At 59.2% G+C, this 110,568-nt stretch carries 115 protein-coding genes, 3 tRNA genes and 1 pseudogene (2 of these 119 only partly in view); 54 read left to right on the top strand and 65 right to left on the bottom strand.

What is annotated here, in order from left to right; genetic code table 11:
• From KCG45_RS00850 to KCG45_RS00840, 3 genes are all read left to right on the top strand, one after another.
• Positions 1 to 537, top strand: the 3' portion of a protein-coding gene (locus KCG45_RS00850) for a DMT family transporter (RefSeq protein ID WP_218315265.1). Its footprint begins 378 nt before the window's first position; only the last 537 of its 915 coding nucleotides appear in the window; its start codon lies off the left edge, out of view; it ends in the stop codon at positions 535 to 537.
• A gap of 83 nt (positions 538 to 620) precedes the next feature.
• Positions 621 to 2,456, top strand: coding sequence for a glutamine--fructose-6-phosphate transaminase (isomerizing) (gene glmS, locus KCG45_RS00845; RefSeq protein ID WP_218315264.1), 1,836 nt, complete (start codon positions 621 to 623; stop codon positions 2,454 to 2,456).
• A gap of 239 nt (positions 2,457 to 2,695) precedes the next feature.
• Positions 2,696 to 5,011 carry a putative bifunctional diguanylate cyclase/phosphodiesterase gene (locus tag KCG45_RS00840; RefSeq protein WP_255547884.1) on the top strand — a complete coding sequence of 772 codons (2,316 nt, stop codon included), beginning with the start codon at positions 2,696 to 2,698 and terminating at the stop codon, positions 5,009 to 5,011.
• A gap of 14 nt (positions 5,012 to 5,025) precedes the next feature.
• Here KCG45_RS00840 and purQ read toward each other — a convergent pair whose 3' ends face one another.
• Complete coding sequence (purQ, locus tag KCG45_RS00835) at positions 5,026 to 5,715, bottom strand: phosphoribosylformylglycinamidine synthase subunit PurQ (RefSeq protein WP_218315262.1); 690 nt, start codon at positions 5,713 to 5,715, stop codon at positions 5,026 to 5,028.
• Complete coding sequence (purS, locus tag KCG45_RS00830; protein WP_218315261.1) at positions 5,715 to 5,966, bottom strand: phosphoribosylformylglycinamidine synthase subunit PurS; 252 nt, start codon at positions 5,964 to 5,966, stop codon at positions 5,715 to 5,717. Before purS ends, purQ begins: the two co-directional genes overlap by 1 nt.
• A 306-nt stretch (positions 5,967 to 6,272) precedes the next feature.
• Here purS and KCG45_RS00825 point away from each other — a divergent pair, with 306 nt between their 5' ends.
• Positions 6,273 to 8,504 (top strand): TonB-dependent receptor, encoded by a 2,232-nt coding sequence (locus tag KCG45_RS00825; RefSeq protein ID WP_218315260.1) that lies wholly within the window; start codon positions 6,273 to 6,275, stop codon positions 8,502 to 8,504.
• Positions 8,505 to 8,596: 92 nt separating this feature from the next.
• On the opposite strand, the gene KCG45_RS00820 is transcribed toward KCG45_RS00825, so the two are convergent.
• From KCG45_RS00820 to infA, 7 genes are all read right to left on the bottom strand, one after another.
• On the bottom strand, positions 8,597 to 11,500 hold the full coding sequence (locus KCG45_RS00820; protein WP_218315259.1) for a M16 family metallopeptidase: 2,904 nt from the start codon (positions 11,498 to 11,500) through the stop codon (positions 8,597 to 8,599).
• A gap of 65 nt (positions 11,501 to 11,565) precedes the next feature.
• A complete protein-coding gene (gene purC / locus KCG45_RS00815; RefSeq protein WP_218315258.1) occupies positions 11,566 to 12,369 on the bottom strand; it encodes a phosphoribosylaminoimidazolesuccinocarboxamide synthase in 804 nt (267 codons plus the stop codon).
• A gap of 39 nt (positions 12,370 to 12,408) precedes the next feature.
• Positions 12,409 to 12,483, bottom strand: a tRNA-Phe gene (locus KCG45_RS00810).
• Between the two features lie 119 nt (positions 12,484 to 12,602).
• Positions 12,603 to 12,791: a DNA gyrase inhibitor YacG gene (locus KCG45_RS00805; RefSeq protein WP_218315257.1), complete on the bottom strand. Its 189-nt coding sequence runs from the start codon at positions 12,789 to 12,791 to the stop codon at positions 12,603 to 12,605.
• Positions 12,788 to 13,777, bottom strand: a complete 990-nt coding sequence (locus KCG45_RS00800) for an Rne/Rng family ribonuclease (protein ID WP_218315256.1) — start codon at positions 13,775 to 13,777, stop codon at positions 12,788 to 12,790. Before KCG45_RS00800 ends, KCG45_RS00805 begins: the two co-directional genes overlap by 4 nt.
• Positions 13,770 to 14,342, bottom strand: coding sequence for a Maf family protein (locus tag KCG45_RS00795; RefSeq protein ID WP_218315255.1), 573 nt, complete (start codon positions 14,340 to 14,342; stop codon positions 13,770 to 13,772). Before KCG45_RS00795 ends, KCG45_RS00800 begins: the two co-directional genes overlap by 8 nt.
• A gap of 15 nt (positions 14,343 to 14,357) precedes the next feature.
• Positions 14,358 to 14,615, bottom strand: a complete 258-nt coding sequence (gene infA, locus KCG45_RS00790) for a translation initiation factor IF-1 (protein ID WP_108786584.1) — start codon at positions 14,613 to 14,615, stop codon at positions 14,358 to 14,360.
• A 309-nt stretch (positions 14,616 to 14,924) separates the two neighbouring features.
• On the opposite strand from infA, the gene KCG45_RS00785 reads away from it, so the two are divergent.
• On the top strand, positions 14,925 to 17,672 hold the full coding sequence (locus KCG45_RS00785; protein WP_218315254.1) for a TonB-dependent receptor: 2,748 nt from the start codon (positions 14,925 to 14,927) through the stop codon (positions 17,670 to 17,672).
• Here KCG45_RS00785 and KCG45_RS00780 read toward each other — a convergent pair.
• The 3 genes from KCG45_RS00780 to KCG45_RS00770 all read right to left on the bottom strand — a co-directional run bounded on the left by KCG45_RS00780 (position 17,669) and on the right by KCG45_RS00770 (position 21,363).
• Positions 17,669 to 18,487 (bottom strand): esterase/lipase family protein, encoded by an 819-nt coding sequence (locus KCG45_RS00780; RefSeq protein ID WP_218315253.1) that lies wholly within the window; start codon positions 18,485 to 18,487, stop codon positions 17,669 to 17,671. The genes KCG45_RS00785 and KCG45_RS00780 overlap by 4 nt on opposite strands.
• Positions 18,487 to 20,001, bottom strand: a complete 1,515-nt coding sequence (locus tag KCG45_RS00775; protein WP_255547882.1) for a WS/DGAT/MGAT family O-acyltransferase — start codon at positions 19,999 to 20,001, stop codon at positions 18,487 to 18,489. Before KCG45_RS00775 ends, KCG45_RS00780 begins: the two co-directional genes overlap by 1 nt.
• Positions 20,002 to 20,178: 177 nt before the next feature.
• On the bottom strand, positions 20,179 to 21,363 hold the full coding sequence (locus KCG45_RS00770) for a BaiN/RdsA family NAD(P)/FAD-dependent oxidoreductase (RefSeq protein WP_218316334.1): 1,185 nt from the start codon (positions 21,361 to 21,363) through the stop codon (positions 20,179 to 20,181).
• A gap of 89 nt (positions 21,364 to 21,452) precedes the next feature.
• Here KCG45_RS00770 and uvrC point away from each other — a divergent pair, with 89 nt between their 5' ends.
• Together uvrC and KCG45_RS00760 are read left to right on the top strand one after the other, a co-directional pair.
• Positions 21,453 to 23,396, top strand: a complete 1,944-nt coding sequence (uvrC, locus tag KCG45_RS00765; RefSeq protein WP_218315252.1) for an excinuclease ABC subunit UvrC — start codon at positions 21,453 to 21,455, stop codon at positions 23,394 to 23,396.
• A gap of 79 nt (positions 23,397 to 23,475) precedes the next feature.
• The gene (locus KCG45_RS00760; RefSeq protein WP_369410707.1) at positions 23,476 to 24,531 is read left to right on the top strand and encodes a fatty acid desaturase; all 1,056 of its coding nucleotides are present in this window, start codon (positions 23,476 to 23,478) and stop codon (positions 24,529 to 24,531) included.
• A gap of 124 nt (positions 24,532 to 24,655) precedes the next feature.
• Here KCG45_RS00760 and KCG45_RS00755 read toward each other — a convergent pair whose 3' ends face one another.
• Together KCG45_RS00755 and KCG45_RS00750 are read right to left on the bottom strand one after the other, a co-directional pair.
• A complete protein-coding gene (locus tag KCG45_RS00755; RefSeq protein WP_218315250.1) occupies positions 24,656 to 25,270 on the bottom strand; it encodes a superoxide dismutase in 615 nt (204 codons plus the stop codon).
• Positions 25,271 to 25,361: 91 nt separating this feature from the next.
• Complete coding sequence (locus tag KCG45_RS00750; RefSeq protein WP_369410706.1) at positions 25,362 to 26,915, bottom strand: carotenoid oxygenase family protein; 1,554 nt, start codon at positions 26,913 to 26,915, stop codon at positions 25,362 to 25,364.
• Positions 26,916 to 26,999: 84 nt separating this feature from the next.
• Between KCG45_RS00750 and KCG45_RS00745 the strand changes: the two genes are divergently transcribed.
• Positions 27,000 to 27,818: a universal stress protein gene (locus KCG45_RS00745; RefSeq protein ID WP_218315249.1), complete on the top strand. Its 819-nt coding sequence runs from the start codon at positions 27,000 to 27,002 to the stop codon at positions 27,816 to 27,818.
• 11 nt (positions 27,819 to 27,829) lie between these two features.
• Here KCG45_RS00745 and KCG45_RS00740 read toward each other — a convergent pair whose 3' ends face one another.
• From KCG45_RS00740 to hisG, 6 genes are all read right to left on the bottom strand, one after another.
• A complete protein-coding gene (locus KCG45_RS00740; RefSeq protein WP_218315248.1) occupies positions 27,830 to 28,759 on the bottom strand; it encodes an acyl-CoA thioesterase in 930 nt (309 codons plus the stop codon).
• A 111-nt stretch (positions 28,760 to 28,870) separates the two neighbouring features.
• Positions 28,871 to 30,988: a sodium-translocating pyrophosphatase gene (locus tag KCG45_RS00735; RefSeq protein ID WP_218315247.1), complete on the bottom strand. Its 2,118-nt coding sequence runs from the start codon at positions 30,986 to 30,988 to the stop codon at positions 28,871 to 28,873.
• Positions 30,989 to 31,173: 185 nt separating this feature from the next.
• Complete coding sequence (gene thiL, locus KCG45_RS00730; protein WP_255547881.1) at positions 31,174 to 32,061, bottom strand: thiamine-phosphate kinase; 888 nt, start codon at positions 32,059 to 32,061, stop codon at positions 31,174 to 31,176.
• A gap of 10 nt (positions 32,062 to 32,071) precedes the next feature.
• Entirely contained in the window at positions 32,072 to 32,539 is a 468-nt protein-coding gene (gene nusB, locus KCG45_RS00725) for a transcription antitermination factor NusB (protein ID WP_218315246.1), read from the bottom strand.
• Positions 32,536 to 33,828, bottom strand: a complete 1,293-nt coding sequence (gene hisD / locus KCG45_RS00720) for a histidinol dehydrogenase (protein WP_218315245.1) — start codon at positions 33,826 to 33,828, stop codon at positions 32,536 to 32,538. Before hisD ends, nusB begins: the two co-directional genes overlap by 4 nt.
• A complete protein-coding gene (gene hisG / locus KCG45_RS00715; RefSeq protein ID WP_218315244.1) occupies positions 33,828 to 34,514 on the bottom strand; it encodes an ATP phosphoribosyltransferase in 687 nt (228 codons plus the stop codon). Before hisG ends, hisD begins: the two co-directional genes overlap by 1 nt.
• A 44-nt stretch (positions 34,515 to 34,558) precedes the next feature.
• Between hisG and KCG45_RS00710 the strand changes: the two genes are divergently transcribed.
• Positions 34,559 to 35,653 (top strand): DUF2332 domain-containing protein, encoded by a 1,095-nt coding sequence (locus KCG45_RS00710; protein ID WP_218315243.1) that lies wholly within the window; start codon positions 34,559 to 34,561, stop codon positions 35,651 to 35,653.
• Here KCG45_RS00710 and KCG45_RS00705 read toward each other — a convergent pair.
• Genes KCG45_RS00705 through KCG45_RS00685 form a run of 5 tightly spaced genes read right to left on the bottom strand, consistent with a single transcriptional unit; the run spans position 35,650 to position 38,980 of the window.
• Entirely contained in the window at positions 35,650 to 36,537 is an 888-nt protein-coding gene (locus KCG45_RS00705) for an alpha/beta fold hydrolase (RefSeq protein WP_218315242.1), read from the bottom strand. The genes KCG45_RS00710 and KCG45_RS00705 overlap by 4 nt on opposite strands.
• 5 nt (positions 36,538 to 36,542) lie before the next feature.
• Positions 36,543 to 37,355, bottom strand: a complete 813-nt coding sequence (locus tag KCG45_RS00700) for an SDR family NAD(P)-dependent oxidoreductase (protein WP_218315241.1) — start codon at positions 37,353 to 37,355, stop codon at positions 36,543 to 36,545.
• Between the two features lie 22 nt (positions 37,356 to 37,377).
• A complete protein-coding gene (locus KCG45_RS00695; protein WP_218315240.1) occupies positions 37,378 to 38,259 on the bottom strand; it encodes a pirin family protein in 882 nt (293 codons plus the stop codon).
• Complete coding sequence (locus KCG45_RS00690; RefSeq protein ID WP_218315239.1) at positions 38,256 to 38,711, bottom strand: NUDIX hydrolase; 456 nt, start codon at positions 38,709 to 38,711, stop codon at positions 38,256 to 38,258. The genes KCG45_RS00695 and KCG45_RS00690 overlap by 4 nt, the downstream gene beginning before the upstream one ends.
• Positions 38,711 to 38,980 (bottom strand): BolA family protein, encoded by a 270-nt coding sequence (locus tag KCG45_RS00685; RefSeq protein ID WP_218315238.1) that lies wholly within the window; start codon positions 38,978 to 38,980, stop codon positions 38,711 to 38,713. Before KCG45_RS00685 ends, KCG45_RS00690 begins: the two co-directional genes overlap by 1 nt.
• A gap of 72 nt (positions 38,981 to 39,052) precedes the next feature.
• Here KCG45_RS00685 and KCG45_RS00680 point away from each other — a divergent pair, with 72 nt between their 5' ends.
• On the top strand, positions 39,053 to 39,646 hold the full coding sequence (locus tag KCG45_RS00680) for a DnaJ domain-containing protein (protein ID WP_218316331.1): 594 nt from the start codon (positions 39,053 to 39,055) through the stop codon (positions 39,644 to 39,646).
• Between the two features lie 5 nt (positions 39,647 to 39,651).
• Here the strand turns inward: KCG45_RS00680 and KCG45_RS00675 are convergent, their stop codons facing one another.
• Genes KCG45_RS00675 through KCG45_RS00665 form a run of 3 tightly spaced genes read right to left on the bottom strand, consistent with a single transcriptional unit; the run spans position 39,652 to position 41,545 of the window.
• Positions 39,652 to 40,272: a glutathione S-transferase family protein gene (locus KCG45_RS00675; RefSeq protein WP_218315237.1), complete on the bottom strand. Its 621-nt coding sequence runs from the start codon at positions 40,270 to 40,272 to the stop codon at positions 39,652 to 39,654.
• A gap of 14 nt (positions 40,273 to 40,286) precedes the next feature.
• The gene (locus KCG45_RS00670) at positions 40,287 to 40,646 is read right to left on the bottom strand and encodes a DUF1428 domain-containing protein (RefSeq protein ID WP_255547877.1); all 360 of its coding nucleotides are present in this window, start codon (positions 40,644 to 40,646) and stop codon (positions 40,287 to 40,289) included.
• A gap of 59 nt (positions 40,647 to 40,705) precedes the next feature.
• Positions 40,706 to 41,545, bottom strand: a complete 840-nt coding sequence (locus tag KCG45_RS00665; RefSeq protein WP_218315235.1) for an oxygenase MpaB family protein — start codon at positions 41,543 to 41,545, stop codon at positions 40,706 to 40,708.
• An 81-nt stretch (positions 41,546 to 41,626) separates the two neighbouring features.
• On the opposite strand from KCG45_RS00665, the gene KCG45_RS00660 reads away from it, so the two are divergent.
• The 3 genes from KCG45_RS00660 to KCG45_RS00650 all read left to right on the top strand — a co-directional run bounded on the left by KCG45_RS00660 (position 41,627) and on the right by KCG45_RS00650 (position 45,579).
• Positions 41,627 to 42,304, top strand: a complete 678-nt coding sequence (locus KCG45_RS00660) for a cupin domain-containing protein (protein ID WP_218315234.1) — start codon at positions 41,627 to 41,629, stop codon at positions 42,302 to 42,304.
• Positions 42,305 to 42,388: 84 nt separating this feature from the next.
• Positions 42,389 to 43,378: a cobaltochelatase subunit CobS gene (cobS, locus tag KCG45_RS00655; RefSeq protein ID WP_218315233.1), complete on the top strand. Its 990-nt coding sequence runs from the start codon at positions 42,389 to 42,391 to the stop codon at positions 43,376 to 43,378.
• A 47-nt stretch (positions 43,379 to 43,425) separates the two neighbouring features.
• Entirely contained in the window at positions 43,426 to 45,579 is a 2,154-nt protein-coding gene (locus tag KCG45_RS00650; RefSeq protein WP_218315232.1) for a transglycosylase domain-containing protein, read from the top strand.
• 3 nt (positions 45,580 to 45,582) lie between these two features.
• Here the strand turns inward: KCG45_RS00650 and KCG45_RS00645 are convergent, their stop codons facing one another.
• Both KCG45_RS00645 and KCG45_RS00640 read right to left on the bottom strand, forming a co-directional pair.
• Complete coding sequence (locus KCG45_RS00645) at positions 45,583 to 45,972, bottom strand: PaaI family thioesterase (RefSeq protein ID WP_218315231.1); 390 nt, start codon at positions 45,970 to 45,972, stop codon at positions 45,583 to 45,585.
• Complete coding sequence (locus tag KCG45_RS00640) at positions 45,965 to 46,465, bottom strand: PaaI family thioesterase (protein WP_218315230.1); 501 nt, start codon at positions 46,463 to 46,465, stop codon at positions 45,965 to 45,967. The genes KCG45_RS00645 and KCG45_RS00640 overlap by 8 nt, the downstream gene beginning before the upstream one ends.
• Before the next feature lie 129 nt (positions 46,466 to 46,594).
• Here KCG45_RS00640 and KCG45_RS00635 point away from each other — a divergent pair, with 129 nt between their 5' ends.
• Genes KCG45_RS00635 through KCG45_RS00625 form a run of 3 tightly spaced genes read left to right on the top strand, consistent with a single transcriptional unit; the run spans position 46,595 to position 48,631 of the window.
• The gene (locus KCG45_RS00635; protein ID WP_218315229.1) at positions 46,595 to 46,753 is read left to right on the top strand and encodes a hypothetical protein; all 159 of its coding nucleotides are present in this window, start codon (positions 46,595 to 46,597) and stop codon (positions 46,751 to 46,753) included.
• Between the two features lie 19 nt (positions 46,754 to 46,772).
• Positions 46,773 to 47,747, top strand: a complete 975-nt coding sequence (locus tag KCG45_RS00630; RefSeq protein WP_218315228.1) for a hypothetical protein — start codon at positions 46,773 to 46,775, stop codon at positions 47,745 to 47,747.
• Entirely contained in the window at positions 47,735 to 48,631 is an 897-nt protein-coding gene (locus KCG45_RS00625) for a transposase (protein ID WP_218315227.1), read from the top strand. The genes KCG45_RS00630 and KCG45_RS00625 overlap by 13 nt, the downstream gene beginning before the upstream one ends.
• Here KCG45_RS00625 and ruvX read toward each other — a convergent pair.
• Genes ruvX through pyrE form a run of 7 tightly spaced genes read right to left on the bottom strand, consistent with a single transcriptional unit; the run spans position 48,628 to position 53,285 of the window.
• Complete coding sequence (gene ruvX, locus KCG45_RS00620; protein WP_218316330.1) at positions 48,628 to 49,113, bottom strand: Holliday junction resolvase RuvX; 486 nt, start codon at positions 49,111 to 49,113, stop codon at positions 48,628 to 48,630. The genes KCG45_RS00625 and ruvX overlap by 4 nt on opposite strands.
• Entirely contained in the window at positions 49,110 to 50,273 is a 1,164-nt protein-coding gene (locus KCG45_RS00615; protein WP_218315226.1) for a DUF3089 domain-containing protein, read from the bottom strand. Before KCG45_RS00615 ends, ruvX begins: the two co-directional genes overlap by 4 nt.
• A gap of 20 nt (positions 50,274 to 50,293) precedes the next feature.
• A complete protein-coding gene (lepB, locus tag KCG45_RS00610; RefSeq protein ID WP_218316329.1) occupies positions 50,294 to 51,175 on the bottom strand; it encodes a signal peptidase I in 882 nt (293 codons plus the stop codon).
• A gap of 46 nt (positions 51,176 to 51,221) precedes the next feature.
• Positions 51,222 to 51,623, bottom strand: a complete 402-nt coding sequence (gene acpS, locus KCG45_RS00605) for a holo-ACP synthase (protein WP_218315225.1) — start codon at positions 51,621 to 51,623, stop codon at positions 51,222 to 51,224.
• The gene (locus KCG45_RS00600; protein ID WP_218315224.1) at positions 51,620 to 51,904 is read right to left on the bottom strand and encodes a pyridoxal phosphate biosynthetic protein; all 285 of its coding nucleotides are present in this window, start codon (positions 51,902 to 51,904) and stop codon (positions 51,620 to 51,622) included. The genes acpS and KCG45_RS00600 overlap by 4 nt, the downstream gene beginning before the upstream one ends.
• A 1-nt stretch (position 51,905) precedes the next feature.
• Positions 51,906 to 52,661 (bottom strand): pyridoxine 5'-phosphate synthase, encoded by a 756-nt coding sequence (locus tag KCG45_RS00595; RefSeq protein ID WP_218315223.1) that lies wholly within the window; start codon positions 52,659 to 52,661, stop codon positions 51,906 to 51,908.
• Positions 52,662 to 52,679: 18 nt separating this feature from the next.
• On the bottom strand, positions 52,680 to 53,285 hold the full coding sequence (gene pyrE, locus KCG45_RS00590; protein ID WP_218315222.1) for an orotate phosphoribosyltransferase: 606 nt from the start codon (positions 53,283 to 53,285) through the stop codon (positions 52,680 to 52,682).
• A 230-nt stretch (positions 53,286 to 53,515) separates the two neighbouring features.
• Between pyrE and coxB the strand changes: the two genes are divergently transcribed.
• From coxB to KCG45_RS00515, 16 genes are all read left to right on the top strand, one after another.
• Positions 53,516 to 54,571: a cytochrome c oxidase subunit II gene (gene coxB, locus KCG45_RS00585; protein ID WP_439648891.1), complete on the top strand. Its 1,056-nt coding sequence runs from the start codon at positions 53,516 to 53,518 to the stop codon at positions 54,569 to 54,571.
• 52 nt (positions 54,572 to 54,623) lie between these two features.
• A complete protein-coding gene (ctaD, locus tag KCG45_RS00580) occupies positions 54,624 to 56,357 on the top strand; it encodes a cytochrome c oxidase subunit I (protein WP_218315221.1) in 1,734 nt (577 codons plus the stop codon).
• Positions 56,358 to 56,479: 122 nt separating this feature from the next.
• Complete coding sequence (locus KCG45_RS00575) at positions 56,480 to 57,427, top strand: heme o synthase (RefSeq protein WP_218315220.1); 948 nt, start codon at positions 56,480 to 56,482, stop codon at positions 57,425 to 57,427.
• A complete protein-coding gene (locus tag KCG45_RS15400; protein WP_255547876.1) occupies positions 57,424 to 57,552 on the top strand; it encodes a cytochrome c oxidase system small membrane protein in 129 nt (42 codons plus the stop codon). Before KCG45_RS00575 ends, KCG45_RS15400 begins: the two co-directional genes overlap by 4 nt.
• Entirely contained in the window at positions 57,549 to 58,127 is a 579-nt protein-coding gene (locus KCG45_RS00570; protein WP_218315219.1) for a cytochrome c oxidase assembly protein, read from the top strand. The genes KCG45_RS15400 and KCG45_RS00570 overlap by 4 nt, the downstream gene beginning before the upstream one ends.
• 47 nt (positions 58,128 to 58,174) lie before the next feature.
• On the top strand, positions 58,175 to 59,053 hold the full coding sequence (locus KCG45_RS00565; RefSeq protein WP_218315218.1) for a cytochrome c oxidase subunit 3: 879 nt from the start codon (positions 58,175 to 58,177) through the stop codon (positions 59,051 to 59,053).
• Positions 59,053 to 59,442: a DUF983 domain-containing protein gene (locus KCG45_RS00560; protein ID WP_255547875.1), complete on the top strand. Its 390-nt coding sequence runs from the start codon at positions 59,053 to 59,055 to the stop codon at positions 59,440 to 59,442. Before KCG45_RS00565 ends, KCG45_RS00560 begins: the two co-directional genes overlap by 1 nt.
• Positions 59,439 to 60,005, top strand: a complete 567-nt coding sequence (locus KCG45_RS00555; RefSeq protein ID WP_218315217.1) for an SURF1 family cytochrome oxidase biogenesis protein — start codon at positions 59,439 to 59,441, stop codon at positions 60,003 to 60,005. Before KCG45_RS00560 ends, KCG45_RS00555 begins: the two co-directional genes overlap by 4 nt.
• 61 nt (positions 60,006 to 60,066) lie before the next feature.
• Positions 60,067 to 61,476, top strand: coding sequence for a threonine synthase (thrC, locus tag KCG45_RS00550; protein ID WP_218315216.1), 1,410 nt, complete (start codon positions 60,067 to 60,069; stop codon positions 61,474 to 61,476).
• Positions 61,476 to 62,378, top strand: a complete 903-nt coding sequence (locus KCG45_RS00545; RefSeq protein WP_218315215.1) for a class I SAM-dependent methyltransferase — start codon at positions 61,476 to 61,478, stop codon at positions 62,376 to 62,378. Before thrC ends, KCG45_RS00545 begins: the two co-directional genes overlap by 1 nt.
• 12 nt (positions 62,379 to 62,390) lie before the next feature.
• On the top strand, positions 62,391 to 62,768 hold the full coding sequence (locus tag KCG45_RS00540; protein ID WP_218315214.1) for a dihydroneopterin aldolase: 378 nt from the start codon (positions 62,391 to 62,393) through the stop codon (positions 62,766 to 62,768).
• Complete coding sequence (locus tag KCG45_RS00535; RefSeq protein WP_218315213.1) at positions 62,768 to 63,082, top strand: Rossmann fold domain-containing protein; 315 nt, start codon at positions 62,768 to 62,770, stop codon at positions 63,080 to 63,082. The genes KCG45_RS00540 and KCG45_RS00535 overlap by 1 nt, the downstream gene beginning before the upstream one ends.
• Positions 63,075 to 64,133 (top strand): GTP 3',8-cyclase MoaA, encoded by a 1,059-nt coding sequence (gene moaA / locus KCG45_RS00530; protein ID WP_218315212.1) that lies wholly within the window; start codon positions 63,075 to 63,077, stop codon positions 64,131 to 64,133. Before KCG45_RS00535 ends, moaA begins: the two co-directional genes overlap by 8 nt.
• A 2-nt stretch (positions 64,134 to 64,135) precedes the next feature.
• Positions 64,136 to 64,378, top strand: a complete 243-nt coding sequence (locus KCG45_RS00525) for a MoaD/ThiS family protein (RefSeq protein ID WP_218315211.1) — start codon at positions 64,136 to 64,138, stop codon at positions 64,376 to 64,378.
• Between the two features lie 12 nt (positions 64,379 to 64,390).
• The gene (locus tag KCG45_RS00520) at positions 64,391 to 64,855 is read left to right on the top strand and encodes a molybdenum cofactor biosynthesis protein MoaE (RefSeq protein WP_218315210.1); all 465 of its coding nucleotides are present in this window, start codon (positions 64,391 to 64,393) and stop codon (positions 64,853 to 64,855) included.
• Positions 64,856 to 64,931: 76 nt separating this feature from the next.
• Positions 64,932 to 65,372, top strand: a complete 441-nt coding sequence (locus tag KCG45_RS00515; protein ID WP_218315209.1) for a hypothetical protein — start codon at positions 64,932 to 64,934, stop codon at positions 65,370 to 65,372.
• Between the two features lie 42 nt (positions 65,373 to 65,414).
• On the opposite strand, the gene KCG45_RS00510 is transcribed toward KCG45_RS00515, so the two are convergent.
• Positions 65,415 to 66,113, bottom strand: a complete 699-nt coding sequence (locus KCG45_RS00510; protein ID WP_218315208.1) for a Crp/Fnr family transcriptional regulator — start codon at positions 66,111 to 66,113, stop codon at positions 65,415 to 65,417.
• Complete coding sequence (locus KCG45_RS00505; protein ID WP_218315207.1) at positions 66,113 to 66,619, bottom strand: hypothetical protein; 507 nt, start codon at positions 66,617 to 66,619, stop codon at positions 66,113 to 66,115. Before KCG45_RS00505 ends, KCG45_RS00510 begins: the two co-directional genes overlap by 1 nt.
• 236 nt (positions 66,620 to 66,855) lie before the next feature.
• Here KCG45_RS00505 and rplU point away from each other — a divergent pair, with 236 nt between their 5' ends.
• The 3 genes from rplU (at position 66,856) to KCG45_RS00490 (ending at position 68,439) form a co-directional block, all read left to right on the top strand.
• Entirely contained in the window at positions 66,856 to 67,374 is a 519-nt protein-coding gene (gene rplU, locus KCG45_RS00500) for a 50S ribosomal protein L21 (RefSeq protein ID WP_218315206.1), read from the top strand.
• 12 nt (positions 67,375 to 67,386) lie between these two features.
• A complete protein-coding gene (gene rpmA / locus KCG45_RS00495) occupies positions 67,387 to 67,656 on the top strand; it encodes a 50S ribosomal protein L27 (protein ID WP_218315205.1) in 270 nt (89 codons plus the stop codon).
• Positions 67,657 to 67,881: 225 nt separating this feature from the next.
• Positions 67,882 to 68,439 carry a GNAT family N-acetyltransferase gene (locus tag KCG45_RS00490; RefSeq protein ID WP_218315204.1) on the top strand — a complete coding sequence of 186 codons (558 nt, stop codon included), beginning with the start codon at positions 67,882 to 67,884 and terminating at the stop codon, positions 68,437 to 68,439.
• A 77-nt stretch (positions 68,440 to 68,516) separates the two neighbouring features.
• Here KCG45_RS00490 and KCG45_RS00485 read toward each other — a convergent pair whose 3' ends face one another.
• A complete protein-coding gene (locus KCG45_RS00485) occupies positions 68,517 to 69,446 on the bottom strand; it encodes a metal-dependent hydrolase (protein WP_218315203.1) in 930 nt (309 codons plus the stop codon).
• A 30-nt stretch (positions 69,447 to 69,476) separates the two neighbouring features.
• On the opposite strand from KCG45_RS00485, the gene KCG45_RS00480 reads away from it, so the two are divergent.
• Entirely contained in the window at positions 69,477 to 70,073 is a 597-nt protein-coding gene (locus KCG45_RS00480) for a TetR/AcrR family transcriptional regulator (protein WP_218315202.1), read from the top strand.
• Between the two features lies 1 nt (position 70,074).
• On the opposite strand, the gene ygfZ is transcribed toward KCG45_RS00480, so the two are convergent.
• Together ygfZ and KCG45_RS00470 are read right to left on the bottom strand one after the other, a co-directional pair.
• Positions 70,075 to 70,806 (bottom strand): CAF17-like 4Fe-4S cluster assembly/insertion protein YgfZ, encoded by a 732-nt coding sequence (ygfZ, locus tag KCG45_RS00475; RefSeq protein ID WP_218315201.1) that lies wholly within the window; start codon positions 70,804 to 70,806, stop codon positions 70,075 to 70,077.
• The gene (locus tag KCG45_RS00470; protein WP_218315200.1) at positions 70,803 to 71,696 is read right to left on the bottom strand and encodes an ATP-grasp domain-containing protein; all 894 of its coding nucleotides are present in this window, start codon (positions 71,694 to 71,696) and stop codon (positions 70,803 to 70,805) included. Before KCG45_RS00470 ends, ygfZ begins: the two co-directional genes overlap by 4 nt.
• A gap of 66 nt (positions 71,697 to 71,762) precedes the next feature.
• Between KCG45_RS00470 and pyrC the strand changes: the two genes are divergently transcribed.
• Positions 71,763 to 72,800, top strand: a complete 1,038-nt coding sequence (gene pyrC / locus KCG45_RS00465) for a dihydroorotase (RefSeq protein WP_218315199.1) — start codon at positions 71,763 to 71,765, stop codon at positions 72,798 to 72,800.
• Here pyrC and rarD read toward each other — a convergent pair.
• The 3 genes from rarD to KCG45_RS00450 form a co-directional block, all read right to left on the bottom strand.
• Positions 72,797 to 73,720 carry an EamA family transporter RarD gene (rarD, locus tag KCG45_RS00460; RefSeq protein ID WP_218315198.1) on the bottom strand — a complete coding sequence of 308 codons (924 nt, stop codon included), beginning with the start codon at positions 73,718 to 73,720 and terminating at the stop codon, positions 72,797 to 72,799. The two genes, pyrC and rarD, sit on opposite strands and share 4 nt — an antisense overlap.
• Before the next feature lie 338 nt (positions 73,721 to 74,058).
• A complete protein-coding gene (astD, locus tag KCG45_RS00455) occupies positions 74,059 to 75,471 on the bottom strand; it encodes a succinylglutamate-semialdehyde dehydrogenase (protein ID WP_218315197.1) in 1,413 nt (470 codons plus the stop codon).
• A 173-nt stretch (positions 75,472 to 75,644) separates the two neighbouring features.
• Positions 75,645 to 77,051, bottom strand: a complete 1,407-nt coding sequence (locus KCG45_RS00450; RefSeq protein WP_218315196.1) for a protein adenylyltransferase SelO — start codon at positions 77,049 to 77,051, stop codon at positions 75,645 to 75,647.
• Positions 77,052 to 77,127: 76 nt separating this feature from the next.
• Here KCG45_RS00450 and KCG45_RS00445 point away from each other — a divergent pair, with 76 nt between their 5' ends.
• The 4 genes from KCG45_RS00445 (at position 77,128) to KCG45_RS00430 (ending at position 81,484) form a co-directional block, all read left to right on the top strand.
• Positions 77,128 to 77,994: an alpha/beta fold hydrolase gene (locus tag KCG45_RS00445; protein ID WP_218315195.1), complete on the top strand. Its 867-nt coding sequence runs from the start codon at positions 77,128 to 77,130 to the stop codon at positions 77,992 to 77,994.
• On the top strand, positions 77,991 to 79,148 hold the full coding sequence (locus KCG45_RS00440) for a glycosyltransferase family 4 protein (protein ID WP_218315194.1): 1,158 nt from the start codon (positions 77,991 to 77,993) through the stop codon (positions 79,146 to 79,148). The genes KCG45_RS00445 and KCG45_RS00440 overlap by 4 nt, the downstream gene beginning before the upstream one ends.
• Positions 79,149 to 79,292: 144 nt before the next feature.
• Positions 79,293 to 80,090, top strand: a complete 798-nt coding sequence (locus KCG45_RS00435) for a tetratricopeptide repeat protein (RefSeq protein ID WP_369410704.1) — start codon at positions 79,293 to 79,295, stop codon at positions 80,088 to 80,090.
• 50 nt (positions 80,091 to 80,140) lie between these two features.
• A complete protein-coding gene (locus KCG45_RS00430; RefSeq protein ID WP_218315193.1) occupies positions 80,141 to 81,484 on the top strand; it encodes a PQQ-binding-like beta-propeller repeat protein in 1,344 nt (447 codons plus the stop codon).
• Between the two features lie 67 nt (positions 81,485 to 81,551).
• Here KCG45_RS00430 and KCG45_RS00425 read toward each other — a convergent pair whose 3' ends face one another.
• The 3 genes from KCG45_RS00425 to KCG45_RS00415 all read right to left on the bottom strand — a co-directional run bounded on the left by KCG45_RS00425 (position 81,552) and on the right by KCG45_RS00415 (position 84,095).
• Entirely contained in the window at positions 81,552 to 81,854 is a 303-nt protein-coding gene (locus KCG45_RS00425) for a putative quinol monooxygenase (RefSeq protein ID WP_218315192.1), read from the bottom strand.
• Positions 81,855 to 81,867: 13 nt separating this feature from the next.
• Positions 81,868 to 83,238, bottom strand: a complete 1,371-nt coding sequence (locus KCG45_RS00420) for a glutamate--cysteine ligase (protein ID WP_218315191.1) — start codon at positions 83,236 to 83,238, stop codon at positions 81,868 to 81,870.
• Between the two features lie 86 nt (positions 83,239 to 83,324).
• Positions 83,325 to 84,095, bottom strand: coding sequence for a 16S rRNA (uracil(1498)-N(3))-methyltransferase (locus KCG45_RS00415; RefSeq protein WP_218315190.1), 771 nt, complete (start codon positions 84,093 to 84,095; stop codon positions 83,325 to 83,327).
• Between the two features lie 39 nt (positions 84,096 to 84,134).
• Here KCG45_RS00415 and KCG45_RS00410 point away from each other — a divergent pair, with 39 nt between their 5' ends.
• Both KCG45_RS00410 and ubiA read left to right on the top strand, forming a co-directional pair.
• Positions 84,135 to 84,521: a hypothetical protein gene (locus KCG45_RS00410; protein WP_218315189.1), complete on the top strand. Its 387-nt coding sequence runs from the start codon at positions 84,135 to 84,137 to the stop codon at positions 84,519 to 84,521.
• Positions 84,518 to 85,420: a 4-hydroxybenzoate octaprenyltransferase gene (gene ubiA / locus KCG45_RS00405; protein ID WP_218315188.1), complete on the top strand. Its 903-nt coding sequence runs from the start codon at positions 84,518 to 84,520 to the stop codon at positions 85,418 to 85,420. Before KCG45_RS00410 ends, ubiA begins: the two co-directional genes overlap by 4 nt.
• Positions 85,421 to 85,585: 165 nt before the next feature.
• On the opposite strand, the gene KCG45_RS00400 is transcribed toward ubiA, so the two are convergent.
• A complete protein-coding gene (locus tag KCG45_RS00400) occupies positions 85,586 to 85,978 on the bottom strand; it encodes a VOC family protein (RefSeq protein WP_218315187.1) in 393 nt (130 codons plus the stop codon).
• Positions 85,979 to 86,079: 101 nt separating this feature from the next.
• Between KCG45_RS00400 and soxR the strand changes: the two genes are divergently transcribed.
• On the top strand, positions 86,080 to 86,535 hold the full coding sequence (soxR, locus tag KCG45_RS00395; RefSeq protein ID WP_218315186.1) for a redox-sensitive transcriptional activator SoxR: 456 nt from the start codon (positions 86,080 to 86,082) through the stop codon (positions 86,533 to 86,535).
• Here the strand turns inward: soxR and KCG45_RS00390 are convergent.
• From KCG45_RS00390 to KCG45_RS00375, 4 genes are all read right to left on the bottom strand, one after another.
• Positions 86,532 to 87,074, bottom strand: coding sequence for a SixA phosphatase family protein (locus KCG45_RS00390; protein WP_218315185.1), 543 nt, complete (start codon positions 87,072 to 87,074; stop codon positions 86,532 to 86,534). The genes soxR and KCG45_RS00390 overlap by 4 nt on opposite strands.
• 186 nt (positions 87,075 to 87,260) lie before the next feature.
• The gene (locus KCG45_RS00385; protein ID WP_218315184.1) at positions 87,261 to 88,085 is read right to left on the bottom strand and encodes a sterol desaturase family protein; all 825 of its coding nucleotides are present in this window, start codon (positions 88,083 to 88,085) and stop codon (positions 87,261 to 87,263) included.
• Between the two features lie 127 nt (positions 88,086 to 88,212).
• The gene (locus KCG45_RS00380) at positions 88,213 to 89,280 is read right to left on the bottom strand and encodes an AraC family transcriptional regulator (protein ID WP_218315183.1); all 1,068 of its coding nucleotides are present in this window, start codon (positions 89,278 to 89,280) and stop codon (positions 88,213 to 88,215) included.
• Positions 89,277 to 91,958 carry an ATP-dependent DNA helicase gene (locus KCG45_RS00375; RefSeq protein WP_255547874.1) on the bottom strand — a complete coding sequence of 894 codons (2,682 nt, stop codon included), beginning with the start codon at positions 91,956 to 91,958 and terminating at the stop codon, positions 89,277 to 89,279. The genes KCG45_RS00380 and KCG45_RS00375 overlap by 4 nt, the downstream gene beginning before the upstream one ends.
• Positions 91,959 to 92,136: 178 nt before the next feature.
• Between KCG45_RS00375 and KCG45_RS00370 the strand changes: the two genes are divergently transcribed.
• The gene (locus KCG45_RS00370) at positions 92,137 to 92,565 is read left to right on the top strand and encodes a nuclear transport factor 2 family protein (RefSeq protein ID WP_218315181.1); all 429 of its coding nucleotides are present in this window, start codon (positions 92,137 to 92,139) and stop codon (positions 92,563 to 92,565) included.
• 84 nt (positions 92,566 to 92,649) lie between these two features.
• Here KCG45_RS00370 and KCG45_RS00365 read toward each other — a convergent pair whose 3' ends face one another.
• Positions 92,650 to 93,741, bottom strand: coding sequence for a transporter (locus KCG45_RS00365; RefSeq protein WP_218315180.1), 1,092 nt, complete (start codon positions 93,739 to 93,741; stop codon positions 92,650 to 92,652).
• 29 nt (positions 93,742 to 93,770) lie between these two features.
• The gene (locus tag KCG45_RS00360) at positions 93,771 to 94,145 is read right to left on the bottom strand and encodes a hypothetical protein (protein WP_218315179.1); all 375 of its coding nucleotides are present in this window, start codon (positions 94,143 to 94,145) and stop codon (positions 93,771 to 93,773) included.
• 106 nt (positions 94,146 to 94,251) lie between these two features.
• Here KCG45_RS00360 and KCG45_RS00355 point away from each other — a divergent pair, with 106 nt between their 5' ends.
• Entirely contained in the window at positions 94,252 to 95,184 is a 933-nt protein-coding gene (locus KCG45_RS00355; protein WP_218315178.1) for an MBL fold metallo-hydrolase, read from the top strand.
• 124 nt (positions 95,185 to 95,308) lie between these two features.
• Entirely contained in the window at positions 95,309 to 96,940 is a 1,632-nt protein-coding gene (locus KCG45_RS00350; RefSeq protein ID WP_218315177.1) for a lysine--tRNA ligase, read from the top strand.
• 26 nt (positions 96,941 to 96,966) lie between these two features.
• On the opposite strand, the gene KCG45_RS00345 is transcribed toward KCG45_RS00350, so the two are convergent.
• From KCG45_RS00345 to KCG45_RS15565, 3 genes are all read right to left on the bottom strand, one after another.
• Positions 96,967 to 97,635, bottom strand: coding sequence for a prolyl hydroxylase family protein (locus tag KCG45_RS00345; RefSeq protein ID WP_218315176.1), 669 nt, complete (start codon positions 97,633 to 97,635; stop codon positions 96,967 to 96,969).
• Positions 97,636 to 97,757: 122 nt separating this feature from the next.
• A complete protein-coding gene (locus tag KCG45_RS15570) occupies positions 97,758 to 98,435 on the bottom strand; it encodes an RcnB family protein (protein WP_369410703.1) in 678 nt (225 codons plus the stop codon).
• Positions 98,399 to 98,866, bottom strand: coding sequence for a hypothetical protein (locus tag KCG45_RS15565; protein WP_218315175.1), 468 nt, complete (start codon positions 98,864 to 98,866; stop codon positions 98,399 to 98,401). The genes KCG45_RS15570 and KCG45_RS15565 overlap by 37 nt, the downstream gene beginning before the upstream one ends.
• Positions 98,867 to 99,076: 210 nt before the next feature.
• Between KCG45_RS15565 and KCG45_RS00330 the strand changes: the two genes are divergently transcribed.
• Positions 99,077 to 99,661, top strand: a complete 585-nt coding sequence (locus tag KCG45_RS00330) for a PNPOx family protein (protein WP_218315174.1) — start codon at positions 99,077 to 99,079, stop codon at positions 99,659 to 99,661.
• Between the two features lie 20 nt (positions 99,662 to 99,681).
• Here the strand turns inward: KCG45_RS00330 and KCG45_RS15560 are convergent, their stop codons facing one another.
• From KCG45_RS15560 to ettA, 3 genes are all read right to left on the bottom strand, one after another.
• Entirely contained in the window at positions 99,682 to 100,884 is a 1,203-nt protein-coding gene (locus KCG45_RS15560) for a GGDEF domain-containing protein (RefSeq protein ID WP_218315173.1), read from the bottom strand.
• 173 nt (positions 100,885 to 101,057) lie between these two features.
• Entirely contained in the window at positions 101,058 to 101,783 is a 726-nt protein-coding gene (locus KCG45_RS00320) for a hypothetical protein (RefSeq protein ID WP_218315172.1), read from the bottom strand.
• Positions 101,780 to 103,459, bottom strand: coding sequence for an energy-dependent translational throttle protein EttA (ettA, locus tag KCG45_RS00315; protein WP_218315171.1), 1,680 nt, complete (start codon positions 103,457 to 103,459; stop codon positions 101,780 to 101,782). The genes KCG45_RS00320 and ettA overlap by 4 nt, the downstream gene beginning before the upstream one ends.
• A 186-nt stretch (positions 103,460 to 103,645) precedes the next feature.
• Here ettA and KCG45_RS00310 point away from each other — a divergent pair, with 186 nt between their 5' ends.
• From KCG45_RS00310 to KCG45_RS00300, 3 genes are all read left to right on the top strand, one after another.
• Positions 103,646 to 104,860, top strand: coding sequence for a GGDEF domain-containing protein (locus KCG45_RS00310; protein WP_218315170.1), 1,215 nt, complete (start codon positions 103,646 to 103,648; stop codon positions 104,858 to 104,860).
• A gap of 48 nt (positions 104,861 to 104,908) precedes the next feature.
• Complete coding sequence (locus tag KCG45_RS00305; protein ID WP_218315169.1) at positions 104,909 to 106,324, top strand: M20/M25/M40 family metallo-hydrolase; 1,416 nt, start codon at positions 104,909 to 104,911, stop codon at positions 106,322 to 106,324.
• 189 nt (positions 106,325 to 106,513) lie between these two features.
• Entirely contained in the window at positions 106,514 to 106,897 is a 384-nt protein-coding gene (locus KCG45_RS00300) for a DUF421 domain-containing protein (protein ID WP_255547873.1), read from the top strand.
• A 26-nt stretch (positions 106,898 to 106,923) separates the two neighbouring features.
• On the opposite strand, the gene KCG45_RS00295 is transcribed toward KCG45_RS00300, so the two are convergent.
• The 3 genes from KCG45_RS00295 to KCG45_RS00285 form a co-directional block, all read right to left on the bottom strand.
• Positions 106,924 to 107,000: transfer RNA gene (locus tag KCG45_RS00295), tRNA-Pro, on the bottom strand.
• Between the two features lie 36 nt (positions 107,001 to 107,036).
• Positions 107,037 to 107,113: transfer RNA gene (locus KCG45_RS00290), tRNA-Ile, on the bottom strand.
• A 151-nt stretch (positions 107,114 to 107,264) separates the two neighbouring features.
• On the bottom strand, positions 107,265 to 109,037 hold the full coding sequence (locus KCG45_RS00285) for a sensor histidine kinase (RefSeq protein WP_218315167.1): 1,773 nt from the start codon (positions 109,035 to 109,037) through the stop codon (positions 107,265 to 107,267).
• 248 nt (positions 109,038 to 109,285) lie between these two features.
• Between KCG45_RS00285 and KCG45_RS00280 the strand changes: the two are divergent.
• Positions 109,286 to 109,714 (top strand): annotated as a pseudogene (locus tag KCG45_RS00280) (Lrp/AsnC family transcriptional regulator); the annotation flags it as partial.
• Here the strand turns inward: KCG45_RS00280 and KCG45_RS15645 are convergent.
• Positions 109,605 to 109,856, bottom strand: coding sequence for a hypothetical protein (locus KCG45_RS15645; protein ID WP_439648912.1), 252 nt, complete (start codon positions 109,854 to 109,856; stop codon positions 109,605 to 109,607). The pseudogene KCG45_RS00280 and the gene KCG45_RS15645 overlap by 110 nt on opposite strands.
• On the opposite strand from KCG45_RS15645, the gene KCG45_RS00275 reads away from it, so the two are divergent.
• Together KCG45_RS00275 and KCG45_RS00270 are read left to right on the top strand one after the other, a co-directional pair.
• Complete coding sequence (locus KCG45_RS00275) at positions 109,744 to 110,190, top strand: GFA family protein (protein ID WP_218315165.1); 447 nt, start codon at positions 109,744 to 109,746, stop codon at positions 110,188 to 110,190. The genes KCG45_RS15645 and KCG45_RS00275 overlap by 113 nt on opposite strands.
• A 16-nt stretch (positions 110,191 to 110,206) precedes the next feature.
• On the top strand, positions 110,207 to 110,568 hold the 5' portion of the coding sequence (locus KCG45_RS00270; protein WP_218315164.1) for a hypothetical protein. Its footprint extends 22 nt past the window's final position; only the first 362 of its 384 coding nucleotides appear in the window; it begins with the start codon at positions 110,207 to 110,209; its stop codon lies off the right edge, out of view.

Below are 110,568 nucleotides of genomic sequence, written 5' to 3'. Positions count from 1 at the left end.
GTGTCGCTCCTGGCATTGGCGGGGGTCGTGATCATCCTCCGGCCCAATCTGGCCGAACTGGGATGGAGCGCACTCCTGCCGCTTGTTTCGGCGGTGTTCTTCGCGTTGCTGATGATTGCGAATCGCGCGAGCGCAGGGCAGGGCAGCGCTCTTTCGATGCAGGTCTTCATGGCGGCGATTTGTGCCCCGATCCTTATCGTTTTGAGCGTAGGCTTGAAGTTCTCTGGCATTGAGCAGCTGGATTTCGGCTGGCCGAGCTGGGATGTGGTTGCGCGCTGCGGGGTGGTTGCCTTCACCGCGACCACCGCGCATTGGCTTGCATATATCGGCACATCGAAGGCAGGGGCTTCGCAGGTGGCTCCCGCGATTTATGTGCAGATGCTCATTGCGATCGCGCTGGGTTGGTGGTGGTTCGGTGACCGGCCCGACGTGATGACACTTTTAGGTGCAGGCCTGATAATTCTGGCTGGCCTGATCCTTTGGCGAAATGGGATGCGTGCCAGCTCGGGTTCAGGGAACTTGCCGTCTATGAGATAGAGGCTAGGAACGCGGCCTTGTTCAGAGTTTTATTCATCTAGCCGGGCCATTTGCGCTCGCATAAGCAGGAAATCATACGAAACATGTGCGGTATTATCGGAATCGTAGGCAGTGAACCTGTCGCAGATCGGCTGGTCGATGGTCTCAAGCGGATGGAATATCGCGGCTATGACAGCGCGGGCATCTGCACCTTGCATGATGGCAAGCTTGTGCGGCGTAGAGCCAAGGGAAAGCTTTCGAACCTCATCGACGTATTGCGCGAAGATGGCGCTCCCGGACATGTGGGCATCGCCCATACACGCTGGGCCACACACGGCGCGCCCACGGCTGAAAACGCACACCCCCATGCGACCGGCGAGGTGGCGATCGTCCACAACGGCATCATCGAAAACTACAAGGAACTGCGGGCGGAACTGCGTCAGAATGGTCACTCTTTCGAAAGCGAAACAGACAGCGAAGTCGTCGCGCACCTGATCTCTCGGAGGGTCGAAAACGGCGAGAGTCCGACCGAGGCTGTTCGCAATGTTCTTCCCAGACTGCGCGGCGCGTTCGCGCTCGCCGTCGCGTTTCGCGACCATCCCGAAATGCTGATCGGAGCGCGGCTGGGTTCGCCGCTAGTCCTTGGTTATGGTTTGGCAAATGAAACGCCGGAGATGTATCTCGGCTCTGATGCGCTCGCCCTTGCTCCCCTGACGCAGCAGATATCCTATCTCGAAGAAGGAGACTGGGCGGTCATCACTCGCGAGGGCGCTCAGATTTTCGACGTCGATGGTACCGAAGTGACGCGAGAAATCCGGGCGTCGGGCGCTTCCGCGACGGCGACGGAAAAGGGTAATTACCGTCACTTCATGCAGAAGGAAATTTTCGAGCAGCCAACGGTCGTGGCGCAGACGCTCGGTTCCTATCTGCGACGCGATGATTACTCGGTGGCGCTTCCGCAGTTCGAGTTCGATATCTCATCCGTCCGTCGACTTACGATCGTCGCATGCGGGACATCCTATTATGCCGGGCTTGTGGCCAAATACTGGTTCGAGCAATTCGCCCGCGTTCCCGTCGACATCGATGTTGCAAGCGAGTTCCGGTACCGCGAACCCGTTTTGGAAGAAGGCGGCCTTGCAATCTTCATTTCCCAGAGTGGAGAGACCGCAGACACGCTCGCGGCGCTGCGCCATTGCAAGGAAGAGGGCCAGACTATCGGTGTGGTCGTCAACGTGCCAACCAGCACCATGGCACGGGAAGCGGATCTATTGCTTCCGACCCATGCCGGTCCGGAAATCGGAGTTGCCTCGACAAAGGCATTTACGTGCCAGCTCGCCGTGCTGGCCGCGCTTGCAGCGCATATGGCGGTCAAGCGAGGGCTGATGAGCCGCCAAGACGAGATGGGAGTGGTGCAGCACCTGCTCGAAGCACCCGCTTGTCTCAACGCGGCTTTGGATCATGATGATGATATAGCCGCGATGGCGCATCTGATCGCTCCAGCACGCGATGTGCTCTATCTTGGGCGAGGCCAGGATTATCCGCTCGCACTCGAGGGCGCGCTCAAGCTCAAGGAAATCAGTTATATCCATGCAGAAGGATACGCTTCGGGCGAAATGAAGCATGGGCCGATTGCGCTGATCGACGAAGATGTGCCCGTCGTGGTGATCGCGCCATCAGGCCCGCTTTTCGAGAAAACAGTATCCAACATGGAAGAGGTCCGCGCGCGCGGCGGAAAAGTCGTGCTGATCTCCGATGCCAAGGGTATCGAGGATGCAGGCGAGGGCTGCATGGCGACCATCGAAATGCCGCAAGTGCATCCTCTGATCGCTCCGCTCGTCTATGCGATCCCAGTGCAATTGCTCGCCTATCATGTGGCCGTCGTGAAAGGCACAGATGTGGATCAACCGCGGAACCTTGCAAAATCGGTCACTGTCGAATGAGAATTCGTGGCCTGCCAGGTTCTCAAATGGATGGCATGGTTAAGTTGGACTAAATATGGCTCGGCGATGGCGCGTGTTTTTCCCTAACAATCTGTAACAAAATGGAAAAATACCCAACTCGCGATCTGGAAATACTTGCCGATTTGTTCCGCAATTTTACCCCCCTCTAACCTTTGCTCCTTAATTGGTCTCGTGTGAGCAAACCGGTTCCTTCCCAACAGCAGGCAAGACCACCTGAGTTGTCAGTATCCGCGGTTCTTGGATTCAAGAACCGCGGTGATGCCGATTGGGTGCGTCTGCGCGGATTGCAATACGCTTCACTGGCGAAGCTTACGGTGAGCCGAGGATGCGGTCAGGCCGTGCTCGCGCTGTTTGTCGCTCAAATCTATATCGGCACCGTTCCGCTCCATTGGCTTGCGGCGTGGTTGCTCGGTCTGTGCCTCGTGCATGCTCGCGGAATTCTGATCGATAACAAGCTGGCAGATTCCGAGAGCCGGACGGTGACATCGCAGGATTTCAGACGGAATCTTTCAAGTGCGATCCTTTCGGGCCTGATGTGGTCGGTTCCTGTTCTTGTCTTTGCCCCGTTCGGCACAGCGACTGACCTTGCCTCCCTGCTCCTTGTCCTCGTCCTAATCGTTGCCGGTTCCATTTACTTCGCCACGAACGCACCGATAAGCATCGTGGGCGCGACCATCCTCATCTCACTGGCCACGATGACCCACGCTGCCCTGTCGGATATGTGGATCCTCGTAGGCATGACATTTGTCTTCATGGTCGCATCTGTTCTGGGTGCAATCGAAGTCGGCCGTGTGCATCTGGCGGCCCGCATCGCCGAGACCAGCCTGGTCGAGAAGGAGGAGGTCGTCTCGCTGCTCCTGCGCGAATTCGAAGAGAACGAAGCAGATTGGCTCTGGGAGATAGATACAACTCGCCGGTTGCGCTCGGTCAGCCCCCGATTTGCCTTTGCATTGGGGCACCGACAATCAGAAGTCGAGGGCAAGCCATTGCTTGAACTGATCGCGACACGGGATTGCGATCCTCGAGATTATGCGCCGAGCCTGCGTGAGCTGGCTGAGCGGCTGAAGGCCCATGAAAACTTCTCGAATCTGATCGTGCACGTTTCGATCCGGGGCGAAGAGCGCTGGTGGGAATTATCAGGCACTCCTATGCGCGACGACCGCGGCAAGTTCATAGGGTTTCGCGGCGTTGGGTCGGACGTGACCGAGCAGCGAGCTTCAAGCGAGAAGATCGCCTACCTCGCTCGGTTCGACACTCTTACAGCGCTGCCCAACCGTTTACAGATCAATGAAGGCCTGGGCGAGGCTCTTCGATATGCCGCCCAGTGGCGCACACGCTGTGCGCTCCTGATGGTCGATCTCGACCGCTTCAAGGCGGTGAACGATTCGCTTGGGCACATGATAGGCGACAAGCTGCTCGCGCAGGTCTCTTCTCGGCTTCAGACGATCATTGGCGGCGATTTGCTTTGCGGGCGCCTTGGCGGTGACGAGTTCGCGATCGTCATCCGCGATGCCAGCGACAGCGACCTTATAAGCAGCACCGCGCTCAAGGTGATCGAAGTGCTTTCCGAGCCATATCAGGTTGACCAGCACACATTGTATGTGGGGGCGAGCGTCGGTTCGGCGGTCGGTCCGCGCGACGGAAACTCGGTCGAAGAGCTTATGCGAAACGCCGACTTGGCGCTTTACCGCGCAAAGGATGTCGGTGGGGGCGAGCATTGCCGGTTTGAACCCGAGCTACACGCCACGGCGGAGGAGCGACGGCGTTTGGAGGTGTCGCTTCGCAAGGCTGTGCTCGAAGACGAATTCGTCCTTCATTACCAGCCAGTCGTTGATGCAAGAAACGAGCAGATCGTCAGCTTCGAAGCGCTCGTGCGCTGGAACAGTCCCGAGCACGGGTTCGTCAGCCCGGGCAAGTTCATTCCGTTGGCGGAAGACACCCGCTTGATCGTGCCCCTTGGCCGGTGGATCTTGCGAGAATCCTGCATGGAAGCGCGGGCATGGCCCGATGACATCAAGGTCAACGTCAACGTGTCGCCAGAGCAGCTCCTTGAGCCCGAATTTCACCAGGACGTGATCGACGCACTTGCAGCCAGCGGATTGAGACCAGAGCGGCTTGAAGTCGAAGTCACCGAAAGCATCTTCGTGCGAGACGCGACGACGGCTCGCAATTCGCTTGAGCAGATCATGGCTCTCGGGTGTTCGGTTGCGCTGGACGATTTCGGGACCGGGTATTCTTCGCTAGGCTATCTGCGAAAGCTGCGATTCTCTACCATCAAGGTCGATCGCACTTTTGTGCAGGGCGCCGCTCAGGGCAGCAATGAAAGTCTCGCCATTATCAACGCGGTTGTGGCGATGGCGCAGAGCCTGGACATGACGACCACTGCCGAAGGTGTCGAGACGGCAGAGGAAGCCGAGCTTATCCGCAACCTTGGCTGCGACAAAATTCAGGGATTCTATTTCGGAAGGCCGATGTCGAAAGAAGAAGCCATCCGCCTGTTTCGTACCATGAACGACCAGCGCGAGGCGAGCTGATCTCCGTCTTCGGTTCAGGCGTTGACCAACGCCGCGATGACATTCTCGAAAAGTCTGCGACCATCCGCGCCGCCCAAAGAGGGATGCGCTGCCGGTGAAATCGCGCGTTCCGGATGAGGCATCATGCCAAGCACCCTTCCGTTAGCGCTGAGTATCCCCGCAATGTCGCGGCGCGATCCGTTGACGGGTTCGCCGTAACGAAACGCGATGCGGCCTTCACCTTCAAGCTGATCCAGCACTGACTCATCGGCAAAATAATTGCCATCATGATGCGCTATGGGAACTCGCAGAATTTCGCCCGGCTCGAATCCTCTTGTGAAGAGCGAGGAGGTGTTTTCGACCTTGAGGGGAACGGTTTTGCACACGAAAGTCTGGCCCGAATTGCGCATCAGCGCGCCCGGCAGCAGCCCGCTTTCGGTGAGGACTTGGAAGCCGTTGCATACGCCGAGTACGGGCACGCCGCTCTGCGCTGCGGCCACAACCGCCCGCATTATCGGGCTCTTCGCGGCCATTGCGCCTGAACGCAGGTAGTCGCCGTAGGAAAAGCCGCCGGGCAGGGCGAGCAGATCCAAATTGGTCGGCAGGTCCGCATCACCGTGCCAAATCCTTAGGGCTGGTTCGCCGGAAACAGCCTCTAGTGCGACGGCCATGTCGCGGTCGCAGTTGGAACCGGGGAAGGTTATTACGCCCGCTCGGAAACCCATCAGGCTGGCTCCTTCTCGCTGTCCAGCTTCTCGATCGCGAAATCCTCGATGACCATGTTCGCCAGTAGTTTTTCGCACATCGAGTTGAGCGCGTCGTCGCTCGTGCCATCGGCGACATCCATGTCGATCATGCGTCCGATCCGGACATCTTTCACGCCTTCGAATCCGAGTCCTTCGAGAGCATGGTGGACAGCGCGGCCCTGCGGATCGAGAACCCCTGGCTTGAGGCGGACGAGAATGCGGACTTTCATGAGATTGTTCCTCAGCGTGACGGCAAGGTGCGAATTTGTCCGACCCTATAGCGTGCGCATGGGTGGGCGCAATTCCTGTGGTGGGCCTTCCCACTATATTGGCTGTCTGGGATGTGTGCCTGGCAGCTCGTGCCGTGCCTAGGTGTCGCCCGAGTGCAACAGCGAATGGCAGAGTGACCTCGCTTTAGCAGTTTCTCGCAGGATTCTGATTGGTCGAACTCGCCAGAATCGCGCTGGTCTGGCACTTGCTGGGTCGTAGTTTTTGGCAGTTTCGCCCTTCATCGACCCAAATCAAAGGCTATTCCGATGACATCCTGCGCTGTTTCCATCCGTTCGATCCTCACAAGCTCAACCATCCTCACCGCTGCCGCATTCGGGCTGTCCGCGCCGGCCGCGGCGCAAGACGCCGAGGATGAAAGCGAGGCCGATGCCGGCCAGCTTTCCTCGATCATCGTCACGGCCAACCGCCGCGAGGAGAACCTTCAGGATGTTGCGGTTTCCGCGGACATCCTGAACCAGACACGAGTCGACAATATTTTCGCGGCAGCCGGGGATACCACAGCACTCGCAGGCTCGGTCCCTGGTCTGAACGTGGAAAGTTCCAATGGCCGCGTTGCGCCGCGTTTCTACATCCGCGGTCTCGGCAACACCGATTTCGATCTCGCCGCCTCGCAGCCGGTTTCAGTCATCATGGACGACATTGTTCTCGAAAACGTGACGCTCAAGAGCTTTCCCATCTTCGATATCGAGCGCATCGAAGTCCTTCGCGGACCGCAAGGTACGTTGTTCGGTCGCAACACACCTGCCGGCATCGTCAAGATCAACACGGTGAGGCCCAGCGACGAGGCGGACATTCGCGGATCCGTGTCTTACGGATCGTTCGACACGGTCTCGCTGAACGCAGCTGTCGGCCGGGCTATCGTCGAGGAGAAGCTGGCGTTCCGCGTGTCGACCCAGCTCCAGCGCCGCAGCGACTGGATCGACAACGGCTTCACCGGCGAGGATGACGCACTCGGAGGGTTCACCGATTTCGCCGTGCGTGGGCAGCTTTTGCTTACCCCTGACGAGGAGAAGCGTTTCACTGCGCTGGCGCAGATCCAGTACCGCGATCTCGAAGGCAGCTCGACTTTCTTCCGCGCCAATGTGCTTGGACCGGGCGACAACGATCTGAACGCGAATTACGACCGCGATACCGTATTTTATGACGCGGGCGGCGGTAACCCCGCCGAATATGAGCAATGGGGTGCGACGCTAAACCTAGGATACGAGTTCGACGGCGCGACGCTGACGTCGATCACGGGTTATTACGAAAGCGAAGGGTTCAGCCGCGGCGATATCGACGGCGGCAATCTGGTGACCGGGCCGGGATTCATCCCTTTCCCCTCGGACACGCAGGATTCGATCGATCTCTACCAGTTTACGCAGGAGATTCGTCTGGCCTCGAACACCGATGGCCCACTGACATGGCAGATCGGCGGATTTTATTTCGAGAGTGATTTCGACGTTTCGACGGTAGGATTCACTTTTCCTCCTCCCGTCACCGTCAATCACACGAATGATGCCTGGGCCGTCTTCGGTCAAGCGAGCTATCAGTTGACGGAAGCCGTCCGTCTGACCGGCGGTTTGCGCTATACCGATGACGAGAAGGATTTCTTCGTCGTCTCTGGTGCTGCACCGCAGCCTGTCAGCGTCCAGGACGACCAGTTCGATTGGGATGTCAGCCTGTTTGTCGATCTGTCCGATGATGTGAGCGTCTACGGCAAGGTGGCAGACGCATTCCGCGGCCCGACCATTCAAGGACGCGATGTCGCGTTCTTCAATCCGCCATCGGTTGCGCAGTCAGAGAACATCATGTCCTATGAAGCCGGTTTCAAAACCGAGCTGGCCGACAGGAGAGTGCGCATCAACGGCGCTGTGTTCTATTACACAGTCGACGATCCGCAATTCACAGCAGTCGGCGGCGCAGGCAACCTGGTGCAGCTTATCAACGCCAACGAAGGCGAAGCGTACGGTTTCGAATTGGACACCGCATTCCAGATCACGCCGAATTTCGAAGTCACTATCGGCATCGCTTACAACGATACAGAGATCAAGGATCCCAATCTCGAGGTTGGAACGTGCGCGCAGTGCACCGTTACCGATCCGACGCGGACGATAGCCGGACCCTTTGGCCCGGTCGTTTTTGCATCGGTTGACGGCAATCCTTTCCCCAATGCACCGGAATGGAGCGGCGATCTCACTGCGAGCTACACGATTCCGGTGGGCGACGATGATGAGTTCTTCATCTTCACCGATTGGGTATATCTCGGCGATACCAATTTTCTGCTTTACGAAAGCCTCGAATTCAATGCGGGCAGCCGATTCGAAGGCGGCTTGAGGGTAGGGTATCGCGCCAATAACGGGGCGTGGGAACTTGCAGCCTTTGCTCGCAACATCACGTCGGAAGATAACGTCCAGGGCGTGATCGATTTCAACAACAACACTGCCTTCGTCAACGAACCCAGAGTGTTCGGAGTTTCACTTGGGTTCGATTACTGATCGAGAGCTGCGGGTCCCGGCTGCGCTAAGACAATAACCGGGCTAAATCTTGCGGGGCCGTCAGTAGGCGAACTGGCGGCCCCCTTTTTTGCTCAACTATTCGCGATATCCCGCGCGTCGTTTCCCGGTACGACCTGAATTTCAAGCGCGCTTTCCGGATCGAGATATCGATTGGCCACGGCCTTCAAATCCGCTGGAGTAATTCCCATCAGCAGGTCGGGACCGCGGAAAAATCGCTCCAACCTATCCGGCTGGCTCTGTGCGTTGTCGGCAAGGCCCATCCATCCACCCAAACTCTTGAGCGCATTGTCATAGGTTTCCAGCAGCGGCTTTCGAGCGCGCTCGATCAGATCGCTGTCGATGGCATCGCCATCACGGATATCGGTCAGCATCTCGGTAATGGCTTCGCGTGTCGCGGCAATCTGCCCCACGTCGATTGAAGCGCCGAGAGAGAAGGTGCCGTAATCTTCGTAAATGCGGCTGCTCCTCGTCGTTGCATAGGGAGAATAGGCCTGACCCAGTTCTTCCCGCAGCCGGTCGAGCATTTCCAGCCGTACCGCTTGCGATAATAACCAAATGCGCAACGTCTCTTCAAAATCATCGTCGTCGGTTGTCGGCCAATAGAGCCGCAAGATTGCCTGATCGCTTTCGCCGGAGTGGGTTATGGTGCGCGGGGACCGGTCATCGGTGAACCTTCGCGTGCGTGCTTCGTCGCGGGGCTGGAACTCTGCCTCGCGCGGCGGCAGTGCGCCAAGGGTGGCCGCGACTGCAGAAATGGCTGCATCCTCGTCAAGGTCTCCTACCAGAGCGATCTCAATCGCTCCGCTGCGAAGACGATCCTCTATCGCTGCGTTCAGCTTGGCGTAGTCGAGCGCGAGGAAATCGGCCTCCGGCTGCAGAGAAAACCGAGGGTCGCCATCTGAAAGGATGCTGCCGATGCGGGTGCTTAGTGCGCTGGAAGGTGTCGCATCGAGAGTGGCGAAATAGCTTTCTATTCCCCGGCGATATCGCTCCATACCTTCGCGCCGATAGCCTGGGTCCACCAGCGTTGCCGCCGCTACCTGCAATTGCAGTTCGAGATCACGCGGCGTCGTGTTGGATCCCATCACGAAGCTTTCTGCATTGCTTCCAAGGCCGAAGCCGACCGTGCGTCCTGCCAGAACGGTGCGCAATTCATCCTGGCTGTGCTGTCCCAGACCGCCACCTGCGAGGGCTGAGATCATCGCAGTTTTCAGCGGATCCTCGGCCGTGTTCATCAAGTCGCCGCCGTCGACGGACATGCGAAAGCGGATGCGATCTTCGCGGATGTCGGTTTTTTTGAGAGTCAGGCGAACGCCATTCGCAAAGGTGACATAGCGAAAGCCGAGACGAGGTTCGGTCGTGTCTGAGACGACCAAGCCGGGCTCGCCGAAGTCGGTGTATGCGAACTCGAGGGAGCCGATGTCCTCGGGCGCGGAAATTGGCAGTTCCATTGCTTTCAGAAAAGCTGACCTGAGCGCGTCCGCGCCGCCGTCTGGCGCTTCTCGCCCTTGGAACCGGATAAGGGGCTCGAGGAGAGGCGCTGCATCGCTTCTCAGCGAGGCAAGCACGTTTTCTGGTGTGAGCTGGCCCTGCACGTCCTCAAGCAAGGAAAGTCGATAGCTCGGTGTGGTCGGTATTCTGTCATCGGAAACAAGAGACAGCGCAGCACCGGCATAGGCTTGGTTGGTCCGGGTCGCCTCGCCCTCGACTGCATTTTCCAGAGCCGTTCGAATGCTGGCCAACTGTTCGTCTATCTCGGCTTGCGTAAAACCAAAGGTCATCGCTTGATGAACCTCGCGCACTGCCGCAAGTACACCTTTTCGCCATTCTCCGTCCGCGCTCGATATCGTCAGCGTGGTTGCGCGAGCATCCTCGAACACATCGCTGCTGCCGAAACGTGCTGCACGAAACGGTGCATCTTCCCCGCGCGCGAGCCGAGAGAGGCGACGATTGACGATACGGTATCCGAGTGATCGAACGATCGTCGCCTTCCGCTCGGCGACCCTGTCGGGCCGATCCTGCCACGGCGCCAATCGGGTGAAGGCGACGCTCTCGGACAGTGCAGGATCGACATAGATATCGGTCAGGCCGCTACGGGTAATGTCGATCGGGCCGGTCTCCGGCTCGACTGGTGCAGGGGCCGCCTGCCAATCTGCGAACCGGGCCCGGATTTTCTGTTCCATCGGCTCGGCCGGAAAATCGCCAACGATGACAAGCACCGTATTGGCAGGTGTGTAAGTGCGCTCATAAAGTCCGCGCAGTTGCTTGGCGGACGCCGTCTCGAGGCTTTCAATCGTACCAATCGGCAGCCGTTTGGAAAAGCGCGCGTCCGGCGCAAGAAATTCTAAGCTGTCTTCCTGCGCCCGTTGGCGAAATCCCGCGCGATCCCGGCGTTCTGACAGCACGACGCCGCGCTCACGTTCGACCGCGTCCTGAGCGATGGTGAGCTCGCTCGCAGTTTCACGCATCAACATCAGCGCCGTATCGAGGAGGTCGGCATCATTGCGGGGCAGATTGAGCAGGTATGTGATCGCATCGAAACCCGTAGTGGCATTGGTGTCTGCACCGAATGCCAGTCCCTCACGCTCAAGCAGTTTTATCATTTCGCCTTCGGGTATGCCGGTGGACCCGTTGAACGCCATATGCTCCAGAAAATGCGACAGGCCGCGTTCGGATTCCGTTTCGTCGAGCGATCCGGAATTGATCCGCATTCGGACCAGCGCTGTACCCTCAGGCGTCGAGTTCTGCCGGACTATATATCGCAGCCCGTTATCGAGTTTGCCGAACACGTACCCCGGATCGACCTCGACGTCGCTGCTTTCGAAAAACCAGGCGGGTTCGCTTTGGACCGATTCCTGGTCTGACGTTTCCTTCGAGGGATTAGGGGCTTCTTGTGCGCCGAGGCCAGAGGTCAGTGCGAGGCTGGGAAGGGCAAGCGTCAGCCCCGCCGCAATAACACGTGCAGACAGTTTCATATTTCTTGGCAGTACCTCTTCATCCCCCGGCTTTGCAGCTTAGCGAATGAACTGGCGCTGTCAGTCTATTTCTTGGTCGGGGGCGTTCCGCGAAGCCGTGAACGGTGGCTCGACAGGTCGAGCACTTCGCCAGGCCCATTATCTTCGTCTTGCAACAAGCCGAGCCGCCGCGCGACTTCGCGATAGGCTTCTTCCTCGCCGCCGAGGTCCCGACGAAAGCGGTCCTTGTCCAATTTCTCGCCCGATTTCATGTCCCACAGACGGCAACCATCAGGACTGATTTCATCGGCGAGGATTACGCGGCTGTAATCGCCATCGTAAAGCCTGCCGAATTCCAGCTTGAAATCGACTAGGCGGATATCGATGCCGGCGAACATGCCGCACATGAAATCGTTTATGCGGATCGCCATGGAGGAGATGTCGTGCATCTCTTCGTGACTGGCCCAATTGAAGCACGCGATGTGCTCTTCAGAGATCAGCGGATCGCCAAGTGCATCGTCTTTGAAATAATATTCGATCAGGGTGTGCGGGAGCGGTTCTCCTTCTTCGAGACCGAGCCGCTTGCAGATCGAGCCTGCCGCGACATTGCGCACCACCACTTCGATGGGAATGATTTCGACCTGACGCACGAGCTGCTCACGCATGTTCAGGCGGCGAATGAAGTGGGTCGGGATACCGATGTGCGAAAGGCGGCTAAACACATGCTCGCTGATGCGATTGTTGATCACACCCTTGCCATTGATGGTCCCGGTCTTTTCGGCATTGAAGGCTGTCGCATCATCCTTGAAATACTGGATGATGGTGCCCGGCTCCGGACCCTCATAAAGGATCTTGGCTTTGCCTTCGTAAATCTGACGACGACGGGACATGTGAGCAGCCTCCAAGCTCGGCTTATAAACCGCAGAAAGTGGTGCCCGGGGGCGGATTTGAACCACCGACACGCGGATTTTCAATCCGCTGCTCTACCCCTGAGCTACCCGGGCACTCGCTGCGGCGACGGTCTGGCATGAAAGGCCCAAACCGGCGAGCAAATGAGAGCGGGCCTATGGCGAAGCTGCGCCCGCTTGGCAAGAGGGAAATGGGGATTTGTGGACATCCCAGCCTATTCCTGCGTGTCCCAATCGGCGGTCGCGATTTCTTCGGGGCTCGCGGGGCGACTGGGCACGGCATACCCATCGCCGAACCACTGCGCGAGATCGCGATCCTTGCACTGGATCGAACAGAACGGAGCATGCTGTTCGGAGCGTGGCTTCTTACAGATCGGACAGGGTTTCGAGCGCTTCGTATTCATGATGCGACAATTTGGGCTTGGGCTGCTTCGAGCGCAAGTCCGGGATCCGTTTCGATCCGCACCTGTTTGCCTGTGCGCCTTGCAAGCTCGTCCAGCCATTCACCCTTGAGCTTAGCCTTGAGTGCGGGGCGGACCGTCAGCAGGAGCGATGGGCCGATGCCTTCAGCGAGTTCCGCTCGGCGCAAAGCCATCCGGGCGCACATGCCGGTCCGTGAGGTGGCGAAGCGATGGAGCAGCGATGGCCCTTCAAGCCGTGCGACAAGCTGGACAAATCCGAAACCGTTCATTGCGGTGCGCTCATGCGACCAATCGGTCCAAGCCTCCCCGAGGGCTCGATCGACAGCCTTACGCCCAGTTTTCTCTGCGATGGTTGGGAAATCGATCCCGATGCTGCCGCCAAGATCGAACCAGCCAAGAGCGCGCACTATTGCAGGGATAGCCGCCAGCGAAAGGTCCTTTGGCTCTCCGTCGCCGTCGATATCGATCAGCGTCATCGCAGGCGTCGTACTGATCAGGATTTCGCCACCGGCAAAGTCGAGTGTGCCAGAGGCAGCCGCCGACCAAACATCCTCCCACAGCCCGGTGGGCAGATAACGGACTTCGGTACCGAGCGCGAAGGCGTCATGCGTACCAAGTACGTCTGACGCCCATAGTTTGCTCTCGGTTTTGTCAGCCAGACCGACGCACCTAGCCTGAGCCAGCTTTAATCTTCCGCGTTCGGCGATGGGCGCGCGCGCTATGCGCACGACGATCTTCACGCCTTCGGTTGCTTCGGGCGGAAGGTGGTCGACCAGCACGTCGCGTCCGTCGTCAAGACGCGCTGTGCCGCGCCGCCCGCCCGCCGGTTTCGAGGTGAGCGCGGCATTGAGCACGCTCCCCGCGCGCAACTCCCCCGGCCAATGAAGTTTCGCCGCGAGAACCTTGTCGGCGTCTACAAGCAAAGCGCGGGTTTCGCCGATGCCGCGTTCGATCAACCACTCAGCCAATCGGAAACCCTGCCGATTTGAGCAGCGTGCGGGTTTCGTAAAGAGGCAGGCCCATTATACTGGAATGACTACCCCTGATCCATTGGATGAGGCCTTCCGCTGCGCCCTGAATCGCGTACCCACCCGCTTTTCCGCGCCACTCTTCGCCCACAAGATAGGAGTCGATCTCGGCGTGGGAGAGCGATTTGAACCGCACGATGTTCTCGCTCAGGCGCGACCTGCACCTCCCATCGGGCGCGCGCAGGACAACGCTGGAAAGGACCGTATGTCGGCGTCCGGAAAGCAATTCGAGGCACCGCCGTGCTTCGCCTTCGCCCTCCGTCTTCGGCAGGATACGGCGACCTGCTGCCACGACCGTATCACCAGCCAATACGAATTGCGGGGCGCTCGTCGCTGCCGCTTTTTCCTCACCCATGCGCAGGGCATAGTCGCGCGGACGTTCGCCCGTTATGGGGGTTTCGTCGATGTCGGCAGGGCAAATCTCGTCCGGTACGATCCCGAGCCGCGCTAGCAACTCAAGCCGGCGCGGACTGGCGGAGGCGAGTGTCAGGTGAAGGGCGCTCACGGGCTGCCCGCGCAATTACGCTGGGCCTGGGCCCTGACCCGGGCCGCCGCGACCGGGCATGAAACGATAGGTGATACGCGCCTTGGTCAGGTCGTAAGGGGTTAGCTCGCACAGCACTTCGTCGCCGACCAACACGCGAATGCGGTTCTTACGCATCTTGCCCGCCGTGTGGCCCAGAACCTCGTGACCGTTTTCAAGCTCGACCCGGAACATCGCATTGGGCAGCAATTCGACAACGCGCCCGCGCATTTCGAGGAGTTCTTCTTTGGCCATGTAGTTCCTTCGGTCATCTAAGGCGCGAAAATGCGCAGGTAAATTTGCAGCCGCTCGTCGGCTCTCGGCGGCCATTTAGCGATGCCGAGAACAAAATGGAAGCCTAGTGCGTATACGCCGTGACCGGCTCGCTAAGGCACGGTGTGCATCCCGTTCATCTCTGCTCGCGTAACAAATGGTGCAAACCGATACAATTCAGACGCTTGTCGGCCCTCAGACTTTGCTCAAGAAAAGGCAGCCATGCACCCCTCAGTCTCTTTTCCTGCCTTTGTGCGTACAGGTGCATGTCTGTCGGCCTTGGTTATCGGCATGACCGGGATGCCGGTCACCACATCATCGTTGCAGGCAGAGCCGTCAGGTCAATCGGACCCACCTGCACCTGACCAAGTGGCCGCACCGCTGGAGGATGAAATCGTTGTTCAGGCGGAGCGCCTGCGCGGACAATTGGTCGTCGAACAACCTCCGCTGCTGGAGCTGAATGAGCAAGATATCGCTGCCGAAGGCGTGGCCTCGATCGCGGACCTGATCGAGCAAATCACAGCTCGCACAGGATCGGCGCGAGGTCGCGGCGGTGGGCGACCAATCACGCTGATCAACGGGATCAGGGTCGGGAGTTTTCGAGAATTCTTTCAGTACCCTCCCGAGGCATTGGCCAGAGTTGAAGTGTTCCCTGAAGAAGTCGCCCAACGCTTCGGCTTCCCACCCGATCGCCGGGTTATCAACCTGATATTAAAGGACAACTTCGCAAGCCGCGAAATTGAGCTGGAATTCGAGGGACCATCGCGAGGCGGATACTTCGTCAACGAACAGGAACTGGGTTTTCTGAAGATCGCCGATGGGGGGCGGCTCAATCTGAATTTCGAGGCGAACGATACTAGCCTGCTGACCGAATCGGAACGCGATATTATCCAGACACCGGGCTCGGTTTCAGAGGTTGCCGGCGATCCCGATCAGGCGGAGTTCCGCAGTCTCATTGCCGACAGCCGATCTCTTGAAGCCAATGTGAGCTGGGCGAAGGCTTTCATTGACAGCGGAACGTCGGTTTCCGCCAATCTCAACTATACGCGGAGTGACAGCACCGCGTTGTCCGGACTGAACACTGTCACTCTGACAGATGCTGCGGGCGAGAGTGTCACTCGGACGTTCGGGGAAGAAACCTCGCTGGAACGCCGCATATCGAGCGATACGGTGTCTAGTTCGGGCTCGCTCAGCAAATCCGTGGGTGTATTCCGATTGACCAGTACATTTGACGGATCTTTCAGCGAGACAGAAACGCAGATCGATCAGCCATTTGATACGAGCGCTCTCGAAGCCGAAGCTTCCGCAGGATTGCTTGCGATTGATGCCCCGCTTCCTGTGAATGCCAATGCCGGGTTCGATATTGCCAATCGCCGCACGATTACGACCGAGGCGCAGAACACGCTGCGAGGCCCGATCGCAGCGCTGCCAGCCGGTGAATTGATCGCAACCTTCGACGCGGGCGGTGACTGGTTGCAGATCGAAAGCGCCGATACACGCGCTTCGTTCGATACCCAGCTAACGCGGCGACGGCTTTCGACCGGCACGAACTTCGTCGTCCCGCTTACCAGTCGACGCAACGGCTTCGCCGACGCGCTGGGCGGTTTCACCTTGACGGCACAGGCTGGGCTGGAAGACCTTTCCGATTTCGGTCTGCTCGGCGACTATAATGTCGGGCTCAACTGGGAGCTGACCGATGGGCTCGACCTGTCGGCTAACTATATCGTGAGAGTAGTTGCCCCGTCTCTGTCGCAACTCGGAAATCCGCAGATAACAACCTTCAACACGCCAGTGTTCGACTTCGTGAATGGTGAAACGGTGCTTGCGACGGTCGTCACGGGCGGCAATCCCGATTTGCTTTCCGAAACCCAGCGAGACTGGAAATTCGCGGCAAATTGGCAATTGCCGTTTTGGGACAATACCAGATTCTCGGTCGAGTATATTCGCAATCGTTCGGATGACGTGACCGCCGATTTTCCCACGGTCACTGCTGAGATCGAAGCTGCATTCCCAGGGCGGATCACGCGTGACGCCGCAGGCCAATTGACAGCGGTCGACACGCGATTCGTGACGTTTGCCGAAACCCGGTCGGACCGTTTGCAATTCAACCTGTTTACGCGCGGGACGTTCGGCGTACCCGAACCGAGCGCAGGCGAAAGATCCGCACGCGGCGGGGGGCCAGGAGCCTCGCGCAGCGCACGAGCGAACGATGGCCGCCCCGGCGCCAATGGCCCGCAAAACGCGGAGAGACGGGAGCGTTTTCAAGAGCTGCGGATGCGGATTTGTGCCGATGATGGGCGCGACCAGCTGGCGCGGATGATCAGCGCGGTCGAAAACGGAGAGGATACCTCGAATATCTTGCCAGGACTTCCGCCAGAGTTCCTCAAGCGCATCATAGACCGCTCGCGCGGGGATGACGGCGCAATCTCACAGGAAGCGCTCGATCAATTCCGGGAACGGATCTGCTCCGGTGGGGGGCGTCCGGGTGGTCAGCAGGATGTTGCTCGCGGTGGAGGCGGCCCGTTTGGAGGCGGAAATCCGTTCGCATCGGGGCGCCGGCCTGGTTGGCGTTATTTCGCTAGCTTCAACCACACCATCGAATTGCGGAACGACATTCTGATCGCTCCGGGGCTCACACGGCTCGATCAGCTTGATGGGGACGGGACAGGCCAGTTCGGCTTTCCGCGCCACAACTCGCGTCTCGAAGCGGGCGTTTTTGGCAGGCGATTGGGCGTGCGGATTTCGGCGCGATACACGGGGGAGACGAGGCTTAGCGGGTCTGGTTTACCGGGCAGCAGCGACATCTTTTTCAGCGATCTTACGACGTTCGACCTGCGCGTATTTTCCAATCTGGCCGAGTTGTTCGGATCGGAAAGCGATGCGCTCAAGAACCTGCGGATCAGCCTGCGCGCGGACAATATCTTCGATGCTCAACGTCAGGTGCGCGATGAGAACGGCGAGACGCCCATCAACTACCAGCCGTTTCTTATCGATCCGGTAGGCCGCTTCGTCGGCATCGACATTCGCAAACTGTTCTAGCTGAGTTTCACTTTCGGGAAGAGGAGCCGCTGGTGAAGCTTCGGCTCGAACGGAGACCATTCGCCTTCGGCTTGACCCAGCCGATCGGCCATTGCCACCATCACGGATGGATTGAAGCCGAGGCCGAGATGGCTCGCATAAACCTCGATATTTTCGCTGGGATGGTCCGCATGCGTATTCTCTGGATGCTGTACGCTTCCACGCCAATGCACGATGCCATCAGTTCTGGTGTAGACAGAGGTCGTTGGAACCGGAGGTGCCGTATCGAGGCCCTGGAATTGACCGCCGCGCAACTCTTCCGGCTCCTTGCCGTTGAAGAACTCGAACAGACGCGCCGCGTTCGTATGATTTCGATCATCCGAAATCGGGCTGCCGAGGCTCATCACCAGGCGCACCTTGTCCGGGTGGATTTTCGCCAATTCGCGCGCAAGCACGCCGCCGAGGCTCCAGCCGATAAGAGAAACCTTGCGCCCGCTCGTCTTATGGAGACGGCTCAGCTGTGACTCCAGCTTCGACAGCAGCGCTTCATTCACGCGGACGTTCCTGCCGGAATCCCAGCCATGGGCGTCGTAACCAAGACGTTTCAGCAGTCTCCGCATTGGCGCAGTCGAATTGTTGGTCGCCATAAAACCGGGAAGGGTGACAACAGAATGGCCGTCTCCCTTCGGAAGTGCGGAAAGAAATGGACGGGCGGCGTAAAAAGCGCCCAGCTCGAAGAATGCGCGGCCCTCTGTGAAAGTCCAGAAACGGTTCGGAGGAACCGCTGCCGGTAATTCACGCCCGCCTGCATGCATACTTGGTGCCATGCTAGCCATTACTTCGTCTCCTTGACTGTACGACCTGTTGTTCGTTTTTTTGCGGTTTTGGTTACCCGCTTGCGCGGTGTTTTCTTCGTCGGTTCGGCGTCAACCGCCTTTGCAGCCGCCAGCATCTCGTCGAAACTTTCCTGCAGGCAGTCCGCATAAAATTCGGGATCCGGCATGATATCGCGGCAGGCTGTGAAGCTGATGATCGCCTCATCGACATAGCTCTGCACAATGTGGGCGAGGCCCAATCCGTCGGTCAGGCAAATGAGCGAGAGCGCCATGCTCTCCATTCGCGCGCCGGCGGAGTAGATGTGCACCGGCGGTCCGGGGACATTCGTGACCACGGTGTTGAATGGCATCGCGACCCGGTGGGCGAGGCTGACGCGGCTGAAAAGCTGCGAACCGAGCGCCATGTAGAGCAGGGGATTGACCTTGCTGACCTCTGTCATGGTGCGCGCGCCGAGCGCGTTGGTCATCGCCTTGGAATTGCTGGTCTGACCGAAAACGTACTCCAGCCGTTTGGCATGATCCGCGATATGGGTCCCGAGGGGTGCGATCATGGCCGCGACCTGATTGCCCATGTCGCCTTTTTCATCGTTCGAACGCACAGAAATCGGCGCCATCGCCGTCATGGTGCCTTTCGGAAGATCGTCCTTGGCCGTCAGATACTTGTGCAGCGCCCCGCCGATTATGGCGAGAGCGACATCGTTGACTTTCGCCTCAGGCAGGAGGGCACGGATCGATTTGAGCTCTGTGAGACTGAAGCTGCGCCCTTCGACCACACGATGCGACGAGATCGAACGGTTGAACCGCGTGCGCGGCGGGACATAGTCGCTGGAGAGTTTGAAGTCGCGAGTCACCAACCCTTTGATCGCGTTCGCCACACCCGGAACCGCCTGAGCGGCGACTTGAGCCTGCTTGAGCGGATTGAGCAGAGCGTTGACATAGGATTTGCCGAGAAGTTCGACGGCACCCGGAATCTTCTCCGGCTTCCAGTCGTCCGGCTCATTGGGCGGCGCGGTAGAAGGCGACAACGTATGGATCGCCTCCATCAGGTCGATACCGCTCATTCCGTCGATGGCCGAATGGTGGACCTTCGTCACGAAACCAAAGCAGCCCTTCGGGAAATCGCGGACATTGTCGAGGCCCTCAACGACCGTGAACTCCCAAGGTGGGCGAGTCAGGTCCATGGGCCGTGCGTGGATGCGGGCGGTCTGAATGCACAATTGCCGCCAATCACCAGGTTTCGGAAGGGCGACATGGCGAACGTGATATTCGAGATCGAAATTCGGATCCTCGATCCAGTAAGGGTAATCGAGATCGAATGGTACGCGGACAAGACGCTGGCGCATTGTCTTCGATAGCTGCATCCGGTCTTCGAAGAACTTCAGAATGTCCTTGAACCGAACGAAACCGCCCGGTGCAGTAGCCGGATTATAAATCAGAAGGTTGCCGATATGCATCGGCGAATTCGGCGATTCCAACGCTACGAACGAGGAATCCATGCCTTGCAATTGCCGCAAGGTTCTCTCCCGCAAGCAAGCCGAAATTAGGCTCGCTTCGGCCCGTTTTCGGGCTCTGAAACAAGGCCTAGGAGTGTTTCAGTGCTGTGACAACCTTACGCAGACGGCAAACGTTGCCGCTAGGTAAGGATTCGGAGCAATATTGTTGCGCTGCAGCAGCATTTAAGCCTGCCGACGCTAGAACGCCTGCGCTGCGGCGTATCCGCTGGACCATGCCCACTGGAAATTATAGCCGCCTAACCAGCCGGTCACGTCCACGGCTTCACCGATGGCGTAGAGGCCGGGCGATTTCCTGGCTTCCATGGTCTTCGACGACAGCTCACTGGTTGCAATGCCGCCGATTGTCACCTCGGCCTTCGCGAAACCTTCGGTTCCGTTGGGCAAGAACTCCCAATTGGCCATTTTTTCCCCAGCAGAACGCAATTCCTTGTCGGAAACATTGCCCAGTTCCCGATCGATACCAAGGCGATCGGCAAGGGCATCGGCAAGTCGGTCCGGGAGGTCTTCGCGCAATATGGTCCTGAGTGCGGATTTTGGACGTTCGCGTTTAAGCTCTACGAGCCATTCCGGTCCCGCCTGCTTCAGGAAAGCGATGCTGATGGCTTCATTGCTTTTCCAATAGGAAGAGACTTGCAGGATTGCTGGTCCGGAAAGGCCTTTGTGCGTGAACAGAGCAGCCTCATCGAAGCTCGTTTTACGCGATCCCGCTCCCGCTGTTGCGCGAACCGGTGCCGACACGCCCGACAATTCACGGAACAAGACGTCGTCTCCGCCGAGGGTCAAAGGGACAAGCGCGGGACGCGGTTCGACAACCTTGAGGCGGAATTGCCGTGCAAGATCATAGGCGAAGCCGGTTGCTCCCATCTTCGGGATGGAGGGGCCACCGGTCGCGATTACGAGGTTTGGTGCGCGGTAGCTCGCGCCGTTTGCCATCACGCCGTAACTTCCATCGACGGCTTCCACAGCGCTCACATCGGCATCGCAGATGATCTGGACATGGTCGTCGGGGCATTCGTCGAGCAGCATCTGGACAATCTGCTCCGCCGAACCATCGCAGAACAATTGGCCGAGTGTTTTCTCATGCCAAGCGATACCGTGCCTGTTGACCAGATCGACGAAGTCTTGCGCCGTGTACCGGGCGAGTGCGGATTTCGCGAAATGCGGATTGTCCGAGAGATAGTTTCCTGGCCCGGCATTGATGTTGGTAAAGTTGCAGCGCCCACCGCCGGAAATCAGGATTTTCTTGCCTGGCTTTTCCGCTTTTTCAAGCACGGCTACTCGCAATCCGCGCTGTCCGGCCTGTGCCGCACACATCAGGCCTGCGGCCCCTGCGCCGAGAACGATTACATCGAATTGCTGCATGCCCCTGCGGATAGGCGCGATCGCACCGATTGCCAATCGCCTACCGACACGCCCTTTGCACGCCATGTATCTCGCCCTATCTGGACCCCATGGCGAAAACGTCTGCCGGCACTCCTCACAACCCCCAAGGGGCCGAACGCTTCCACGAAGAGCGCGCGGCCTACACGGTTGCACGTGCGCAGCCGAACCTGGAGGCTGGCGTCGCTGCGGTGCGCGAAACGGTAAAGACGCTCAAGCCCGTGCCGGGCGTTTACCGGATGATCGATGCGCGCGGTGACGTTCTGTATGTGGGCAAGGCACGCAGCCTCAAATCTCGCGTAGCGAATTACGCGCAAGTTGCCGGGCTGTCTGGGCGGCTCCAAAGAATGGTCAGTCAGTGCCGCAGCATGGAAATCGTCACTACCAATTCCGAGGCTGAGGCATTGCTGCTCGAAGCGCAGCTGATCAAACGCTTCCGCCCTCCGTTCAATGTGCTGCTGCGCGATGACAAGAGCTTCCCTTTCATCCTGTTGCGCGGCGATCACAAGTTTCCGCGCATTCACAAGCATCGCGGTGCGCGGCGTGCGAAAGGCAACTATTACGGCCCCTTCGCGAGTGCGGGCAGCGTCAACACCACTCTCAACGCACTGCAGAAGCTGTTTCTGCTTCGATCGTGCACCGACAGCTTCTTCAACAATCGCGATCGCCCCTGCCTGCTTTATCAGATTAAGCGGTGTTCGGCGCCTTGCGTCGACCGGGTCTCCGAAGACGATTACGAAGGGTTGGTTCGGCAGGCCAAGGACTTCCTTGCCGGCAAGTCGGGGCAGGTGCAGGCCGATCTTGAGAGGCAAATGGCGAAGGCTGCCGAAGATCTCGATTTTGAAACCGCTGCGATCCTGCGCGACCGGTTGCGGGCGGCGACATTCATCCAGGGTTCGCAAGCCATCAATGCGAGCGGCGTGGGTGACGCGGACGTGTTCGCGCTTTCCGCCAAAGGAGGCCATATTGCGGTGCAGGCCTTCTTCATCCGAGGCGGGCAGAATTGGGGACACCGCGCTTTCTTTCCGGCTCACATCAAGGATATCGACGAGGCGCAGGTCCTTTCAGATGTCATGCTGCAATTTTACGAAGAAGTGCCGCCCCCGGCGACCGTGCTGGTTGATCGCGAGTTGCCTGAAAGTGAGCTCATCGAAGCCGCGCTATCGGAACTCGCGGATAAAAAGGTCATCCTTTCGATCCCCCAGCGGGGCGACAGGCGCAAATTGATGGAGCAGGCCAGCCGCAACGCAGTTGAAGCGCTCGATCGCCGCCTGGCCGAAACCGGCACCAAGGCAAAGGTCAACCGCGAACTTGCGGAGTTTCTCGAACTGGAGGCACCTCCGGAACGGGTCGAGGTCTATGACAACAGCCACATACAAGGCACCAAAGCGGTGGGCGCAATGATCGTGGCCGGGGTTGAAGGCTTCGAAAAGTCGCAATATCGCAAGTTCAATATTCGCGAGGCGCAAACCAATGACGATTTCGCCATGATGCGCGAAGTCATGAAACGGCGATTCACCCGCGCGATGAAGGATGATCCGGACCGCGAGCGCGCAGGGATCTGGCCCGATCTCGTCCTCATCGATGGAGGGAAGGGCCAGATGTCGAGCGTGATGGAAGTGCTCGGCGAACTCGGCATCGAAGACCTCCCCGTTATCGGCATCGCAAAGGGTCCGCATCACGGGCGGGAAGGCCGCGAGGTCTTTCACTTTCCCGATGGGAGAGAAAAAACGCTGCCGACCAATTCGAAACTGCTGTTCTATCTCCAGACACTTCGCGATGAAGTGCACCGCTTCGCCATCGGCGCACACCGGGCGAAGAGATCGAAAGCGATTACCGCCTCGCCGCTAGACGAAATCCCCGGCATCGGTCCGGCACGCAAGCGCGCATTGTTGCTCCACTTCGGCACCGCGAGCAAAGTCCGCGCGGCCGCATTGGAAGACCTGCAACGTGCGCCTGGCGTGAGCGATAAGGTCGCGCGGCAGGTTTACGATTTCTATCATGCCGGGGCTTAGGGTGATTCCGCAAAGGATGTCGTGACATTGCAGTAATTGCTGCCTAGCTTTGTAAATGAAAACACATTCGGGAAGAAACGTGACTGCGACTTTATCAAACGACGCTGCGGCGACGAAGGCCGATGGCGCTGCGATGGCGCTCGACCCGCGCCAGCTTGCGCGCGATCTTGCGAAGTTCCGCACACCCAACGCGGTGCGAAGCTGGTTGGAGTTCGCGATCACTTTCGTACCATTTGTCGCGATCTTCGCAGCATTGCTGAGCGCTGTTTCCGCTGGGCATTATCTCGCATTACTGGCGACACCGCTGGCCGGCCTGTTTCTACTGCGGCTTTTCATCATTCAACACGATTGCGGCCACGGAGCTTTCTTCGAAGGCCGAAAAGCGAACGACTGGCTGGGCCGCGCGATTGGGGTTCTGACGCTCACGCCCTATGATTGCTGGCGCCGGTCACATGCGCTGCATCACGCGAGCACAGGCAATCTGGATGCGCGGGGATTCGGCGATGTCGACACCCTGACGGTCCGTGAATTCCGCGAGAAATCTTGGCTGGGTCGATTCGGCTATCGGCTTTACCGGCACCCCATCGTCCTGCTCGGTTTCGGCCCTGCATATCTCTTTATGCTGCGTCACCGTTTGCCAATCGGGCTGATGAAGGCCGGGTCGATATACTGGATCAGCGCCATGGCGACCAATGCGGTCATCGCGGTCATCATGATCGGATTGATCCTCCAGTTCGGATTGTTGGCAACCGTGCTTGTTTTCGTGCCGGTCCTGCTGACGGCTGCATCGGTGGGTGTCTGGCTGTTTTACATCCAGCACCAGTTTGAGGACGCGCACTGGGACCATGCCAAGGATTGGACTTTCCACGATGCGGCTCTGCTTGGAAGTTCATACCTCGAATTGCCGGGCGCGCTGCGCTGGTTCACCGCGAATATCGGGATACACCACGTTCACCATCTCGCCAGTCGCATTCCGTTTTATCGCTTGCCGCACGTGCTTAAGGTGCATCCGGAACTGACTGAAGTGAACCGCTTCACGACCCGTCAGACGATCAAGCCTTTGCTTCTGACTCTATGGGACGAGAACCGGCGCAAGCTGGTGAGCTTCCGTGAGGCAGCGCGGTTGCCTGCCTAAAGCGCCCATAGCGCGCCACCCTAATTACGCGCTCTGTCTGCTCGACAACATGGACAAATAAGAAGGGGCCCGGCTCTCTATACGAGCCGGGCCCTTATCTTAAGCCATAATGACAAGCGCTGACCTACTTCGGATAAGTCCAGGTCGTCCCGCGTTCGAGATTCTCGCTCGCGAAGGCCCAGTTCAGCTTGGACCCGACGACCGCGTCGAGGTAGGCCGGACGCTTGTTCTGGTGATCGAGATAGTAGGCATGCTCCCACAGATCGACCACGAGGAGCGGATTTACGCCGTCATGATCGGCCAGCGTGTCGCCGTCATGAGTCTCTTCGATCGTCAGGCCGCCATTCTTTTCGGCGAGCCAGACCCAGCCGCTTGCAAAGTGGCCTGCACCGCGATCCTTCAGTTTCTCTTTCAGAGCATCGACCGAACCGAAAGAGCTGTCGATCATCGATTTGAGCTGATCCGACGGTGCAGTCTCGCTCGCCGCCATCGAATGCCAGTAGAAGCCGTGGTTCCAGCTTTGCGCCGAATTGTTGAAGAGGCCTTGATCGCTATCGCGCGCCGCGCCGATCACTTCTTCCAGCGATTTGTCGGCGTGTGCGGTCCCTTCGATCGCGTTGTTGGTCTTGTCGATGTAAGCCTGGTGATGCTTGCCGTGGTGATACGACAGCGTCTCCGCGGAAATCGCCGGGTCCAAGGCAGAGTCGGAATAGGGAAGGTCAATCAGGTTGAACGCCATTTGCGGGCCTCTCTTTTTCAGTTTGAAAGTCTTGTGTGGTCAACGCCTCGGCGCGGTAAAAGTTTCAGTGCCATCTCGCAACGTCTGGGCGTCAGGCGGCAAAGTTTGCGCGCCTGAACGCAGCGTCCGATGCAAGCTGCGAATGCTCGATCCAGGTCGAGTGCACGCCGCTCGAAACCTTATGCGGCAGTGCAAGGCGACAAATGGGCCCACGAGCAATGTCGCCTGCATCGAGGATGGCACATTCGGATGTGCCGGTATTCTCGTCGATCAGGAAAGTGATGAGGTATGCGTCGTCTTCAGCAGCGCAGCCCTTTTTCGGAATGACCGGGCTCTCGCTCGCATAAACGCCATCAGGTAATTCGAAGACCTGCTCTTCTCCGTTGTCCGTGTCATGACGGACGTACCCATTGAACAGGAACCAGCCGGGTCTTGTGGTGGTCGACCAGATGAAGCGGTTTTTGCGCATCAGATAGTCGGGATTGATCATGCCAAATTCGACGATTCGGTCGGACAGGCGCTCTTCAGTGCAGGCACCCGTTTCCAAGTTGAACCGCCAGCGGTGCAGACGTGATTGGAACGAGTGTTCGTCCACGTAGGCCATCATATGGCTGTATTCACCCGCATCTTCGATCGGGTCCGGCATCGGTTTGTCCTGATAATACCCTTCGAGCACGACCTCATCGCCATCCTCGTAAGCATTGGTCCAGTGCAAGACGTAAGTCGGCGATGCCTCGAACCAGCGGATCTCCTCGGGCTGCCCATGCCGGGGGATCAGAGCGAGGCGTGTCGGCACGCCATCGTGAATCCGCGCTGCGTGAATGTCGCGCTTTAGCAATTCCTCATCCCAGAACAGTGGCATGTCATTGAGGATCGACCAGTTTTTCGTGACTGCCATGTCGTGGGGCAGCCGCGGGCCGGGCAGGGGGATCGGCACGTAGTGCACCAATTTGCCAGACCGATCGACGACACCGTAATGCATGAAAGGCGCGTGCTTCGAATAATTGAAGAACATCAGCTCGCCCGTCGCTTCGTCCACCTTTGGATGCGCAGACACTCCGTCGAGCGGCCCCCACGACGCCTTGCCGAGATTGTCCAGCGTCACCGGGTCCATTTGCCATGCCTCGCCGCACTGATAGAATGTCGCGAGCGCCACGCCTGCATGGACGACGATGTCTGTGCTGCCGGTATCCTTCAGGCTGCCATGCGCGCCAAAACCGGGACGCTTCGATAGTGCAGGCGCGTCCATAAGACCGCCCCACAGCGCGCCGCCAGCGATTTGCTCTTCGATGAAACACTGCGTGCGAAGGAAGCGGTTTCGGTAACTTGCTTTACCACTCGAAATGCTGACCTGGTGGATCATCGCATCTCCATCGAAGGGATGATGACGACCGAGCGGCTGGTGCACCGGATTTTCGGTGTTCCGAAGATAAATACCGTCGATATCGGCTGGAATTTCACCTTCGATCACCTCAAGCCGGTCGACATCGAGTTCCTCGTGCACCGGGGTCCACGGTCCGCTCAGATAGGGATGGTTGGACGGCTCGAGCGTCGTTTTAACCGGCGGTTGGCGCGTGACCTGCATGGCGAATTCCTCCCAAGAGACCCAATCGTAGCGCAGGTGGACGATCAAGAAAACCGCCACAGGATCTCGCTCAAATTTGATTTCGATCAAGGTGACCAGCTGGAAAACGGCGCATGATGTTTTCCAAGATCAAAGGAGAGTCTCATGAAATCTATTCTCGTTCACGCCGCCGACGACAATTGCATGGAAGCAAGGATGCAGATCGCGCTCGACATCGCTCGAGCAACCGGTGCGCATATCACATTCCTTCAGGCAGTCAGTTTCGAGGTCTTCGCCCCCGGCGATTTTTACGGTTCGGCGATGGCAGCGGCCATGCCGCGCATCAAGGAGGCTGCCGAAGAGTTGCGCGAAAAGATCGAAACCGATCTCGCCAACGAAGACGCTGCATGGGAATGGCAGTTCATGTATGGCATGGCCGAACACCGGCTGCTCGAACAATCTGCGTTGCACGATCTAATCCTGGTCGGCCCACGCGATATCGGGGAAGAAGGATCACACCGTCCTTCGGCAATGGTCGGCAACCTGGTCTTGAAGGCTCCCGTTCCAGTTCTGGTCGTGCCGGGCGAGACCAAGCGATTGGATCTTAAAGCTCCCGTGATGATCGCGTGGAACGGGTCGTCCGAAGCGTGCGTTGCACTGCGCGCCGCAGTGCCGCTGCTGGCGCATGCGAGCGAAATCCATCTGGTCAGCATCGCGGAGGAAAGCGACAAGCAGCGGTTCGATTTTCCGGCGAGCGAAGGCGCGAAATACCTCAGCCGGCACGGGATCGAGGCTGAGATCGTCGAGATTCCGCGCGGCGAAGCGAAGATCTCGGACACATTGTTTTCAGCGGCCGAGCAACGCGGCTGCTCGATGATGATCATGGGTGCCTATGGACATTCGCGTTTGGCGGAGATGCTCTTGGGCGGGGTCACCCGGCGGTCCCTGACCGATCCGCAGCTACCGATATTTTTGGCGCATTGAGTCCGTTGGGATTATTCGCCGCCGCCAGGCTTTTTCTTTCTCCGACGCATCATGCCCTCTTGCGCCACGCTGGCAACGAGGTCTCCTGCGCGGTTGAAGATACGCCCGCGATTGAACCCGCGCCCGCTGCCCGACCAAGGTGCGTCGGTGGCGTAGAGCAGCCATTCATCGGCGCGGGCTTCCTGGTGAAACCAGATCGCATGGTCGAGGCTGGCCCCCACCAATTCGCCGCGCATCCATGAAAGGCCATGGGGTAACGCGCTGGTGCCCAGTAGGGTGTAATCGCTGGCATAGGTCAGGATTGCGCGGTGCAGGTCCGGATCGTCCGGCAGGGGCGCTGCGGTTTTGAACCACGTGTGCGCTCGCGGTTCGCGTGGTTCGGAATTCATCCAGTGCAGCCTGTCGATGGTGCGCATTTCAATCGGACGCGGACGGAGCATGAGGGCGCGCTGCGCGTCGGAAAGCTTGTCACCGATCTTGTCCGCCATGATCCGTCGCATCTCCATGTCGGACTTCAAATCCTCGGGAGGTGCGACATCGGGCACCGGCGAATCGACATGCTCCATACCATCCTCGGCCACCTGGAAGCTGGCGGTCAGATTGAGGATCGGCGTGATCGTTCCATCTTCGGCTTCTTGCGCTGCCACCACGCGGCGATTGGAAAAGCTGCGACCGTCAAAGTCCCGCTCGATCCGGTATTCGATGGGGATGCCTTCCTTGCCGCCCCGCAGGAAATAGGCGTGGAGCGAATGTGCGGTCTTTCCATCGGTGACCGAGGCCTGCGCTGCCTTAAGAGCCTGCGCAAGCACCTGGCCGCCAAAGACGCGCCCGACGCCACCTTTTTGCGGATGGCCGGAATAGATGTCGGCCGCGCGTTTTTCGACTGTCAGGAGGCGGACGAGACCGCCCACGAGTTTGTCAGGTGTCGGTTTTTCAGTCATGTCCTGCCATCGCGGTGGTGATGGTTGAGGTCAAGATCGCACCGACCGGAAAAAGCAAACCCCGCCCGGATCGCTCCGAGCGGGGTTCTTGTCCCAACACCTGGTCGGGAATTAGTGTGTCCCGGCCAACGCCGCGAGCAGAAGTAGCGCGACGATGTTCGTGATCTTGATCATGGGGTTCACGGCAGGACCGGCGGTATCCTTGTAAGGATCACCCACAGTATCACCGGTGACGGCAGCCTTGTGAGCTTCCGAACCTTTGCCCCCATGATTGCCGTCTTCGATATACTTCTTTGCATTGTCCCATGCACCGCCGCCAGCGGTCATGGAAAGCGCAACGAACAGGCCGCCGACAATCACGCCGAGCAGCAGAGCGCCCAGCGCCGCAAAGGCGTTTTCCTGACCCGCGAGGCCGTAGATCACGAAGTACACGACAACCGGAGCAAGGACCGGAAGCAGCGAAGGAACGATCATTTCCTTGATCGCCGCCTTGGTCACGAGGTCCACTGTGCGCGCGTAATCGGGCTTCTCGGAATAATCCATGATGCCCGGCTTTTCTTTGAACTGCTCGCGCACGTCCTTGACCACATCGCCCGCAGCGCGGCCGACGGCGGTCATCCCCATCGCACCGAACAGGTACGGGAGCAGGGCACCGAGCAGCAGCCCGACAATCACATAAGGATTTTCGAGACTGAAATCGACGGTCGCATCGGGGAAATAGGCCCGAAGGTCGGCGGTGTAGGCCGCAAACAGGACGAGCGCTGCAAGACCGGCAGAGCCGATTGCATAGCCCTTGGTCACGGCTTTGGTGGTGTTACCAACCGCATCGAGCAGGTCGGTCTTTTCACGCACACTATCGTCCAGTCCGGCCATTTCGGCGATGCCGCCGGCATTGTCGGTCACCGGACCATACGCATCGAGCGCCACGACCATGCCTGCCAAAGCCAGCATTGCGGTCGCACCGAAAGCGAGACCGAGAAGACCGGCCAGCTGATACGCACCGATAATGGCGGCGATAATCACGATGGTCGGCAAAGCGGTCGATTCGAGGCTGATGGCGAGGCCCTGGATCACGTTGGTGCCGTGCCCCGTTTCCGAAGCCTTGGCGATCGAGCGGACCGGGCGGTAATTCGTGCCGGTGTAATACTCGGTGATCCAGATGATGATGCCGGTCAGCGCAAGTCCGATCAACGAGCAGTAAAATAAATCCCTGCCTGTGAAGGGAACCATGTCCGTACCCGGATTGAGCACGGTGTTCATGTCGATACCGACCGTACCGAGCGCATATTGCGTGACGACGTAGATCAGCGGAATGGCGAGTATCGCAGTGACGAGGAAGCCCTTGTACATCGCTCCCATTACATTGGTTCCTCCGCCCAGACGGACGAAGTAGGTGCCAATGATCGAGGTCACGATGCATGCTCCGCCGATCAGCAACGGAAGCGCCATCAATGGGAGCAGCAAGTCTCCGATCTGTGTCAGCAGCAATGCAGTCAGAACCATCGTGGCACCCACGGTGACAACGTAGGTTTCGAACAGGTCTGCGGCCATGCCCGCGCAGTCACCGACATTGTCGCCAACGTTGTCGGCAATCACGGCAGGGTTGCGGGGGTCATCCTCGGGAATACCGGCTTCGACCTTGCCGACAAGGTCGGCTCCGACGTCTGCAGCCTTGGTAAAGATGCCGCCGCCCAGACGTGCGAAGATCGAAATCAGCGAGGCGCCGAATGCGAGGCCTACAAGGCCGTCGATCACGGTGCGGCTGTTCGGTTCAAGATTCATGGGGCCGACCAGGACATAAAAGAACACGGCAATCGCGAGCAGCGCGAGGCCAGCCACAAGCAGCCCGGTAATTGCACCCGCGCGGAACGCCAGCGTGAGGCCCTCTTGCAGACCCACACTTGCCGCCTGCGCTGTGCGCACATTCGACTGCACGGAAATATTCATGCCGATATACCCGGCCACGCCCGAAAGCAGCGCGCCGACGACGAAACCGACCGCCGGGATAAGACCCAGGAACACGCCGACAATGATCGCGACGATCACGCCAACGATGCCGATCGTGGTGTATTGACGGTTGAGGTAGGCTTGCGCACCTTCTTGAATGGCGCCCGCGATTTCTTGCATTTTTTCATTGCCGGTGCTCGCGGAGAGCACCTGGGCGCGGGTAAAGATGCCGTAAACCACGGCGAGCAGTCCCAGCCCGATAGATATCAGTATTAGGTTCACGAATAATCCCCTCTCGTGACGCGAAAACAGATATGGGAAATGCGCCTGATTAGATGATCCCGAATTATGTTTATGCGGCGCAAGGACGCACAGTCATACGGGCTTGCTGCATGCTGACAAGCCTCAATGGCGGGAGAGGGCGCCCGTTTCACCAGTTTTGGGAGGGGAAGAGCGCGCGGCGGGCTCTATCCGTGCTGGTAACCGAGACCTTCGGGATCGCTCACAGCGTTACCATCGAGCAGTAATGGAGCTCTACCGCGTTCTTCAACGGTGCCGATCATGGTCGCCGCGACAGGCAGAGCAGCGCCCGAAGGCAGGGTGAAAAGCAATTCGTAATCGTCCCCCCACCGCATGCACTCTGAAGCCCTATCGGGGTCTGCAACCGGTACCGCCGACGCTTCGATCGCGATTGAAGTATTGCTGGCCTTGGCCATTCTGAACACATCGAGGAGCAGACCATCCGAAACGTCCATCATGCCGCCCACCAAGGGTGCAAGTGCGATCCCTTCTTCAAGCCGCGGTCGCGGCCGGTTGAACGCCTCGAGGTGCTCGTCGAACCCCTCAAAGCCGAGCATGGCGCGGCCGACGGTCCCGGTTACGAATACACTGTGACCCGGCACCGCTGCGCTTCGTGAAGGAACGGGCCGACTGGTTGCCCGGCCGATAGCCGTCAGGCTGAATGTACTGGCTCCGGTCGCAGCGATTGTGTCACCGCCCATCAGCGGCACATCGTAGGTCGTTAGGACTTCGCGCAAGCCTTCTACGAAACGTTGGTCATTGCCGCCTAGCGCATGGCCAAGAAGGATGCCGATCGGTTTCGCACCTTTGGATGCAAGGTCTGACAGATTGAGCGCGACGAGCTTCCAAGCGACGTCGGCAAGATCAGCCTCACGGCGGAAATGCGTGTCCTCCGCCATCAGATCGTGGTTGAAGACCAGTGTCTCTTCGCCGATTTCGATGAGCGCACAATCATCCCTGAGATCGCGCGAACCTGGATGAAGCGGCAGCGTGCGCAGCGCCGCGAGAAATTCGCCTTCGGTCATCATTCCGAACGCAGTAACACGGCGGACCATGCCTGGGAAATCAGCGGCGTGTTTCCTTGGCAACCGCATCAAGGATGCCATTCACGAACTTGGCCTCACGGTCGTCGAAGAACGCTTTTGCCACATCCACATACTCGCTGATCGCGGTGGCCATTGGTACGTCTGCGCGGGCAAGCAGTTCGTATGTGCCGCCACGCAGCACCTGCAGCATCGTCTTGTCCAGCCGGGCAAGTGTCCAGCCGGATGCAAGCTTTTCAGCCAGCATTGCATCTATTTCGTCGCGCCTCGCATCTACGCCGCGAACGATATCGTCGAAGAATTCCACTTCGGCATCCGCAAACGCCTCACCTTCATGCTCGTCATCATCAACTTCTCGGCCAAGCCGGTGCTGGTGAAATTCGTTGAGCAGCTTGGCGAGCGGCGTTTTTTCCATCTGCTGTTGATAGAGCGCCTGAACGGCAGCGAGGCGGGCCGTCGAACGTGCGGCAGATCGGGCAGTCGTGTTCATTTGCTTCTAAGCTCCACCGATCGGGCGTGCGCGGGCAGGCCCTCGGCATGGGCGAGTGTGGCTGCGGCCGGACCAACTGCGGCAAACGATTTTTCGTCGAGACCGATAAAACTCGTCCGTTTCATGAAATCGAGCACGGACAGCCCGCTTGAAAAGCGAGCGCGGCGACCGGTTGGCAGGACATGGTTCGGGCCAGCCACATAATCGCCAATCGCTTCGGGCGTCATCCGGCCGAGAAAGACGCTACCGGCGTGTTTGATACTGGAAAGCATCGTTTCGGGATCATCGATGGCGAGTTCGACGTGCTCGGCGGCGAGACGATTGGCCAGTGCAGGTGCTTCGGAATCGAGATCGTTCACGACAATAACCGCGCCGTTGGCCTCCCAGCTCGCTTTCGCGGTTTCACCGGTTGAGAGCTGATTGAGCTGCAACCGCACACAATCGCTTACCAGCGAGCCGAAACCGGCATCGTCGGTGATTAGGATAGATTGAGAGGTCGGATCGTGCTCCGCCTGGCTCAGGAGGTCTGCGGCTATCCAATCGGGATCGTTCTTGCCATCGGCAATGACCAGGATTTCGGACGGTCCGGCAACCATGTCGATACCGACAACGCCGTAAAGCTGGCGCTTCGCTTCAGCCACATAGGAATTGCCCGGCCCGGTGATGACATCGACTGGCTTTATCCGTTCTGTGCCAAAAGCGAGCGCGCCAAGCGCATGTGCGCCGCCGACGCGCCAAATCTCGTTGATCCCCGCAATGTGCGCCGCTGCGAGGACGACCGGATTGCTGTTCCCGCGCGGGGTCGGTGTAACGACGACGATCCGTTCAACCCCCGCTACGCGAGCTGGGATCGCGTTCATCAGCAGTGACGATGGATAGGCAGCCCGCCCGCCCGGAACGTAAAGTCCGGCGGCATCGACCGGACGCCAGAGCGCTCCTAGGCGTATACCGGCATCGTCCGTATAGTCTCGATCCCTCGGCAATTGTGCTTCGTGATACGCGCGGATCCGGTTCGCGGCGAGTTCGAGCGCATCACGCAAATCCGCATTCAGGCCGTCATATGCCTCTTTGCAGCGTTCCGCCGTGATGACCCAGTCTTCATCCGACGCGAGTGGATAGCTATCGAAGCGCTGGCTGTATTCGATCAACGCATGGTCGCCTCGGCTCTTCACAGCGGTCAGGATGCTGGCCACCTGTCCTGCGACATCCTCTTCGGTCTCGCGGCGGGCATTGACCAAGCGGGTGAACTTCTTCTGGAAATCCGGGTCGAGCGTGGAGAGCGTCTGCATCAGGCGGCTTTCTCGGTTCGGGCGTGCGCGTCTGCGCGGAAGGCCGCAACCAGATCAGCAACGCGCGGGTCCTGTTTGAGCGCGGCTCGATTGACGATCAGGCGGGCGGAAATGTCGATGATGCGGCTGGTTTCGACCAGGCCATTCTGTTTTAGTGTCCGCCCGGTTGATACCAAATCAACGATTTGCCGCGCGAGCCCCAGCGAAGGTGCAAGCTCCATCGCGCCGTTCAGCTTTACGCATTCGGCCTGAATGCCCGCCGCCTCGAAATGCCTGCGGGTCAGGTTCGGATATTTCGTGGCGACGCGCAGGTGACTGACTGCTTCGCTTTCCTCAGAATCGGTCTCGAGCCGCGCAACGGAAAGTCGGCAGTGGCCGATATCGAGATCGACGGGAGCGTAGAGGTCGGCGTAATCGAATTCCTCGATCACATCCGAACCGACGATCCCGATCTGCGCCGCACCGTGAGCCACGAAAGTCGCCACATCGAATGCACGCACGCGGATCATGCGCATGTCGCCTCGATTGGTGCCAAAAGACAGCGACCGGTTGGACTTGTCGTGAAAGCCATCCTCGGGCACCACGCCCGCACGCGCCATCACCGGCAGTGCCTCGTCGAGAATGCGGCCCTTGGGGACAGCGAAGGTCAGCTGTTCGAAAGCGTCGTGGGATTGGTCGGTTTTCATGGTCGCGGGGCACTTAGGCACTGTGGAGCGAAAGGGCAACGAATATGGATACCACCGATGCGCGTTACGAAGTGGTCGATCCGCAGGCCACCGGGGCAAATGCAATCGCGCGGGCGTTCGAAAACCAGGTCGCCTATTGCCGCGATAACGGAGCCGAAATCACCGCCAGTGTGTGCCAGGCGCTGCTGGAATTGCTGCCAGGAGAGCGCGGCGGGACGGTCATGCTGCGACTTCGCAAATGGGCCGGTCCGCCACTTGCCGATGCGCTGCCGCTGCGCGTGGCGGGCGGGCTGCACGCGCTCCATCTGAAGGGCAACGCGCCTGAACTTGCGCCGATCTATGCCGGGCAACGGATATCCGGTGCGACAGATGTGGTCGCCGATGTGCTCGAACGGCATGAGGCAGAACTGCTCCCTTGGCTGGACGGGCCGCCGCAAACCAACGAAGCGGGACGATCGAGCAACTATGCTGCAGCAATGCTCTGGCTGGCGGATGAGGGACTGCCGCTGCGCTTCGCGCTCAATGAGCTAGGGTCGAGCGCTGGCATCAACCTGATGATGGGCCGCTATTTCTACGATCTGGGCGGGACCACGTTGGGGCCAGCGGGCACCCGAATGCTGCTCAAGCCCGAGTGGCTCGGCAATCCGCCGCCACCACATGACATCGATATCGTCGCGGCGCGCGGCTGCGATATCGCCCCGGTCGATCTGACCGACCCCGAACAGGCATTGCGGTTGCGCGCCTATATCTGGCCGGAATTTACAGAGCGATTTGCGCGTATGGATGCGGCGATCGCAGCGGCCAACACGATACCGCCCGAAATTTCGCGCCAGCCAGCCGATGCTTTTGTCGACGAAGTGCTGGCCGAACCGGCTGTGTCGGGCGTAACGCGGCTGATTGCGCATTCGGTCGTGTGGCAATACGTGCCCGAGGTGCAGCGCAAGGCCATCACCGAACGCATCGAAATAGCCGGAGCGGAGGCAACCGCAACCCAGCCGCTGGCATGGGTGTCGCTCGAAGCGAACAGGGATACTCACCGCCACGAACTGACCGTGCGCTATTGGCCGGGCGGCGAGAAATGGCGCAAGCTCGCCGTCGCGCATCCGCACGGGGCCTGGATTGAATGGCTTGGCGGCTAAGCCGTCAGGAATGGCTCCATCGCCGCGTTCACCTTTTTGGGCGCTTCCCATGGGACGAAATGTCCGCAATCGGGTACCTCGACGATGGTGAGCGGGTCGATGATCGCGTCCAGCCCTTCAAGGTTTTCGGGCGGCAGCGCGAGATCGTCGAGCGCCCAGATCACCATCGTCGGGATGGTCAGTTTGGGCAGCTGCGGCGGAGAATAGCCTTCAGGCACCTCGAACGGCTCGTCCATCGTCGGCACGTACATCGGGCTGGCACGGTAATAATTCAGCATTCCGAACGCGGCGTCGCGGTTCTGCCAGTCGCGCAGCAAAGCCTCACGCTCTTCCGGTTCCATCGCGGCAGGCCGGTCCCACTTTACCTCTTTTAGCATCAATCCCGTGAGGCCCTCATCCTTTACCAGTGCATCGTTCGCCGGATCGCGGAACCCGCGGATATACTGGCTTGCCTCGCGCTGACCCGGATGGGTGTAGAGCAGCTTCTGAAAGATTGCCGGATGGGGTGCATTGGCAATGACCGCTCGCTCAACCCGCATATGCTGCCCGCCGAGCGCCACACCCCATGCGATTGCTCCACCCCAGTCGTGACCGACAATCGTGAATTTCGGAATCGAAAGCGCATCGGCAAGCAGGAAGATATCGCCGATCAGCTTGTCGGGGGTATAGGCATCGACATCTTGTGGCTTCGACGATCCGCGATAGCCGCGCTGATCGGGCGCGATGCAGCGGAAGCGGTCCTTGAAATGTGCGATCTGGTGGCGCCATGTGCGGTGGCTTTCGGGAAAGCCGTGCAGAAATATAAGGGCAGGCGCATCAACTGGCCCTTCGTCCACTACATTCAGATGAATTCCGTTTGCGAGGTCGACACGTTTTTGTTCCATGGCCGTCAGCCCTCGCTTTCCATCTTTTCCATATAGCCGCTCGCCACCATCCCTGCGATCTGGTCGAACAATTGATCGGGTGTGCGGCGCAGTTCACCCATGCCCGCTTCCATCCCTTGTGCAACGATGATCTCGCGTTCGCCCGCCGCCATGCCGTCAAGCATTGCCTTGGCTGCATCGGCTGCGGGAATGCCTTCGTCGATCACCTTGTCACTGCGCCCACGCTTGTTTCCGTCCGCCACCAGCGCATTGCGTGCCACGTCGGTCGCGACCGAACCGGGATAGATTACATGAACGCTGACACCCGTTTGGGAAAGCTCCGCTCGCAAGGCATCGCCATATCCGGCGAGCCCGAATTTGACGGCGCTGTACGCAGTGCGCATCGGCACACCGACTTTTCCTGCGATCGAGGAGATGAAGGCGAGCGCACCGGAGCCACGCTCGGCCATGTGTCCGATAAGCCCTTGGCTGAAAGCGATCTGGGCGGTCAGATCGATATCGATGATGTCGCGGTAGACCTGCATGTCGGTCTTAAGCGCCCTGCTGCGCTGCGAGACACCGGCATTGGCAAACGCGATATCGACGCCGCCTTTCCAGGAGATTGCCTTTGCAGTCGCATCGGCAAGCGCGGCATCATCGCGCACATCGAATGGCAGGGTCAGTGTTTCACTGCATTGCGCAGCGACTTCGGCAAGGCGGCCTTCGTTTCGGCCCGACAGCACCAAATGCGCACCGCGCGATGCCGCGTCTCGCGCTAGCGCCGCACCTATTCCCGATGAAGCGCCCGTTATCCAGACGACCTTGCCGGCGTAATCCACTGCTCTCTCCCGAAGTCCTGCTTCAGGGATAGCTGACGGTCTTGGGCACTTCGGGCAAGGGAATAAATTCGTTTTCATCGCCCGGCACCTTGGGGAAACGTCCCTCGCGCCAGTCTTCTTTTGCCTGCTGGATACGCTCACGGTCCGAGCTCACGAAGTTCCAGAAAACGTGGCGTTTCGTGGTAAAGGCCTCTCCGCCGAGCAACATGACCCGAGCACCGTCACGGCCCGAAAGTGTCATTTCCGTGCCCGGCGCGAGCACCGCCAGCTCGAAGGAGCCAAGGGCCACCCCGTCAACCGATGCCTCGCCGCCGACTAGGATAACCGCCCGTTCATCGGCGTCTGCCTCGATCGGGATCGATCCACCGGGACCGAGCAGAATCTCGGCGTAAATCGTATCGGCATGGGTCGTTGTCGCGGCGCTTTCACCCCACAGATTACCCATGATCACCCAAGCCGTGGCGGCAGTATCCTCGATCATCGGCAAATCGGAAACCGCTTCAAATGCGGGATCGATTTCCTCGCGGCCGTCCGGCAGCGCGAGCCAGGTCTGCATCCCGTATAGCATCGGGCCTTTGGCTTTTTCTTCTTGCGGCGAGCGTTCCGAATGCACGATGCCACGCCCGGCGGTCATCAGGTTTACCGTGCCGGGACGAATGGTCGAAAATGTCCCTATGCTGTCGCGGTGGTCGATTGCCCCCTGAAAGAGCCACGTTACCGTCGCGAGATTGATATGCGGATGCGGGCGGACGTCCATGCCTGTCCCGACATCCAGCTGGCCCGGGCCGAATTCGTCGACGAAAATGAATGGACCAACCATCGTACGCTGGCGCGAGGGAAGCACGCGTCGGACCTCGAATTGGCCGAGATCGTGGGTGGTCGGCGTGATTGTCTCGGTGATCATCCGGCGAGCTCCTTCTGGATCATATCTCTGAGGTTTTCCGGAAAAAGCGCCTCGTGCCAATCGGAAAGTTCGTCGAGAGTAAACCAGCGATGCCGGGTCATGAGCTTTTGTTCGAGCTCCGTGTGGTGCGATGTGTCGATTTCCGCCTTTGCGGCATGCACGACGAAGTAACGCTCATCGCCTTGAACCGGTTCGCCCTCGACGGTCACAAATTCAGGGTTCGTGCGCGCAATTTGCCTGCCGGGTTTGGCATGAATCCCGGTCTCCTCGAACAATTCGCGTCTCGCTGCGCTTTCGAAGCTCTCGCCGGGTTCGCATTCTCCTCCGGTCGTGACCCAGAACGGCGGTCGGCCGGGAACGTCGAACCGAAACATCAGAGCGCGGTGCTGCGGATCGAGAACGATGATTCGCGCAGAGCGGCGCAGGCGTTTGACAGGGGGCAAATCGGCCATCAGGCCGGGGCGCTCGCCTTGATCGCGACCGCGTGGACACGCTCGCCAACAATATCGCCGAGCGCGGCAATCACCGCGCGTTGGCGTGAAAGGCGATTCATCGGCGCGAACGCGTCCGCTTCGATCACGATGGTGAAGTGCGATTCCCCTGAACCATCGTCACCCGAGTGACCGGCATGGCTGGCGCTGTCGTTGATAATTTCGAGACGCGACGGTTCGAACGCTTTCTCAAGTCGTTGCTGCATTTCCTCGGCGATTGTTCCGCTCATTCCCGCTTATCCCTTTTCTTGCGATCACGTTATGGTTGGAATCTGGTGCGCAAGTCACCATTCTCAACCCTTATGCGTTCTGCAAAGTTCCATGGCCGTCATGAAGACGAGGACCGCATTTGCGAGCATCCCACGTGCCGCGACGCTGGTGAGTTTCGTGCGCCGGGATACCGTCCCAACGGTTTTGATGGGCCGGGCGAATGGCGCTGGTTCTGCCTGGATCATGTGCGGGAATTCAATGCAGGCTACGACTGGTTCGAAGGGATGAGCGCGGAGGAAGTCATTGCCGCGCAGTCACCTGCCAGCGGTTGGCGCACCGAAAGCGCTGCATTCTCTCCGAAGGCGGCCGTCGACGGAATGCCCCGCTGGGCCGATTATGACGATCCGCTGGATGCAATCTCTGCGCGGGCGAGCGGCATTCGCAGCCGCGCAGAACGCGAGGCGAAAATGGCTATGGACGGACGCTTTTCGAAAGACGAAGCGTCGGCCCTCGAAATCATGGGTTTAGGCAGCAATACGGATCGCCGGCGATTGCGGCGGCGCTATTCCGAACTGGTTCGGCGTTATCATCCCGACAGAAATGGCGGAGACCGCCGATACGAGACGCGGCTGAACAAAGTAGTAGAAGCGTATCAATTGCTGCGGAAGAGCAAGGTCATCGCTTAGCCTCCTCAGCCTTCGTCGATCAGCTTGGCGTCGATCGCATTTGCTTCGGAATAAGCTGAGCGGTTTGTGACCCGATCTACATAAGCCCTGAAAGCGGGTGCCTCCGGGATCGAGCCGAAACGGAGTCCCCATATGAATTGGCTGCCGACATACGTGTCGGCCATGGTAAAACGGCTGCCTGCAGCAAAGTCGTTGTCCGAAAGCCAGCTCTCCATCGCCGAGAGCGCGAGTTCGAGACTGCCGAAACCTGCCATTCCAACGCGTTCTTGGGGCACCTTCCAATCCATCGCCTGCGCGACGACGGCCTGCTCGAGGGGGCCAGCGGCGAAAAACAACCAGCGGAAATAGGCAGCTTTCTCGTGGGTGTCTGGCAGCAGTCCTGCATCGGGATGCGTTTCGGCAAGGTAGTGATTGATCGCGGCGGCCTCGGTTATGACGTGATCATGGGCACCGTGATGGTGAACCAAAGCGGGCACTTTATTCATCGGATTGATATCGGTGAAGTGATCGGGCCGCGTTGCAAAGTCGAACACGACCTGCTCGTAATCCGCTCCCGCCTCATGCAGTGCCCAGCGCGAAATCTGTCCGCGGCTCATTGCAACAGTGTAGAATGTGAACTCGGCCATTTCTGCCTCTCCCCTCAGCGCCCTTTGGTCAGGATCGGTTCAAAGGCACCAAAGATCAAGCGAGAGCCATCAAATGGCATGTCGTCGCCATTGTGATTTTCAAATCCTTCACCTCTCATCAACGCCTCATTGGCTTTTTCGAAAACCTGCTTGTTTGGCCAGATCACCCAACCGGTGACGATTTTCTCACCTGGAGGGGCATTGACTGCCTTTCGGTAATCGGTGTTTTTTCCATCCGGAACATCGGCCTCCCAAGCCTCCATGACCTCGAGCGCGCCGTGATCCATCGACCAATTTGCCATAAATTCAGCAGCTTCGTGGTACTTTTTGCGATCCTCTTCCAGCACTGACAACACCGCACAGGCAACATACATCGCTAATTCTCCCTCAAGCTTGTTCCGCTAAGCTAGAGCAGGAATGCGGCGATTTGCCGTCAATTCTGTCGGAACGCCCAGCGCAATGTCCTGCCCATTCCCCATGTCGCCGCGCGCGCGGGCAAGGCGGTGATTACCGGGCGTTTCAGCCGCAGCATGGACCGCGCCCAATCCGGCAGCATGGCAACCGCTTCGGCGCCGATCATCGTCTGCAGTGCGGGCGGCGTGCCTTTCGGCCTCTGACTGAGGACGAGCTGAGCCACTTCTCGTGCCTCCGGCGAAGCGCGAAGATCACCGCGCAGCTCGCGGAAAATCGCGTCCGCCTCGTTCTGTGTTTCGGGTACCGGATCGGCGCCAAGCGCGCGGGCAATCACCGCGAACTGGCGATAATATTCGTCGCGGTCGCCGTAAGACATGTCGGGGCGTACGTGCCGCACGTATCCGGCGAGGAAACTCTGCGCCTCGACCACATGCACCCATGCAAGCGTGCGGGGATTGTTGGCTATGTAAGGCGTGCCATCGGGCAGGGTACCGCCCACCTTCGCATGAATGCGGTTCACCCTATCGATCGCCTTCATCGCTTCATCACGGTGACCAAATGTCGTTACAGCGATGAATTTCGCGGTTCGGCGCAATCGGCCATGCATATCTTCACGAAAATTGGAATGGTCGAGCACACCCTGAAGCGCGTGCGGGTGAAGCATTTGCAGCATCAGGCCGCGGATGCCACCGGTCATCATGCCCACCAGATCGGCGTGGACCATGCGGATCGGCGTATCACGTTCGAACAGTGCGTCGTCCGAAGGCGGCACTGGTTTCTGCCCTTGGGAAGTGTCGTTGAATACGCCGCGCACCTGCTCGACGAGCTTCAAGCGCAGAGTTTCAATCGGATCGGCCATTTCGCCAATGTAATCACAATGATCGGATATTTCGAGCAGGGGCCCCTTTATTCTTAAGACGCCGCGCGCCATTTTCCTGTGATGCACATCAACGCCGATTTCGACGAACCTGTGGCGATCCACACCGACCGACTCGATTGGCAGGCTTCGCCAATGGCGGGTGTCGACCGCAGGATGTTGGACCGCCTGGGCGACGAAGTGGCGCGCGCCACCTCGATTGTTCGTTATGCCCCCGGCAGCGCCTTTTCGGAGCACACGCATTCTGGCGGGGAAGAATTCATCGTCCTCGAAGGCGTGTTTCAGGACGAGCACGGCGATTACCCGGCAGGCACGTACGTCCGCAATCCGATTGGAACGCACCACGTTCCGCGCTCCGATCCCGGATGCACCATCTTCGTAGAATTGTGGCAGTTCGACGAGGCCGACCAAGAACAGATGGTAGTCGACCTCAATGGTCTCGACACGGTACCGGACGAGAAGCGCCCGGGTGTCAGCACCGCCGTCCTTGCCAAACGATCCTATGAGGAGGTGACACTTCAAGATTGGATCGCTGGGATTGAGGTGAACTTGGAGAGTGAGGGCGGTGCCGAGCTGCTCATACTAAGAGGTTCGCTCGGCTACTTGGGAGAAACGTTCGGCGTTCATGACTGGATTCGATTGCCTTCCGGCAGATCGTCAGAATTCGCGGCAGGCAGTGAAGGCGTGCGTGTCTGGATAAAGCGTGGGCATCTCGGGGCCATCCGTATTCCCGGCAATTAACCCGAGAAAAATCGCCTGACTTGCAAATTTAGCAGGTCGCCGCGTCTTGCAGCGCAGGCCCATGCGCTCTAACCGGGGCGCGCAATGAACTCACATTCCTCAGAAGAATTCGCAGGCGCGAGCGCCATCCCTTCGAAGCCGGATACGACGGTCGATGTGCGTGACACATTCGGCATCGATATCGATTGGCAGGTTCCTGCTTTTAGCGAAAACGACGAGCATGTGCCCGAGCTTGACGAAAGCTACGTGTTCGATGCCGACACGACCCTCGCTATACTCGCCGGTTTTGCGCACAATCGCCGGGTCATGGTGCAGGGCTATCATGGCACCGGTAAATCGACCCACATTGAACAGATTGCTGCGCGGCTCAATTGGCCGAGTATCCGTGTCAACCTCGATGCGCATATTAGTCGGATCGATCTTGTCGGGCGCGATGCAATCGTGCTGAAAGACGGTCTGCAAGTCACCGAATTCAAGGAAGGGATCCTGCCGTGGGCTTTGCAGCATCCCGTCGCGCTTACTTTCGATGAGTATGATGCCGGCCGCCCGGACGTGATGTTCGTAATCCAGCGCATTCTCGAATTCGATGGCCGCCTGACGCTGCTCGATCAGAACCGCGTGATTACGCCTAATCCGTATTTCCGCCTTTTTGCGACGACCAACACAGTCGGATTGGGTGATACAAGTGGCCTTTATCATGGCACCCAGGCAATCAACCAGGCGCAGATGGATCGCTGGAACATTGTTGTGGCGCTGAATTATCTCCCTGCCGAAATCGAACAGCAGATCGTCAAGTCGAAGACGCCCGATTGCGATGATGCGCTGATTGCCGACATGGTGAAGGTCGCAGAGCTGACTCGTCAGGGTTTCATGACTGGCGATATTTCGACCGTGATGAGCCCGCGAACGGTCATTACCTGGGCGCAGAACGCCGCTATCTTCAATTCGGTCGGGTTTGCGTTCCGCCTCTCGTTCCTCAACAAATGCGACGAAGCCGAGCGCACGCTGGTGAGTGAATATTACCAGCGGGTGTTCGACGAAGACCTGCCCGAGAGCGCTGCCCAGGGTAGGTAAGCGAAGCCACTTGCCTGCAGGTGTAATAGCCTGCTAATACAGTGCGTATGGGTCTATTCTCCCGATTCCGTAGACGCTCCCCGCACGATCACGAGCGTGATGGTGAAACGGGGTTTTTTCCGCTCTACGAATCGCAGCGCGGCTTTTCCGCAGACGACGATTTCGCACCGTCTGCGACGCCGCGCTTTTCGCCGGACTATAACAAGTGGGATCAGAGGCTCTCTTCGCTCGACAGTGAGGTAGAGCGCGAGCGTCGCCGGAGGCTGCCATGGTGGCGCCCATCGAAATATCGCGGACGCCGCAAACGCTGGTGGGCGGTGCGAGTTTTCGTCGCTGCTATACTCCTCTTCTTCGCAATTGTGGCATGGCTGGCGATCACTGCCCCGCTTTCCAAATCACTGGAGCCCATCGCCGCGCCGCAGATAACTCTGTTGGCAAGCGATGGAACACCAATCGCGCGCAGCGGCGCAATGGTCGATGCGCCGGTCGAGGTGGGGAGATTGCCGCCGCACGTCGTTGAAGCTTTCCTCGCGATAGAAGATCGACGGTTCTACTCGCATTGGGGCGTCGATCCGCGTGGCATTGCCCGCGCTATCTGGACGGGGCGAGGCGGTGGAAGCACGATCACGCAGCAGCTGGCGAAATTCACCTTTCTCACTCCGGAACAGACACTCACCCGCAAGGCCCGCGAGGCGCTGATCGCCTTCTGGCTGGAAACCTGGCTGACCAAGGATGAAATCCTCGAACGCTATCTCTCCAACGCGTATTTCGGAGACAATCAATACGGCCTCCGTGCCGCATCGATGCACTACTTCTATCGCAAGCCGGAAAATCTTCTGCCGCAGCAAGCGGCGATGCTGGCAGGGCTGTTACAGGCCCCGTCGCGGTACAATCCGGCCAAGCATTACGACCGCGCCAAGCGGCGAATGGACCTGGTGGTCGGCGCGATGGTTGCAGAGGGCTATCTGACCGAAGCCGAGGCGGCGGCCTTGCCTGCACCGAGGCTGGATGTACGCACTCGCGACGATCTGCCGACCGGCACCTATTTTGCAGATTGGGCACTGCCTATTGCGCGCGAAGGTGTAGAGGCGAGCTATTCGCGTCAGGCCTTTACGACGACGCTTGACGCAGGGCTCCAAGGGCTTGCCGGGCGTGTCACCAGCAGAGCCGCACTTGGCGGGGCGCAGGTCGCTCTGGTCGCCATGCGGCCTACGGGTGAGGTAGTCGCGATGGTTGGGGGCAAGGATTATGCCTCTTCTCCCTTCAACCGAGCGACCCAGGCCAAGCGCCAGCCGGGATCGACCTTCAAGCTGTTCGTCTATCTCGCTGCACTGGAAGCTGGGTGGGAACCGGAAGACACGATCGCCAATACACCGATCGAAAAGGGCAGCTATCGGCCAAAGAATTCGCGAGACAATTATTCACCGACGATAACTCTGGAAGACGCGCTTGCAACATCGAGCAATGTCGCCGCTGTCCGCCTGTTCGACGAAGTAGGCAGTGAAAATGTGATCCGCACGGCGAGATCGCTAGGCGTGACGTCACCCTTGCCAGAGGGCGATCCGAGTTTGGCGCTGGGGACATCCTCGATGACGCTGCTCGAGCTGACATCTGCTTATGCAGGAGTGGCCGCGAATTCTTTTCCCGTCAGAGCGTACGCGTTTCCAAAAGCGGAGGAAAGCTGGTGGGATTGGATTTTGACACCGGAAGATAACATCTCGAGCCGCGCGCATAGCGATCTGGAACAGATGCTTCGCGCGGTCATCAATCGCGGGACGGGGAGGGCGGCGACGTTGCCCGTCGCAAACTACGGCAAGACCGGGACGAGCCAGAACAATCGCGATGCGCTCTTCGTGGGATATGCAGGGGATCTCGTTGTCGGTGTTTGGGTCGGCAACGATGACAATTCGCCCTTGGACGGCGTGACCGGTGGCGGTTTGCCTGCACGTATCTGGAAAGACTTCATGCGCGGCGCGCTATCGCTGCCCGAACCTAGGCCGAGCGCGTCGCCCGATCCCGAAGGCCCGATCCAGCCCTTCGATGTCGAGGACGGGGCCACAATTCCGCTCGACGACAATGGTTCAAGCATCAGCTTCGACGATGATGGAATAACGATAAGCACCGAAATCGAAGGAATGCCGCTCGATTTCAGGCTGGACGATAACGGCCTTGCGGTGGAGTCGGCCGAGCCCGACAGGTAACGCTCACGCCATCAGGATATTCATGATCGCCGTAGCTATCGGTTTGTCGCGGTCTTCCTGCCATGCCTCGACCGCAATATTGGCGTTGCGCCTGCCGAGCCGGGTGATCTGGCCGACGGCAAAGCTAGGCTTAGACTTTCCCGCGGAGAGGTATTGGACGGTGATATTCACCGGTTTCAATTGCGCGTTGCGACCTTCTTCCTGCAGCCGGGCGCGCAGCGCGCTGTAGCCAGCATTCTCAAGCAGGCCTGCGACCGCCCCGCCATGGTAATGCCTGGGCCGTCCTTCTACGGATGATCCGAATCCAACGGTAAGCACAGGCACGCCGTCTTCGTGACCACTGACTTCTATGCCGAGCGCCCGGGCGTATGGGGGAAGTTCAAGATCACTCATCGCCGGTCCCCGCAGCGCTGCCCGCCTGGACGCTTTCGGGCACGTCCGCCGGGTTGCGATATTTGCCTATCGTCATGAAGACGCCCGCCACATGGGCAACCGGATCTTCGAGGTTGCCGTCATGAGCGATCCCGCGAACGAATGAGGCCGATTTGGTGGTGCGATAGCATTCGACGCGGCCCCAGACCGAGCTGCGCTCCCTTGTCGGTCGCTGATAATCGACCCGGAGATCGAGCGTAGCGATCAGCGCGAATTGCTGCTTCACCTGCCAGATCGACATCCCGCTCGCCATGTCCATCAGACTGATAATCGGCCCCGATGCCAAGACGCCGCGCTCCGGATCGCCAAGCAGATCTTCGCGCCATGGCAGCTCCAGTTCCACCCAATCGTCGCCGTGCGCGGAATATTTCATCCCCAACCAGCCGGTATGACCATGGCGAAAGAACGATTCCGATGCTTCGGCAGGATCGAACACGGGCGGCGGCTTAGTCATGGAAGTGATCCTTGGAAGGCATGCCAGCGCATTACAATCCTTTAATTTCTCGTACCGCTTTCATGCCGCCAGATTGCGAATGCGCCATCGGCAAGTCTGCCTTTGGGCATTTCACGAAAGGAAAAATGAATGAACCTGCCAAAGATCGACCTAGCCACCATTCCGGGCCTCGAAACGGCTCAAGGTCTTTATGGTTCGGCTACCCAGTTCGGTGCAGCTTACGAAGATTCCGTCGTCGCGATCATGGTGTACGTCTATGACACCGGCGCCCACGCCATCGTCGCCTGATCGATAGGCGCACCAAAGAATGCAAACGCATTTCGACATTGCGGCGCTGCGGAGCGATCCTGCTCTGCAGCGCCGCGTTCGTTCGCGAATGAGCCGGGCGGCTGATGAATGGCGCGATCAGGGAATTGTCCAAACGATTGCAGCCGAGTTGCAGGGGTATGGCTCCGGTTGTGATCTGTCAGATTGCCAATCGCTTGGGGAACTGACGACCGAGCGGGCGGTAGCGACCAGTTTTGCGGATGCGTGGCTTAAGCCGATGCTCCATGCCTTGCAGGATGAGCCATTGGCAGAGGTGCAGCACCGTTATCGCTGTTCTGACGGTCTGACGAGCGTGCAATTGATGCAAAGCGGCGAAGCGACACTCAGCCTGTTGGCCTATGAGAGGCGCGACCAATCGGGCCCGGAGGAACCACAGACAGCGCTTTTCAGCGACCGGGAGAGCCGGGAAATAGTGCTTTCGGGGTCGGCCAGGAGCGTGCTTCATCGCAGAGAAAACGGCACAAGCGCAGAATCGAAAATTGCGACCATTCATGCGGACTGGCGCGAGGGTTGCGTCATTGTCATGACGGGGCTGCACGAAACTCGGCAAGTGTTGGATGTGCGCGGATCGCTAGTGCTTCTCCAGCTCTCGAGGACGCCGCGGAGACCGCGCTCTTCCCGAGAATTCCGGCTTGCGGATGGTGCGCTAATGCGGTCGGTGAGCGGAGACAAATCCGCCAGCGAAAAGCAGATGGCATTGGCGGTGATCGGTGCCATGCACCATGGGCTGGCGCTGGACCTGATGGCCGATCGCGCGCGCGACCAGAATGAAGATGCGGACGTGCGCTGGGAGGCGGTGAGGCAAACGCTTGCCCTCAACACACAGCGCGGCATGGATCTTCTGGCCGAGCTGCGGGCATCTCCACGCGATCAACTGGCGCGTCCTGCGGCCGATCTGGAGCAGCACCTGTTCCATACCAAACCGAAGCTGGAGGAATTCTCGTGCCGCATTTGATAGATAATTCGAGTGACACCGTTTGCTCATTACCTGAGTGTATCGAAGCGCTCGCTAGCCTGGGTTTCGATCCCCGGGATCCGGCAAGCACGCTGGAGGCCGCCAAATGGCTGCGCCGCCTGACAAACAACCGGACATTTCTGGCTGACAGATTGATCGACCGGCTGGCAGGGCGCAGCGAGAACGAGATCGTCAGTGGATTTGGACCGCAGGCCATCGTGCTTAGCCCTCTAAGGGGCGGTATGTTCCTGCGCGCCAACATCTGGCCCTCCGAAAGCGACCTCCTTTTTCGAACCAGCGGGGCCAAGGCGTTCGTCTATGGCATCCCGCACGACCACAATTTTTCGTTTCTGACGAGCGGGTATTTCGGGCCAGGCTATTGCAGCGATTATTACGAATACGCCTACGAACAGGTAACGGGATATGCGGGCGAACCAGCGCCGTTGCGTTTCGTCGAGCGGAGCGCGCTGCATGAGGGCAAGCTGCTGCTCTATCGCGCGCACCGTGACGTTCATTCGCAATTGCCTGCAGAAAGCCTTTCGGTATCGCTCAACGTCATGCATGTCGATCCGGCCCAATGCTGGCACGATCAATATGGCTTTGATCTTGAGCGGCGCGAGGTGACGCGCGTGCTCAGCCCCAATGCGACCGAAGCGTTTCTGCGGGTTGCCGTTGGGCTCGGCAGTGATGAGGCGCTGGATTATGCCGAGCGGGTCGGCGACGCTCATCCAAGTGAGCGCTTGCGCCTCGCGAGTTTCGAGGCGCGGGCCGCGCGTCTCGGCGGCGGAATGGAAACTGATGATCTTTGGCGATCGGGGGAGATGTCGGGGAGCAGGATGGTGGCCGCCGTTGCGAAGGTTCGACGCGCGGCGCTTGACGGCTAAATAACGCCGCCCGCCAGTCTGTCGATCGCCCCCTGCAGGATGACAGCCGCAGCATGGCTGTCGATGGACTTGGCGCGTTTGGTACGACTTACATCCTGACCGATCAACGCGGCTTCAGCGCTCTGGGTCGACCAGCGCTCGTCCCACAGTAGCACGGGAAGGCCAAATGCTTCGGAGAGATTGCGCGCAAAGGCGCGGCTCGCCTGAACTCTCGGGCCTTCGCTGCCGTCCATATTGCGTGGAAGTCCCAGCACGATCCCCGCAATGGCTCGTGTCGCAATTAACTCGCCAATGACCGGCTTGTCGCGCGTCCATTTCCCGCGGGCCAGCGTCTTACCGTTTGTCGCGAACCGCCAGCCAGCATCGCAGGTCGCGGTTCCGATGGTCTTGGTGCCGAGATCCAAGCCAAGCAGAACTCCGCCATCGGGCAGCGCATCTGCGAAATCGGGTGCCGCCTCGGTGATGAGACTGACGCCGCTCAGTTTGCCGGTTCCAAAGCCTGCGCGCGCTGCGCAACGTCCGCCTGTGTGTTCGCCCAGAACAGCGGGATATCGTACACGTGATAATTGTTCCCCGGCAGAACGTAGGAGCCAAGCTCGGGAGGGTCGCCGATAAGCAGCAGGCCGCGCTCGTCGCAGCGTGCGGGGACTGCGCCCGGCACCAGTTCACCGTTCGACATGCTGTCATCAGGAACCAAAGTGCCGAGGTTGGCGCTTTCAGGCGCTGAACCGCCGAATTTCCCGGTCAGCGGGTTCGTGCATAGGATAGTGCTGTCGCCCCGCAGCTCGCCGTCGAATCCCACCGAATTGGAATATGCCTCAATCACACTGGAAGGATCGGCAGGCTCGGCGAAGCTCGACCACGAAAGCAGGCAGCCGGTTTGTGCAGGCGTTGCACATGCCGCGATGCCCAGTGCTGGCAGGTCGTGATCAACCGAGATTGGCCAGCCGATCGCGTAGGCTGCAACCAGGCGATCGGCCTCAGGTGAACCGGTCACTTCCTCACGAAGCAGCCGCAACAGATGGAGCGATCCTTGGCTATGGCCTGCGAGCACAATCGGCGTATCGTCATCGAGCGAGCCTAGGAAGTATCGATAAGCTTCGAGCACATCGGCGTAAGCGGCATCAATCGCTTGTTCGGCTTCGGGCGCGTCGGTCAGGAATGCTCCCATCGTTGCCTGACGGTACTTGGGAGCCCAAATCTCGCTTGCACCATTGAACGGGCTTGCCATGCCACGAACGTAGACACGCGCGATCCGCTCGGCTTCTTCGTCAGCAATTTCTCCAATCGGAGCGTTCCAATTACTTCGGCTAAGATAGCTGGTCGGATGGATGAAAAAGACGGCGAAATTCGGGAGCGATCCAGCCTTATCGCGATCGGTGGCGGGTTCACGGGTTTCTGCCGCAGTGGCTGCGTAGGCAGGCTGCCAACGGGCAGGATCATTGATGCCGATGCCCGGCCGGGAATACCACAGGGCTGGATCCTGATAGGCATTCGCTTCCAGAGGCTCTGTCGGCGTGAACTCGTTCGACGGGACAAGCGCGAAAGCGGCCAATTCGTCCTTGAATATCTCGTAACCGATCCGGCCGACAAGGAAGAGGACGATGCAGATCGCGATGAAATAGAGGAATTTCTTGGCCATATGTTCTGGAAACGCGCCTATTATTCGTCGGTTTCATATCCCTCGGCGATTGGTGGGCGCAGCGTTGTCCAGGCTCTTTCGGGGCGAAAGCTGCTGAACCACGTGCCGGGGTTCCAGGTTGTCGACCCGTCGAGAGAGAAAGTGATGAATTCGGCGCGCCCGCCAATATTCTCGAGCGGAATGCCCTTGCCTAGTCCGCGCGCTTCGGCAGGGGCGCGACTGTCGGCGCTTTCATCCCGATTATCGCCCATCACGAAAACATGACCTTCAGGGACCGTGTAGGCATCAAAATTGTCGAGCATTTGCTGCCTGTGATCCATCACGAGGTAAGTCGCACCGTTGGGCAAGGTCTCGCGGTAGGTTTCCACCTCGAAATAGTCCTGACCATCAGCGCCCGTCACCCGGTAAGGCTCGAAGTTCGTAAGGCATGGCCTGCCATCGCATAGCAGGTTCGGCTCGAACGGAATCCGCATATCGGGAACCTGCTCGCGCGTCACCGGTGTCCCGTTCAGAATGATGCGCCCATCACGTACCTCGATAGTGTCGCCGGGCAAGGCGACCACGCGCTTGATATAATCTTCGTCACGTGTCGGATGCACAGGGATGACGATGTCGCCATATTCGGGCGTATCGGCGAACAGCCGCCATTCGCCGCGGGGCAGCAGGTGGAAGCTCGCCGAGGCCCATGACCAGCCATACGGATATTTGCTCACGACAAGCCGGTCGCCGACCCACAAGCCGGGCATCATTGACGTAGACGGGATGTAGAAAGGCTTCGCGACGAGGCTGTGGAATGCCAATACGGCGACGAGCATGATCCCCAGCCCGCGCAGTTCGGCGAACCAGTTGATTTTTTCGTCGCCGCTATCTTCGATTGCCGCAGGAGTTGGGCTGGCATTCATAGGATTGAACTTGCTCGTGGTCACAGGCTTTGCTTCATGATCGCGCTCACTTGGGCGTGGCTTCGATGATAACGAAAGCCTGCGCCCATGGATGATCGTCGGTTAGGGTAAGGTGAATATTTACCTCATGGCCTCCCGGGACCATTTCTTCAAGCCGGTTTGCGGCTCCTCCCGTCAATGCGAGCGTCGGAGCGCCAGATCGCGCGTTCACGACGCCAATGTCCCTCATGAAAACGCCGCGTCTGAATCCGGTGCCGACCGCCTTGCTGAATGCCTCTTTGGCAGCAAAGCGCTTGGCATACGTGCCGGCGATCGTGAAAGGGCGGCGTTGCGCTTTCGCGCGCTCGACGTCCGTGAAGACGCGATTTTCGAAACGCTCGCCGAAACGGTTGAGCGAATTCTGGATGCGTTCGATATTGCAAAGGTCCGAACCGAGCCCGATGATCATCCACCGCTCCTGAAAACTAGCGCCATAAGCATCATTAGAACAATGACGTGCAGAAACACCTGCGATTTGAACAGGGGTTGCGCGAAGTCACCCTTCGCGAGGCGCAATGAGCCAACGAAGCCGAAAATTTGCAGTGCGACCCATCCGGCGGCGAACAGGATCATCGCTCCTTCGCCTAATGCATAGCCGAGAAAGCCGACTGCTGTCAGGAAGAGGGTCGAGCCAAAGAACGCCCAGCGCTTCTGCTCGGAAGTGAGTTCGGGGGCTTGGCTGGTATCCATGTTAGCGCGCATCGTCCATCAGGTCGCGCATCCGGCGAATCGCGTTTTCGAAGCCAACGAACACTGCTTCTCCGACAAGATAATGGCCGATGTTCAACTCAGCGATCTGCGGAATGGCTGCAATAGGCTGCACATTGTCGAACGTCAGACCGTGGCCCGCATGCGGCTCGATCCCGTTTTTGGCTGCAAGCGCTGCCATGTCGGCAATCCGTTTGAGCTCGCGCGCCGTGCGATCGCGGTCCCCATCGAGAATGGCATGCGCGTACTCGCCGGTGTGAAATTCAACGACGGGAGCACCAAGGCGGAGCGCGGTTTCGAGTTGCCTCTCGTCGGCTTCGATGAATAGCGACACGCGAATGCCAGCACCACGAAGTTCATCGATGATGGGGACAAGCGTGTTATGAAGACCCGCCGCGTCCAGTCCACCTTCAGTCGTGCGTTCCTCGCGCTTTTCCGGGACGATGCAGGCTGCGTGAGGTCTGTGCCGCAGTGCGATGTCGAGCATCTCGCGCGTCGCTGCCATCTCCAGGTTCAGCGGCAGATCGGTCGCGTCTTGTATGCGCGCAAGGTCTTCGTCACGGATGTGCCGCCGATCCTCACGCAAGTGAGCCGTAATGCCATCGCCGCCCACGTTCGCGACGATTTCAGCCGCTCGCACCGGATCGGGATGGTCGCCGCCGCGCGCATTGCGGATGGTAGCGACATGATCGATGTTCACGCCGAGCCTAAGAGGGTTGGGATGGAGCGATGCGTTCATGAATACTTATCTCGCGGCCTATGCCTTACGACTTCCCGGCTTTGTAATAGGTATGCGGGCGAGCGCTTCCGGGACGCTGTCGGCATCATAGGTGGGAAAATCGAACGCCGCGAGTGGGTAGAACGGCACACCCAATTCCACCTTGCCAACCGAACGATCGATCAATGCGCACTCGGCGATCACCTCGCCGCCTTCCCGAGCGACCGCGTCGATCGCTTCGCGGCTGGAAAGGCCGGTCGTAACGACATCTTCGACCATCAAGACCCTCGCACCAGTGTCGAGTGCGAAGCCTCTGCGGAGGTGAAATGTGCCTTCGGGCCGCTCAAGAAAGAGCGCATCCTTGCCGAGAACGCGTGCAACTTCGTGACCCACTATTATCCCGCCCATCGCGGGGGACACCACCACGTCGATCCGCTCGACCACGTCTGTGGGGATGCCAGCCACCATCGCTTTGGCGAGTCGCGCGGCCCGGGCAGGGCTCATGAGCACACGCGCGCACTGAAGATAGTGGCCGCTATGCTTGCCCGATGACAGTTGGAAATGGCCCTCTAATAGTGCGCCGGACGCCCGGAATTCGGCAAGCACTTCTTCTTCGGTGCGTGGCAGGTTTGCAGGGGTGTTCATAAGCTGGAGAAACCAATTTTGTGGGTTTGAAACGGGCTGTCTTGCGCATCTGTCATGGCGCATTGCATAATTTTCTCCCTAGAAGCGCTTGAGGCAGTGGGCAAGCGCCGCTAATAGGCACGCAAAGCTGACAGAAGTGTCGGCACAGGCGCTGTTCGGAATGGCTCGAATTTGAAGCAATTCCAGTTGGACGGCATGGGATTAAAATCGAAAGCGATCTGGACACCTTTATGATGGGTCATATCCACACCCGTTTGAAATTGGGGCTTATAGCGCTCCTCGCCGCAGCGATGGCAGTTTTGGCGCCGCAAGCAGCAATTGCACAGGAAGTTGTTGGGGCAGATGTCCCGGCCAGTGCGGAGCCGATGGAAGTTCCTGCCGGCGAAACCGAGGCGCCTGACGCATCCAGCGGTTATGTCCCGATGGACCCGGTCGAAGGCAAAGGAATGCCGACAAGCGCCGAGGATGACATCTGGGCGAGCATGACCTTCCAGGACCAGTACACAGCCGATGGCGCTTATGCGCTGGGTATGCACGATTACATCCTGTTGCCGGTGATCACACTCATCAGTCTGTTCGTGCTCGGGCTGCTGCTGTGGGTTATCGTTCGCTATAACCGCAAATCGAACCCGGTGCCTTCGAAGACCACGCACAACACTCTGATCGAAGTTGTCTGGACGATCGTTCCCGTCATCATCCTTGTGATTATCGCGGTGCCTTCGATCACCTTGCTCGCTCGGCAGTACGAAACGCCGCCGGAAGACGCGATTACGATCAAAGCGACTGGGTATCAGTGGTACTGGGGTTATACCTATCCGGATCACGGCGAAGTCGAGATCATCTCGAACATGCTTTCCGATGCCGATGCCATTGCAAATGGCGAGCCGGCGCAGCTGGCCGTAGATAACCGTATGGTTGTCCCTGCCGGTGTGCCGCTGCGGATCCAGACAACCGCCGCCGACGTGATCCATGCTTTTGCAGTGCCTTCGCTGTGGTTCAAAATCGATGCAGTGCCTGGCCGCCTGAATGAAAAGATGCTGACCATCGAAGAGCCTGGCCTGTATTATGGTCAATGTTCTGAGCTGTGCGGCGCTCGCCATGCCTACATGCCAATCGCTGTCGAAGCGCTGCCGATGGCGGAATTCGAAGCGTGGATTTTGGAGCAGGGTGGCTCCCTGCCCGGCGCAGAGGAAGCCGCTGAAGAAGCTCTTCCGCTGGGCCAGGAAACCGGTGTCGAAGTCGACGCCGACAGCGATGCAGCCGACGCCGACATTCCCGCTCCTTGAGCGCGGCAAGAATTTGAACGACGAATAAGACTGAACCGAGAGACACTGAACGATGGCAACCACCGCAGAAGGTTTTGACGCCCCGACCGCCGGACATGGCGGGGATCACTCGCATGATCATGCGGACCACAAACCGGGCTTTTTTGCCCGTTGGTTCATGTCGACCAACCACAAGGATATCGGCACGCTCTACCTGATTTTCGCGATCATCGCGGGGATTGTGGGCGGCGCAATCTCAGGCATCATGCGTATGGAGCTGGCTGAGCCGGGCATTCAGTACCTGCAGTTCTGGGCCCAGTTCATGGGCGGCACGAGCGATATCAACACTGCTCTGCACATGTGGAACGTGTTTATCACCGCCCACGGGCTCATCATGGTGTTCTTCATGGTCATGCCTGCCATGATCGGCGGTTTTGGCAACTGGTTCGTTCCGCTTATGATCGGCGCGCCCGACATGGCGTTCCCGCGGATGAACAACGTTTCGTTCTGGCTGACTGTGGCCGGTTTCTTTAGCCTGCTGTTCTCGTTGTTCGTGCCGGGCGGTACAGGACCGGGTGCAGGCGTTGGTTGGACAGTTTACGCACCGCTTTCGACGACCGGGTCGGTCGGCCCGGCGGTCGATTTCGCGATCTTCTCGCTGCACCTTGCAGGCGCTGGCTCGATCCTCGGCGCGACCAACTTCATCACCACTATCTTCAACATGCGTGCGCCGGGCATGACCCTGCACAAGATGCCGTTGTTCGTGTGGTCGGTGCTCGTGACCGCGTTCCTTCTGCTGCTCGCACTTCCTGTGCTCGCCGCAGCGATCACGATGCTGCTGACCGATCGTAACTTCGGCACCACCTTCTTCGATCCTGCCGGTGGCGGCGATCCGGTCCTTTACCAGCACCTTTTCTGGTTCTTCGGTCACCCGGAAGTCTACATCATGATTCTGCCTGGCTTCGGCATGATCTCGCAGATCGTGGCGACCTTCAGCCGCAAGCCGGTGTTCGGTTACCTTGGCATGGCCTATGCCATGGTAGCGATTGGCGTCGTCGGCTTCATCGTTTGGGCGCACCACATGTATACGGTAGGGCTAGACGTGAATACGAAGATGTATTTCACGGCGGCAACCATGGTCATCGCGGTCCCGACCGGCGTGAAAATCTTTAGCTGGATCGCCACCATGTGGGGCGGATCGATGGAATTCAAATCGCCGATGGTTTGGGCGATGGGTTTCATCTTCCTGTTCACCGTGGGCGGTGTGACCGGCGTCGTGCTTGCCAATGGCGGCATCGACGACAACCTTCACGACACTTATTATGTGGTGGCACACTTCCATTACGTACTGTCGATGGGCGCGGTCTTCTCGCTCTTCGCGGGCTTCTATTACTGGTTCCCGAAGATGAGTGGCAAGATGCATAGCGAGTTGCTCAGCCACATTCATTTCTGGCTGTTCTTCGTCGGCGTGAACGTGATCTTCTTCCCGCAGCACTTCCTCGGGATGAACGGCATGCCGCGCCGATATCCGGACTATCCCGAGGCGTTCGCATTCTGGAACGAGATCAGCACCTATGGCTATCTGATCATGGCAGGTTCGATGCTGATCTTCTTCGCGAACCTGGCTTACGCGTTCACCGCTGGCCGCAAGGCCGGAAACAACCCTTGGGGTGAAGGGGCAACGACGCTGGAATGGACGCTGTCCAGCCCGCCGCCGTTCCACCAGTTCGAAACACTGCCCGTCATCGAGGATCATCACGATTACCATGACCACATGCCGCGCGATGAGCGGCCTGCGACAGCCTGATCGCAGGACTGGGTTGGGGCCGCTGTGTTCGCCGCCCGGCCGGATGATGGATAGAACAATGAGAGGGCGCGCTGGCAATGGCGCGCTCTCTCTTCGATAGAGAACCGAAACAGTACGACTTGATGGAAACGCTTTTAACCCCGACCGCAAAATCGCAGGCTATGCCGACAGATTGGCGTGATTTTTTCACGCTGACGAAGCCGCGCGTGATGACGCTGGTGATTTTTACCGGCATCTGCGGCTTACTCGCGGCTCCGGGCAGCATCCATCCTGTCCTCGGTTTCACGGCGATCCTTGCCATCGCGATGGGCGCTGGCGGTTCGGCCGCTCTCAATCATTGGTGGGAAGTTGATCTCGACAAGGGGATGAAGCGCACTGCCAATCGCCCCCTGCCAAGCGGACGCATGCGGCGCGAGGACGCCCGTGATTTCGGGGTTTTCCTTTCGGTGACATCGGTAGGATTGATGGGCGTCGCGATCGGCTGGCTGGCCGCAGCTTCCCTCGCCGTTGCCATCGTATACTACGCCGTTATCTATACGATGTGGCTCAAGCCGCGAACGCCGCAGAATATCGTTATCGGTGGCGGTTCGGGGGCATTCCCGCCGTTCATTGGCTGGGTTGCGGTAACCGGTGAGATAACGCTCATGCCGGTGCTGTTGTTTGCGATCATTTTCATGTGGACGCCGCCGCACTTCTGGGCGCTCGCGCTGTTCATGAAATCCGATTACGCCAAGGTCGGCATTCCGATGATGCCAGTCGTCGCAGGCGAGCGGTCGACGCGCATCCAGATTCTCGTCTACACTGTCCTACTCGCGCCAGTGGCGATCGCTCCATGGGCGATCGGAGCGACGAGCTGGGTTTATGGATCGGTAGCGGTCGTCCTATCGTTGCTGTTCCTGGCGCTTGCAATGCCGGTAGGGACGCGAACCCGCGCCGATGAAGACATGATGACCGAGGAAAAGACTCTGTTCAAATACAGCATCTATTACCTTTTCATCCTTTTCGGCGCGCTTGTCGCGGATCGTGTCCTTGAGAAAAGCGGGCTGATTTCCGCGGGAATGCTCGCATGACGCCCGAAGATGAAACGGAAACCAAACGGCGCCAGAAAGCGCGCAATCTCGTTCTCGGCGGAACGCTGATTTTCTTCGTCGTCCTCTTCTACCTTATAACCATTGCAAGGCTGGGCAGCCAATGAGTGCGGCCAATCCTTCGATCGATGACAAGAACCTGCGCACGGGCGGTCTTGCGCTACTCGGCGCATTGGCGATGCTCGGCCTGGGATACGCTGCAGTGCCGCTCTATGATCTTTTCTGCCGGGTAACAGGCTTCGGTGGTACCACCCAGATCGCTAGCGAGGCTGATGCCAATAAGGCTGCTCAAGCGGGCATCAACCGCGAGATATCGATCCGCTTCGATGCTTCGACAGCGCGCGACGTGCCATGGAGTTTTCGCCCCGCACAAGCGACCGATACCGTACGCATCGGTCAGCGCGATATCGCGAGCTACATCGCTCGTAATGACGACAGCGTTGCGATTACCGGCACGGCAACCTTCAATGTCGAGCCAGCGCAAGCGGGCAAGTATTTCCACAAAATCCAGTGCTTCTGCTTTACCGAACAAACGCTGCAGCCGGGGCAGGAAGTCAACATGCCCGTGCTGTATTATGTCGATCCGGCGATCCTCGAAGACGAGTTCATGGCCGATGTCGAACAGATTACGCTGAGTTACACTTTTCACCGCGCGAAAGAGGCCGTAAGCACGGATTCCTGACGCGCAAACCGATTGACCACGTATCCTTTAGGGATGGAACGCAAACAATGGCTGGCAACGTAAACCACGATTATCACATTCTCGAACCGGACATCTGGCCACTTGTCGGCTCGATCTCGGCACTGACCTTTACCAGTGGCATGGTTCTGAGCTTCTACCCGGACCTGTTCGGTACGGCGAGCAGCATCGTGATGTGGGCGGGCCTCGCCGGGCTGATCGCAACCTTCTTCATGTGGTTCAAGAACATCGTCGTAGAGGCGCAGCGGGGCGATCATACGCCCGTGGTTCAGCTGCACATGCGTTACGGCATGATTCTTTTTATTGCGTCCGAAGTGATGTTCTTTGTCGGGTGGTTCTGGAGCTTTTTCGACTTTGCCCTGTTCCCCACTCCGCTCGAGGTGATTGGGGCAGGAACCGCCGATCAGGAGACGATTAACAATTTCGGTGTCGCCGGTGCGCAGGCGAGCTTAGTGCCCGAAGGCATGGAAGTGCTCGATCCATTCAGCCTTCCGCTTCTCAATACGTTGATCCTGTTGTGCTCCGGTACGACTGTGACCTGGGCCCACCATTCGCTCATCCATGGCGATCGTGAAGGCCTGAAACAGGGTCTCTGGGCCACCATCGCGCTTGGCGTGCTGTTTTCCGCGATCCAGGCATACGAGTATGCTGTCGCACCGTTCAATTTCGGCCAGAATACCTACAGCTCGGCTTTCTACATGGCGACCGGGTTCCACGGTTTCCACGTGATCATCGGCACCATCTTCCTCGCCGTCTGCCTCTTCCGCGCGTACAAGGGCCACTTCACTCCGCGCCAACACTTCGGTTTCGAAGCTGCTGCGTGGTATTGGCACTTTGTCGATGTTGTGTGGCTGTTCCTCTTCATCGCCATCTACATCTGGGGCGGTTGGGGCGCGCCGGTACACTGATGAGCACGGGCGAAAGTCCGAACCACAAGAAGGGGCAGCCGGGCTTGGTCCAGGCTGCCCTTTCTGGTTTGTGCCCGCGGTGCGAGAATGCCACGCTGTTCGAAGCACCGGCCCGCATCGCGCTCAAGTGCAAAAGCTGTCAGCTCGATTTTACCGGATTGGAGCGCGGGGGACGTCTCGCGGGTCTTGTCACCGTCTTGATCGCCGCAGCTCTGATCGGCCTTGCCACCGTTATCGACATGAAGATTGCGCCCCCGTTCTGGCTTCAGGTCCTGTTCTGGGGCCCTGTCACGATTGCATCCGTCATCGCCGTGCTGCGGCTTTACAAGACAGCGCTCCTTTACCGCCAATTTGAAGTGCAAACGCAGGAAGGGCCCGCCGCCGAATGACGGATCGCATTCCCATTTTCCCGACCGTAGTCGTTGTAGCTGCGGTGATCACGATGGCGTGGCTGGGCTTCTGGCAACTTGGCCGCGCGGACGAGAAGGCTGAGCTGCTCGCGCGCTATGATGCTGCAATCGCTGCCGGCGACGAGGCGCGTTTCCCGGTAGCCGGGGATGGCAAAGATGTCTGGTTTCGCCGCGCTACACTCGATTGCGGCGAAGTGGTTAAAGTGGAGACTGTCGCGGGAACAGCGCACAGCGGCCAGAAGGGCTGGGCTCAGCGCTACACCTGCGCAATCGATGGAGGCACAGCTCTTATCGACCTTGGATTTTCGCGCGTGATCGAAGCACCTGCGTGGAACGGAGGAGAAGTCAGCGGCGTGATCGCTCCGGGCCCACGCCTGGTTGCCGATCCGCCTCAGGCCGACTTGAAGCCGCTCGTGCGTCCCGATCCAAGCGACTTGCCCAACAATCACCTTGCCTATGCGGGACAATGGTTCCTGTTCGCGCTCACAGCTCTGCTGATCTATGCTTTTGCGCTTCGGTCCCGGCTGCGAAAGAAGGACTAGGGGCACCCGCAACCGAGCTTGCTTGCTCTGACCATTCGACCGGGCTAACCGCAGCGAACTTATGGAATACATCTCCACTAGAGGAAGCGCGCCAAGGCTCGATTTCGAAGGCGTCACGCTGGCCGGGCTCGCCGCCGATGGCGGCCTGTATCTGCCGGGCGATTGGCCACGTTTCAGCGAAGCGGAGATCCGCGCGCTTCGAGGCAAGCCCTATCCCGAACTGGCGGCTACAATCATGCGGCCATTCGTGAAGGGTAGCCTGACTGACGATGAGCTCGATGCAATGTGCGCCGCAGTTTACGGACATTTCGGCCACGCGGCGGTGACACCGCTTGTCCAGCTGAACGAGCAACACTGGTTGCTCGAACTTTTCCACGGTCCGACCCTGGCGTTCAAGGATGTCGCACTGCAAATGCTCGGCCATCTGTTCGAGACTTTCCTGGCCCGGCGCGATCAAAAGATGATGATCGTCGGCGCGACCAGCGGCGATACGGGATCGGCGGCGATAAACGCTGTGGCGAACCGCGATAATGTCGCGATCGTTATGCTACACCCAAAAGGCCGGGTCAGCGATGTCCAGCGGCGGCAGATGACGACGGTGCGCGCAGCCAATGTCTACAACCTCGCTATCGACGGCAGTTTCGATGATGCGCAGGCTCATGTTAAGCGCATGTTCCGCGATGAGGATGTCACCGGCACGTTAAAGCTTGGGGCTGTCAATTCGATTAACTGGGCCCGGCTGATGGCGCAGGTGGTCTATTACTTCTACTCGGCGCTGCAACTTGGTAGCCCGGAGCGCAAGGTTGCTTACAGCGTTCCGACGGGTAATTTCGGGGACGTGTTCGCAGGCTATGTCGCGGCGCAGATGGGGCTGCCGATCGAGCGGCTTATCGTCGCGACGAACGTCAACGACATCCTTCACCGCGCGCTGTCCGATGGCGATTACTCGGCTGGCGGGGTCACGCCAACGATCACACCGTCCATGGACATCCAGGTCAGTTCCAATTTCGAAAGGCTGCTGTTCGATTGCGGCGGGCGCAATGGCCCGGCGCTGGCGGGACAGATGGAGGCATTCGAAGCATCGAAGGCGATGCGACTTACGAACGAGCAGGCGCGAGGCGCCTCGGCACTCTTCACAAGCATTCGTGCCGATCAGGATGATACCGCGCGGGCGCTCGCCTGGGCGTACCGGGAAACTGCGCAGGTAATCGACCCTCACACTGGCGTCGGCCTGCACGCAGGAATCGAAGCAGGCAAAACCGGATTGGTCGGTCAGGATGTGCCGATTGTGACACTCGCCACCGCACATCCTGCGAAATTTCCCGATGCTGTCGAGCGAGCTGTTGGCGTGCGACCGGCCCTGCCGCAGCGCGTGGGCGACCTGTTCGGCCGCGAAGAGCACTTCTCGGAAATCTCCGGCGAATACGAATCCGTGCGCGATTTCGTACTGCAAAACGCCGTCTCTGCCTGATGGCCGCAATCGCATCGCAGCCTGTGGTGATGGAATGCACTGGATGGGACGCGTATCGGCTGCTCGATAGCGGTGCGGGGCGCAAATACGAGGCGTTCGGCCCCCGCGCTTTCATTCGTCCTGAACCGCAGGCTCTATGGCAGCCGCGGCTTTCCGAATGGCCGGCGGATGGCGAGTTCATTCCTGGCTCTGACGAGGACGGCGGCGGTCGCTGGCATCTTGAACGAGAGCTTCCCGAGGATGGATGGGAACTGGCTTGGAACGAAGTTCGCTTCACCGCCCAGCCGACACCATTCCGGCACCTGCAGTTCTTCCCAGATATGGCGCCCGTATGGGAGTGGATGCGTGAGCGACTTGGCAAGCGTAGCGATGCCGAAACGTTGAACATGTTCGGCTATACCGGTCTCGGCACGCTTGCGCTTAGCGGCCATGGCAAGGTCACGCATGTCGATGCGTCGAAGAAATCAGTCGCCCAGGCCCGCGAAAACGCAGCTCTATCCGGCATGGGCGATCGCCCAATCCGCTGGCTGGTCGACGACGCGGCGAAGTTTGCTGCTCGCGAAGTCCGCAGGGAGCGGCGCTATGATGGGATTATCCTTGATCCCCCAAAATTCGGACGAGGACCGAGAAATGAAACCTGGCGCATCGAAGATGGCCTCCCTGATCTGATCGGTGACTGCGCAAAGCTCCTCGATGAGAAAAGCGCATTTCTTTTCCTGACCGTCTACGCGGTGCGCATGAGTTCAGTCGCACTTGCCGGCTTGCTTGATGAAAAGCTGCGCCACCTGCCGGGAGTTATCGAGCACGGCGATCTTGCGGTGCGCGAGGAACCCGCTGGCGAACGCCACCCGCAGCGCCTTATGCCGACCGCGATCTTCGCACGCTGGTCAAATCCCGGCTAAAGGCAAAATCATATGAACGATTCGCTTATTCTCGAAGTTGCCGATCTCGAAGTCGATGTCCTTACCGGCATCTATTCGGAGGAAACCGGCAAGCCACAGCCGCTCCGCATTACCGTTCAGGCGCGCTATGATGTTGCAGACCGCTACGATCCCGACACACCGCTTGATGCGAGCAAGAACTACATGGATCTTAAATTCGCGGCGTCCGAAGGCTTGCCTGAAGGCGTCCATTTCAAGCTGATCGAGGCGGTTGCCGACCATATATGTGAAACGCTTTTCGTGCAGGATGCGCGGGTACAGGCGATCACGGTAAAGATCGTGAAGCTCGCCATTGCCGAGGCGAACGAAAAGATCGGCATCACGCTGCACCGTGAGCGGCCGTCCGACTGATGCAGGAAGTGCTGGCCATCGAAATCTTGTCGGCCGGTGGTCTCTCAGCAAGCGCCGTGTTCTTCGCCGATCATCTTGAGACGGCGAGACATAAGCTCAGCCAGCCGGGCGTTTCGGCCTTGGCCATCGCGTTGCCCGCAGCCACGAGCGAGCAGGATGACTGGCGGCGCTCGCTGGCCAGAGATCTAGCCCGCGAATATGCGCCTAAACGGGTCAACGTGATCGGTGGCTCGGGCGCGGGCCTTCGGGAAACGCTCGCATATTTGAGGGATGCGCCCGGCGTCACAGGTCAGTATATTGCGCTTGATGAATAAGCTGACAGCCCTTGGGGGACCACGCACCCCCGACATAATCTCCGTCGGCGGAGCTGCGGCCCCGCTGATCGACCAGTTCCAGCGTTCGATATCCTATATGCGTTTGTCTGTGACCGACCGCTGCGACCTGCGGTGTACCTATTGCATGCCGGAGAAGATGAAGTTTCTTCCCCGGCGCGAGGTTCTCACACTCGAAGAACTTTATGAGTTGGCCACGGGTTTCATTGCGCGCGGTGTGAGCAAGATACGGATCACTGGGGGGGAACCGCTGGTGCGGCGCGATATCGTCGATCTCTTCACCGCTTTGGGGCGGCGCATCGGCCACGGTCTCGAAGAGTTGACTTTGACGACCAACGCGACGCAGCTGGCACAGCACGCTGATGCGCTGGCAAAGGCGGGTGTTCGCCGCGTGAACGTGTCGCTCGATACGCTCGATCGCGATCGTTTTGCCGTGCTCACTAGGCGGGATGCGCTGCCTCAAGTGCTCGACGGGATCGCCGCAGCTCGGGATGCCGGTCTAAAGGTGAAGCTCAACGCCGTTGCGCTCAAAGGCGTAAATGAGGAAGAACTGCCTGAACTCATCGCTTGGGGGCACTCGCAAGGGCATGACGTGACGCTGATAGAGGTGATGCCGTTGGGGGACGTAGATGAAGAACGGCTCGATCAGTTCCTGCCGCTAAGCGTGGTCCGTGATCGACTCGAGCAGCGCTGGCAGCTTGAGGACATCGATCACAGCACAGGCGGACCTGCGCGCTATGTCCGGATCGCTGAAACCGGCGGGCGGCTTGGTCTCATCACGCCGCTGACAGGGAATTTCTGTGCGGGCTGCAACCGGCTCCGGGTCACCGCGACGGGGCAGCTCTACCCCTGCCTTGGCGGAGCGGAGCGCGTTGATCTGCGAGCGGCCCTGCGTTCGGATAATCCCGAGCGAAATCTGGCCGATGCACTGGCGCAGGCGATGATGATCAAGCCGGAGAAACACCATTTCCGGATGGACGAGCGCGGAGCGGAGCCTGCTCAGCCGCGCCACATGTCGATGACTGGGGGTTAGGGTTGACCGTCACGATCCTGTTTCTCGGTCCGTTGCGCGACGCGGCTGGCGAGGAGAGTCGGGCTGTCCCCGCACCGCTCGACTGGACCGGTTTGATCGGGGCGGTCGGCACTGACATCGCGCAGCAGCTTGCCGATGACCGCGTCAATATTGCCTGCGGTGGGAGAGTCCTCGCAGACAAGACCTCTCTCCAAGCGAAGGATGGGGATGAGGTCGCGCTGCTGCCGCCAGTGAGTGGAGGTTGATATGGCAATGCGATGCCGCGCCTAATGTTCGAGGATATTCGGCTGTTGGACGGCCCGTTTGACCCGCAGGAGATCATCCAGGCGACCGCCGATAGCACCATGAGCAAAGGCGGTGTCGCAAACTTCACCGGATATGTCAGCTCAAGCGGCGACGTAGAAGCGCTGGAGTTGTCGCATTACGAACCGCTCACGCTCCCGGGTATGGAAGATCTTGCGAGAGCGGCACGGGACCGCTTCGATATCACGGCGATAACGATCGTTCACCGGCTGGGCCGGATGGTGCCGGGCGATCCGATCGTTTGCGTGGCCGCTGCTTCGCGTCACCGCAGAGATGCCATCAACGCAGTCGATTTTGCGATGGACCATCTCAAGAGTGCAGCATGGTTCTGGAAACGCGAACTGCGCGGTGGGACCTGGCACTGGATCGAACCGCGCGGCGCCGACCACAGTGACCTCGCGCGCTGGAAATCGGAATAATTCTCGCAATTTGATCTGAATCAAGGTGGCACGTCACCGCAGCGCATAAATCTCCTTCCAACCAAGGAGAAGCCCCATGAGTAAGCAAGTCGAAGACCTTATCGCCCGCGGAGAGGCGCGCATTGTCGATGCCCCTGTCCACATTCCGAATGGCCCTCGACACCAAGTCGACACCGACCGCAATTTCGAGTTGCCTACAGCTCTCTATGCGGCGACCGTCGGTTGCTACCTCGCCTTTATCGGCCTCATGTTCGCGGCATTCAGCACACCAGGGCTCCTCATCCCGATGGCGATTTTCGCGGTATTCATCATTGCCGGATTTGGTGTTCCGGCCATCTGGACTCGCTTGGCGAACAACGAAACCAAGCCGATGACCAGCGGAAAATTCGAGCAGGTCGGCATCATGACCAACACCGGGCGGCTCGCTCCGCGCGACGCGGCGATCCAGGTCCTGATCCTGCCAGTTCTCATCGTACTTTGGGCCTGCGCTGCAATCACGATCGCCGCGCTGGTGTGATCGAAGGGGCTCGGTTGCCCAGACGCTGGATATCTGCCGGGCCTAAATGGTCTGGCGGCCAGAGAGGGCCTGAAGAAGCGCGGGGTCGACCAGTTCGATCCCGCGTTTTCCTTTGCGCAGGATCGCTCCGGATTCTTCGATTTCGCCAAGTTTGCGGCTCACGGTTTCGATCGTCAGTCCAAGCATGTTGGCGATTTCACCTCGGGTCAGCGGCAACTCGAATTCATCCGCGAGGTGACAGGACGATTGGCTTGCAGCCGCCGCGAAATCGTGGAGCAGGGCGGCAAGCCGAGTTTCGGCATCGGCCTGCGCCGTCAGCTCGAGCAGGCTGCGCGTTGCCAGAAGGTCCTCTTGGCTTCGCCTTAGTAGCGCGCGGGCAAGTGCAGGGTATTCTTCGATGGCGCGTTCGATATCTTTGCGAGCAAAGGTGCAAAGGCGGCTTTCGGTAAGCGCGACGACATCGTGATGCGCGAACGGAGCAAACAACTCGCCGATGAAGCCCGATGGGTGAACCAGAGCGAGGATCTGCTCGTTTCCATCCTGGTCTATAGCCGAAACTTTCAGCGCGCCTGAAACCAATGTGGCACAAGCAGCATCTTCGTCACCCGCAGCAAACAGCATTTCGCCGCGTTTCAATGCACGCGTTCGGCCTGCCGAGGCAAGGGCATCGCGCTCCTCTTCCGTCAAAACGGCGCAAGCGGCGCTCTCTTTTACGGGGCAGGTTTCGCAGGTGAGGTTCACTATCGAAGCTGGTCCCACAGGTGATCGAGCGCGCTGTTTTGTTCATCAACCAAAGCCGCAACCTCCGCACGCGCTGCGTCGATCTCCTCTGTTGGCGCAAAAGTGGTCGCTGCCTCGGCTTTCAACAGGTCGAGATCGCCCACTGCGAGGGTCGTGTCACTGCGCAGGGTCGTAAGGTCGGCGAGGGCTACAAGAGCGCGCTGGCGCGCATTGCTTTCGATGCTCAGGCCGCGAGCGCTTTCGACAAGCCGAGTCGCACCGGACCGGGCATCCTGAAACCGGCGGTGGGATTCCTGCGCGCGCCGCGTCACCTGCGCCAAGTCGGCAGCTGACGCGACCGGACGAATCGGTTCCGCATTCTCTACTGCGGCTGGCGTGAACTGGCCCATGGCCCGTTCCACATCGCGCACGGCGAGCGAAGGATAGCGCCCGCTGTCCCCGGCGCATCCGGCGAGCGTCGCGGCAGCGACTGCCGCCATTAGAAAGGATGGAGTTGCACGATTCATTGTGACATCAGCGAATATCACGATGGTAACACTGCGGAAACCCGGCAACGATCGAGAATCGGAAATGTCGGTATTTGGGCAAAATGTCCGCGAAGGAGCGTTGACTTGAGCCGGTGTTTCCCTTAACGGCGACCATCTTTCCGACGCTGCATCCTTTGCAGCGCCGCATTGCCGTTTGATTGGTGCGGAACCGTCCGCGCGATATCAGACACGCCAAGAGATTGAGAGTATAAGCCATGTTCGCGATAGTGCGCACGGGCGGCAAGCAGTATCGGGTTGCCGCCGGAGATAAAATTGCCGTTGAAAAACTCGCTGGTGAAGCCGGCGACACGATCACGCTGGGCGACGTCCTGCTGGCAGGCGAGGGCGACAATGTCGCTGACGCTTCCAAGGTGAGCGTTTCGGCAGAGATCATCGCGCAGGCGAAGAGCGAGAAGGTCGTTGTTTTCAAGAAGCGTCGCCGTCACAACTATCGCCGCAAGGCCGGTCATCGTCAGCAGATGACGCTGCTGCGTATTACTGACGTGGGCGAAGGCGCGAAGAAGGCGCCGGCCAAAAAGGCCGCTGCTCCTAAGACCGAAGCCAAAGCGGCTCCTGCCAAGAAGCCTGCAGCCAAGGGCGCGGCCGCCGAAGCAAAAGCGACGGCAACCGAAGCAAAGAAGGCGGCTCCTGCGAAGAAGCCCGCCGCGAAGAAAGCACCAGCCAAGAAAGCGCCTGCCAAAAAGGCAGCGCCCAAGGCTGACGATAGCAAGTAAGGACGTAGAACCATGGCACATAAAAAAGCAGGCGGTTCATCGCGTAACGGTCGCGACTCAGCAGGTCGCCGTCTTGGTGTGAAGAAGTTCGGCAGCGAAAACGTGGTTGCTGGCAACATTATCGTGCGTCAGCGCGGCACCAAATTCTATCCGGGCACCAATGTCGGGATGGGCAAGGATCACACGCTATTCGCGCTCGAGCATGGTGTGGTGCGATTCCACAAAGGCAAGCAAGACCGCAAATACGTGTCGGTCGACGCGATTGCGGAAGCAGCCGAATAACCGGACGGTTCGTTAAAGGGATCGTCCTCCAGGACGGTCCCAGCCGATAAGTCGGCAGACGAAGAGGGAGATGGGCTTTCCTGGTAATCAGGGAGCCCGTCTCCCTCTTGTCGTATCTCCCTCACATTTCGGCGGAATATTTATTTTGCCGCCATGTATTCGTCATGGATCGTCCCTATCTGTTTGAACAGGGGCGGTCTCGACCTTGTTGAGGAGAGAGAGTTCGTGTTCCATCGCAGCGACAGATTGTTGTTAAGACCGATTTGGCCGGAAGACTGGCAGGGAGTACTTGCAGGTATTTCCGACGAAGGTGTGGTGCGCAATCTTGCCCGTGCCCCTTGGCCATATGTCGCAGAGGACGCCCGCGAATTCGTATCCTTACCGATCGAGCCTAAGTTTCCGCGCTTTCTGATTACCAGAGCGAGCGACTCCGAAGTGGTAGGCTGCATTGGCATCGATCCACTGGACGACCGCTCAGATGCTGTCGAACTGGGATACTGGATCGCGCGCCCCTTTTGGGGGCAAGGCTTCGCGACCGAGGCCGGTGCGGCCGTGCTTGCCATTGCCCCAACACTCGGACACGAAACCGTCGTAGCATCGCATTTCCTCGACAATCCCGCATCGGGGACTGTCCTGCGCAAGCTTGGTTTCGCACCGACAGGAAGAGTGGTCGAACGCCATTCGTGCGGACGAGGAGCGAAGGCTCCGACAGCCGAGTATGAGATATCTCTGGCGGGGCGAGATGCCGTGCACATGACCGTCGCTGCGATCCAAGCTGCCTGATCTAGATTCTTCTGATCCAAAGAAAACCCCGATTGCTCGACCGAGCATCGGGGTTTTCAATTTCGGGTTCTACCGCTTTATTCGGCGGGCATCACCGCGTCCTTGTATGGGCTTTCCCATTTTTGGATCAGCTCGCGGTCGTCATGCTGCCAAGGATGGAAACTCGGTTTCAATATGCTCGCCCATTCGACGAACATGCGGCGCATCATGCCGGGTTTCCACCACAGGAATGCGTACAGCTTACGCTTTGCCTGTTTCCGGGTGAAGCCGTCCTGCTCCAGCAAACCGATCGCATCCCGGATCCGATTGCCGAAATACTTTTTCGTAATAAGGGCCGCGATCATTGCGCGGGTCTTGTACCGTTTCCACGCACTCCAATTGCGCGTTGCATGCAGCCAGACGTCATACACGAGGCCCTTGTGTTCGATTTCTTCGGTCGCATGCCAGCGCCAGACCTCTGCAGCGACCGGATCTGCACCGTCCAGATATTCGGGATATTGCAGCAGATGACGGCTGATTATCGCAGCGAAATGTTCGAGGGCGATTGTGATGGCGAGATTGAATTCCTTGGGCCGTCCCTCGGTCAGCGCGAGCATGGCCTGGATACCTTGGTCGATGCTTTCCACGTTGTAGCCGTGGTCGGACACGAGCCTGTTGAAAGCCACATGTTCACGGGTGTGGTTAATCTCCTGAGTCGTGAAAGCCTTCACTTCGCGTGCCAATTCGGCGGGCAAGTCGTCGCGAAACAGCCGCAGGGTATCAATGAAGAATGCCTCACCGCGCGGCAGGCTGGCGGACACCGAATTGTACCATGCGGTCGCGACGGGATCGCCGGAGTGCCAGTGGCGGGGGACCATCGCTTCCCTGGGGAAACGCTCGTTTCGAACGATCAACTCGTGTTCCGCAGGCGTTGCACTGCCGCGGGCAAGGCCGAGCGAGCCATCGCCCTTCCGGGCACTATCGACAGGCTTGGAGCGGTCGATTTCGAACGAGGTTTGCTTGTTCATGGCTTTACTTTTTATTAGGGATGCAAATTAATGACAAGTCGCAAGAGGTTAACGCCAGAAGAGTCGCGTAGTTCCGCCCTTGAGGCCGCGCGCGCTTTACTCATCGAGACGGGGCCGCAATCGGTCACGCTCAAAGCGGTGGCTGGCCGGATCGGGCGCACGCATGCCAATCTGCTACATCATTTCGGCTCGGCATCCGGGCTGCAAAAGGCGTTGGCAGAACATCTCGCCAAAACGGTATGCGAAACGATCATAGATGCCGTTCGCGCCAGCCGCGCAGGGCTTGGTTCAGCGCGCGAAGTCGTTGACCTCGCTTTCGACGCGTTCGATCGCGAGGGAGCCGGCGCACTGACCAGCTGGATGTTGCTGACCGGGAATGAAGACGCGCTCAATCCGATCATTTCGACCATTCATGAACTCGTGGACGAGATCGCGCCTGAGGAGGCGGAGACGCATGGTGATGACATGCATGTGCACAAGGACACGCTTAGTCTGGTCTTGCTCGCGCTGGGCGATGCGTTGATCGGCGCGGCGCTGGCCAAATCGCTCGGTCTGCCGCGCGATACGGCGCGAGAGCGGGCCGCTGCCAACCTCGAAGCATCAATGGCCGAGCATTATCAGAATTGATCTAGTCGGCGATCGCTGAGGCTTGCCATTGCGGAAGCATCTGCGGATCGAGATCGGCGACGCGCAGATGATCGACCGCCAGGCCGAGGTCGGGATACGCCGCCTTGCGCCGTTTCTCCTGCGATTCGGAAAGGGGAACGATCACTAGCCGCCGATTGACCTTCTGGCGCCAGTTCATCCGCGCTGTGTTTTCCTGGCCGATGTAGCAACCCTTTTCGAAGCTCACACCATGAAGTTCGACAGCGTTGGTTTCCAGCCAGAGTACATCGCCTAATTCCGCGTTGCCTTCAGGCACTCCCAGCGCCAGCCGCGTAGCAAGATAGGCTGCGTCGGCGCTATCGCCCGACCCTGACGGAGCTACTGAGCGATAGCCAAGCCCTGGCAGGCGCGGATCGATCGATGCGCCCTCGAATGGCTCAGGGCTCCAATAGGCGGCCAATCCCTCGTCTCGCGCTATGTCGATCGGGCGCCGTAATCGGTAGAGCGAGAGACGCTTTACAAGGTCATCAGCGATTTCGGCTTCGCAGTCGAGCAGCAATGCCCCGTGCTCCCCGCGCCAGACGAGGAAGTCGAACATCGCCTTGCCCTGGGCGGACAGAAGGGCCGCATAGGTGGGAAGCCCGCTCGCCACGTCGTTGGTGACCAGACCCTGCAGGAAGTCTGCGACGTTCTCCTCGCTATCTCTCGGAGCAACGCGGATGATGGATCTCTTATCAAATCTCTTTGCGGTCATTTCGGCGCCACTCTCTTTGCTATCGCGCTGGCGATCCGATCTCCCAGATCTGGCCCCTGCTCAGGATAGAGATAGGGTTCGATCAGCTCGGCTTCCATGACCATTAGCGCACCGTCCTCGGCTCTTAGCATGTCGATCCGCGCATAGAGGGGCACTGGAAAAGGAAGTGCAGCGATGATTGCGGCTGCGGCTGCGATTTCTTCTGCAGAAGGATGGTAGACGGTCTCTGTCCCGCCATAAAGCGACTGGATGCGGTAATCGCTGGCGGCTGGACGTTTGCGCAGGGCATGGCTCAGATTTCCGTCGATGAAGATGAAACTGAGTTCCCCTTCGCTGGCGATTGCCGGGAGGAATGGCTGGATCATCGCGCGATGGCCAAACCGCCAATTCTCGTTGGGTAGCGCCTCACGGCGCAGCAGAATCTGATCGATCGCCCCTGCGCCGACCTGCCGTTTGACAACCAATTTTTCGCATTCGAATTCGTTCATCGCTGCAAGTCCGTCGGCAGCGGTGACGTCATCCAGCCAACGCGTTGGAATGGTCCGCGCGCCGCTCTCTGCAAGCTCTACTAAATACGTCTTGCTCGCATTCCACCGCACGATGCCGGGCGGATTGCAGACGGTTATGCCTCCCGCGCTGAGTTCCTCGAGCCGGTTGAGAAATATCTCGGCTTTGTCATGGTAATTCCAGGCCGTCCCGAGCAGCGCAAGATCCACGCCGCCGAAATCTTCGAGCGGCGCTTCCCAATCGATAACCCGCAGGTCGAGGCCGTGCTTGTCGAAAGAGGGCTGCAGAGCAGCAACCATCAGATCGTGTTCGTATGCGTCGCCCCGGCGGTCGCCGCTTCCGGGGAGAGTAGTCTCGCAGGCGAGGAATGCGATGGTCGGCATGCTGCGTCCTCTATTCGGGTGCGGCGGGACTGGAAAGAGCTATCGCGCGCGCTTATGGGATCGGGCATGACCGATAGCCTCACGATCCGCCGCCCAGACGATTGGCATCTGCATTTTCGCGATGGCGATATTATGCGCGGCGTAGTGGCTTACACCGCGCGCCAGTTCGCCCGCGCGATCGTGATGCCGAACCTGAACCCGCCCGTAACCACGGCTGCGCTTGCCAACGCATATCGGGAGCGCATTCGTGCGGCAGTGCCAGCAGGCGCTGAGTTCGAACCGCTGATGACGTGTTATCTCACCGACACGACCGATCCTGACGATCTCGCGCGCGGGGCCGCCGAAGGAATCTTCACCGCCGCAAAGCTCTATCCCGCCAATGCGACAACCAATTCGGCAAGCGGCGTAAGCGATGTCTCGAAGATTTACCCCGTCCTTCAGCGCATGGAAGCCGAAGGTATCGTGCTGTGCATTCACGGTGAAGTGACAGATCACGACATCGATGTGTTCGACCGCGAAGCGGAATTCATCGAGCGCCACATGCGCGCCATCGTCCGTGATTTCCCGAAGCTTAAGGTAGTATTCGAGCACATCACGACGGCGGATGCTGTGAAATTTGTCGAGAATAGCAGCCCTAACGTGGCCGCAACGATCACGCCGCAGCACCTCCATATCAATCGCAACGCGATGCTGGTTGGCGGCATCCAGCCACACAATTACTGCCTGCCAGTGGCAAAGCGCGAGACACACAGACTGGCTCTGCGTAACGCGGCGACATCGGGTTCATCGAAGTTTTTCCTAGGGACAGACAGCGCGCCGCATCTGCGCTCAGCCAAGGAATCCGCTTGCGGATGCGCAGGGATTTTCAACGCGCCCTTTGCGCTTGAAAGCTATCTCGTGGTGTTCGAAGAGGAGCGCGCTCTCGAGCATTTTGAAGGGTTCGCGTCGCTCCACGGGCCTGGCTTTTATGGCTTGCCGGTCAACGAACAGGAAATCACGCTCGAACGGGCGGAGGTAACCGTTCCCGAAACATTGCCGATGATTGGTGAAGACATCGTCCCGTTTCATGCCGGGCAGAGGCTCTTTTGGCGATTGGCGGACTAGGCCGTACCTTTAGCTTGCCGGCTTTTTGCCCATAGATCAGCAACGAAAATTGCAACCGCAGTCCAGATCAGCAGGAAGCTGCCGAGCTGGGCCGGCTTGAGCTCTTGGCCGAAGATCGTGAGACCGAGGATGAAGACGATGGTCGGCGCGAGATACTGAATAAAGCCGAGGGTCGAGTATTCCATCCGTTTCGCTGCGATGGCGAACATGAGCAGGGGTACAGCGGTCACAAGCCCGGAAAACGCGATTGTAGCGCTAAGCACTGGATCGACGCCGAAAGTCGAACCGGCGGAGCTCTGGGCATACCACCAAACGATGCCTGCCGCCGGTAACAGGAGGATCGCACTTTCGATGGTCAGGCCGGGCAATGACCCGACGGCAACCTGTTTTCTTACAATGCCGTACATTCCAAAGCTGAGTGCGAGTGTCAGGCTGATCCACAGCGTCGTGAGCGCGCCTGCGGCTAGCAGGGCGACCGCACTGCCAGCGATAGCGACAGCGAGCCACTGCCATTTGCTCAGCCGCTCTTTCAATAGAAGCGTGCCCAGCAGGACATTGAGTAGTGGATTCAGATAATACCCAAGGCTCGCCGCGTAGACCTCGTTTTCCATGATCGCCCAGATATAGACGAACCAGTTGATGGCGATGAGTATCGCGCTTGCGAGTAGGGCGAGCATCGTGCGCGGATTGCCAATGGCGGCGCGCAAAGCGGGGAACTGCTTCCGGAGCGCAACGAACAATAGGCAGAACGGAAGCGTCCAGATTATCCGCCAACCGACGAATTCGAACGGTGGAACTGCGGTGACCAGCAAAAGGTAGAGAGGCATGAAGCCCCATATGACGTATGCACCAAGCGCTGCGGGCAGGCCGGAGGGCTTTGAGCGGGGTGCGGCCTGCGGTGCGGTTTGGGAAGTTGCCATGCACTGGCGGCCCTAGGCTCCGCCCGAGGACCACGCAAGCGCGCAGCTTGCGCTCAAACTCATTCAGATTTCACCGAGCTTTACTGAACAAAACCTTTCAAGTCAGATTGTGGTTCGTTCAGATAATCAAGACTATATATGAACAACCACATCGAGAGGGGCTGGCATTCCTTAGCGAGACTACGCCCCTTTCCTATTCCTTGGGCCGTCCCCACCAACGGCCTGAGCGCGGCAACCACCAGCCGTGGAAGACGCCTCCATTCCTCTCGGGAGTGGGGGCGTTTTCGTTTCAGCGGTGCAAATTGCAAAAGCCGGAAAAGGCCGTGAAATTGCGGTTTTCAATCTTTCAGGCCAACCCCGATCGTCGCGCGGGGTTGTTCCATCTCTGTGCTGGCGACCGGGTAGGCACAATAATCTGCGGCGTAGAAGGCAGCAGGGCGATGGTTGCCGGACAGGCCGATACCGCCAAATGGCGCACCCGATGATGCGCCATTGGTTGGCCGGTTCCAATTGATGATGCCTGCACGGATGTTGGCCCAGAAGCGCCCGTAGTCTTCGGGCGATCCGCCGATCAGCGAGGCAGACAGGCCGAAGCGGGTGTTGTTTGCCTCGGTAATGGCGCTGTCGAGATCGGGTACTCGGATTACCTGAAGGATTGGTCCGAACAGCTCGATATCGGGGCGATCCTCGATATCGGTCGTGTCGATGATCCCAGGGGTAAGGAAAGGCTTGTCCGGATCGGGCCTGCGCAGGTGGGCGATCGGTTTGCCCCCGGCGGTGACCAGGGCAAGAAAGCTTTCGCTCAGGCGGTCGGCCGTGTCGTTGTCGATCACCGGCCCCATAAACGGCTGCGGTTCGCCCAGAGGATCACCGACGATCAGTTTCTTGGTAAGCGATGTAAGCTCTCCCATCAGCGCGCCGTAAACGCTGTCGATCACGATCAGACGGCGTGCGGCGGTGCAACGCTGACCTGCTGTCGTAAATGCGCTTTGGACGATAAGAATCGCCGCATCTTTCAACTTCGGTGTGTTGGTCACGACCAGCGGGTTGTTGCCACCCATTTCGAGAGCGACGATCTTGCCCGGGTTTGCGGCGAGCTTCCGATTGATTGCGATGCCGGCGTTTGCTGAGCCTGTGAAAAGAACGCCGTCGATGCCCGGGTGAGCGACCAGCTCCTTACCTTCGTCAGGTCCGCCCACGATCAGCTGAACGACACCTTCGGGGAATGAGGCTTTGCGAAAGCACTCAACCAGCGCCGCCCCGACTGCAGGCGTTTTTTCCGAAGGTTTGAACAGGACCACATTCCCCGCGATCAATGCAGGGATGATATGGCCATTGGGAAGGTGTGCCGGGAAGTTGTACGGGCCGAGCACCGCCATCGCACCATGAGGCTTGTGTCGGACTGAGGCACTGCCGTTGAGCCCGCTGTCGAGTTTTTTCTTGCCAGTTCTTTCGGCGTAGGCACCGACCGAGATATCGACTTTGTTTATAACGGCATCGACTTCCGTTTTTGCTTCCCACAGCGGCTTTCCCGCTTCGCGGGCAATCAACTCGGCGAGACCCTCGGCTTCGGCTCGGACTTCGTTAGCAAACCTGCGGACAAGCTCTATCCTGTTCGCGAGCGGGCGCGCAGCCCAGGATGGCCAAGCTCGTCGAGCCGCGCTGACGGCCGCATCGACGTCACCATGCGTACCCTGCCAAAGCTCTTCTCCAGTCGCAGGATCATAGGAAATCAGAACGTTATCGGACACGCTTCACAGGTCACCTTTCGTTTCATCTTCCCCAAAAAACTGCTTCCCAAGCAACCACAGCGTTAGCCGTGAACAAAGTCGGTAGTGTGAGACGGATTGAAAAGAAAGAGCGGCATAGCAAATTGCTACTAAAGGGTGACGGAAAGGTTAGCCGGGTAAGCATCCGCATTTCATCAGGGCAAGCAATGTCCTTGCGGATTGGGCGCGGGGCCGAGCGCTTGGCCCATCCGCCTTAGCTGCGCCACCTTGTCATGGAGCGGAGCCCAGTCATCGCGCTCGTCGATTGCCGCCCATATCGCCTCTACCTCATCAATCAGCATGGATTGCGGTGCGGTGTCCGACCAATATTCGTGCGCCGCATCGACTGATTCATACGGCGCCAAGGCTTCTGCAAGTTCGCCATCCGCGCTTTCGCGCTTCGCTCGGTATCTAAAAAAGAAAGCGTCTGGACCCTCGCCGGTTTCGCGCATGTGTTTCTCGCAAGCTGAGACCAGCGCCGTATCGACCTGTGTTCCTCGCGGCTGCACTCCGATCCGCCAGCACCACCGCCGCGCAATTGCCGTCATGTACAGTTCTCCGTAGCGGTTCATCGCTGCGACCAGCGGTTCGGTGTCGGCCAGCAGCCGCAGCGAGACTGCCAATTGCCCGCAATTCCAGTGCAGGGCTTCCGGCTGTCGTCCAAACGCGTAGAGGCCTCCATGGTCGAAATAGGCGGCGGTGAAGCTTGGATCCCATGTCGGCAGCCAACGCCAGGGACCGTAATCGAAGCTTTCTCCGGTCACATTCATATTGTCGGTGTTGAGCACGCCGTGAACGAACCCTGCGACCATGTAGCTGGCGGCAAGATCGGCGAGTCGCTCGACCACCTGGTGCATCAGGATCACCGCAGGCTCATCGCGCCCCGGCGCGCCTTCGGGAGGCAATGGGCCGGGGAAGTGGTGTAGGCAGTAATTGACCAGCGCCTCCATCCGCTCGCGTTCTTCTAGCGCAAGCAGCCGCTGGAACGTGCCGATGCGGATATGCGAGTGGTTCAGCCGTGTCATCACGGCAGACCGGGTAGGGGAAGGTTCATCGCCGCGCATCAGCTGTTCGCCGGTTTCGACGACGGCAAAGGTCTTCGAAGTGTTGACCCCGAGCGCTTCGAGCATTTCGGTGGCGAGTATTTCACGCACCGCGCCCTTCAATGTCAGCCGTCCGTCACCGGCACGGCTGTAGGGCGTCTGTCCCGATCCCTTCGTGCCAAGATCCAGCAACCGACCATCCGCGCCGCGCATTTGGGCAAAAAGGAACCCGCGACCATCGCCAATATCAGGATTGTACACGCGGAACTGATGCCCGTGATATTTTAGCGCCAGCGGCTGCGGAAGGTTATCGGGCAGCGGTTCGAAGCGACCGAAGTGTTCTGCCCATTCGTCGTCGCAAAGGTGGTCGAGCCCCACGGACTTCGCCCAGCGATCGTTGCGAAATCGCAGGATTGTTTGCGGGAAATCCGCTGCCTCGACCGGAGAGCCAAGCCAGCCGGCCAGCTCCAAAATCGCGGGATCGGCGATGTACCTCGATGGTTGCGGTTCTGCTCGCATGGCGCAATAGTGGGCGCAAGCGATGGCGGGCGCAACCGCACCTGTCGGCAAAATCTGTAAGGGAAATCCGCCGCCTATGGCATCGAGCTACGAAGACCGGTCCTGGGCGAGCGAGGACGGGCTCAACCTGCATTATCGATATTATCCGGGGCCAGCCGGGTCGGATCGACTGCCTGCTGTTTGCATGCACGGTCTGACACGCAATGCTCGCGATTTTGCCGATCTTGCCGAACAAATTAGCGAAACACGCCGCGTTATCGTGCCCGAAATGCGCGGGCGCGGGATGAGCGATTATGCGCCGGATTCCGATACCTACAATCCACTTCAATATGTTGCCGATGTGGAAAGGCTTTTGGGCGAGGAAGGCATCGACCGCTTCATCGCGATCGGAACGTCCATGGGCGGATTGATGACCATGATGCTAGCGCATGCGAAGCCGGGCCGCATCGCCGCGGTGGTGATGAACGACATCGGGCCGGAGATCGACACATCGGGCATTGAACGAATTGCCGGCTATGTGGGGCAGGGGGGGAGCTACCCCACCTGGATACACGCTGCGCGCTCGCTAAACGAAGTGCACGGCGCGGCCTTCCCGGATTTCGACCTCGATCAATGGCTCGAGATGGCGAAACGAACGCTCAGCGTGTGCCAGAATGGAAGGATCAGCTACGATTACGACATGGCCATTGCGGAACCCTTTGCCAAACCAGGCAATGCCGCTCCTGCCAATCTGTGGCTTGCATTCGAAGCTTTGCGGGATGTCCCGATGGTATTGATACGCGGCGAGCTGTCCGACCTTCTCACGCCGGAAACCGTGAAACAGATGCAGGCCCGCAATCCCAAGATGAGCACCGTCATCGTGCCGCGAGTGGGCCATGCACCGACACTGGATGAACCCATCGCACGCGCGGCGATCAACGAGCTGTTGGCCAGCGCGGAATGACCGCCACGCCGCGAATACTGCACTGCCACTCGACTTTCGCTGCAGAAGGGGGAGGAGCGCGCAGCGCTCGGCTGATAAACACTTTCGGGAAAGGCCTCACGCATCAGATCGTATCTGCCGAGCCGGATCGGATGGATGCGCGTACACTCATCGACCGGCGAGCAACCCAAGTCGGCTATCCTCACGACTTTCCCTCGCTTTCTGGACGTCCCACACCGGGCCGATTGATCGGCATCGCGCAGGCGCTGAAGCCGTACGACCTGATCCTGACCTACAATTGGGGCGCGATGAACGTCGCGATGGCGCACACCGTGTTTGCGCAGCAGCTTGGCTTGCCACCGCTGATCCACCACGAGGGTGGTTTCAATGCAGAGGAGGCGCAGGAGCTGACTTTCTCTCGCAATTGGTACCGCCGGATCGCCTTGGGCCGGGCGCATTCGCTGGTCGTACCAAGCCAATCGCTAGAGAAGATCGCGATCGATGTATGGAAACAACCGCGTCAACGCGTGATCCGCATACCCAATGGCATCGACACGAAGAGCTTCGCTCGCAGGCCTGACACCGGTGGCCTTCGCCTCGTCAAACGCAAGGGCGAGAAATGGATCGGCACGCTCGGCGACCTGCGTGCGGTCAAGCAATTGCCTTTATTGGTCGCAGCGGTCGCGGACCTTCCTGACGATTATCACCTCGTCATTTTCGGCGACGGTCCTGAAAAGGATGCCATACAAAGCGCAGCAGTCGAGCATGAGATTAGCCACCGTGTCCACATTCCCGGCGCTGTCAGTGATCCTACCGAAATAATGGGCCTCCTGGACATCTTCGCGATGTCCTCGAAATACGAACAATTTCCGCTTGTCATGATCGAGGCGATGGCTGCGGGCCTTCCCATAGTCGCGCCCGATGTTGGCGATATCAAAACGATGCTGGCCGAAAAGAACCGCGAATTCATCTCTGTACCAAGCGGCTCCGAGGCACTTGGCGCGATGCTGGCAGAATTCGTTCGCGATCCCGATCTTGCGAAGCAGGTCGGTGCGGAAAACCGCGAGAAAGCGCGAAAACTGTTCGACGTGTCTCGCATGGCAAAGCGGTACGGTGACCTTTATGCGAGTGCTTTGGGTGGCGCCTGGAAGGGGCCGCGAGAGAACGGCAGATGATGCTCGCTTAATGGGCGGTTCAAGTTGGCAACCGCATTTGAGGCGGGGAGAGACCGGACCAGTGTCGCGGTGCGGCATTGCGGAAGGGCGCGTGCCCGCCTAAAGGTCCGCCAAACACGCAAATGGCATGAGGAAAAGAGCCCCGTGGCGCTAGGCCCAAAAGGTTCCAGGAACCCCGCAAAAGACACCATCCCCGCTGGCAGCGAGACGAGCGCAGAGGACGAAATCCTGATGCGTGAAATCGATGACGCCGTCCGGCAGGATGACGCGCAGCAATTCTTCAAGAAATACGGTGTAGCGCTGGGCTCAGCTCTGGTCTTGGGTCTGGCGGCTTTCGGCGGATATCTTGCGTGGGATCGATATCAAGAGGGGCAACTCGAAGCGCAGTCCGAAACGCTTGTAACTGCGCTCGATTACGCGCAGGCTGGGGATTTCGAACAAGCTGGCGAGACCGCGGCTTCACTGGTCGATTCAGGTCAGGCAGGCCCGCGCACTGCAGCGCGCTTCCTTCAAGCTGGGGCCGCGCTCGAACAAGGCAACACCGCCGAAGCAGTCGACCTGTATGCGGCGATTGCCGCTGACGCGTCTGCACCCGCGGTCTTGCGCGATCTCGCCCGCATTCGCGAAGTCGCCTCGAATTTCGATGACCGTGATCCTGCCGAAGTGATCGCCAAGCTCGAAGGACTGACCGAGCCGGACAATGCCTTTTTCGGAAGCGCGGCTGAATTGACGGCAATTGCTCACCTCGAAGCGGGCAACAGGGCCGAGGCGGGGGCACTCTTCGCAGCCATCGCAAAGGATGAAGAACAGCCTGAAACATTACGCACCCGCGCGCGGCAGATGGCGGGATTACTAGGCGTCGATGCAATCGACGATGTCGAGCAATTGCTCGAAGATGAAGGTGTTGATGCAGAGCAGGGGCTGGTGCCCCTCTCGCAATAAACGCTTTCTCCCAGGGGTTAAGCACTGCCCATAGATATTTGGACGGACGAATGATGATTACACTGTATCGAGCCAGAACTGCACTTGTTGCAGGTGCATTGGCGGCAACGCTGACAGGCTGTTCCGGCGGTCTGTTCGGCGGCGGAAAAAAAGAAACGCCGACTGTCGGTGACCGTATGCCGATCCTTTCGCGCATCGAGAGCGGGGCCGAAGTTGATCCCGCGCTTGCAGGCATCAGCGTGGTGCTTCCGCCAGCGCAGGTAAATGCTGAGTGGGCGCAAGTCGGCGGTTCGGCCAGCAAATCCTACGGCCATCTGGCGCTCGCGGAGAGTCCGTCCCGCGCCTGGACTGCAAAAATTGCTGGCGCCAGTAACCGGGAACGCCTCGCGGCAACGCCGGTGGTTGGCAGTGACAAGCTGTTCGCAGTCGGTTCGGACGGCACGATTCACGCGTTCAATAAGGAAACAGGAGCAAAAGTGTGGAGCTCCGACGCGGTGATGGAGGATGACATGCGCCCGTCCGCATTCGGCGGCGGTGTCAGCTACGATAGCGGGCGGCTCTACGCCACTAACGGCGCTGGTGAGGTAAAGGCGCTGAAAGCCGGCACGGGCGAGCAAATCTGGAAGGTGAAGCCTGCCGGGCCGCTGCGCGGTTCGCCGACGATCGCCTTCGGGCAAATCTTCGTCATGACGCAGGACAACCAGATTATTTCGCTCCAGGCCTCGGATGGTTCGCTGGTTTGGGATGAATCCGGCTCCACCACGCAATCGGGCGTGTTTGGCGTAGCTGCTCCGGCTGCCGGCCAGGGTACGGTAATTGCAGGCTATTCAAGCGGCGAACTCAATGCTTATCGTTACGAGAATGGCCGCGTACTGTGGGCAGACGCTCTGGCGCGCACCAACATTTCCACGCAGGTCAGCTCGATCACCGATATCGATGCGGATCCGATTATCGATTCCGGCCGCGTATACGCGCTTGGGCAGGGCGGCCGGATGGCGGCTTACGAACTCGTAACCGGGCAGCGCATCTGGGAACTGAACCTTGCCGGGATTTCCACGCCCGCAATTGCTGGCGAGTGGATTTTCACCTTAACCGATGATGCGCGTCTGCTGGCCATTGCGCGTTCGACGGGCCGTGTACGCTGGATCACTCAGCTACAGCAGTACCGCGATGAAAAGGACCGCGAAGGCCAGATATTCTGGACCGGTCCGGCGCTTGCTGGCGGCCAGTTGTGGGTCGCGAGTTCGCGCGGTGAAATCTGGCGTGTGAGCGCTGGGGAGGGCTCGTCCCAGCTGTTCGACGATATCGACAACTCGGTCAGCCTACCGCCGATCATCGCAGGAGAGCATCTCTATGTGCTGGACGATAGCGGGACCATTCACGCTTATCGGTGATTGGCTGCTGACCGAACGATCACTGAAGACACACGCGAAATAACTGCGTTTGCTTTGTATGAGCAGGCTAAAGCAGCGGCGCTCCGTCATCTGCCTGGAATTTCAGCGCTTCCGTGACCTTTACATCGAGTGATGCCAGCGCCTTTTGAAAAGCCGCCATATGCGGTTCCTGAAAGTGTGAGACCAGCGCCGCCTCATCGACCCATTTTTCGGTAATGTGCAATGTGGAGGGGTCGATGACGTCCTGCGCATAGGCATAGCTGATGCAGCCGTCCTCCTTGCGTGAGGCCTCGACCATGCTGGTGAATGCCGCTCGCCCAGCCTCCAGCGCACCTTCGCCCAGTTTGGCCTCGGCCAGTACGATCAGCATGACGTCTCTCCTGTCAGAACGCGTATTTGTAGACCCGCGACACGTCGCCGTTCCATTCGCCGTGATAGGCGTCGAGAAGGCGCTGCGCCGGGACTTTCCCGGTGCTGACGATTTCGTCCAGCGTCTCCAGATAACCGGTCTCGTTGTCGCCGCTCGCATTGAGGCGCCCACGTGCCGCTAGTCCCTGATGCGCGATCTTCAAAACGTCGCGACCAAGGTCCTGCATCGTTCCTCCGCCGGGAAGCTTTGTGGCAAGGCCAAAGCGCGGCACTTCGTTCCGTAGTCGCTCACGTTCCTCCATCGACCAATCCCTGACCAGATTCCAAGCAGCATCGAGCGCGCTCTGATCATAGAGCAGGCCGACCCAGAACGCCGGTAGCGCACAGATCCGGCTCCACGGACCTCCATCTGCACCGCGCATCTCGAGGAAGCTTTTTAAGCGAACCTCAGGGAAGGCAGTCGAGAGGTGGTCCCACCAATCGCTCGCGGTCGGCCGCTCGCCGGGAAGCACTGACAACTTGCCTTCCATAAAGTCACGGAAGCTGAGGCCTGCGGCGTCGATATACTTGCCGTCTCGGAATACGAAATACATCGGCACGTCGAGCATGTAGTCGGTCCAGCGCTCGTATCCGAAGCCGTCCTCGAACACGAAAGGCAGCATGCCCGTGCGGTGCGGATCGGTGTCCGACCAGATATGGCTGCGATAGGAAAGATATCCGTTCGGTTTGCATTCGGTGAAGGGAGAATTGGCAAACAACGCGGTCGCTAGCGGTTGCAGGGCCAAGCCGACACGAAACTTCTTCACCATGTCGGCTTCGGACGAATAATCGAGATTGACTTGTATTGTGCAGGTTCTCAGCATCATGTCGAGGCCGAGAGCCCCGACCTTCGGCATGTGCCGCATCATGATCTCGTATCGCCCCTTTGGCATGATCGGGAGTTCCTCGCGGGTCTTATCGGGCCACATGCCGAGTCCGATAAAACCCACACCGCAGCGTTCGCCGATCTGTTTGACCTGGTTCAGGTGCCGGCCGGTTTCCGCGCACGTTTCATGCAAGTTTGCAAGCGGTGCGCCCGACAACTCCAACTGGCCTGCAGGTTCAAGACTGACGGTACCGTCAGCCCCGCTCATTGCGATGACCTTGCCATTTTCCTCGATTGGCTCCCAGCCGAACTCCTGCAAGCTCAGCAGGATATCACGAATGCCGCCCTCCTCGTCATACGATGGGGCATGCTTGTCGGATTGGTGATAGACGAACTTTTCGTGTTCAGTCCCGATGCGCCAGTCGGCTTCTGGCTTTTCGCCCCCGATCATGGGCGCGATCAGGTCCTCCCGGCTTTGGATGATTGGCTCGTTGGCGTCTGATGCTTCGCGTGTGCTCATTCGGCTGGGCACCTTCCTCTGTTTCGGGTTGCCTTAGGAAACCGATTCAGGCGTGGAAAGCGCAAATTGCGTTGCTCGCAACAAAGTTATTCTGCTTCCCGCCAATCGCCCGCGGTCGCCATCCATATCGAAAGCGCCGCAATCGCAGCGGTTTCGCCGCGCAAGATACGCGGACCAAGTGAGATAGCGCGGGCTGACGGGTGCGCGCGGATCGCCTCTCGCTCGGCATCGTCGAAGCCGCCTTCGGGTCCGATGATAAGCGCTACCGGGCCGTCATGCGCAGCAAAAGTGTGCGCGGAGGGCGCGCCGCCCAGCTCGTCGGCGAAGAACAGGGCGCGGTCCGCCGGCCATTCGCGAAGCAGCGCCTCGAGCTTTGCCGGTTGAGCGACTTCGGGCAGGGCCGTGCGGGCGCATTGCTCGGCTGCTTCGGTCGTGATCGTGCGTGCGCGGTCCATATTTAGCTTGTCCGCGACGCAGCGCCTGGTCACGACCGGCTGAATGCGTGCGGCGCCTAATTCGGTAGCTTTCTCGAGCACAGTGTCGAAACGGTCTTTCTTGAGCAGTGCGGGGCAAAGCCACAGGTCGGGAACCTCCTCACGTACACGCAGCCGCTCGACTACCCGCACGATGACGCGCCGTTTCTCCACCCCGTCGATGCGGGCTGCCCATTCACCAGTTCGGTTGTCGCAAAGGACAACCGAGTCTCCTGCGCAAACGCGCATGACTTTAGCGAGGTAGTGCGCGCGAGCGCCGTCTAGCGCAAGAATGCACCCTTCGCCGAGCTCATCTTCGACAAACAGTCGCGGCGCGCTGCGCGGCGGCCATTCTGGTGTCCTTGGGCGCGGAGTGGCGGGCATGACTTTTCACTAGGCGGTGAGGAGGCTAGGGAGCAAGCCATGACCGCACGAATAGCACAATACGGGATCGCAGCAGTTTTTCTCATCCTTGGGGGATGGGCGCTGCTTGCACCCGGAAGCGTCATCGATCTCGCCTTCACCGAAGGATACCGGGAAAATACCTTCGTTACACGTTTCGTCATGGCGGCCTTTGGCTCGCAGGCGGTGCTGTTCGGGATCATGGCGCTGGTTGTACGCTGGACATCGGCCGGTTTTGCGGTGTTCGCGGTGCTGCTGTTGCCGTTCTTCGTGTTCAACTGGTATTTCCATTACGAAATGCCGGTGCTCAGTTCGATCGGGATGCTCGATTTTGCCGGGAATGTGACAATGCTGGCGCTCGCTATCATCGGTTGGCGCGCAGCGAAGAGTGACGAAGCCGTACTGTGAACAACTCGGTCGTTCCCGACAGTGAGCACCGCGGACTCGTCGAGCGCTTGCCGCAACTGCCCCGCGATCTCGCTCAGCTGGCGCGCTTCGATCGTCCGATCGGCTGGTGGCTACTTTTTTGGCCCTGTGTTTTCGGCGTCTGGCTTACCGGCGCAGGCTGGCAATTGCCGCTGCTAGGCTGGTTGCTGCTCGGGGCGATCGCGATGCGCGGGGCGGGGTGTGTCTACAATGACATCGTCGATGCTGATCTAGACAGGAAAGTCGCGCGCACTGCCGCGCGGCCGGTTGCGAGCGGGCGGGTATCGAAGAAAGCGGCGTGGGCATGGCTACTCGCGCTCTGTCTAATTGGTCTGGCAGTCCTGCTGCAATTGCGCTGGCAGGCGCAAATTGTCGCGCTCGCCAGCCTTGCGCTGGTCGCGGCCTACCCCTTCATGAAGAGGATCACCTGGTGGCCGCAGGCCTGGCTTGGCATGGTGTTCAATTGGGGATTGCTGGTCGGGTGGACGCAGCTACGCTTCGACAATTGGGAAGTCCTCGCCAGCATATACGCCGGATGTATCTGCTGGGTCGTCGGATACGACACGATCTACGCGTTGCAAGACCGCGAGGATGACGCGCTCGTCGGCATAAGATCCTCCGCGCTGCGCATGGGTGACAGGGTGCACGCAGGCGTAGGCCTTTTTTACGCGGCGACGATCAGCTTCTGGGGGCTTGGCATCTGGCTGTACCGGCCCGATTGGTTGGCGCTCCTCGCGCTCGCACCGGTAGGACTGCATCTGATGTGGCAGGTTGCGACGCTCGATCCGGCTGATCCGACAAATCCGCTAGAACGCTTTCGATCGAATCGTTGGGCCGGGGCGCTGATGGCTGCCGCGTGCTTCGTTGTCGGAAATGCGTGACGCATCACGCCTTTTTCAGGATTAGCGACAGCGCGAAAGCCACTAAGGACATATTCGTGGCGGCGCGTCGATCTGGATCCTTGGCGGCCACTACGGCGCGTTTGCCTCCATTTGATGACGTGTTTGGGCGGTTAGGAAACATAGGGCTGCGTAGCATCGGCTCGTTCATTGCTCGTCCCCCGCATAGCTTACGACCTCGAATTCAATTCCGTCCCAGTCGAGGAAATAGAATCGCCTGCCGGGCTCGTAATCGCCATGTGAAAACGGCTTGAGGCCTGCGTCGATGACGACCCTTTCTGCCTCAGCAAGGTCATCGACAATCAGTCCGATGTGGTTAAGCGGCTGCCCCTTCGCGAAATCGCCTTTCACCTGCTCGCTGGTGTAGAGCGCGAGATAGGTCGCCCCGTTGCCCGGTTCGCCGATATGGAGGGTATCGCCGCCAAGAGCGGAATGCCCGCGCCAACGTTCTTCCCAGCCAAGCAGTCCCTTAAGTAACTCCGCGCTTCGGTCAGGCTGTGTTACCGATAGATTGGCGTGCTCGATCTTTCCGTTTGGCATGGCTTGTCCTCCTGTTTCCGTGTTATCCGAATCGCCGGACTTGAGCAGGATGCAATCTCAACCTAACTTGAGATCAAGATATTTCTTCAAGGACCAGACTAATGGCTGCTCGCCTAAGCAAATCAGATCTCATACCCATCGGAGAGATGGCACGCCGCACCGGGCTTTCGGTGTCGGCAATCCGCTTTTATGAGGATAAGAGGCTGGTCGAACCGATCCGATCGTCAGGCAATCAGCGGCGTTTCCTGCGGTCTGATATTCGCCGGGTCAGTTTCATTCGCATCGCTCAGCAGCTCGGTCTGACACTCGGCGAGATCGAAGCGGAATTTGCCAAGCTACCGCATGGACGCACGCCGACAGCGCGCGATTGGTCCTCGATCAGCACCGCAATCCGCAGAGTACTCGATGATCGGATCGCCGAGCTGGAGCGCACCCGCGATCGCTTGGACGGATGTATAGGTTGCGGGTGTCTAAGCCTGAAGAAATGCGCGCTCTACAATGCTGACGACCATTTGGCAGCCAAGGGCCCAGGGCCGCGCCAGCTGCTCGCCGATTAGCCCTCGGGCCCAAGTTCCGGATCGAGATCGCGCGGGCGTGCGAAATGCACCAGCTCTGCGCAGTGGTTCTTCAGTTTCGCCCAGCTGTCGATATGACATTCGAGCACGGCGAAAGTGGCAGTCGGAAATTTGACCGAAGCTTCCTGAAACAGATCGTTCTCGCGGGACGGCGAAACCAGGTCGAGGAGCACCTCTTGCAAACCCGGATTGTGTCCTGCGATCAGGATTGCTGTCGGGTCGCTGGCGTCGGCCCGCGCATGATCCTGTACCGTTTCGAGGATCGTGTCGGAACTGGCGAGATAAAGGCGCTTGTCGAACTCTGGCGTCGTCGCGGGAAGGGCGGTTTCGAGGGTCGCGACCACGCGCGCTGCCGGGCTCGCCAACAGGTGGTCCCACTTGATACCGTGCGCACGAATGTGGTCGCCGATCAGTTTGGCACCGCGACGCCCGCGATCATTGAGGCCGCGATCGAAATCGCGCTGGGACACGTCATCCCAGTCGGACTTGGCATGCCGCAACAATCCGAGGATTTTGGTCACTCGCTCCAACTCCCAATTGCGCTTGCCAGACCGGGTCGGCGCATCTCACAGCGATCCTCAACACGTAAGTTGCCCGTGTGTAAAGGAAATGCGGCAGCCGCATGACTCTCGCCGAAGCGAAAAGCATGGGCTGCCGCCTCGGACCGGCGCGAGGAGAGCGTCGGCCGTTGGGGACTGTTGGAATGTCTATGCGCGTTCAGCAGTGGGTTGGCGCTGGCCTCCGAACATGACGACCGGCTTTGCGTTCTTGCGGAATTCTTCCTTGTAGCGCGGATGCTCTGTGCCCATCCAGCGATCCCACCAGGTGAAGTAGAACCCGTAATTATGCCGGTCGCTGTGGTGCAGATCGTGATGCGTCGTGGTGCTGATCCAGTCGGTCAATGGATTGTCGACCCAGCCGGCGGGAAACAATTCCGATCCTGCATGCGCCATCACGTTGCGGATGATCATATGCCACAGGAACAGGAACAGGGCGAAGCCGGCATAGGTGATACCAAGCAGGCTTGTGATAAGCAGGAAGATCGGCATGTACGCGGCCTCGACCATCGCCTCCCAGCTTGAAAAACTGTAAGCAGTCCACGGCGTCGGCGTACGCGATTTGTGGTGGTGAAGATGGGTCGCACGGAACAGCCGCTTGGAATGCATAGCCCGGTGGATCCAGTAGAAATAGGCATCGTGCACGACCACGATAAGCGCAAATTGCCACGCGATTGTAAGCAATGGCGCGTCGTCGAGCGCAAAATTTATGACCCCGATTTCCCGGCCTATCAAAGTCGCCATCGTAGTCACGCCGAACACGAGCACGGTTCTTCCGGAGGACAGTATCTCGCGCCGGTAATCCTTCATCCCGGCATTCTTGCCACGCTGGATTCGCCGGTTCGCCGCCCATGTGCGAAACACGAGCAGGAAGACCGTAAGCACGCCAGCTGCGATGACGTATCGGCCCCCATCGAAGTACATGACGTTCAGGAAATGCTGCCCGACCGTTTCGAATAGGCGTTCAAGGGACATTGGTGTGTCAGATGCCTTCATGGGGCACTCCCGTGGTTGTGAGACAACCGCTGACTAGCTGAGCTGGGCGAGCCGATCTCGTCAAGCTCACAAAATGTGCATCGATTTCGAAATCGAACGGTGTTTTTCAGTTTTGTTCGGTCACTTTGAGACCTTCACCGTTAAAGGACAAACGTCTGAATTCGCTGGGTGTGGTGCCTGTTTCACTACGAAAAGCGCGGTTGAATGTGGGCAGCGAATTATAGCCCAGATCCATCGCGATCGTCAGCACTGGAAGATCGACATCTTCGCGACTCGACAATTTCTCGCGCGCCTCGCCGATGCGATGGCGGTTCAGATAGGCAGAGAAATTGCGGTGGCCGAGTCGCTGATTGATGAGCGCGCGCAAGCGATGTTCTGGCGTGTCGAGCCGTTCGGCAAGAACCGCGATGGTCAGGCCCGGCTCGCGGTAGACACCTTCGGCCATCGCGGCCTGGAGCTTTTCATGGAGCACTTGCTCTTGAGGGGAGAGATCGAGTTTCGAAGGCTTTTCGGCCTCGGTCTCCTCTGGCATCTCGCCGAGCAACTCGCCCACGGTGCGTAGCAACGCGAGCCCGGCGAACAGAATGATCAAGAACATGATCAGCCCGACTATGAACTCGATGATCGGGATGTTCTGACGCAGCCCCGTAAAAAGTTCGAACAGCTCGTAGACCATTATCGCGACCGTTTGCGCGGCGGCGAAGAGCGGCAACCACAGACGTATGGCGCGGCGTTCCTCCATCAGATCGTCTTCGCGCTCTAGCAGCCCCACGCGGAGCAGGTCTGCCATCAAGCCGAGCGCGGCGAAATGGAGGATCAGAAAGCCTGCGCTTCCGGTGATGGGCACAAAGCTTGCGATGAACCAAGCGACGGTCATCAAGGATGCCACGGTAAAGATAATGCGCGCCTCTGGGTCGCGTTCGAACAGCCGGCGGGCGAACAGCCAGACCCAGAACGGCGTTGAGATGGCGAACAGGTCGATGAAGGGATCAAACGGTCCGCGGCCCAGCACGATTTCGCTCGAATTGATGAGATATGCGGCGGCACCCACCAGAGCGCCGACCAGTGGCACTTTGATGGCGGTCCGCGCCTCGCCCGCAACGAGCTGCGCGATGAGCATCAGTGCGGCCCCGATCGCGAATAGCCGGAGGTAGAAATCCCATTGCTCGATCATGGAAACATATCTGGCGGCTCTGCACTGGCCTTTCCAGCCGTTTCGTGGTCGCCATTCGGCTTTTCACCGATTTCCCCGCTGCGGACGCGCCCGAGCGCCTCGTCCAGAGTCACGCGGTGAATCGCAGTCCCGTCGGGAAACGCGCTGAGCAGGCGGCTGGGAAAGGCTGAGGAAAGCACGACGAAATGCCCATGATCGTCTTTGTTCCGAATCAGCCGTCCGAACGCCTGAGCGAGCCGGGCACGAATGATACGGTCGTCATATTGACTGCCGGATTCCGATGCGGCGCGGCGCGCCTTGTGCAGGATATCGGGCCGGGGCCATGGCACCGCCTCCAGCACCACACAGCGAAGGCTGCGGCCTGGAACGTCTACTCCATCGCGCAGGGCATCGGTGCCGAGAAGGCTGGCATGCGGATCATCCCGGAAAATATCGACCAGCGTCCCCGTATCGATGGGATCGACGTGCTGGGCATAAATCGGCAGGCCTTCACGTGCGAGCCGGTCAGCAATGCGGCCATGCACTGCACGCATTCGGCGGATCGCGGTGAACAGGCCCAGCACCCCGCCTTCGCTCGCCTCGATCAGTCGCGCATATGCACCTGCAAGCCCAGGCAAGTCGCCTTTCTTGACATCAGTCACGATCAGAACTTCGGCGCGGCTCGCATAATCGAACGGGCTTTGTGCGGCAGAGAGCAGCGGCTGGCTTTCGATATGCGCAGCACCGGATCGATGCAGCGCAGCCTCCCACGGATCGCCCGCTGCCGAACCGGTTAGATCGACACCGATCCGATCCGTCAAAGTGGCGCTGGTCAGCATGACACCGTGCGCGGGCTCGAGCACCACCTTGGAAAAAGGTTTCATCGGGTCGAGCCAGCGGCGATGGATAGCCACGTCAAATTCTCGTGCGTCGCTTCGATCCACTGCGAACCAATCGACGAATTCGGGATCGGCAGGCCCGCCAAGCCGCGCTAGCAGCGCTTCCCACGCCGCGATCAGATCGACCCGCCATTGAAGCGAGAACCTCGCGCCTTCGATCCGGGCTCGGCCTTGTCCATCGAGCCAGTCGGGCGGATCGGCGATGATCGCCTCGAGCCTGCCTGCAAGCCGGACAAGAGGGGTACGAATTGCCGAAAGGGCCTCCGCTGCACTACCGGCGGCCTCGATCACACCACCGGGCAAGCCGGACGCTTCGGTTTCGATGCCGTATCCGGCCTCCTGTCCACCGCTCTCATCGCGCGCGTATGTTGCCGCGCGCACAGCAAACAGCAGTGCTTCTATCGGGCCTAGCGGATCGCCTTCGCTAAGCCGTTGCAGCCACCCTTCGCTCGGCAGCGCCGCGCCTGCCTCGCATGCATCCTCGATCGCTTCTCCGCCAGCATCGTCATAACTCGCGACATCGGCGAGTCTTGCCGCGAGGCCTCGGCGCCGCCCCCTGTTCTTTCGCTCAGGACCGGTGATCCAGCGCCGCAGCTCGATCGCCTCTTGTCCCGACAACGTGGCGGCGAAGGTCGAATCTGCCGCTTCGAAAACATGGTGTCCCTCATCGAATATCAGGCGCGTGGGTCGCTGCGCATGGTCGCGCCCCCGTGCGGCATTGACCATCACCAGTGCATGGTTCGCTATGACGAGATCCGCTTGCGCGCTGTCACGACCCGAACGTTCAATGAAGCATTTTCGGTAATGCGGGCAGCCGGCATAAATGCACTCTCCGCGTTGATCTGTGAGCGCGACAATGCCGCGTTTGCGAAACAGCGTCCCAAGCCACCCGGGGAGATCGCCGCCAATCATGTCTCCGTCACGTGTGAATGCAGCCCAACGCGCGACGAGATGCGCTAGAATGGCGGGGCGACCAGCAAATCCTCCCTGCAATGCATCTTCGAGATTGAGCAGGCACAGGTAGTTCTCTCGTCCTTTGCGAACCACAACCGGAGGTGTGCCATCGGGGCGCTTTACCGGCCAGGCCCGGCGACTTTCGCTGCGTAGCTGGCGCTGGAGGTTCTTTGTAAAGGTCGAAACCCACACGGTGCCACCCGATGCCGCCGCCCATAGGGATGCTGGAGCGAGATATCCAAGGGTCTTTCCGATGCCAGTCCCGGCCTGGGCCAAGGCGAAGTGCGGCACTTCTTGCTTGTTGCGAGGGGCGAAGATCCGCGCAGTATCTGCGGCGTATGTTCGCTGACCTTCCCGCCTCTCCGCTTTCTCTCCAGTAAGATGATCAAGCTGCTGCAGCACGTCCTCTTCGGGCAGTTCAACCTGCCGGGGTGAGCCGCGCTCGGGTCTTTCCTCCCATTCCGGCAGAGTCGCAAACAGCCATTTTTCAGCCTTTTCCGGCCGGGCGATATGGGGTTTGATCACCTGGGCCCATGGCCAGCGCAGCCGCTCCAGCGATTGCAGCGCGCTCCACGCGCCTTCGCGCTCAAACCATTCGGGGTCTTCGCACGCGCCAATCAATGCGCCCGCGGCAGTTTGCAGGAAAGCCGGGACATCCTCGTCGGCGGCAGGCTGTTCTATTTCGAGCGCCTGCGCCAGTCCGCGCGGCGTTGGCACGCAGAACCGCGCCGGATGAACGAATGCGAACAACTCCAGCAAATCGAGCCCTGACAGGTCGGGATAGCCAAGCCGGTTGGCGACGAGCGGCGCATTTAGGATCAGGACCGGTGTGTCGGAGGCTGCCATAATCGCATCGCCCTTCGACACGGCACCGGTTGCACCGTTCGGCGGACGCAACCAGTTGCCACCGTGGCTGGCATGAAGCGCAGGCAGGGGGATCGGTTCACGAAAGGAGGTGGGCGGGCTCACCTTGGGAGAAATGCGGGAGCGGGAACGAAAAGTAAACGATTGCAGGCGATTGTTTATGGGGTTTTCCGAAGGAGGTGCGGTGATGCGCAAGTCGGTGATGATCGCATGTGCGCTGGCGAGCGCTTTTATTCCGACCAACGCGTCCGGATCAGATAAACGAAACTTCGCAGAGCAGACGGTTCAGCGACACGTCGAAGCATACCGATCAGGCGATATCGATCGGTTCGTCGCCATTTTCGCCAAGGATGCAACAGTGGTCTCTAACGGGATTGTCGTAACCGGCCACAAACAGATCCGCGCGAGTTATGCTGCCAATTTTGGTCCCGCAGCACCGTCAATCGATGTGGTCGAAAGCGGCATGGTCGACGACAGAGTTTACCTCGTGATCGCCTTCGTATTCGCCGATGGAACCAAGATGTGTTGCTCGTATTCCGAGTACACTGTGGTAAACGGCAAGATCAGTCATCTCGAAGCAAATTTTTGAGCCCTAGGACAGGATTTCAAATAAAATTCGGGCGACGCAGCCGAGAGTCAAACTGCGCCGCGTCGCCCTATGCCTGAATTCTCCCTAGAAACTCTTTTGCACGCCGACCGTGAAGCTGTAATCCAGCGGCATTTGCGGGCCGTTCAGGTCCTGCACGATGGGCAATCCGCCCTCAATACCGAGCCTCCAGCCTTTGAACACGCTGCCGGTCGCTGCGAAATTGACCCCTGCGAAGGCGGTGACTGTCTCGCCGCCTTGGAAATCGGGGTTTGCAGTCTGCACCGGCCCTCTGATTAGAGCGTCTATCCCATCGATCCGTCCAAGCGTCTCCGCCTGAACGCGTCCAGAGAGGGCCACTGCGGGTGAGAGCGAAGCCTGCCCCCAGATGGTTGCCATTGCGCGGTCGCCGAACGAATAGCCTTCGTCATTGTCGCCGAGCCTTACTGAGCCTCGGATCTGCGCGCCCCAGCCGAACGCGTCATTGCGGTCGATATAGGTGACGCCCGGTTCCAAATCCCATGTACCTGAGCCGATCTGCATCGGGTAAGGCGTGCGTACAGTCGGCCGACCACCCATCGGTGTGAGGATGTCATCCTCTTCCGTGATAGTGCCGGTTGGAATCGAGATGCCTGCATTAAGATGGATTGTATCGGTCAGGCCGATGAGCGCGGCGACCTTCGTATCGCCCAAATTGGCCGTGCGAGTGCGGAAGGTACCGAGGATGTCGGTCCCCATGCCGCCGGCGAAAGTGATGTGGTCCATCTCTTTCGTGATGTAATTGCCCATCACCATCAAAGTCACTTGGTCGGAAAGGCCGTACATCGCGCCCGCCATGTGCATGTCCATCCGCATCGAAGTCGGTACGATACGCAGGGTAGGTGGCTGACCGGGCGCGCCGAAGAAACGGTTGGGCACCGTCGTGGCGACCTGTTCGGGGGTGACGCTGTCCGTACCGATCTGAATGCCCGCCATGTCCATGTGCATGAACCGGTAGCTAATCATCCACTCGCCCTTGGAATGGCGGTGGTCGCCCATGACGCCAATCGGCGCATGGTCGAGAGCGTTGACGCCGCTCGATTTGGCATCGTCATGGTCTTCGTCGGCCAGGACGGGGCCGGCAGTGCACAGTGCACCGGTAAGTGCGAGCATACTGCCCGCCTTGAAAAACGCGTTCATAAAATTTCTCCTGAAGTCTGAAGTGGTATTCAGGTCAGGAGAGGAGGTCCGGTTGCATCATATGCAGGGAAGGGTGGCCGGGTCTTCAGCGCGCGGACAGGCGCAGGTTCCGCGAAATCGCGGTCCTGAGACGGTGCGGATGCAGTTGCGGCATCGGGCGGCAATGTCGGCCCGCAGGCCGAACAACAGGGATTGGCGGACGGGCTTTCGCCATGCTCACTATGGTGCTCGCCATCATGCTCATCACTGTCAGATGACAATACCGAGTGATGCGCCGACGCGGAGACGGTTGGAGCATTCGCAGCCAGCGCCCCATCCATGCAGCACGGCGCGCCGAAGACGCTGCGCAGGCCGATGGCCAGCAGCATCATTGCCAGCAGGAAAGGACGGGAAGCAAGATACATTGTTACCTTAGCTTTAGCGCAGGCAGTATAGGTTACAAGGGGTTGTTCCAGCATCGCCCATGTGCGACGCAACGATCGGGGGTCGGCACACAAGGATGTGAAGACCATGATCGATCTTTCCCGGCGACACTTCGTTGGCACTTGCAGTCTGGGCACAGTGGCTTTGCTTTCCGGTTGCGGTGGCGCTGCGGCACCAGCCAGGTCGGCTCGGACCACCGTCACCTATGAATTCATCCGTAATGCTACCGCCCGCTTGAGCTATGCAGGCATGACTTTGCTGCTCGATCCGATGCTTTCGTCCAAAGGTGCGCTTCAATCCTTCGCAGGCATCGCGCCGAATCCGACTGTGGATCTGCCCAAACCGGCAGAGGAGATTATCGCCGGCATCGACGGCGTGATCGTCAGCCATATGCACTCCGATCATTTCGACCCGGCGGCGACCGCGATGTTGCCCAAGGACATTCCGATGGTCACTCCGGACAACAGTTATACGCCTAATCGCGGGCCCGACGATCCTCGCCTTGCGTTCAAAGATGATCTGGAAAATCGGGGCTTCACAAATGTCTCGACCATGTCGGACGCCGGTCCGACGCAATTCGGAGCGGTTACCCTCCATCAAGTCTGGGGTCTCCACGGTCGCGGCCAGCTTGGCGTAGTGCTCGGCAATGTGAACGGTATTGTGCTGGAAGCAGAAGGTAGCCCGACAATCTACTGGGCAGGCGACTCCATCCTCGATGAGGATGAGGTGGGAGCTATACTTGAGCGGTTCCGCCCTGACATTGTGATCGCGCATACCGGCGGTCCGATTGTCGAGGCGCTTTCCCCTGAGATCATGCTGATGGATGCGGCGCAAGCCGTCCGCACCATGGAGATGGCAAAAGCCTTCAATGCGGACGTTAAGTTGGTCGCCGTCCACATGGAATCGCTCGACCATTGTTTTTCGACGCGCGAGGATCTGCGTGAAGCGATTGCGAACCTCGATGCTGATACCCGCGGTCGGTTTTACATTCCAGCGGATGGGGAGACGCTTCAGCTTTGATTTGTGAGAGGCGCCTCGCATGAAGCCTCCTGCCCTGCCGTGTTCGATATGGCATGGTACATGCGTGGCACCCGTCAGTCTTCGCGCTTGCAACATGGCTCCGCATCCGCATATGCGCGGTGTCATGACAGAAAGCACACTTATCGAAGCCGCCCGTTCGTCCAAGGCATGGCCTTTCCAGGAAGCACAGCGCCTCGCCAAACGCCTGCGGAACGGCAAGACGGCCAACGATGGGTCGCCTGAGCCTGTGCTGTTCGAAACGGGCTACGGACCATCGGGTCTCCCCCATATCGGCACATTCCAGGAGGTGTTGCGCACGACGCTGGTTCGCCGCGCGTATGAGGCGCTCTCCGGCGGCGCGGCGACACGGCTTGTCGCGTTCTCGGATGACATGGACGGCTTGCGCAAGGTGCCCGATAATGTGCCGCAACAGGAAATGCTGGCAGGACACCTTGGCAAGCCCCTCTCACGCATCCCAAATCCATTCAATTCGCCACATGACAGCTTTGCTGCACACAACAATGCAATGCTCCGCGAGTTTCTTGACCGTTTCGGGTTCGACTATGAATTCGTGAGCTCATCGGACCGATACAATTCAGGCGCATTCGATGATGCGCTGCGCGGCGTGCTGGCGAATTTCGATGCGATCCTCGACATCATGCTTCCGACCCTGGGCGAAGAGCGCCGCAAGACATATTCGCCCTTGATGCCGATCAGCCCAACGACCGGCGCTGTACTGCAGGTTCCGATCGAGGTGATCGATGCGCAGGCGGGGACAATCCGTTTCACCGACGAAGACGGCAATGTGGTCGAGCAAAGCGCGCTCGGCGGCAAGGCCAAGTGTCAATGGAAGGTCGACTGGGCGATGCGCTGGGTCGCACTGGGTGTCGATTACGAGATGTATGGCAAGGATTTAACTGACAGCGGGGTGCAATCGGGGAAGATTGCCCGCGTGCTCGGCGGGAACAAGCCTGAAGGCCTGATCTACGAACTGTTCCTCGATGCCAAAGGCGAGAAGATCTCGAAGTCGAAAGGAAACGGCCTCTCGATAGATGAATGGCTGGATTATGGCAGCAAGGACAGTCTCGGCTTCTATATCTTCGCCAACCCGAAAAGTGCCAAGCAGCTGCATGCGGGCGTCATTCCGCGTGCGATCGACGATTACTGGCAGTTCCGCGAGCGGCTTGCTGAGCAGCCCCTGGAAAAGCAGCTCGGCAATGCAGCTTGGCATCTGTTGCGCGCGAACGAGCATCACGAAGGGCCAGAGGCGCCCGGTGCGGGCGACAGTTTACCGGTGCCGTTCAGCCTGCTGCTCAACCTGGTCGGGGTGCTGGGCGCAGAAGCGAGCAAGGATGCGGTCTGGTCGTATCTCGACAATTATATCGAAAACGCCGATCCTGCCGCGCATCCCGAGCTGGACCTACTTGTTGAAAAAGCGATAAATTACAACCGTGTGTTCATCGCGCCTACGTTGAAAAAGCGTGCGCCTGTGGGACCAGAGATCGATGCGCTAAAGGCGCTGGATTCAGAATTGGCGCGGGTCGAGCCGGGCATTTCGGCGGAAGAATTGCAAACCATCGTCTACGAAATCGGCAAGCGCGAAGAATATGGATTCGAAACCTTGCGTGACTGGTTCCGGGCGCTGTACGAAACACTGCTCGGTAGTGATCAGGGGCCGCGCATGGGCAGCTTCATCACGCTTTACGGGGTCGAACCAAGCCGCAAACTCATTGCGGAGGCGCTTGCCAAGGCCTGAGTGCCGAAGTCATGGCACCCGCTGCCCTATTTCCAGGTGCGGGTCCGGTACCACTTTGTAATGACGTACTTGCTGCCTTTCAGCACGGGCGTACCAGCATGCATGGTGGCTTCGTTGGGTGTGCCGTCAGGCCGAGCATTGTTCCATACCAGCAGCACTCCAGGCTTCGGCTCGATATTGATGCCGATCTCTGTGAAGTGGGTGCCGCCGCCTTCTTCCACCGCGTTGAGATAGGCCATCGCGGTCCAGCTGCGCTGGCCGCCGCGCTTGCGCTCGAGCTCCCAATATTTTTCCGAGGTGTAGAACCAGTCATTGTGCGGTTTGAACTGCTGGCCGGGAAGGTAGCGCTGACCCTGAATTGCTTCGCCAACGACCGGATTCATGCCCAGCAGATCGTCGATCCGCCGCGATATTGCCATAACGAAGCTGTCGAGTGGATCCAGATCGCCTGAATACGAGGTGCGAAAGCCGCTCTCATAGCCGAGTTCATGCAAGGACGATGGCCGCGCGACCAGATCGATCATCACGCACAAGCGCTCGCATTCCGCGGCGCTGAGAAAATCGCCGATTGCGAACATGTCAGCTTTATCGGTGTCGACCTTGTACGCACCCGGATCGGCTTCGAGCCGTTCGCGAACGGTCTTTCCTAACCGCTTCAGCGCGGCCTGATCGGGAATCACATCCGTTTTCGCCATGCGCGTTGATTAGCAATTGACGCAAAGGCTGCAAACAAGGCGTGCTACAAAAGAAACCCCCGCCGAATTGCTCCGGCGGGGGCATGTGCCTCATCGTAAAGGCGATGAAAATCGCGAGGGTCTTACCAGAAGAAGTCGTAGATCACGTCGACCACTTCACCGGTGTAAATATCGACGAGCGCGACGTCGTCGTAATACCGGACCCAGCGATACGGACCGTAGACCTCCGGGAGGCGATATGCCCACGGATCGTGGATATAATAGCGTGGCTGGAAAAACAGGTTGTCGAGGAAGAAACCTACGCGAAACCTGTTGTAACGGTGCGCACGGAACGGGGCGTAATACCGGCCAAGGCGAAACGCGTTGCGGTTCGATCCGCGCCAACCGCGCCAGTTGTACCGGCGGTGGCTACGCCATCCGCGATCCCAGCGCCGGAAATTACCATCACGATATCCATGGCGGAACCCTCGATTGTAAGCTCTGCGGTCGTTCCGGCGGAAGTCGCGTCGGTCACGCCTGAAATCGCGCCGGTCGCGGCGAAAATCACGTCCATCTCGGCGGAAATCCCTGCGCCGGTCAGCGCGGCGTTCTGCCCGCCTTCCTTCGCGGAAACCCCGATCGCGCGCGCGGTCGACGCGGCGCTCTACCCTGTCCGAGAAGCCACGATCCCGAATCCCGCGCCGATCGCCTCTCCGGTCGACGCGGTCAGCCCGGCGGTCACCACGGCGCTCGATGCGATTGGCGTTGCGGTCACCGCGGCGTTCTATGCGCTCTGCCCGGCGTTCGCTGCGGCGATCCACGCGATTTGCTGCGCGATCACGGCCCTGCCGATCGAGTCTGTCCGCACGGCGGTCTCCGCGGCGTTCGACCCGGTCAGCACGACGTTCGCTGCGACGGTCGACGCGGTCGGCCCGGCGCTCGCTGCGGCGATCGACACTTTCGGCGCGTCTTTCCGAGCGGGCACGGTCACCCCGGCCTTGCCATCGATCACCGCGATCGACGCGAGCGGGGTTGCGATCTGCAGCGCGGCGATCCTGACGTCCTTCACGGCGCTGGCCGCGATTCTGGCGAGCTTCGCGGCGTTCTCCACGTCGTTCTGCCCGGCGGTCTCGTCGGCCTTCAGGCTGTGCAGTTTCTGCGGCGGTTTCGGACTCGATTGCGCCGGTGGCGGCGTGCGCTTCCTCGGGTGGTGCGACGAGAGCCAACGCGAAAGCGAGAGCCGACAGCGCACTACCCTTCAATAACAAATTGATATTCAAGAGTGCCTCCTGTGTCGCCGCCCCACCACAAACGGCATTGGTAATTCTTTTCGATATGTTGCGGTCTAAAGGCGAGTCTCTGTCCTGATCCTTAACCGGTCATTCAGGCTTACGTTCATGTTGAAGGTGAGTTTTCTTAACAACTTGACGCACTGTGTCAAAGTGCCAATTGCAGGGCCGCCATGCTGCATACTTTCGAAGATGTGACCCGCAACGTGATCGACCGGCTGGCTTCAGCCGCGAAGGATCGGAAATCGCCAATGCACACGCCAGCGGTCGTAACGAGTGACGTGGACGCGCGGACGATGGTACTCCGCGATTTCGATGCCGCTGCGTGGACATTGCGTTTTCACACCGATACCCGCGCTCCGAAAGTCGCTGCAATTGAGGCCGATCCACGCATGGCGGTCCTGTTCTACGACAAGCCGGCCAAGATTCAGATCAGGGTGCGAGGCGAGGGACGTATTCTGCGCAGCGGGCTGATCGCGGACCGCGCGTGGGACCGCGGGGATAATTTCGCACGGCGCTGCTACCTGGGAGAGGGGCCTGGCACCGTCTCCGACGAGCCGATTTCGGGTCTGCCGCCGGAATTCGAAGGTGTCGAACCGGCTGATGAGGAACTGATCCCGGCGCGTGAGAATTTCGCGGTTTTGATGGTAGAGCTGAACGAGATCGACTGGTTCTACCTCGCGCATACCGGGCATGTCCGGGCGAAATTGGTACGCAGCGATGGGGATAGATGGGAGGGGCGCTGGGTCTCACCCTGATCGCCGCAGCGGCGATGGGTCTAGGCGGCAGCCTGCTGAGCACCCTTCGTTGGTTTGTCCGGACCCGTGGCCTGCTCGTCGTCCGATAGAATCACGCGGTTGCGGCCGGTGTCCTTCGCTTGGTAGAGCGCCTTGTCTGCACGGGTGAACATCGATTTGTAGCTTTCCGCGCGAAGCCGTTCAGTCGCGCCGAAGCTCGCGGTGAGGCGCACATTTTCGCTCATTCCCTCTATCTGCGTGGCGGACAGTTTCAAACGGAGGCGCTCGGCAAGGCCAAGCGCGGCTTCCGTGTCGGCGTTGCGGATCAGAATGCAGAATTCCTCGCCGCCGATGCGCCCTGCAAGGTCGTAATAGCGGATCTCCCGCGCGATCAACGCGCCGAATTGCGCAATGGCACGGTCGCCGGTCTGGTGACCCCAGATGTCGTTCACATTCTTGAAGTGGTCGATATCGGCGATGATCAGCGCGGCCCGAGTGTCTTCAACCAGTCCGGCGGCGAGCACTTCCTCGACTTTGGTTTCGAACGATTGCCGCGACAGGAGTCCGGAGAGCGGATCGATCTCCATTTCGGTACGCTGGTTGCGGAACTGGTCTTGGATGCTGGCCGCGATCAGCGTCAGGGCGAGAATCAGCGAGCCGAGCGCGATGGTTGCGTTGAGCACAGAATAATAGATCGTTTCGCGAAAGGCTACTTCGGTGATTCCGGTTTCGAAGATGAAAGAGAAGGCCGGGCGTACAAAGAACTGCGCCGCCGCGAGTATGACCATTGCGAATACAACCTTGTCGGACACTGTCTCGCGCGGCCTGCGCGCCATGATCTGCGCGCCCATGACGATCATCACGCCATGAGCAGTGTTTGTGATGTACAGACTGACGACTACGCTCGCTGCTGCCGATTGACTGACCACGAGCAACAGTCCGCTCGCGGCGAAGACGCCGATAAGCCCGCCCCAAGGCGTGGAAAAGCGGCTCCGCATGCAAAGTCCCGCGACAAGTGCAATCGTTCCGATCGAGAAAGGCACATGGGTGATCGGCACAACCGAAGGCAGATTCTGCAGATGGGCAAGGTGCGAAATAATGAACCCGATACCCAGCATGGCATACGAAACAACGAACGCCGCCAAGTCGCGGCGCGTGCGATCGCGCAGCCACATCAGAAGAAATGTGACCGAGAAAATCACCGCAACAAGCGGGTTGATCAATCCGAGTATGAGTTGCTGCACGCGTCCTTACCGTCCTTTGGCCAGTGAGCTATCTAGACGGCTTTGGTTAACGGAGTGCTTAGGACGAGGGCTTAATCGGCGCTGGTTGGAAATGGCGGTGGGTTGCGCTCCCGGACTGCGCCTTGACGTTGCCGTGGATAATGAGGTGGGTTGCGGGAGATACTTCCTGGAAGCTATTCAACGATTTCTGGCGCGATGGGTGAAGGCACTTCGTCAACCTCGATTTGCATACCATCAAACCATACCAGCGAGGTCAAAATCGATTCGACTCCTACTAGATTTTTGAAGCGAAACTCAATTTTTCCTCTGCGTTCTTCTCGAGAAGGAGTGCCGAAACTTGGCCGGATCTCGTCACCCTTCGCGAAACGTGCCTTCTTGAACCACTGAGTTTGTGACCCATCATCCCAGACAAGATCGCACTCCAAATCAATCCCATCTCCTCCAACATTGGTGATGAGATAATGGAAGGTGCGATTCCCGGCAGAACTGCTATTCCCTTGGGGAAGAACCCTCAGCTTCGGAGAAAGCTCCAAGCTAGCCCTCGCACCTGCTTCTCGGGCAGTCTCTCTGTCCAATTCTAACTGATCGCGTGTCACTTGAACCAATTGACGTGATTGTTCGACGGAGTTGTTGAGCTCCACTGCTTGGATTCGCAGTTCTTGACCCTGCTGCACGAACCCGAGGACCAGCCAAAGAAAGGCCAGCGGACTAAAGGCGCCGGCCAGAAAATCTCCAAGTTCATTTGGATCAAGGTCAAGCAGACTTTTGTCAAAATTCAGTGCCAGAATCCCTATGCCAAAGAGATAGGCGGAAGTGGCCACGGCACCCCACGAAAAAAGGGGCGTGCGCTCAGGCACGGTTTGTAGGGCGTCTTCGTTTGGATTCTTGCCTGCGCTCAACGCGTCAGCTTCTTGTAAGCCAACCGAGTGGGCCGATCCGCTGCATCGCCCAACCGGCGCCGCTTGTCCTCTTCATAGGCCTCGAAGTTGCCCTCGAACCACTCGACGTGTGAATTGCCCTCGAACGCAAGGATGTGCGTTGCAAGGCGGTCGAGGAAGAAGCGGTCGTGCGAGATTACCACGGCGCATCCAGCGAAGTTCTCGATCGCTTCTTCAAGCGCGCCCAGCGTCTCGACGTCGAGATCGTTGGTTGGCTCGTCCAGGAGCAACACGTTGCCGCCCTGTTTGAGCATCTTCGCCATATGCACGCGGTTGCGTTCACCGCCCGACAGCTTGCCAACATTCTTCTGCTGGTCAGCGCCCTTGAAGTTGAACGCGCCCACATAGGCACGCGTCGAGGTGTCGTGGCCGTTGACCTGCATGTAATCGAGTCCGTCGGAGATTTCCTCCCAGACATTGTTGGTCGGCGTCAGGTCATCGCGCGACTGATCGACGTAACCGAGGTGTACGGTGTCACCGATTTCGATGCTGCCAGTGTCGGGCGTTTCCTGACCGGTGATCATCTTGAACAGGGTGGATTTACCCGCGCCGTTTGGTCCGATCACGCCGACAATGCCGCCGGGCGGCAGTTTGAAGGAGAGATTTTCGAACAACAGCTTGTCGCCAAACGCTTTCGAGATGTTATTCGCCTCGATCACCTTGCTACCGAGCCGCTCGGGCACCTGAATGACGATCTGCGCCTTGCCCGGCTTGCGATCGTTTTGCGCATCCTGAAGCTGTTCGAACTTGCGGATCCGCGCCTTCGACTTGGTCTGGCGTGCGGCAGGGGTCTGCTTGATCCATTCGAGTTCGCGGCTGAGCGCCTTTTGACGACCGGATTCCTCGCGGCTTTCCTGTTCCAGCCGCTTGGCTTTCTTTTCGAGATAGGTCGAATAATTGCCTTCATACGGGTAGTAGGAGCCACGATCGAGCTCGAGGATCCATTCCACCACGTTATCAAGGAAGTAGCGATCGTGGGTGATCATCAGCACGGCGCCAGCATACTCCTTGAGATGGTTTTCGAGCCATTCCACGGATTCCGCGTCCAAATGGTTTGTCGGCTCGTCCAGCAGCAGGATCGATGGCTTCTGGATCAGCAGGCGGGTGAGGGCGACGCGGCGTTTCTCACCGCCTGAAAGATTGGTAACCGGTGCATCTGAGGGCGGGCAGCGTAGCGCCTCCATCGCGATTTCGAGCTGATTGTCGAGCGTCCAGCCGTCGACCGCGTCGATCTTTTCCTGCAGCACGCCCATCTCTTCCATCAGGGCGTCGAAATCGGTTTCGTCTCCCGGATCGCCCATCTCTGCAGAGATCGCATTGAAGCGCTCGACCATTTCAGCGGTCTCGCCTGCGCCTTCACGCACGTTTTCAAGCACGGTTTTGCTTTCATCGAGCTGCGGTTCCTGCGGAAGGTAGCCGACCGTGATATTCTCGCCCGGCCAAGCCTCGCCAGTGATGTCTGTATCGATCCCCGCCATAATCTTCATCAGCGTCGATTTGCCTGCGCCGTTAGGGCCGACGATCCCAATCTTTGCGCCTTGGTAGAACTGCAGGTTGATGTTGCTCAGCACCGGTTTTTGAGCGCCGGGGAAAGTCTTGGTCATGTTCTTCATGACATAGGCGTATTGCGCGGCCATTGCGGGTCGTCCTTCATGGGTCGAATTGTTTGAATTCTTCGACAGCCAGATAGGGCCGGACCGGCGCAGAGGCAAGGCGGGTTTGGCTCCCATTGGAAGAGCAACAAACATTGCTAGGCCGGTCATTTGGAAAGAACGCCTTAACCTTATTCTCCTAACCCCTGACGCTCGGGACGCGAGGGGTCGATGCAAACACAAATTCTTGGACTGCTTACGCCGCTGATGGCGCTGGTTTTTGCAGCGACTTTCGCTGCGCTTTGGCGCTTTGGCCGATTGAAACGCCACGTGCTCGGGTTCGCAATCTCCTATCTGCTGTTTGCTGCGGGATTTCTCTCGACCCACCTCCTACCGCCGGATGCGGTCTATCTGTTCCACACGACGCAGGCGTTTTACTCGCTCGGTGCCGCTGTGTTTCTTGCATCGCTGTGTGATCGCGTAGGACAACGTGTCCACTTAGGCAGCTTTGCCGCAGTCTACCTGATCAGCGCGGCCGCTCTCACGGTTGCGGTGAGCGTGTCCAATGAGGTCGGAGCGCGCCTCATCATCGTTAATACCGGCTATGGGGTGATGTTTGCGATGGCGGTCACGACCCTGCTTTCCGCGCGGCGCAAGACCATGATCGACACCGCGATCATCGCGGTGATGGCGGTTCAAGCGGCTGATTTTCTTGTCAGACCGAACATGACATTGATGTTCGAACAGTCGATCGCGGCGGCGGCGTATCGCGATTCGATCTATTATTCGCTCATCGGCCTTGTGCTAGGCGTGAAATCTGTCGCCACTGCCATCCTGCTGATAGGGGCAAGCGTGGCCGAATGGACGACCAGCCTGCGCGAAACGGGCGAACGAGACGACCTTACCGGCTTGAGGAATCGCGGCGCGTTTGAGGACGCGATGCGTACCCTTCTTCCGCAAGCGCAATCACAGGGCCGAGCGCTCAGCCTGGTGGTGGCCGATATCGATCATTTCAAGCAGGTGAATGACATCTGGGGCCATCAGGCTGGAGACGCGGCGATCCGCGAGTTTGCGAACCTGATCGGGCGAATGGTGCGTGGATGCGACGTCACTGCCCGGATTGGGGGAGAAGAGTTTTGCATCGCAGTCTGGGATTGTGAGGAATCCGCAGCACAGCGCCTTGCCGAAAGGATCCGTTCCAGCTTCGCACGGACAGTGCTTCCGGGCATGGGAGAGGACATGCGCCTGACCGCTAGCTTCGGCGTCGTGGCTGCGAAAGAAGGAGAGGCCTATAGCCGGTTGTTCGCGCGCGCGGATGCGGCGCTTTACCGCGCAAAAGAGTCCGGCCGCGACAAAGTTGTCGTGGGGTCGGATGAACCGCGCCTCAACCAGGGTGCGTGGACGGGTACATTTCGCCGTGAATTGCCGCGGTCTGCGACTGCGTAGGCTTCGCGTTACTGGACAGATTTCGCGAGTGCCGATAGCAGCGTTTGCATGAAATGGACCCTGATCTCGCTCACCGCTCTTGCGCTTTCCAACACTGTGACTGCCGAGGATCAGGCGGGACCCGCCAGTATCGAAGAAGCGGCGGACCGCGCGCTTGAAGCTGATACGCTCGCTTGGGATTTCGTCGAAGGTATTACGACCGAGGTCGGCCCGCGCCAGGCCGGGACGGAAGCGGAGAAGCGCGCACGCCTGTGGACGCGGGCCTGGCTCGCGGAACACGGCTTCTTTAATGTGGCAGACGAGCCGTTCGAGATGGAAACGTGGGTGCCGGGCGACATTGCGAAGGCACGCGTGACCGCTCCCTTTGCGCAGGATCTCGCGGTCCTCCCGTTGGGCAATAGCGCCGCGACGCCGATCGGCGGGATCGAGGCGGAACTGGTCGAATTCGAAAGCTTCGACGAATTGCTGGCTGTGCCCGATGGAAGTCTGACGGGAAAAATCGTCTATCTCAGCCATGACATGCGCGTGTCGATGGATGGGTCGCATTATGGCCAATTCGGCCTCGCTCGTTTTGCCGGGCCAACCGTTGCAGCGAACAAGGACGCAGCGGCGATCGTGATCAAGTCGGTCGGCACGGATTATCACCGCAACCCGCATACCGGAACGACACGCTGGGGCGATTCCGCCACTCCGATCCCGGCTGGCGCAATCAGCCTGCCCGATGCCGCCAATCTCGAACGTATGTTCGACCGGAAGGGGGACAGGCCGATCACCCTTCGACTGGAGATGAACCCGCGCAACTTGGGCACGACCCTAAGCGGCAATGTCGTCGGCGAAATCGTGGGCCGCAATCCCGATTTGCCACCGGTACTGTTGGCTTGCCATATCGACAGTTGGTGGAACGCTCCGGGAGCGTTTGATGATGGCGCAGGCTGCGGCATTATCGCCGCAGCGGCCAGCCACGTAGCAGCTTCGGGACAGCCTTTGAGGACTATCCGTGTTCTTTTCGCGGGAGCGGAAGAAGTCGGCCTTATTGGCTCAACAGCGTATAGCGAGGCGCATATCGATGAACCGATCGGCGTAGGTATCGAAAGCGATTTCGGCGCCGATCGCATCTGGCGCTTTGAGAGCAATTTCCGGGAAACCAATCCTGACCTGCACCAGAGGATCGCCAACTCGGTTGCGCGATTCGGAGTGGCCAATTCGACCATCGAGGCATCCGGCGGGGCGGACCTGAACATAGTGCGCGACCAGGGCGGCGCGATCATCGATCTGCAGCAGGACGGCACTCGTTATTTCGATCTGCACCACACGCCCGATGACACGCTCGACAAGGTCGACCCTGCGCAATTGCAGCAGAACGTCGCGGTGTGGACCCAGGTCGTGGGTATCCTTGCGAATGAGGAACGCTCAATCCAGACGGGGGGAATGATCCCGACAGCACCCGCTACTATGGAAAACTAATCGGACCCGTTTTCGCCGGCAATCGTTCTCTAAGGCAATAGGAGAACGTCCATCTTTACTTCGCAGACCGAAATCGATCTCATTGCCCGCAGCTTCATCCTCGGCGCCGTCGCGCTGATTTGGATGACCGCGCTGATCAGGATGAACGGGCTGCGGTCCCTGTCCAAGATGACGAACTTTGATTTTGTCATGACCATCGCGCTCGGCAGCCTGCTGGCAGGCGCGGCGCAAGCGAGCGATTGGTCCGGCTTTCTTCAGCCGATGCTTGCGATGGTAGGCCTGATCATCGCGCAGGTCATTTCGGCGAGATTGCGCAAGGCGTCGGACACATTCGAGCGGATCGCGCAGAACGAACCGCTGATGCTGATGCGCGATGGTGAGATTCTGCATGACGCCATGTCAAAATCGCGCGTTGCGGAGAGCGACCTCATCGCAAAACTCCGCGAGGCCAATGTACTGGATTTCAGCGAAGTGCGAGCGGTCGTGCTCGAAACAACCGGCGACGTGTCCGTGCTTCACGGCGAAAAACTGGACGAACGGCTGATTGAAAACGTGAGGTCCGATCCCGGTTAGGGTTCGTTCCGGGCATTTCGAGATGATGGTCGGGGAGAGAGGATTCGAACCTCCGACCCCCTGTACCCAAAACAGGTGCGCTACCTGGCTGCGCCACTCCCCGACATTCATCTCACTCGCCCACACCGCCGTGGCGATATGGTGGGCCCGGCAGGACTCGAACCCGCGACCTAGCCGTTATGAGCGGCCAGCTCTAACCAACTGAGCTACAGGCCCACGTAGGTATCGCGGTGCGAACGAGCACGGCCCCTACAGCGGTGTTTTGCGATTCACAAGCACGAAGCGTGCCCTAAATGACGGATTTCCATCCAAGCCCCCAAATTTTGCGGGTTTTACCGATCAAACGGCATGAACCCGCGCAGGCCTCTCATCTGGCCGATCTTTGGTTTTCCGCTTCGTCCGATTGATCTTCGAAGCTGGAGGACAGGGGAAGCGTCAGAGTAACGAGCTCGTCGTCAACGGTCAGATTTCCTCCCGCGCTTCGAGCCTCGGCCCTTGCAAGACGCAAGGCGAAGCCCGCTCCGAACAGTCCCGCGTTGATGGCCGTGTCGACCGGCTTTGCTTCTGCTGCGAACACGTCCTCTTCGGCGATCAGGTTCGCCGGCAGTCCGCAGGATAGCTGCGCAAGACCATCGTCCGTTTCGATCGTGGCGAACAGCATCTCGCCTGATGCGCATAGCCCGCCGATCGTAGCGAGCAATCGCCAGATCAAACCCTCGCAATCATCCGGGTCAAGTCCGACCAGCACAGCCCCAGCCGCATCAGCATCGAAATCGATACCCGCCATTCGCGCCCTGAGAACCTGTCCGATCTGGTTCGTGATGCGTGCGACGATCGCGGAAAGATCGATCACACCCTCTTCGATTTCGATCGCGCCTGTTTCGAGCTTTGCCAGCCTGTCAAGTTCTTCGAACCCGGCTAGTATCCTTGCCGCATCGGCCGCTATGGCTGCGGCTAGCGCTCGATATTCATGCGGAGCCGGGCCAAACAATTGCTGCTGGATCACTTCGGCATAACCTTGAACCGCTGTGACGGGGGTTCTGAGTTCATGCAGCAATTGACGAATCCTGTCGGCCTCCTGCGCGGCAGGAGACAGGTGTTTGTCTCCCGCTCCGCCAAGCCGGCGAAACCGCCCGAGATAGCCCGAAAAATTGCCTTCCTCGGTGAAGGATGGCTGCGCATCGACGATCCATTCACCCGCAATAGCTTCCGCACCCTGCAGCGAAAACTTCGCGGTCGTGATCGGCTGACGTCTGGCAAATGCTCGCTCAAGCGCTGTTTCGTCCTCATTCCCGCCGAGAGTTTGCGGGCGAATGAGCCGTGTGCCGATGATCATCGACGCGATTTCGCTTTCGGCCCAATCGATCCGGCCTGCGACATCTGCCGAAAAACCGAATCCTCTGATAATCCGTTCGCGTGTCTGTGCGACCTCACCCAGCGGCAAGCGCGGCGAGCGGTCGGTGTCGGTCGGTGCGGAATCTCGAGTTCGGCGGAATTGGGCGATCCGTTCGACCAGCGCGGAGATTTCGCTGCGGCCAGACTCGGCTGGATCGGCGAGGCGAAACGGCGGCGGTTCGTTTTCAACGACAGGCTCTTGCCGAGGATCGGTCGCCTCCTCCATTGCGGGCGGGGCTACCTGATCTGTTTGCGGTTCGCGGTCGGTTGGATCGTCCGCCGCTTGCTGAGCGGGGCGGGGCAGACCTCGATCGTAAACTCCCAGCCTATCGAGAAGCTGTTCGGCATCCACCGGAAGATCGCGGCGTAGCCTCAAAAAGCCCCTCGCACGCACAGGCAGCCTCGGGATGAGAGCCGTCCAGTCATCGGATGACAGCTGCGCACGATTGAGCGCGGCGGAAGCCACATCGGGTTCGTGTTCGGCAAGATGCGCGGCAAGGTCGGCGCTACGGAATCTCCAGCCGGCTTCCCGGATCATGCCTGCACGATGCTCTGCAGGGATCTCCTCGGCGAGCTTGTCCATCCGGAGCCACGCCGCAGCGACAAGGCTCTGGCTTCGATTATCCTGCCGGGCAAATTTGCGATTGCCCAATATGTCCAGCAATTGCCTGAATTGCGTACGCGCACCTGCCTCGCTCGCGGCGCGTTGGCGCAGCACTGTCGCAAGGCGGTCGTCAAAGAACATCGAGGCTCCAGCTATTATCGAGGCGCGCACCATGCTTCGGGCGCACCGATTCCATCGTCGGCCTTACACCATGCGGCATATGTTACAGGTGAACAGTGACTGTGCGTTGCAAAGCGGGACAATTGCTGGCAAACCTAATAATATTAGCGTTGTGCGCATCCTTGCAGGCATGTTCTTACGCTTTGGGGTTAAATTCCAAACAGCGAGCGAGCGATCGCCGCCTCTATGCTTTGGGGAGTTGCCCACCAATGGCCAATCTAGACGAGATCGACAAGCGCCTCCTGGCGGAATTGCAGGCCGAAGGGCGAGTTACCAACGTCGAACTTGCGCAGCGCGTCGGATTGACCGCGCCGCCGTGCCTTCGCCGCGTCCGCGGACTTGAGGAAGACGGCGTCATCCGAGGTTATCACGCCGATCTCGACCCTTCGAAACTGGGTTTCGCAATTACCGTATTCGCGATGGTCAGCCTAAAAAGCCAGGCTGAGAGCGCTCTGCGTGAGTTCGAGGACCACATGGCGGACCTGCCCGAGGTGCGGGAGTGCCATATGCTCAATGGCGAGATCGACTTCATTCTAAAGATCGTGAGTCAGGACCTTCAAAGTTTTCAGGAATTCCTGACCGGGAAGCTGACGCCGGCGCCCAATGTCGAAAGTGTGAAAACCTCGCTGACGATTCGTACGTCCAAGCAAGTGCCAGGCGTTCCGCTGTGAGCGATCCGAAGCGTCTTTCCCAACCGCTCAGCGGTGGTTGCCTCTGCGGCGGCGTGACGATCACTCTTACCGACGCACACAGCGAGGTCGATGTCTGCCATTGCGCGATGTGCCAGCGCTGGGGCGGGTCCATGTATGCCGGAATCGAGGCAGATGGTACTTCTGTCGATGGCGAGGAACTCGTCTCTGTCTACAAATCCAGCGACTGGGCCGAGCGCGCTTTCTGCAGCAAGTGTGGATCCAACCTGTGGTACCGGTTCCTGCCGACAGGAAATCGAACGTTCCTCGCCGGAATGTTCGACTTGCCAGCGGGGCTGGGCATCAAGCATCAGATTTTCGTCGATGAAAAACCGGATTGGTACGACCTTGCGCAAAAGAGCCCGATGAAAACGGGCGAGGAAATAATGGCCGAGGCGAAGGCTGCAGGTTTCAGCTTCGATTGAGGTGGGAGGCTTGATATTGATCGACCAACCCCCCTCAATCGCGCAGCCATCCGAACAAACCGAGGCGGTCGCGCCTCACCTGCCGACGGGAGAGCGCGCCGACGGTTCTGTTCTGATCGATCTTATGCCGCTCTCCCCTCCGCCCACACAATGCACTGAAGAGGAGCCGGAACCCGATCCTTTCAATCCCGAAATCGTGGTGTGCGGTGAAACCGTTTTGTCACCTAGGCTCGGCACGGAATACGGACCCAGCGCCGACGAGCTCATTCAAGGCAGCGCCGTGCCGCGCGCGAGCTGGCAGCTGTCGGATAATGCAAGCGTCGAATTGAACGGCGCTCAGACTGGCGTTGGCGGTTTCAGCGCAAACGGCGGCGAAAT

It is taken from the genome of Erythrobacter ani, assembly GCF_019204025.1.
Taxonomy (GTDB): domain Bacteria; phylum Pseudomonadota; class Alphaproteobacteria; order Sphingomonadales; family Sphingomonadaceae; genus Erythrobacter; species Erythrobacter ani.
The sequence above is the reverse complement of the archived record's forward strand: the minus strand, read 5'-3'. Positions and strand labels throughout refer to the sequence as shown.

What these genes read in the sequence shown, in the direction of transcription:
- rplU (WP_218315206.1), top strand. Translation starts at nt 66,856, where the DNA reads ATGTTCGCGATAGTGCGCACGGGCGGCAAGCAGTATCGGGTTGCCGCC.
- moaA (WP_218315212.1), top strand. Translation starts at nt 63,075, where the DNA reads ATGAATAAGCTGACAGCCCTTGGGGGACCACGCACCCCCGACATAATC.
- KCG45_RS00355 (WP_218315178.1), top strand. Translation starts at nt 94,252, where the DNA reads ATGATCGATCTTTCCCGGCGACACTTCGTTGGCACTTGCAGTCTGGGC.
- KCG45_RS00430 (WP_218315193.1), top strand. Translation starts at nt 80,141, where the DNA reads ATGATGATTACACTGTATCGAGCCAGAACTGCACTTGTTGCAGGTGCA.
- KCG45_RS00375 (WP_255547874.1), bottom strand. Translation starts at nt 91,958, where the DNA reads ATGGCAGCCTCCGACACACCGGTCCTGATCCTAAATGCGCCGCTCGTC.
- KCG45_RS00635 (WP_218315229.1), top strand. Translation starts at nt 46,595, where the DNA reads ATGAACCTGCCAAAGATCGACCTAGCCACCATTCCGGGCCTCGAAACG.
- KCG45_RS00450 (WP_218315196.1), bottom strand. Translation starts at nt 77,051, where the DNA reads ATGCGAGCAGAACCGCAACCATCGAGGTACATCGCCGATCCCGCGATT.
- KCG45_RS00615 (WP_218315226.1), bottom strand. Translation starts at nt 50,273, where the DNA reads ATGGCCAAGAAATTCCTCTATTTCATCGCGATCTGCATCGTCCTCTTC.
- glmS (WP_218315264.1), top strand. Translation starts at nt 621, where the DNA reads ATGTGCGGTATTATCGGAATCGTAGGCAGTGAACCTGTCGCAGATCGG.
- KCG45_RS00665 (WP_218315235.1), bottom strand. Translation starts at nt 41,545, where the DNA reads ATGGCCGATCCGATTGAAACTCTGCGCTTGAAGCTCGTCGAGCAGGTG.
- KCG45_RS00410 (WP_218315189.1), top strand. Translation starts at nt 84,135, where the DNA reads ATGACCGCACGAATAGCACAATACGGGATCGCAGCAGTTTTTCTCATC.
- KCG45_RS00670 (WP_255547877.1), bottom strand. Translation starts at nt 40,646, where the DNA reads ATGTATGTTGCCTGTGCGGTGTTGTCAGTGCTGGAAGAGGATCGCAAA.
- KCG45_RS00385 (WP_218315184.1), bottom strand. Translation starts at nt 88,085, where the DNA reads ATGTCCCTTGAACGCCTATTCGAAACGGTCGGGCAGCATTTCCTGAAC.
- KCG45_RS00675 (WP_218315237.1), bottom strand. Translation starts at nt 40,272, where the DNA reads ATGGCCGAGTTCACATTCTACACTGTTGCAATGAGCCGCGGACAGATT.
- KCG45_RS00365 (WP_218315180.1), bottom strand. Translation starts at nt 93,741, where the DNA reads ATGAACGCGTTTTTCAAGGCGGGCAGTATGCTCGCACTTACCGGTGCA.
- KCG45_RS00350 (WP_218315177.1), top strand. Translation starts at nt 95,309, where the DNA reads ATGACAGAAAGCACACTTATCGAAGCCGCCCGTTCGTCCAAGGCATGG.
- hisD (WP_218315245.1), bottom strand. Translation starts at nt 33,828, where the DNA reads ATGCAGACGCTCTCCACGCTCGACCCGGATTTCCAGAAGAAGTTCACC.
- soxR (WP_218315186.1), top strand. Translation starts at nt 86,080, where the DNA reads ATGGCTGCTCGCCTAAGCAAATCAGATCTCATACCCATCGGAGAGATG.
- KCG45_RS00600 (WP_218315224.1), bottom strand. Translation starts at nt 51,904, where the DNA reads ATGGATACCAGCCAAGCCCCCGAACTCACTTCCGAGCAGAAGCGCTGG.
- KCG45_RS00305 (WP_218315169.1), top strand. Translation starts at nt 104,909, where the DNA reads ATGAAATGGACCCTGATCTCGCTCACCGCTCTTGCGCTTTCCAACACT.
- KCG45_RS00380 (WP_218315183.1), bottom strand. Translation starts at nt 89,280, where the DNA reads ATGATCGAGCAATGGGATTTCTACCTCCGGCTATTCGCGATCGGGGCC.
- KCG45_RS00780 (WP_218315253.1), bottom strand. Translation starts at nt 18,487, where the DNA reads ATGGCTAGCATGGCACCAAGTATGCATGCAGGCGGGCGTGAATTACCG.
- KCG45_RS00535 (WP_218315213.1), top strand. Translation starts at nt 62,768, where the DNA reads ATGCAGGAAGTGCTGGCCATCGAAATCTTGTCGGCCGGTGGTCTCTCA.
- KCG45_RS00825 (WP_218315260.1), top strand. Translation starts at nt 6,273, where the DNA reads ATGACATCCTGCGCTGTTTCCATCCGTTCGATCCTCACAAGCTCAACC.
- ettA (WP_218315171.1), bottom strand. Translation starts at nt 103,459, where the DNA reads ATGGCCGCGCAATACGCCTATGTCATGAAGAACATGACCAAGACTTTC.
- KCG45_RS00660 (WP_218315234.1), top strand. Translation starts at nt 41,627, where the DNA reads ATGCACATCAACGCCGATTTCGACGAACCTGTGGCGATCCACACCGAC.
- KCG45_RS00400 (WP_218315187.1), bottom strand. Translation starts at nt 85,978, where the DNA reads ATGCCAAACGGAAAGATCGAGCACGCCAATCTATCGGTAACACAGCCT.
- KCG45_RS00745 (WP_218315249.1), top strand. Translation starts at nt 27,000, where the DNA reads ATGAAATCTATTCTCGTTCACGCCGCCGACGACAATTGCATGGAAGCA.
- KCG45_RS00415 (WP_218315190.1), bottom strand. Translation starts at nt 84,095, where the DNA reads ATGCCCGCCACTCCGCGCCCAAGGACACCAGAATGGCCGCCGCGCAGC.
- KCG45_RS00820 (WP_218315259.1), bottom strand. Translation starts at nt 11,500, where the DNA reads ATGAAACTGTCTGCACGTGTTATTGCGGCGGGGCTGACGCTTGCCCTT.
- KCG45_RS00285 (WP_218315167.1), bottom strand. Translation starts at nt 109,037, where the DNA reads ATGTTCTTTGACGACCGCCTTGCGACAGTGCTGCGCCAACGCGCCGCG.
- KCG45_RS00740 (WP_218315248.1), bottom strand. Translation starts at nt 28,759, where the DNA reads ATGACTGAAAAACCGACACCTGACAAACTCGTGGGCGGTCTCGTCCGC.
- KCG45_RS00330 (WP_218315174.1), top strand. Translation starts at nt 99,077, where the DNA reads ATGCTGCATACTTTCGAAGATGTGACCCGCAACGTGATCGACCGGCTG.
- KCG45_RS15400 (WP_255547876.1), top strand. Translation starts at nt 57,424, where the DNA reads ATGACGCCCGAAGATGAAACGGAAACCAAACGGCGCCAGAAAGCGCGC.
- KCG45_RS00570 (WP_218315219.1), top strand. Translation starts at nt 57,549, where the DNA reads ATGAGTGCGGCCAATCCTTCGATCGATGACAAGAACCTGCGCACGGGC.
- KCG45_RS00560 (WP_255547875.1), top strand. Translation starts at nt 59,053, where the DNA reads ATGAGCACGGGCGAAAGTCCGAACCACAAGAAGGGGCAGCCGGGCTTG.
- uvrC (WP_218315252.1), top strand. Translation starts at nt 21,453, where the DNA reads ATGGCGAAAACGTCTGCCGGCACTCCTCACAACCCCCAAGGGGCCGAA.
- KCG45_RS00650 (WP_218315232.1), top strand. Translation starts at nt 43,426, where the DNA reads ATGGGTCTATTCTCCCGATTCCGTAGACGCTCCCCGCACGATCACGAG.
- KCG45_RS00805 (WP_218315257.1), bottom strand. Translation starts at nt 12,791, where the DNA reads ATGAATACGAAGCGCTCGAAACCCTGTCCGATCTGTAAGAAGCCACGC.
- KCG45_RS00485 (WP_218315203.1), bottom strand. Translation starts at nt 69,446, where the DNA reads ATGAACAAGCAAACCTCGTTCGAAATCGACCGCTCCAAGCCTGTCGAT.
- KCG45_RS00425 (WP_218315192.1), bottom strand. Translation starts at nt 81,854, where the DNA reads ATGCTGATCGTACTGGCCGAGGCCAAACTGGGCGAAGGTGCGCTGGAG.
- rpmA (WP_218315205.1), top strand. Translation starts at nt 67,387, where the DNA reads ATGGCACATAAAAAAGCAGGCGGTTCATCGCGTAACGGTCGCGACTCA.
- KCG45_RS00370 (WP_218315181.1), top strand. Translation starts at nt 92,137, where the DNA reads ATGGGGTTTTCCGAAGGAGGTGCGGTGATGCGCAAGTCGGTGATGATC.
- KCG45_RS00555 (WP_218315217.1), top strand. Translation starts at nt 59,439, where the DNA reads ATGACGGATCGCATTCCCATTTTCCCGACCGTAGTCGTTGTAGCTGCG.
- ygfZ (WP_218315201.1), bottom strand. Translation starts at nt 70,806, where the DNA reads ATGACCGCAAAGAGATTTGATAAGAGATCCATCATCCGCGTTGCTCCG.
- KCG45_RS00575 (WP_218315220.1), top strand. Translation starts at nt 56,480, where the DNA reads ATGGAAACGCTTTTAACCCCGACCGCAAAATCGCAGGCTATGCCGACA.
- purC (WP_218315258.1), bottom strand. Translation starts at nt 12,369, where the DNA reads ATGTCCCGTCGTCGTCAGATTTACGAAGGCAAAGCCAAGATCCTTTAT.
- KCG45_RS00680 (WP_218316331.1), top strand. Translation starts at nt 39,053, where the DNA reads ATGCGTTCTGCAAAGTTCCATGGCCGTCATGAAGACGAGGACCGCATT.
- coxB (WP_439648891.1), top strand. Translation starts at nt 53,516, where the DNA reads ATGATGGGTCATATCCACACCCGTTTGAAATTGGGGCTTATAGCGCTC.
- KCG45_RS00470 (WP_218315200.1), bottom strand. Translation starts at nt 71,696, where the DNA reads ATGCCGACCATCGCATTCCTCGCCTGCGAGACTACTCTCCCCGGAAGC.
- KCG45_RS00695 (WP_218315240.1), bottom strand. Translation starts at nt 38,259, where the DNA reads ATGATCACCGAGACAATCACGCCGACCACCCACGATCTCGGCCAATTC.
- KCG45_RS00300 (WP_255547873.1), top strand. Translation starts at nt 106,514, where the DNA reads ATGACCATCGCGCTCGGCAGCCTGCTGGCAGGCGCGGCGCAAGCGAGC.
- KCG45_RS00505 (WP_218315207.1), bottom strand. Translation starts at nt 66,619, where the DNA reads ATGAATCGTGCAACTCCATCCTTTCTAATGGCGGCAGTCGCTGCCGCG.
- hisG (WP_218315244.1), bottom strand. Translation starts at nt 34,514, where the DNA reads ATGAAAACCGACCAATCCCACGACGCTTTCGAACAGCTGACCTTCGCT.
- nusB (WP_218315246.1), bottom strand. Translation starts at nt 32,539, where the DNA reads ATGAACACGACTGCCCGATCTGCCGCACGTTCGACGGCCCGCCTCGCT.
- pyrE (WP_218315222.1), bottom strand. Translation starts at nt 53,285, where the DNA reads ATGAACACCCCTGCAAACCTGCCACGCACCGAAGAAGAAGTGCTTGCC.
- KCG45_RS00710 (WP_218315243.1), top strand. Translation starts at nt 34,559, where the DNA reads ATGGATACCACCGATGCGCGTTACGAAGTGGTCGATCCGCAGGCCACC.
- KCG45_RS00705 (WP_218315242.1), bottom strand. Translation starts at nt 36,537, where the DNA reads ATGGAACAAAAACGTGTCGACCTCGCAAACGGAATTCATCTGAATGTA.
- KCG45_RS00445 (WP_218315195.1), top strand. Translation starts at nt 77,128, where the DNA reads ATGGCATCGAGCTACGAAGACCGGTCCTGGGCGAGCGAGGACGGGCTC.
- ctaD (WP_218315221.1), top strand. Translation starts at nt 54,624, where the DNA reads ATGGCAACCACCGCAGAAGGTTTTGACGCCCCGACCGCCGGACATGGC.
- acpS (WP_218315225.1), bottom strand. Translation starts at nt 51,623, where the DNA reads ATGATCATCGGGCTCGGTTCGGACCTTTGCAATATCGAACGCATCCAG.
- KCG45_RS00640 (WP_218315230.1), bottom strand. Translation starts at nt 46,465, where the DNA reads ATGACTAAGCCGCCGCCCGTGTTCGATCCTGCCGAAGCATCGGAATCG.
- thiL (WP_255547881.1), bottom strand. Translation starts at nt 32,061, where the DNA reads ATGGTCCGCCGTGTTACTGCGTTCGGAATGATGACCGAAGGCGAATTT.
- KCG45_RS00630 (WP_218315228.1), top strand. Translation starts at nt 46,773, where the DNA reads ATGCAAACGCATTTCGACATTGCGGCGCTGCGGAGCGATCCTGCTCTG.
- cobS (WP_218315233.1), top strand. Translation starts at nt 42,389, where the DNA reads ATGAACTCACATTCCTCAGAAGAATTCGCAGGCGCGAGCGCCATCCCT.
- purQ (WP_218315262.1), bottom strand. Translation starts at nt 5,715, where the DNA reads ATGGGTTTCCGAGCGGGCGTAATAACCTTCCCCGGTTCCAACTGCGAC.
- KCG45_RS00515 (WP_218315209.1), top strand. Translation starts at nt 64,932, where the DNA reads ATGAGTAAGCAAGTCGAAGACCTTATCGCCCGCGGAGAGGCGCGCATT.
- thrC (WP_218315216.1), top strand. Translation starts at nt 60,067, where the DNA reads ATGGAATACATCTCCACTAGAGGAAGCGCGCCAAGGCTCGATTTCGAA.
- infA (WP_108786584.1), bottom strand. Translation starts at nt 14,615, where the DNA reads ATGGCCAAAGAAGAACTCCTCGAAATGCGCGGGCGCGTTGTCGAATTG.
- KCG45_RS00360 (WP_218315179.1), bottom strand. Translation starts at nt 94,145, where the DNA reads ATGTATCTTGCTTCCCGTCCTTTCCTGCTGGCAATGATGCTGCTGGCC.
- KCG45_RS00310 (WP_218315170.1), top strand. Translation starts at nt 103,646, where the DNA reads ATGCAAACACAAATTCTTGGACTGCTTACGCCGCTGATGGCGCTGGTT.
- KCG45_RS00690 (WP_218315239.1), bottom strand. Translation starts at nt 38,711, where the DNA reads ATGGCCGATTTGCCCCCTGTCAAACGCCTGCGCCGCTCTGCGCGAATC.
- KCG45_RS00645 (WP_218315231.1), bottom strand. Translation starts at nt 45,972, where the DNA reads ATGAGTGATCTTGAACTTCCCCCATACGCCCGGGCGCTCGGCATAGAA.
- KCG45_RS00480 (WP_218315202.1), top strand. Translation starts at nt 69,477, where the DNA reads ATGACAAGTCGCAAGAGGTTAACGCCAGAAGAGTCGCGTAGTTCCGCC.
- KCG45_RS00565 (WP_218315218.1), top strand. Translation starts at nt 58,175, where the DNA reads ATGGCTGGCAACGTAAACCACGATTATCACATTCTCGAACCGGACATC.
- rarD (WP_218315198.1), bottom strand. Translation starts at nt 73,720, where the DNA reads ATGGCAACTTCCCAAACCGCACCGCAGGCCGCACCCCGCTCAAAGCCC.
- KCG45_RS00595 (WP_218315223.1), bottom strand. Translation starts at nt 52,661, where the DNA reads ATGAACGCATCGCTCCATCCCAACCCTCTTAGGCTCGGCGTGAACATC.
- KCG45_RS00755 (WP_218315250.1), bottom strand. Translation starts at nt 25,270, where the DNA reads ATGGCGTTCAACCTGATTGACCTTCCCTATTCCGACTCTGCCTTGGAC.
- KCG45_RS00420 (WP_218315191.1), bottom strand. Translation starts at nt 83,238, where the DNA reads ATGAGCACACGCGAAGCATCAGACGCCAACGAGCCAATCATCCAAAGC.
- KCG45_RS00685 (WP_218315238.1), bottom strand. Translation starts at nt 38,980, where the DNA reads ATGAGCGGAACAATCGCCGAGGAAATGCAGCAACGACTTGAGAAAGCG.
- KCG45_RS00440 (WP_218315194.1), top strand. Translation starts at nt 77,991, where the DNA reads ATGACCGCCACGCCGCGAATACTGCACTGCCACTCGACTTTCGCTGCA.
- KCG45_RS00345 (WP_218315176.1), bottom strand. Translation starts at nt 97,635, where the DNA reads ATGGCGAAAACGGATGTGATTCCCGATCAGGCCGCGCTGAAGCGGTTA.
- KCG45_RS00545 (WP_218315215.1), top strand. Translation starts at nt 61,476, where the DNA reads ATGGCCGCAATCGCATCGCAGCCTGTGGTGATGGAATGCACTGGATGG.
- KCG45_RS00520 (WP_218315210.1), top strand. Translation starts at nt 64,391, where the DNA reads ATGCCGCGCCTAATGTTCGAGGATATTCGGCTGTTGGACGGCCCGTTT.
- KCG45_RS00770 (WP_218316334.1), bottom strand. Translation starts at nt 21,363, where the DNA reads ATGCAGCAATTCGATGTAATCGTTCTCGGCGCAGGGGCCGCAGGCCTG.
- KCG45_RS00540 (WP_218315214.1), top strand. Translation starts at nt 62,391, where the DNA reads ATGAACGATTCGCTTATTCTCGAAGTTGCCGATCTCGAAGTCGATGTC.
- KCG45_RS00785 (WP_218315254.1), top strand. Translation starts at nt 14,925, where the DNA reads ATGACCGGGATGCCGGTCACCACATCATCGTTGCAGGCAGAGCCGTCA.
- purS (WP_218315261.1), bottom strand. Translation starts at nt 5,966, where the DNA reads ATGAAAGTCCGCATTCTCGTCCGCCTCAAGCCAGGGGTTCTCGATCCG.
- lepB (WP_218316329.1), bottom strand. Translation starts at nt 51,175, where the DNA reads ATGAATGCCAGCCCAACTCCTGCGGCAATCGAAGATAGCGGCGACGAA.
- pyrC (WP_218315199.1), top strand. Translation starts at nt 71,763, where the DNA reads ATGACCGATAGCCTCACGATCCGCCGCCCAGACGATTGGCATCTGCAT.